Origin of the sequence: Cryptosporangium sp. NPDC048952, assembly GCF_043197895.1 — a bacterium.
Taxonomy (GTDB): Bacteria; Actinomycetota; Actinomycetes; order Mycobacteriales; family Cryptosporangiaceae; genus Cryptosporangium.
Map to the genome: position 1 here is coordinate 1,056,706 of NZ_JBICTY010000003.1, position 88,667 is coordinate 1,145,372.

Here is an 88,667-nt window from a genome sequence, read left to right on the forward strand (position 1 = left end):
GAGCGCGCCCGGCGCAAGAAGCCACCCGCCGCCGAGGCCGGCGATCCGGACGAACTCCTGGACTCCGCCGGAGCGGCCACAGCGCTGCATCTGACCACCGGGACTCTCCGCTCCTACATCCGGCACAGCCGACCGTATTGGACCGGCGAAAAGACCGGCCGCCCCCTTCTCCCGCCACCCGACGAGCAGGAAGAGACCGTGAGCGCCCGAGGCCGCATCCAGGTACGCCGCTACTGGTTCCGGCGGACTCTCGCCGCGCATCAAGGCACGCGACCGGGTCGCGGAACGGGAGCCGGTCGCCCGCGCACACGGCGCGACCACAGCGGCGCCGAGTAGGAACGAATCTCCGCGCCGGTTCGTACAGCGCTATAGCGCGAGCGGAACGCCGCATTTTCGATGCATTGAACACACAGGTCAGGCCATGAACCGAGAGTGTTCAAATGCTCTAGTCGGCCTCTCCAGAATTGCACTAATGCGGACAATAGAAATTGCCAGCCGAAAGTGTTTTATTCGACTTGGCAAGTAATTCGTTGCTTGATCGCTCCGATTCATTCTGAATGAATTGTGGCATCACCCGCTATTTCGATTGATGCCGACAGTTAGCCATTTCGGGCGAGTCCGAGGTCATTAGGCTCCGAATGCGCGCGTTTCGTGGCATCGATTGAATCGATGGCGAAGGAGCCACACTGTCATGCACCCCGCGCGTATTGCTGAACCGGAGGTTTGGGACTGGCGTACCTCGCTGGTCGCCCTCCGCCCCGCCGCCCCGGCGGACAACACACCGCTGCTCGTCGAAATCTCTCCCACAGCCACCGGCGGCCTGCACCTGCGGCGCGCCGACATCGAGCCCGACCGGTGGCGCCGCAGCGGTGTCCCCGGCGTGCTCGCCGACCTCGAACACCGCATCGCAGCCGACCCCTGGCCGTTCTGCCACATCCGTGGGTACGCGCTGCTGCACAGCAACGGCCAGCACCTGCGGGCGGCCGACCGCACCGGACACGTCCTCGCCGTCGACCACACTCCCGGCTCCCCGCCCTGGGCAGGAATCGCCGCACCCACCACCCCGCTCCAACCCGCCGTCGAGGCCCTGCGCGGACTCGCGCTAGCGCTCAACGGCATCGAACCCGAAGCCCGCGCCGTCCGCGCGGCCGACGCCGCACAACTCACCGCGCAACTCACCGCGCGGCGACCCGAGGCGGTCGATGCGCCCGCACCCAGCCTCCTGATCGCCGACGCTGACTCGCTCGGCGACGCCCGCGCCATCGCCACCTACGCCCGCGCCGCAGGCGTCCCCCTCGACGTCGTGACACCGCACGCACTCGACGTCCGCGGCTGGCAGACCGCTCCGCTGATCCTGCTCGACGCCGCACACCCCTCGGTCCGCGATGTGGCCGCCCGCATGCCCGTCCGACCTGGCCTGATCCTCCTGGGCGAACTCCTCGACGGCGATCCGCGCCACAACCTCACGCTGTTCGATGCCTGGCGGGTCCTCGGCGCCGAGGAGATCGTGGCGTGGCCCCGGGAACGCATCTGGCTGCAGCTACGCCTCGAAGAGGCCGACCGGGCAGCCCGTGCCGCCCTCCGGAACACCCAGCCGTGACCGGAACCCACTCGCGATGGCCCGGCGCTCGCCTCACAGCGAGCGTCGGGCTCGCGCTCGGCGCCGGACTCCTCACCGGCCTGGCCCTGACCCGCCCGCGACTCCGGCGCCTCCAGAACGACAACCGCCGCCACCAGCGCGACCTCCGGCACTGGGAATGGCGCGCCCACCACGACCCCCTCACCGGCCTGCTCAACCGCGCAGGCCTCAACCGGCACCTCGACGAACACGACGGCCAGCTCGGCACCGTCGTGCTCATCGACCTGGATGAGTTCAAGCCACTCAACGACACCCACGGCCACCGCGCCGGAGACGCCCTCCTGACCGTCCTCGGACAACGCCTCGCCCGCGCCGCCACCAGCACTCGGGGACTCGCCGCGCGCCTCGGCGGAGACGAATTCCTCCTCGCCCTCCCGCCGGCCACTCCCGCCTCCGACGTCGAGGCGATCCTCGACACCCTCACCACCGCCACCGGGTTGATGGTGGGTGAGCTCATCGTGGACATCCGTCCGGCGCTCTCGGCCGGACTCGCCCGGCGCAACGGCCACTCCTGGACCGACACCCTCCACCACGCCGACCTCGCCCTGTATGCCGCCAAACGCGAGCCGCACCGCAGGCTCGCGCTCTACACACCGCACATGCGCCGCGCTGGTGCGAGCCAGCCGCCCCGGCGGCTCCGCGATGCCCGCCGCCCCTGAGATCCCTACTCGCCAGGTTTGCCGACAGGGGGTCTGACTCCGACGCGTGATCCACCCCGCTACGCGATACGCCGTCCCCGAGCCCGGGAGGCCAGTGTTGTTCACTGGCCTCCCGGCCTCATGACGAGGCCTGACGCCCGGCAGGCCGCGCGGTCGGCAGGTCAGCGGGCCTCGCTTCGCCGACTTCGAGCGTCGCGACGTTCAGCCACACGACGGTGATCTCCCCGGCCTCACCCCCCTCAACGGTCGGGTAGGTCCGGGGCTGCCCGTTGTGCAGATCGCGCCCAGGGCGCGTCAGGGCGTCCTCGGCGGAGCGGGCATCAAGGCAGAGACGCCGGACAGCGCCGTCGATGCGCACCCACACGAGGTAGGGCCGGAGCCCGCCTTCGTAGTCACTCATCTCCGCATTATGACGAACGCATGTTCGATGAACGGTCATGTGTGGCGGATGGGCCAGGCTGGCTGTTCGAGCCCAGCACTGCGGCGGCATCACGTTCGACGATTCACGCCTCCGCATCGTCTCGGCGCGCTGTCGTGCGCAGCGCTGCCAGCACCTCGGCAGAGGGCGGCAGCCGCCACCCGGTCTCCCACGGCGGTCGGAGCCAGGCCAGGCGCCCCGCGCTCACGGTGGACGGCGGGAGCGTCACCCAGGACCCCGCTCCGTGCAGGACAATTCGGCCGACGGCCGTTCCGAGCCACAGGGCTTCGTCGATCACCAGCGGCGCGCTGAACAACTGGTGCTCTCCGGACGGGTAGGCCAGGACCGGGGCGGGGTGACCGCTGGCCTCCAGATGACCGGCGAGCACGTCGATCACCTCCGGCGGCCCCGCGAGTACCGTCGCCGACAGGGCACCGGTCGGCATCATCACGGCATATCCATGCGCATGCCACCATCCGGTGACCTGCGCCGGATGGGCGGCGCGCACGCCTGCCTCCGGTCGGCACCGGCCCGGCGCGGTCGCGTCGACCGGGTGCGGTCCCTTCAGGTCGCAGTGCGGCCGTCCGCACCGGTAGGTGCGGCTCTGCGGATTCCAGTAGGCCCCCGGGGTGACGGACCACCCTGCCGACAGGTATTCCTCGGCGGCCTCGGCCAGCGGGACGCGCCGATGCTGCGGCCCCCTTCCGGCCCGCGCGGGGCGCGCAATGACCGCAACGTCCTTCCTCGGTTCCACGGTGACCTTTCCAGCGGGAAGCACATCCCGCGCGTTCGGTGTCTCTCGAACCACGGACAGTGACCGTGGGCGGTGCGCTCGGACGGGACTGCGAGGACGGCAGGCGTCCTCGACGACGCGGGTTAGGAAGAGTGCAGGTACTGGTTCGCGGCGTTACGGGTCTCGGCCGACACCTCGGCGGCCAGGGAGTCAAAGAGCCGGTGTTCCAGATGACGCAGCGTGTTGCGCACTGCATCGGGCCGCTTCTGGCCCGCTTGGATGCGCATGGCTTCGCGGTAGAGGTATTCGTTGAGTGGGTCGTGGGCGATGGCCTCATCGAGGACATCCAGGGCCGTGTCGGGGTGGCCGGGTTCGAGCAGATGCGCGAGGCGCACAGCGGCGTCGATCGCGCGGCTGCGATACTCCTCCCGGTACGGGTCTAGCCACAGCTGGTCGACGCCCTCGGCGAACTCACCTCGGTAGAGGCCGAAGGCTCGGCGCAGCGCGCCCATGCGGCCGGTGTCCTCGTCGACCGTCGTGGCGTTCTTCAGCGCGGTGTGGAAGTTCCATACGTCGACGGTGATCACGGCGGGGTCGAGGCGGTAGATCCCGTTGGCGTGGATGACGAACGCAGGTTGGTCTCCGCCATCGGGGACGGCGGTGCGCAGACGGCTGCGCAGGCTGGTGATGCCGGTCCGGACCCGGGCCTTGATGGCGGTGGGGTCGCCGTCGGGTGCCAGGACGGTGGAGAGTTGGTCGAGGGTGCGTCCGTCGGGGTGGACGGTGAGCGTGGCGGCCAGGACGTAGGAGGCCGACCGGATCCCGCTGATCGTGTCTCCGGTCGCGGCAATGATGAAGCGGGGACGGCCGAATAGTCGCAGCTCGATCGGCGCGTTGGTCGCCTCTTCACGGGTGGGTGTGGAGTCGGCGGGGGCCGGCGGGGTCGCCTCGCGGAAGGGTTCGTTCTGCCGCGGTGCGGTGGAGGTCGTGCTGGTGGGTGTGGGCTCGGGATCTGGTGGGGCTGGTTGCGTCGTAGTGCTCGTGTCAGCAGGTTGCGCGCGGAACGCGGAGAACAGCTCAGGTTCCGGCGGCCCGAACTGGATGACGGCGGGTGGCGTGGTGGTGAGCAGGTCGAGGACGGCGGCTAAGTCGTCCTCGGTGAGGGTGGAGAACCGGGCTCCCGACCGTGCGGATCGAATGGGGTGAGCCGGGCTGTAGATGCCGGACAGGGCGGGGTGCGCGGTGGTGGTTGCGCGGGTCGAGCCGTTGAGGGCCGTGCCGTCAGCGGTGACCAGGTAGGCGGGTGCGGGCGCGGTGGTGTTCAGGAGGATCGCGCCGACTTGATAGCGGTGCCCGGTCCGCAGGGCCTGGCGAATGATACGGACGTGTGCTTCGCCGAGTCCGGCCACCAGCAGTAGCAGCGGTGGCGGGTCGGGTTCAGCCAGGTCTTCTGGCGGCGGGGTTGGCGTTCCGGGCGGGCCGGTTAGGTCGGCGCGGACCGGGTCGAGCAGCGCGCGGCGCGACGCGAGCTGGGCGCCCCAGTACTCGATCGCCTCGGTCAGAGTCTCGCTGACGTGAACCGGAAGCAGGGTCGGGAGCGCCCGGCCGTGAGGCAGGAGCGCGGTGAGGGTCGCGGTCGTGGTGATGATCGTGTAGCGGTGGGTTTCTTGCGCGGCGGTGGCGTTGCCGGTCAGCGCGGCGGCGAGGATCGCGCGACCGGCCGGGATGGCTCCGGGGCCGTGCAGGGCCGCGCCGATCGCGCTGAGCGTTTTAAGGCTGACCGGCCCACCACCGGACGCAGCGGCCACGCTCGCGTCCGCCGGACCCGTCGGTGTCCAGTCGTCGTCGTCTTCGTCGGCGGCCCGCTGTGGTCGTTCGCCGACGCGCACCGTGAGTTTCTTCGGCGGTTCCTCGGCGCGGGCGGGCGGCTCGGTGTCGGTGCGTGCGGCGCTGCGGGCGGCGGTCTCCAGCGCGGCCACGGTGATCGACACGGGTGTCGGCTCGACGTCGGCGGGGTCGTCCGGGATGGGCCAGCGAGGCTTGTAGCCGCGTCGCCGGTGCAGCCGTAACGCCAGCAGCAGAGACGACACGGCTGCCGCGACGCCGGTAGCGACCCACACCCCGGAGGGCAACACCACACCGTCCTCCCGTTCAGCCTCAGCAGGAGCCGATGACGATGACGATGGCGACGGGGATGGCGACGGGGCTGACGACGCGGAAGGGGCCGGGACCGCTCCGGGCGCCGGCGCAGGCGCGCTCGAGCCCGCAGCCGACGGCGCACTCGGCCGCGCCGGTGCCACGCCGTCATCGCCCGGATGCGGAGTCGGCGCTTCGGCCGGTGGCGGCGTCGCCGGACGCGACGGGCTACCCATGCTAGGCGGCGTCGCCGGTGTGCGCGGGGTCGCCGGGCTGGTCGGACCGGGCGTCACCGGGGCCGGGGTCGCTGGCGCGGTGGGTGCCGGGGTCGCCGGTGCGGGGGGTTCCGGTGGGGTGGGTGCCGGTCGTGCGGGGGTGGGCGCGGTCGGCCGGATGGGCTGGGTGGTGCCGGTGGCGTGCGGTCGGGCGCCTCGGTCGCGGGCGTCGGCGGGCAGCACCAGGCGTTGCCCCGGCCGGATCACGTCCGGATCCGGAACGCCACCGAAGCGGCGCAGCTCCGGGTAACGGGTCGCGTCGCCGAGGAACCGGTCGGCGACAGCGGAGAGCCGGTCCCCGTCGGCCACCACGTACACGGCGGCCTCGGCCCCAAGACGCCCGGTGGCATGCCGCTGTGGCCCGTGGTCCACCGCGGTCGTCGGCAGGAGAATGCGCTCCCCGGGCAATAAGAAGTCCGGGTCGGCGCGGGTGTTCTCGGCGGCCAGCCGGGGATAGGCGTTCGGGTCGCCGAGGAACCGCTCGGCGATCGCGCCGAGCTGGTCTCCATCGGCGACCACGTACACCACCCCGGACGCTGCGCGGTCGTTGTCGGCGCCGGAGGTGTTCGTCGTGGTGGTGGCGGTGACCGGATGCGCGACGGCAGCCTGATAGCTCCCGGCCGATCCGAGCAGCGCGATGGCGCTGACGAGCGCGGCGGCCAGCCACTGCTGCGGGCCGAGCAGCGGAATCCGCGGCGCCGGTCGACGGACGAGCGCTGCGGTCATCTCCACCAGCAGGCTCGCGGCCAGGCCGGCCCACGCGAGCCAGCACACCACCGCCAAGACGCCGAAGAAGACACTCCCGTCGTCAGGACTGACCAGCGACTCCCAGACCGACGACCAGGACGGCATCTCGTCGGGCAGACCGAGCGGCACATACCGCAAGAGCAGGAGCGGTGTCGCGACCAGCAGCGCGAGCGTCGCCAGCAACCCGCCGAGTCCGAGCAGCACCCGCCGGACCGGTCCGGGGCGAGGATCGGCCACGGGGCGGATCGCGAACGGGTGCCCAGCCTGCCGCGCGGCCCCCGAGCCGTTCAGCCGGGTCCGATGGTCAGCCACGGCGCGCCACCTGGCCCGGTTGCCCGCTCGCGCCGGGTGGGAGCATGCCGCCCGGCCGGGGCGCCGCCGTGACCGCGCGCGGCGTCTCGCGGGCGCGCATGGCCCGGCGGATGTCCCGTTCGGCGCCGAGCGCCGCGCGGATCAACGGCGACCGCAGCCGGTACGGGCCGCCTCGGCTCAGCGCCGTCGCGGTTTTCACGTCGTACGGCAAGACGGTGATCACCGGTACGCCGAGGTGCTCGGCCACCGACGCCGCGCTGTAGGGGCGCTCGCCGATCAGTAGCACCCCGAGCGTCTGATCGTTGCCGGAACGCTCTCGTAGTTGCCGCTGGAGCAGGCCTACCGCGGACATCGCGGCGCTCACCGAGGTCAGCTCCGACCGGACCACCAGTAGTACCAGCTGCGAGGCCGTCAGCACTGGCCACGGAATGTTGGCGGTGGCGTGCAGCCGCCCGCAGTCAGCGACCACGTCATATCCCGGTTGTCGCTGGCCGAGTTGCTCGAACACCGTGGTCAGCTGCGGCCAGAGCGGAGCGACCATTGCTGACTGCGCCGGATCGGCCAGACCGGGCAGCACGAGCCGCTCGCGGTGCGGCGCGTCCAGGTCGACCAGCTGGCCCCACACCATCTCCGACAACGGCCTCGACGCCGGGGGCTGGCCCGGCCTGGCCGGAGGACCCGGGTGGGTGGGTCCGGCGCGCAGCATCGACAGCGCTAGCGGTGTGAGCCCGAGTTCGCCTTCCATCTCGCCGCGCAGATACCCGGCCCGGACGGTGCCTCCGGCCGGATCGCACTCGGCCAGCACCATGCGCTGCGCGCCCCATGTCAAGGTCATGGCGAGGGCGGTCGTGGTGACGCCGGGCGAGCCGCGCGCGGAGACCAGCGACAGCAACCCCATCAGCGAGCGCCTTGCAGGAGCACGACCAGACGGCCGGCGGCGGCGAGCTTGCCGATGCGCTCGGCATCAGCATCGGCCACCGCCACATACACGACCAGATCGCCGTCGGTCTCCCGGTGACTTCCGCCCCCGACCACTGTGGCATCCCACGGCCCCAGCGCTGCCGCCTCGGCCTCGGCCGCCTTCGCCGCCGACAGCTTCGGGTCCGGCGTCTCGACCAGCAACAGCTTGTCCCCGGGGCGGAGCCGATCAGCGGGCATCCGGCCCGGCTCCAACGCGATCCCCACCTGCCGCTGCCCCTTCACCAACAACGGCTCGCCGGTCACCCCACCCGGCGGCACCAGCTGGCCCTTCCACAACGAGGCCCTGGCGCGCTTGCCGACCACCGCACCCCGGTCCGCAGCACGAACGGCGGGAACCTCACCGGACAGCTGCACGACCTGCAAATCGGCGGCCTGCACCGCCTCCCCAGCCGCAATGTCACGCCGCACCGTCAGATAGCTGTCGGTGCTGGTCACCGCAACGAACGCCACCCCGGCCAGCAGACCGCCTCCGGCGACCATTAATACCGCGACCAGAAGCAGCCGCCGCGAGACCTGCCGCGGACCCCGGCCCTTCGGCGCAGCCACCGGCTCCGTACGCGGCGACGCTCCCACCGAAGGCAACTCCGTTCCCGGCCGGGTCACTGGGTCACCACCTGCAACTCATCAATCCGCACCGTCGTCTCCGTCGACGCCGTCGTCTCGACCACCCCCGACGGCCCACCACCCACCGTCTGCCACGCGACTTCCCACGTCGTGGTCCCAAGCACCGTCCACACCCCACCAGGCTGGCTGCGACTCGACCGGGCATAGACGTAGCCGCAGTCCGGCGACGCCTTCAGTCCTGCGTCTGGGGTGTATGGGGTGCCCGGCCCGTCGCACTCCACGACCCCGCCATCACCCATCTCCCACGACACCGACACCGCGTTCGCTGTCGCTGTCACCGCCAGACCCGTGACTGTCGCTGTCCGAGTGATCGGTCCCCAGGCCTCGGGGGTCTGTGCCGTCCACAACCACACCGGCAACCCCACGAGTCCGCTGCCCCCGGGCGCAGGAGCAATACCGATTTCCGGACCCGAGAGCGGAAGCAACGCGACGGCGCGCTCCGCGACCTCCTCGGCTGTCGCAGGATCGTCGCCGCAGAGCGGCTCGATGTTGCATTCACGCGGGGCCGGGACCGTCGACGGCGCAGGATCCGGTGCCGGTGGCTTCGGCGGATCGCCAGGCTTCTCCACGTCGACCACACAGGTGTCCGGGAGCGGGCAAGTAACCGGCGGATCGTCCGCTCCGTAGGCTGCGATCGGTATCCATAACGAGGTGACGAGTAGGACGACGCCGGCTGCCGCCCGTTGGACAGCGGCGGTCAGCATGCCGTTTTCCGGAGCGGATCGTTCTTGATGACGAGCCACTGGCCGTCGATCAGGCGCACCTCCGCCGCTAGACGGTATTTGGCCAGTTGTCCAGGTGCCTTCACGCTTTCGCCGGTAGAAATGCGCACCGGATTCGACTGCGTTACGTCGAGGCATACGTCGAGAGCGGCCGTCGGCGGCTTTGCGTCCAACCTCAACGACGTGACGTGCGCGGTCCAGGTGGACTTGCCGCGATAGACCACGCCGTACTCCGCGATGTCCTTTATGCCTTTGACTGCCTGCGATAGCAGCGGATCAGCTGCGTATGTCGCGAGCTCGGATGTGTCGTGCGTCTCGGACTGCACAGCTCTGTAGAAGGCCGTCGAGTAGGCATCGTATGCAGCGAGCGCGTCTCGCTGCGCATCCGCTGGGGAGACCGCCGGACTGCCGCTCGACGACGCCGACGGTTCACGGCTTGGTTGTCCGGTATCGCATCCCGCCGCGAGTAGCAGAAGCGTGACGACGCCGACAGCAGCCGTTCGGCGAAGCGGCGTAGATGACGCTCGCTGAGCCGCGCACCGTGACCTGTGACTCCATTGAGTTACTGCTGTCTCCACCAGCCATGCCTTCCCGTGCGACGCAGACGCCCCGCCTCCGCCTGCCTCCACAGTGCCACTACGACAACCCGAAGCGTTACGAAAATAGGCCAACGAAAGCCCTCGGAAACACACAAGATCGTGCGCAAAAACCGACAACTGTCATCGCCGGGCAAGAGGCAGTACGTGTTCGTGAAAGAGCGGGCGTATCGGAGTGTCTACTCAGAACTTCATCAGATACGCATTTCGCAAGCCAAGCGATTTGTTTCTGGCGCTGGAGCCAGTTGCGTGCACGGAAGTGCGGAGATTTACGGACGGTAGCTGATATCGCGCGCTGGTAAGGGCGCGACAGTACGACCGAGGGAGCGCTGGAGAGCCGCCCACAGCACACGGGGTCGTTCGTCGGCAACGTCAGGGTCAGTCAAGTCGCTTCACGGAGAAGCGCGGGGCGTCAATCCCTAACCCTGTTGTCGATGCCTGACTGGGTCGACATGGCCGGGACGGGTGAACGTGAAACCGGGCATGCAGTCGTGTCGCGCCGCAGCCAGAGTCACGGGAGGTCGCGGAGCATGATGTCGAGCAGTGGCGCGGCGGGGCCGGGCGGGCGGTGTACGCCGACGAACTGATATCCCCAGCGCTCGTACATGGCGCGGACGCGTGGGTGATCGTGGGCCACCGCGAGAGACACCCGTTGTTCGGGGCGGTGGAGGATGAGTTCTTCGTGGATGGCGAGCGCTAGTCCTTGCTTCCGCCATGGCCGGCGGACCATCAACTCGAAGATCCCTAGTGTCCGGTGACCGTCTTCCTGGACCAGATCGACGTCGGGCGCGGGCTCGATGTCTTGCCACCAGGTCGTGGTCGGGCGGAGACCCGCACCGTAGACGAAACCGATTGGCTCGTCGGCCTGATACCCGACAACGCATTCCCACCTGGGCGCCTTGATATGGCCGGACAGCCGTTCGCTATACGCGTTCGGGGTGCGGAATGGCTCGTGAAGTCGGTCCGAGTAGACCTCGGCATACACCTCGAGAATGGTGTCGGTGACTTGTGCCGGGTCGATGTAGTGACGTAGCTCGACGGGACCGGTCATGTCAGGCGGAGGCCACGGCGTCGAATCGGGCGACCCAGTCCCGGGCAGCCGGTACCTCGGGCCACTGGGCGATCTCGTCCCGGATTTCCCGAGCTCGGCGAATGACGCGGCCCGAATGGACGGCGGTCATTCTGGACAGGGGCTCTTCAGCGGCCTCAACCGCGGCCTCGACTTCGCGGAGACCAAGACGAGCCTGCGTGAGCATCAGTCCCCGGCTGACGCGGTTTCGTTCCCGGCCTTCGGGGGTGCTGAGCATCGCGCGCTCCGCCAGCTCATTCGCGACCTGATAGCGGCCGAGGCTTCGCGCGGCGTTGCTACCGAATGCGTCGATCTCCGAGTGGTCAACGAAGTTCAACCACAGCGCGGGCGGGTCACTACTGGTGACCTTCTCCAGTGCGTCATGGGCGCGTCCGATCGACCGAGTAGCGGAGCCCTGGTGTCCTTGAACGGCGTACCCCTCCGCGGCCCACCCGTGCATGGCGGCAGCTATCCGGGGCTCGCGCCGTGCGCCTGCTCCGGCCATACCCGCCTGAGCGATGGTGAGTACCTCGCCCCATTTTCCGGCTTCGCTGGCCCGCCAGGCCAAAACGTTCCAGATCTGTGCCTGCAACAGCGGATCGCGGGCCATGGCAGCCACCGTCAGTGCGCGGTCGAGATATCTGCCTGCGGCTTCGCCGTCGGCAGCGTCGATGGCGAACCAGCCCGCCGAAGCGAGATATTCGCCTTGTAGCGCGTAGGCGGCCCGTCGGACCTTCGCTGACATCGTCGCGTTGTCGAGAATCCGGCCCAGTTCGGCGACGACCTCCGCCGCCGCAGGTGCTAGCCGCGCGCCACCCTGCCGCTGGTCAAGAACGCGCAGCTCTTTGAGCGGTTGGCGCAGTCGTTCCAGGTCTGACAGGCCAATCCTAGTCGAGTCACCGAGGTCGGGAATCGCGACTGTAACCGCGCCCAGAGTGCCGGTGATGAGCAGGAAACGTCGTCGATCCATGTCACCCTCCGCATCGGCGATCTTCAGCCTACTTCGCGGTCCCCGATACCCGAAGGGCGGAAGGAATCCCAGCTCCAGAGCGGAACAGCCGAATATCTCTTCCAGCGCGCCACGGTAGTTCGCCCGTGGCCAGAGCGTCTGGCCGGCCAGGAGACGGTAGACCCACCTCTCGGTGGCAGTCGCGTACGACAGCCCCTGCGCACCAGCCCGCGAGCGCGCCTTAAGGACGCGGTTGACCTCCTCGGCGAGGCCCAGTCGAGTGAAGCCCAGCTCGGCCATGCGGGCAGCGAGACGAGCGTTGCGGGCGTGTCCCATGCCTGCTCCCTCCGCCTGGTTGCGATCACGCTAAACCGGCGCAGCAGCGGAGCGCCGCCCGCTCGTGGGAATCCTCGTGAGCGTTTTGGTCAGGGTGCGTGCGAGTCAACGGCGGCCGTTGGCCATTCCCTTCAATAGCTGATCACCACTGTCATTGAACTGCATGGCGGAGGCGGTAGCGCTTCCCCCTGATCAGACTGAAGGAGCCTGTTGCCATGTGTGCTGAGGGCAGCCCTTACCACGCGATCGGTGGCGAGGCTGGGCTGCGACAATGTATGCAGCAACTGGTCGAACGTCTGGCCGCAGACGAGGAACTCGTATGCTTCTACGACTCGGTAGACGCAGAGGTTCTAGTCGAACGCTTGACGCTGATGTTCGCGCCGATGCTGGGCAGCGCCAGCGCAGGCTCGATCACCGATCTGGACGCCGCGCATGGTCAGCCCTTCACCCCCACCGACGAGCAGTGGCTGCGATGGTCGGGACATCTCATGACCCTCCTCTGTCTACGCCAGTTGGACGACACGACAATGCAGCGATTCGCTTCGCTGCTGAGCGCACTGACCCCGGCGTCCTGTATGTCTTCGGTGAACCCGACCGGCTCAGAGCCGCAGATTTGTCGGACACGGATCCGCGGCACGAAGCCCACAGAACTAGACGATCCGTAAGTTTTCCCCGCGCCAGACACATTTCTTGATCCGCCTTTCCCTTCCCTTGATCGGATAGGAGCGCAACCGTGAACCTCTTCCCCTTCGGCTCCGCTGTTCCGTCCGAGCACTCCCACCGGCCTGGCCCGCGCTTCGGTGGGAGATCAGGGTGCGGAGGTGGCGGCCTTTTCCGGGTGCGCCGCCTCCGCGCCCGCGGGACGGGAGTCAATCCCTGGTACCGCCGTCCGCGGGGGCCTTACTACGCCGGGGATCTGGAGACGTCTCGGCGTCTGGAGTGCGAGCACGTCATGCGCCGGGGTGATCCGCTGGCGTGCGCGGGTCCGCACGTGGGTACGGTCGCGTATCCGTGTCCATGTGTTCAGTGGGCGACCCGGGTGCGGCTGGCCGCGCGCCGTGGTCAGCTCGCTGAAGGCCCGGTCCTCCGTCCGGTGAGTTCTCGGTGAGGGACTGCACCGGGCGCGACGGCGCTATGCACGCGACCGAGGCCGAGTACGTGGGTGCGGCGTGCGCTGCGACCGATCTCCACGTCCCTGGCGACGGGGATCCCGGGGTCTGCGGCCGGTGTCAGCAGTCCTGGCCGTGCCGGGACTACCTCACTCACCGTGACGCCCTGAACTGCCTCATCAGCCTTTAGCGAAGGGCCAGGCGTGCGCGGCCTGACCTTGATTGGAGACCCCGAATGCCTGCTGCCCGGATACCGCGCCGCTTGCGTGGGTCCGCGAGCACTCCGGTGAGCGCGGCCCGCGTTTACGACTATTTCCTCGGTGGTTCCACGAACTTCCGGCCTGACCGGGAAGCCGCCACCGCACTGCTGCACGCTATTCCGTCGGCGCAGAGCGATGTGTGGGCCAACCGGGCGTTCCTGCGCCGCGCCGTGGCTCATCTGCTCGACCAGGGCGTGACCCAGTTCCTCGATCTCGGTTCCGGGCTGCCGACCGTCGGCAATGTCCATGAGCTGGCTCAGCGCATGAATCCGGCCGCCCGCGTGGTCTACGTGGACTGCGACCCGGTCGCCGTCACGCATGCCGACCAGCTGCTGGACGGCCTGCACGGCGTAGCGGTCGTGGAGGCCGACCTGCGGGACGTCACCCATGTCCTCGACAGCCCGGAGGTTCTCGACCTGCTTGACTTCAGCCACCCCGTCGGGCTGCTGGCGGTCGCGGTGCTGCACTTCGTCTCCGACCACGACGATCCGGCCGCGATTCTGGACGCCTACCGCGACGCGCTGGTCCCCGGCAGCCACCTCGTGATCTCGCACGCGACCGGCCATTCTCTCGAATGCGAACAGAAGACGGGTGCTGCGGGCGTGTACGAAGACACCGACACGCCGCTCACGTTGCGGACCCCGACACGGATTGCGGCACTGTTCACCGGCTACGACCTCGTCCCGCCTGCGGATGGCGAACTCGCCGCAGTGGTGCCGGTGTCGGACTGGCGCCCGGACCCACTCGAATCGGTTATCGAGACCCGCACCGTCTACGGCGGCGTGGCCCGCCTCCCCGACCCAATCCGATGAATCACCGACACAGCGAGCCGTTAGCGGGACGCATCGAGCCGTTTGCGGCTCGGGCTGTTCCCGATCTGGCTGATGACCTGTTCCTCGTCGCGCACGACCGCGCCGATCACTCGCCATCGCTGGCGCCGCGGGTGTTGGGCTTGGGGCTGGCGGGCGCGCTGCTGGCAGAGCTCGTCGTCGACCAACGCCTGGGCGTGGAGGCCGGTCAGCTGTGGGTGACCGACAGTGCGCCGCCGCCGGAGGTGCTCCGGCGGCAGGTGTTAGCGGAGCTGCTGGCTGATCCGGACGAGCGGGAGGTACGGACCTGGCTGGAATACCTGGCGCGGCGGGAACCGGAGGAGGCCTCGCAGCGGGTGGCCGTGGCCCAGCGGCTGACCCGCTTGGGAATCCTCGCACCGCAGGTACACCGGGGATGGGTGCGCCGCAGCGTGCGGTATGTCCCGGTCGACGCGCGGGCGGACTGGCCGGTCGTCCGCCTGCGGTACCAGGCCACCCAGCGCACGGCTCCGCCCTTCCAAGATCTGCTGCTGGTGGCCCTGGTCGGCGCGACGGGCTTGACTCGGCGGATCTTCGCCGGCCACCACCAGAGCCCTGCCGAGTACGTGGAGTGGTGCACGCGAGGGCTGCCCCCACCGCTGCGGGCGCTGGTGGGTGAGGTCGCAGCAGCAGCCGCCCGAGCCGTCACCATCCCCACGTAGCACCGGGCCGTTCGCGCGTCTTTTCGCACGGGCCCTTCCCACCCTCGATAGTCCACTTTAGACAGGAGTTTTGTCGTGTCGACAGTCATGCCCCCGCGCCGTAGCGGGGTGTCCGCGTCGCTGGCCCGGTCGAAGCTCGGGACCTCCCGGGTGGCCTCGTTCAGCTTGTCTGCGGTGGCGCCGCTGACGGTATCCGGCGGGGTGGTGCCGGTGGCGTTCGCGGTCACCGGCCTGGTCGGGCTCGCGGTCGTCTTTCCGGTGGCCGGGGCCGTGCTGGCGGTGTGGGCCGTCGGGTACACCGCGATGGTCCGGCTGGTTCCCAACGCTGGAGCGATCTACGCCCTGGTCGCGCACGGCCTGAGCAGGCGCATCGGGGTCGGCGCGGCGTTCGTCGCCTGGGGCACCTACTCGTGTTTCGCGTTCGCGCTGCTCGGCTCGATCGGCGCCAGCGCCGGTGCCTTGGCCCGCGACTGGGCCGGAGTCTCCGCGCCGTGGTGGGTGTGGGCGCTGGGCGCCTCCGTGCTCGCGTCGGCGCTGGGTTTAGCGCAGGTGTCGATCGCCAGCCGCATCCTGGGCTACCTGCTTCTCGGCGAGATCCTCATCGCCGTGGTGTACGCGGTCGCGTTCCTGCTGCACCCAGCCGACGGCGGCACCGTCACCTTCAGTGCCCTGTCCCCAGTGCACCTGGCCGACCCTGGGATGGGCGCCGCATGGGCACTAGCCATCACCTCGTTCGCCGGTGTCGAAGGTGGGGCCGTATTCAGTGAGGAGTCCCGCAGCCAGCGGACGGTCGGGCGGGCCATCTATATCTCACTGGCCGTGGCCACCACCATCTACACACTCATGGCCTGGGCGCTGCCCGTCACGGTCGGCGCGGACAAGATCGTCGCGCTCAGCGCCGCCGGTGGCACCGAAACCATCTTCACCCTCGCCGCGACCTACCTGCCCAAGCCGCTGATCGACCTGGGGCTGCTGTTCTTCGTCACCTCCATGTTCGCCGCCTTGGTGTCGTTCCGCTCCATGTGCGACCGCTACGGGTTTTCTCTCGGACGCGAGGGCGTGCTTCCCGCCGCTTTCGGGCGCACCAGCCCCCGCACCAGCGCCCCGGTCACCGCCTCGCACGTCATGACCGTGCTCAGCCTCGCCGTCATCGCCGTCTACGCGATCACCGACGCCGACCCCGTCGTGCAGCTCTTCTACGTGTGGGCCGGGCTCGGGGGCTTCGGTGTCCTGGTCCTGCTGCTCCTGACCTCGGTGGCCGTCGTCTTCTACTTCGCCCGCCACCCCGCCGAGGCGGCCACCGTCACCCGATGGCAGCGCCAGATCGCCCCCGCCCTGGCCACCGCCGCCCTCACCGTGATGCTCCTGCTGGTACTGGCGAACTTCGACGTTCTCCTCGGCGTCGACCCCAGCTCGCCGCTGCGCTGGGCACTGCCCGCCGCGTTCACCGTGCTCGCCGCCGTGGGCCTCGTCTGGGCACAGACCCTGCGATCCACCCGACCCCACACCTACGCCGCCATCGGCTTAGGCCCCGACGCCATCACCGACCGCACCACCAACCCGCCCAGGGAGACAGTGTGACCACCCAGCCCGCATCCACCCTCAACAACGGCAGCCCTGTCGACACCGCCGCAATCCACCGCGCCGCCCTCGACCACTACGGCGACCTCCGCGCACTCGGTGCCCTAATCGCCACCGCCTTCGCCGACCTCTCCGCCGTCCGCTGGCTCGTACCCGGCCCACGCGCACACCGGTCGGAGATCTTCGGCCGCTGGGCTGAACTCCACATCGCCGATGCCCTCACGCGTGGACATGTCGACGTCATCGACGGCCCCGACAGCAGCGACCTGCCCCTCGCCGTAGCGGTGTGGTTCACCAACCCCCACGCCGCCCCGGCCCCGGATTACGACCAGCAACTCCAGCGGGCCGTCAGCCGAACCCACATCGACCGCTTCCGCACCCTCGATGCCGTTATGGACGACGCCCACCCCGGCGGTCTCCAGCACCATCACCTGCTGCTGCTCGCCGTCCACCCCGCCTACCAAGACCAGGGCTACGGCTCGAAGCTGCTCGCCCACCACCACAGGGAACTCGACGACGCCGGCCTCCCCGGCTACCTCGAAGCGGCCAGCCCCGACAGTGCCCGCCTCTACCAGCGGCACGGCTACGCGCATCTCGACGAACCACTCACCCTGCCCGGCAACACCAGCCCCGACCTATGGCCCATGTGGAGGAACCCGCGCACCACCCCGACGGCCTCCTGACACCCCCGGCAGGAAACAAGCAACCAGGCGATGCCTCGGGCCGGGCCGACAGTCCCGGCCTGAGGCGCCCAGTCGGCCGCGCCGTGTATCACCGCGTCCTGCCGCCGCCCGCGCAACCACCGCCCGCGCCATCCCTGCCCGCCTACTGACTCCACCCGTCGACCCACCGAGGCCCCCTCCATGACACCCTCCAGCCCCGCCGCCCGGCACGGTGACACCTCACGACGTCACCAACCCACCACCGGCTCCTACCGGGCAACGCGCCCCGACGGCGCCGAGAGTGAACCCGCTGCCCGAGAGGTGAAGCCGGACCAGCGCGACCCGACCACACATCCCGGTCTCCACCCTGAATCACTGGCACGAGTTCTTCAGGGACGCACGGACGCCGCCCATGCCCGCATGGCCGGAGACCTAACCAGAAGCGTGATCCTCAACGCCCTGGCCGAACTCGACGCGACGCCCCCGGACGCGATCGACGCTCAGCTGGCCATCAACGCCACCATCGCCCACACCCTGGGCCACCGTGGCAGCGATCCCCACGGTCATGCCCTGATCGTGCGCGACCTGCTCCTCGACCGACTCGCCGACCAATTCGTCCAGATGCACGGCTTTACCGTCGGCTCCCCATGAAACGGCTGGATGCGTGCCGCCGCCGCACCTTTCGTCCCCGTCAGCCGACCCGCCGAGGAAAATATGATGAGCAACGAAGCCCCCACCGGCACGACCGCGATCAACACGTCCATCGCGCATCCCGCACGACGCTACGACTACTGGCTCGGCGGCAAAGACAACTTCGCTGTCGACCGCGCGTCCGGGGATGCGATCGCTGCCGCGTTCCCCGAGATCCTCACCGCCGTGCGGGAGAACCGGCACTTCCTCCGCCGCGCCATCACCCAGCTCGCACAGGCCGGCGTCACGCAGTACATCGACCTCGGCACAGGCATCCCCACCAGTCCGAACACGCACGAGGTCGCTCAGGCCATTCAGCCCGAGGCGCACGTGCTGTATGTCGACAACGACCCCATGGTTCTCGCGCATGCGCGCGCGCTGCTCACCAGCGCCCCCTCCGGCCGCACGTCCTACCTCGACGCCGATATCCGCGACCCCGGTCGTGTCCTCGCCGCCGCCGTGGACACCCTCGACTGCACCGAGCCGATCGCGGTGCTGGCCGTCGCGGTCTGGCACTTCCTGTCCGAGGACGACGATCCGCGCGCCGTGCTGCGCGCCTATCTCGATGCGTTGCCCACCGGTTCGTATCTGGTGTTCAGCCACGCGACCCTCGACGACCAACCCGCTGTGGTCAATCGCGGCTTGGAGCAGCTACCCGCCGAGCAACTGGGCGCGTTTCATCCCCGTAGCCGGGCCGATGTCGCCGAGCTTCTCACCGGCTTGCACGTCATCGAGCCCGGCATCGTCCCCACCAGCGAGTGGCGCCGCGACCCCACCGACGACCTGAAGCCGGTGCCGCTGGCCGAAGCCGCCGCCTGGGCAGCCGTCGCCCGCATCGCCGGATAGCGGCACCGCGCGAGGTGCCGGAAGCCCGAACGCGTCACAGAACGCCCGAGTGTCCCTGCCGACCCGAAGGAATGGGGTAGCGCCGTGACCCAGGAGAAAGAGCGTTTCCCGGCCTCACTGCACATCTGCACGTACGACGTACGAGGCACGGATCCGGAAACAGGTCTGGTCAAACCCGTGCGCGAAACGGGCCTGGTCGCTCACACGCATCACCTGCTGTCGGGGCTCGTCCGCCGGTTCCCGGACATCCGCCTGGATGTGACCCGCTCCGGCGGCGGCCCTCCCGGCCAGGCCGCTCGGTTGCGCATCCCGGAAGGCCTGGTCGTCGGGCTACGTGAAGTCGCCACGCACTTTCCTCACCTGCTCCGGGAGCCGGGCAGCGTCGTGAAAAGCGAGGCGCGGGTGCGGCACTTTTACGAGGACACGGTCGGCGACTCCGCGAACCCGGTGTGGGCGTCGCTGGCTGCGCAGTACGCCAGCGCGGTGTACGCGGCGGGCTTCCGGGACGTGCTCGCCCAGAACATCAACCCGCTGGTCAGCCTGCTGAAGGCCGAGGAATTCGGCCTGCTGTCGGATGCTGGCACCTGGCGGATCACCGGTGTGTTGCACGACGCGGCCGAGATGGCGGACCGGTTCGGGTATCTGGCGCAGCGAATCACGCACACCGACATGCGGCTCGACCTGATCGCGGTGTCCGACGCCGTGCGCGCGGCTTTGGTCGCCGCTGGTGTCCCGGGTCCGGCGGTGCGCACGATCCCCAACGGGATGGACGCCGAGGTGTTCGATGCGCGGCTGCGGGAGGCTGCGGCCGGCGACGTGTTCGCGCGAGTTGCCTCCCGCAACGGCATCCCCGCTCGGCGGCGGGTCGTATTGGTCTCCGCGCGACGAGTGCCGTGGAAAGGCCACGAGGACGTGGTGCGCGCCGCCCGGCTACTCGCCGACCGTGACCAACTCGGCGACGTGGCGGTGGTGTTCAACGGGGCCGCGATGCTCGACAGCCGCGCACCCGGCTACGGCGATCACCTCGCCCAGCTCATCGAGGAACTCGGGCTCTCCGGCTCGGTGTTCCTGCTCGACGAGCTGACCCCGGCCGAAGTCGCCTCCTGTTACGTCGCCGCGGATGTTGCCGTGCTCGCCAGCACCGAGCCCGAGCCCTGGGGTTACGCGAACCTGGAAGCCATGCTCGCCAACGTGCCGGTCGTGGCGACCGCGCACGGCGGGCCGCTGTCCTACATCGAAGACGGAGTCTCAGGGTTCCTCGTGCCGCCCCGCGACCCCGCCGCGATCGCCGCCGTCCTCGAGCAATTACTAACCGACCGGAAGCTGCACGCCTCGGTCGCCCCGGCCGGCCGCCGGAGTGCGCTGCGCTTCACCCTCGACGCGATGGTCGGCGCCTACGCCGACGTCCTCGCCCGTTCTGCCGCCGCCCACCCGTCCGCTGCCCGTTCGGAGAGGATCGGTGCCCGATGACGGTGATCCTGGGAGTCAACGCAGGCCACGCCACATTCCATGACCCGAGCGCCTGCCTGACCGACGAACACGGCACGGTGCTGGCATTCGTGGAAGAGGAACGGCTCACCCGCGTCCGGCACGCCCCGGGAGTCAAATCTCCGGCGCTAGCCGTCGCCCAATGCCTCGACATCGCGGGCCTGGACGCGGCCGAGGTGGACGTGGTGGCGGTCGGCTGGGACGAGCCCCGGATGAGCGCCCGCGCCGGGCAGCACTGGGGCTTTGACAGCGCCCGCGACTTCACCGCGAACCTCGGTCTGACCGCCCGGCGCACACCCGACGTGCACTTCGTGCCGCACCACCGGGCACATGCGGCGTCGGCGTTTCACGCCAGCGGCTACGACCGCGCGGCGGTGCTGGTCGTCGATGGCAACGGTGAGGACGAGTCGATCTCGATCTGGCGCGCTGGACACGGGCAACCGCTGGTCCGGGTCGCGGCCTGGCCACGCATCCACAGCCTCGGGCACCTGTACGAGGCCGCGAGCACCTGGCTCGGACTGGGCAAACGCGCAGCAGGCAAGACGATGGGCCTGGCCGCCTACGGGAACGTCGAGGACGCACCGGATCCGGGCTGGCTGACCGTCGGCCCGCACGGGCTGATCTCGGTGCTGGGCAGTGATCCCGGCGAGGACTACGAGTCGACCCGCGGCCGCTGGCTCAGCCGCATCGCGGCCTTCGCCGGAGCCGACCGCCCCGCCCAGCCGCCGGCCACCCTCTCCGCCGACCCGCTCGCGGTCCGCGTCGCCGCCGCCGCACAAGCAACCGCGCAAACCGTTGTGGGCTGGCTGGCCGACCAGGCACGCAAAGCCACCGGCATCCAAGAGCTGTGCCTGGCCGGAGGCGTCGGGCTGAACTGCGCCGCGAATGGACGGCTTCCCGGCCCGGTGTATGTGCCGCCGATCCCGCACGACGCCGGAGTGGCCCTCGGGGCAGCCTGGTCGCTGGCCGCGCCCCGCCGCCCGACGGTGTTCTCCGCCTACACCGGCGCCCATCCCCGCCCGCTCCCGGCGGACCTGCCCGACGCGACCCTCGCCGACCTCGACGTCGATCAGGTCGTCGACCTGCTCGTGGCAGGGCAGATCATCGGTGTCTGCCGGGGCCGCAGCGAGGTCGGGCCGCGCGCTCTCTGCCACCGCAGCTTCCTGGCACTCCCGGTCGCAAAGCAGATGCGCGAACGTATGAACGGCCTCAAACGCCGCGAGCAATGGCGCCCCTTCGGACCGGTCACCCACACCGACCCGGCCGCGTGGTGGTCACCGATCGGGGACCTCGACCGGTACATGCTCGGCGCCGCCACACTCACCGAGTACGGCGCGGCTCTGCTACCTGCGGTGCAGCATGCTGACGGCACCACCCGCCCGCAACTGCTGCGCGCCGGCGACGAGGAGTTCGTCCACGCCCTTCTCGATGGCCTGGCCGACCAGGGGTATCCGCCCGTGCTGCTCAACACCAGCTTCAACGGGCCGGGCGAGCCGCTGGTCGACACCGCCACGCAAGCCGTGGCCTGCGCGCGGCGGCTCGGGGCACCCACCGTGATCATCGACGACGTCCTCGTTCAACTCGGCCCACCATCGAAACTACGATCGGATACGGGATCGTGACCGCCACCCAGCAGGCTCGCCGCACCGGCTACCGGCGGATCGGCGACGGGGAACACAGCTGGGTCTACCGCAGGCCCGGCAGCCGCTACTGCGTCCAGCAATTCCGGCCCGACTGTGCCGAACTCACGCCGGACAAGGTCCGTCGCGAATACACCTACCTCACCGTGGTCTACGCCCCGGTGCCCGGACTCATCCCCGAACAACGCCTGTTCGTGCCTCGGTCCGACGCGCACATCAGCGAGACGCTGCTGGTGAAACGGTGGGTCGAGGTCGACACCAGCAAACCCCTCGGACGGATCAGCGCCGCGCACCTCGCACCAGGCGCTATGCGGCAGATGGTGACCTTCCTCGGTATCACCCGGAACCTGCTGGCCAGCCCGCAGGTCACCTTGCTGCCCGACATCATCGACGACCGATTCCAGAACCTGGCGGTAGACACCGCCGGGAATCTTCGCCTTCTGGACACCAACCGGCTTATCAGCACCCGAGCCCTGCGCCAGCTACCGCCCGGTGCGCGGCTGGACATTGAACGACGCTGGATCCACGCTCGCTTTCTGCGGCGCCTGATGTATCTCGAATCAGCGTTCCTGGGCCGCGGCCGGTCCGAGCTGCGCGACGACTGGCTCTACCGCCGGTCCCTGCACGTCACGGACATTGATGAGCTGTTCGCGCGCAGCATCGGCCGGGGTGAGACGATATGACCCAGGCGCCGGGCAACGGGTCTACTGGAAGGACCAACCGCTCATCGGAACTGCAGCGATGGGCAGTGGAGCCGGATCTCGCCACGCCCTGGCAGTTCGACCCGCTCGTCACCGACCGCACCCGGGTTCTCACCAGCACAGCGTTGCGGGCGCTCGGCGGAAAGACCCAAAGCCTGGACCCGCATGAAACTCACGTTCCGCGTACCCGTCTGACGCATTCACTCGAAGTCGCCGACCTGGGCCGTCGCCTCGGCGCGTGGCTGGGCGCAGACCCCGTCCTACTCGACATCGCCGGCCTCGCGCACGACCTCGGTCATCCGCCATTCGGGCACCACGGCGAAGCAGTTCTCAATGACCTTGCCGCCGCCGCGGGTGGATTCGAGGCCAACGCGCAGACATTCCGGCTGCTCACTCGCCTCGAACCCGGCGGCTCGGTCGAAGGCGGTGGTCTCAACCTCACCCGCGCTGCCCTCGACACCACCTGCAAATACCCGTGGCCACGCCGAGCAGGTCAACAGAAGTTCGGCGTGTACTCCGACGACCTGCCCGCGTTCGAGTGGGTCCGCGCAGGTGCGCCCGGCGAACGGCCCTGTATGGAAGCACAAATCATGGACTGGGCCGACGACATCGCGAACGCCGTAGCCGACCTGGAAGACGGAATCCGATCAGGCCTCATCCCGCTGGCCGTGCTCACTGACCGGCAGCACCGAACCATGATCGCCGACCTCGCCGCCGAGAAGATCACCACCCAACCGGCCGCTGCCGTTCTGGAAGCCGCCGATGGACTCATGAACAGCCCGTTCATGGCTGAACTGGTCCGCTCGCACGACGACAGCCCCACAACTGCCCGCGTCGCTAGCCGCACGGCCCATCAGCTCCACGACCGGTTCCTCGGGGCTGCGGTCGCTACCACCTACGACCACTCCGGCCTGCGACCGATGCCCCGATACACCGGCGACCTCATCGTTTCCGATCACACCCGAGGCGAAGTCGCCTGGCTCCACGCCGTCGTCCTGCACCACGTCCACCGCGACCCCGCCCGCAGAGCACGCCGCACTCGACAAACGGAACTGCTCACCGAACTAGCCGCCGCCCTCCTAGCCGCCGCCCCACAGGCACTCGAACCCATCTCAGCGGCAGCCTGGAACACGGCGACTACCGAGCCCGAGCGCATCCGAGCGGTCGTGGACCACCTCGCATCGCTGACCGAAGCAGAAGCCATCACCGCCCATCAGACACTGGCGCGCCGGGAAACCGCTCGGCCCGCACGGCTCTGAGACAATACGGTTCCCCTCGAAAACGCCCATCAGACCACCACACGAACGGCTCATCGGATGCTTCGCGTCGCTGTCCCGAACAAAGGCTCCCTTACCGGCCCCGCCACGGCCATGCTGGAAGAAGCCGGGTACCACCAGCGCAGCGACCCCAAAGAACTGGTGGTCAGCGACGAGACCAACGACGTCGAATTCTTCTACCTCCGACCACGTGACATCGCCGTCTACGTCGGCTCCGGACAGCTCGACATCGGCATCACCGGCCGCGACCTCCTGATCGACTCCGCCGCCGCCGCGCGCGAAGAGCTGACCCTCGGCTTCGCCCGCTCGACCTTCCGGTTCGCCGGCTATCCAGGCGGCGCCACGAGCGTCGAAGGCCTCGCTGGTATGTCGATCGCCACTTCCTACCCTGGCGTGGTGGCCAAGCATCTCGCCGACCGGGGAGTGGAGCCCGGACAGATCGTGCGCCTCGATGGCGCGGTGGAGACCGCGCTACGGCTCGGTGTCGCCCAGGTCATCGCCGACGTCGTGGAGACCGGCCGCACCCTGGCCCACCTCGGTTTGACGGTGATCGGCGACCCGATCATGGAATCTGAAGGCGTCGTCATCCGGCCCGCCGACGCCCACCACGATGACCCGGCCGCACAGCGGTTCCTCCGCCGCCTGGAAAGTGTCCTCGTCGCGCGGAGCTACGTCATGATGGACTACGACGTCCCATCGGCCAGCCTGGACCGCGCCATCGCGCTCACACCTGGTCTCGAATCACCGACCGTCTCGCCACTCCGCCGCGACGGCTGGTTCGCGGTGCGCGCGATGGTCCCGACCGCCGACACCCAAGGGATCATGGATGAGTTGTCTGCCGCAGGCGCCCGCGCCATCCTCGCCACCCAGATCCACTCTTGCCGATTGTGACTTGGGAGAATGACGCCGTACGTCTGACCGTTGGAATCCGGCAGGGCATACGCGGCTATGATTCCAGACGCCCGCGACGGTCTAGACGAGGCTCGTCAGAGCCCAGTTCCGACTGCGTCGGCGCTCGGTTTGCAGAAGTTTGAACAATTACGCCCGGCTGGGAGCGCTCGCGCTCCCAGCCGGGTGATGTGTCGGAAGGTGACTAAACAAATCGGCGCTGAGCTGCGCAGCCATACCGAAGGCGAACTCCCGTTAATATTCGTGTGTTCACAACCCAATTTGGAATGGTCAGATCTACTGATTCAGCACCCGCGACTGTAGACGGAAGCCTACGCTGTCGATCGATCCAAGCGCTTCCTGATGGCTACGACGTCCTCATCATGCCCGTGATGGCGGCGCGTAACGACTATTGCAGTTCCGGGTAAAGAGGGAATCATCCTGCGTTTTGTTCAGGCGTTGGAGCGACGATCTCGCGAAAAATTGAAGCGCCCCGGCGGTGAATCCTGCCTTTCTTACCAACCTCGACGTATCCCTTAACCAACGCAACCTCAGAGAAATCTGGGTGCGGGGTCGCGGTGAGTCCCCATTCGGCGAGATCATTGCTCTCAAGGCGATACGGCAATGGCGGCCCTTGGATCTGACGCCCCACCGCTTCCTCGGATCGGGCAGACATACGGCGGTTACCATCGTGTTCTACCAATCCGACGTCGCGCACAGTGATTGCCGCCCCGCCTTGGTTTTGCACTACTACGTGGAATAGCTTCTCGACGCTGGGATGGCCACCCACATTCACTGAGACCGCCTTCCACTGCGAAACTACAGGGCGGGCGGCGGCGCGACGGTACGACTTCCAGGAGATGAGCAAGGAGGTGAGCGCTATCAGCACCGCCGCAACGGTTGCCGTTGTTCGCACGCCTTCCGAGGTGACGCTCCAGGGAATTCCATAGATGCTGTTCACGGTGGATGACCCTTTCGGCAGTAGAGCGCGCATTGCATTAGTACTTGAAGATCCTGCCCTATTTGAGTTCGCGTTCGATATAGACAGTGGCACCCTCACGTCTGCTTACAAACCGGTGGTCAACCGTCAGCAAATCGTCTGGAAACTCGAGTTCCGCAAAAGGATTGTTGAACTGATAGCGCGTCGGTTCGTTGTTCGACCCAGGATGAATTCCTGGCGATAGCACGAATACACAACTCAGCCGTCGGTTGCGTCCTTTTGGGGACTGTTCAGTTAGACCGAATACTCCATTGCGCTTACGAATCGGCTTGATATCGTTCAGATCGTGGATGTTTATCGTAATTCCAGAGTCGCCGTAGAATGCATTGATAAGATCTTCCTCGTCGCACGAGTCGCGCATAGTTACCAGCAGGGCGAACGGCATTCCTTTATGATCGTACTTACTGCCGACCTTCTGGCTAATCCGATTTCGCAGTCTGGTGACAGTCTTTGTCCATCCGACGGTGGCAGGGCCGATCGCTATTACGCCTTCACGTTCTACACTTCCTTGGGATGCCTGCCCTTTTGGTATGAATGAAAATTCAAGAATGAGCTCGTCTGACCTATAGGTTGCCGCTGGGTATTCTGCTTGACTAAAGTCCGGTATTTGGTTCGGCAAGCTAGCTATCTGCTCCTTGAGCCATCTTGATACCTGCGAGATCTTAGGCTGAGAACGCCACTGTATGGAGTCAATTCCAGCGAACCAGTTTGTTGATGAAACTTGCCGGTTAATCTCGGCGACTAGATCCGTGTTGCGCCTCAACTCTTTCTCGAAGGACTTCTCCGGGAAGAGGCTGACAGCCTCAATACTCGCCACCTGATTCGAGTCGCGGTAGACGCGAAAATCAGGACTATGAGCGTCTTCTTCGTATCGGACTTCATTTGACTGTGCTAGCAGATGGTGGGCATATAGCTCGTCAATCGCTTGATAGATTCCGACTTCGCTGTCTCCGCGAAGTCTGCTCAGCACCATCCCATCACGATCAGGGAAATTGGAGTACCAACCGTTGATAGCTGTGCGGGTAGCCTGCGCCTGCGTCGACCTTCTGAGCCACGTGGCTAGGTCGGTGAAAGGTCCAGAGCGGGGCGCGACCGGCTCGCCAAAGACGGAGTTGTTCGGCATCGCATTAGTGTATGGCGTTTCGCTGGTAGTAGCCGTGTAATGAGCGTTCGAGCGCAAGCGCTTTTCTTGGAATCAAACGGGCGCGGATGCCGCTAACGGCAGCTTCCCGCTTGGTTGGTGACCCCTTAACTCATCTGCGCGGGGCTGAACGGGGGGCGAGCCTCCGATGGTGACCGACTAGGGCACTTGAGGTGCGCGGCTAGCCGTCGCGTTCACGCTGGCACAAGGGGCCGCCGTTGCCGCGCGTGCTCACAACCCGACTTGTAATGATCCGATCGTGTTGACGCACGCCCGCGCGCTGCTGCGGGGCGGCGGAACCGCGTACTTGGAGGCGGATTTCCGCCAGCCCGCCACGATCCTCGCCCAGGCCGCGGCCACGCTCGATTTCGAGAAGCCGGTCGCGGTGATGCTGATCGCGCTGCTGCACCTCGTGCGCGACGAGGAGTCGCCGTACGAGCACGTCGCCGCGCTGGTCGAGGCGTTGGCGCCCGGGAGTTACCTGGTCATCTCGCACGGGACTGCCGACTTCGTTCCGGAGGAGGTGCGCGCGAAGGTGGCGGCGGCGGATGCGCGCACCGCCAACCCGTCGCAGGTGCGGTCCCAGGCCGAGATCGCCCGGTTCTTCGAGGGCTTCGAGGTGCTCGAGCCGGGGATCGTGCCGGTGAGCGAGTGGCGGAATCCCGGTTCGTCCGTGCCGGCGATCGAGGCGAGCTGCTACGGAGCGGTCGGCCGCCGAATCCCCTAGGGAACTTTCCTGGCGCACGGCGACAGGACGAGTACTGGGATCTCGCGTTCGGTCCAGGACTGGTAGGAGTCGAAGTCGGCGTATACCCCCACCGCGGCCTTCCACAGCCGCGCCCGCTCGTCCCCGGACACCACCCGCGCACGAACCGCCCGGCGCTCGCCCCGCACGTGGACGACCGTCTCCGGCGAGGCGCACAGGTTCAGGTACCACTGCGGATGTGCCGCGAGCCCACCCTGCGACGCGACGACCGCCAGGTCGTCCCCGTCGGCGAAGTACAGCAGCGGCACCGTGAACACGCGCCCGGACTTGCGGCCCCGGTGCTCCAGAAGAAGCGTCGGCACCGGCTTGCGGAACCCGGCACCGATCCGCCACTTCCCGCCGACGCGTCCGCGGGTGCGGCGGTACACCCACACCTGCGCCCGCGACGCGTACCGGAAGATCGTCGGCAGCAGCGGCGAATCGAGGCCCTTCGGCCGAGGCGGCGGGTTCACGAGTCGTAGGAGATCCGGAACGGGCCGGCCTTCGGCATCGACTGGCACGCCAGCACGTACCCGTCCGCCAGGTCGGTGGCGTCCAGCACCTCGTTGTTGACCATCTCCACCTCACCGTCGGTCAGCAGGCACGTGCACGCACCGCAACGCCCCTCGCGGCACGACGACGGCGCCGCCAGCCCGTGCTCCACCAGCACGTCGAGCATCCGCCGCCCCTCCGGCCACGCCAGGGTGTGCGACGCCCCGTCGATCTCCACCTCGAGCGGCTCACCCTCGGCCACTTCCGGGGTGAACACCACGTCGGCGAACGGGTCCTCCGCCAACGACTGGAATTTTTCGACGTGGATGCGCGCCACGTCGAGACCGCGCAGCGCCACGTCGGCCGCGGCCATGAACGCCGCCGGGCCGCACAGGAACACCTCGGCCCCCGTGGCCCACGGCGCGAGCAGGGGCCCCAGGGAAGCCGGCGTCGGCAGACCGCTCACCGACTCCAGCCAGTGCACCACGGTGAGCCGGTCGGGGTACTTCTCGGCCAGTTTCCGGAGCGCGCCGGCGAAGATCACCGAGTTCTCGTCGCGGTTGGCATAGAAGAGCGTCACCCGCCCCTCGCCGGACGTCAGCACCGTACGCAGGATGCCGAGCACGGGTGTGATGCCGCTCCCGGCCGCGACCAGCAGGAACGAGCCGTCCAGCGAGCGCGGATGGAACCGCCCGGCGGGCGGTAACACTTCCAACGAATCCCCAGCGGCCACGTTGCCGTGCAGCCACACCGAGCCGTACCCGTCGGCAGTGCGCTTCACGGTGATCGTCAGCGGGTCGCCGGGTGCGTTGCAGAGCGAGTAGCACCGTGCCACCGACGGTTCGACCGGCACCCGTACGGTGAGGAACTGGCCGGGCTTGTGGGCGAAGACCTCGGTGAGGTGCGGCGGCACGTCGAGGACGAACGACCGGGCGTCGTCGGTTTCCGGAATTACCTCGGCCACCCGCACGTGGTACGAGGTCACGGACGCTCCGCTGCCTGGATCGCCGCTCCGAGCCGTGTGCACGCCCGCACGGGGGCGCCGTCGGCCCCCCGGTCGAGCAGCTCGGGGCAGGCCGCATCGGCCGGCCACTGGATCGACGTCTGCTTCGCGCTCGCGTGCCGCACCAGCACGATGGTGGTGCACGCGCCGCACGCCACCGGGCGGTAGCCGCCGTGCAGCTGCTCCTCCCGGTGGTCGTCCCGCGGCTGTTGTTTCCCGCGCGCGTCCCGCGGCAGGGCCCGGGTCACGAGTCACCCGCCTCCGAGGCCGCTCGGGCCAGGTTCTCGGCCACTTCGGCCTCCCACGTCTCGACGGCGCGGGCGGTGTCGACCTCGAACTCGTACCGGGCCACCATGTCGCCGCTGACCTCGGCGGCGTCCACGTAGAACTGCTCGTACCAGCGGCGCAGCTGGTAGACCGGCCCGTCCTCCTCGCAGAGCAGCGGGTTGTCGATCGGCGTCTTGTTGCGCCAGATCTCGACGTCCTGCAGGAAACCGACGGCGTAGCCCTTGGAGAGCTTCCGCGCGATCTTGTCCGACGTCACGTCGTCGACCCCGTCGATCTTCTTGACCATGACGCCCCACTGCAGCACGAACGACGTCGGAGAGACGGGGTAGTGGCAGTTGATGAGCACGGTCTCGAGCGTGAAACCGTTGGCCATCTCGTTCCACAGGTAGTCGATCATGTAGGACGGCCCGTAGTACGACGCGTCGGAGCGCAGCAGGTCGCCCGGGTCGCTGTCGGCGCCGAGGCCGGTGTCGGGCCGTGCCTTCGAGTGCAGGTACTGGCTGGCGACGTGGCCCTCGAACACGTTCTTGAAATACACCGGGAACGCGTGGTGGATGTAGAAGAAGTGGGCCATGTCGACCATGTTGTCGATGATTTCCCGGCAGTTGGAGCCTTCGACGAGCACGCTGTCCCAGGTCCAGGAGCTGTACGTCTCGCGGTCGGCGATCTCCGGGATGTCGACGCCCGGCGGCGGGGGATTGCCCTCCGGGTCGTTGTAGACGAAGAGCTGGTCGTTGCGCTCGAGCGTCAGCCACGAGCGGGTCCGTGCCCGCGGCGGCACGCGGCGGGCGTACGGGATCGCCGCGCAGCGTCCGTTGCCCGACCAGCGCCAGTCGTGGAACGGGCACGCGATCTCGTCACCCTTGATCGTGCCCTGGGTGAGGTCGCCGCCCATGTGCCGGCAGTAGCCGTCGAGCACGTGGATGGCGCCGGTCGTGTCGGCGAACACGACGAGCTTGGTGCCGAACGCCTGCACCGCGTGCGGCTGACCGTCCCGGAACGCCTCGGCCAGCCCCAGGCAGTGCCACCCGCGTGCGTAACGAGCCTGCGGAGCGCCCGCGTCGATCGTCCGTACCTCACCGTCGGAGCTCGTCAGCGTCATGCTGAACCTCCCGATCTGTCGGGGCCCTAGTGTAGAACAGGTTATAGTTTAGAACGTGTTCTAGGGTACTTGACGAGGACCCGCAGACGAGGACCCGCAGACGAGGGACCGCAGACCGATGGACGGAGAGAGCCCAGCGATGGAGACCGTCGACGAAAAGGTGCTGGACGCGGTGCGCGACCTCCTTCCGGTACTCCGCGAGCGGGGGGCGGAGACCGAGGCGGGGCGTCGGATCCCGGCGGCATCGATCCAGGCTCTGCAGGAGACCGGTGTGCTGCGCCTGCTGCAGCCGCAGCGCTACGGCGGCCACGAGGCGCACCCGATCGTCTTCTACCAGGCCGTCCGGCTCATCGCGAGCGCCTGCGGCGCCACCGGCTGGGTCACGTCGGTGCTCGGCGTGCACCCGTGGCACGTCGGTCTGTTCGCGGACGACGCTCAGCGCGAGGTCTGGGCGGACGACCTCGACACCCGGATCTCGTCGTCGTACGCGCCGCAGGGCAAGGCCACGGCTGTCGACGGCGGCTTCCGGTTCAGCGGGCGCTGGAGCTTCTCGTCGGGGTCCGACCACGCCACGTGGGTGCTGGTCGGCGGCCTGGTGATCGGCGACGACGGGCGCCCGACCGACTTCCGTACGTTCCTGGTTCCCCGCACCGACTACCGGGTCGACGACGTGTGGGACACCGTCGGGCTGCGCGGAACCGGTAGCAACGACGTGGTCGTCGAGGACGCGTTCGTGCCGGAGTACCGCACGCTGTCGTTCCAGAACACCGCCAAGGTCAGGTGCCCTGGCCAGGAGCTCAACGACGGCCCGCTGTTCCGGATGCCGTATGGCACGATCCACCCGTTCGCGATCACCGCGCCGCTGATCGGCATGGCCGACGGGGCGTACGAGGCCTACGCCGGCCACACGAAGGCCCGGGTCCGCGCGTCGTACCTGGGGGAGAAGGCCAAGGACGATCCGTTCGCGCAGGTGCGCGTGGCCCGCGCCGCAGCCGAGATCGACGCCGCCTGGCTGCAGCTGGAGCGTGACGTCAACGAGGAGTACGCGCTCGCTGTCGAGAACACGCGCATCCCGATCGAGATGCGGTTACGCGCCCGCCGCGATCAGGTGCTCGGCAGCGCACGGGCGATCGACGCCACCGACAGCCTGTACGAGAGCGCCGGCGGCAAGGCGATCAACGCGCCCTCGGTGATTTCCCGGTTCTGGCGCGACGCCCACGCCGCACGCGTGCACGCCGCGAACGACGTCGAGCGGGCCCTGGTGATGTACGGGCGCTCCGAGCTCGGCCTCCCCGTCACCGACGGGATGTTCTGATGGGCGAGCACACGCTGACCGTCGCGTCCGGGCTGGACGTGCACTACTACGACTCCGGGAGTGAGCCGGCCGACAGGCCGCCGCTCGTGCTGTTGCACGGAGGCGGCCCCGGCGCGAGCGCCTGGAGCAACTTCGGCCGCAACTTCGAGGTTTTCTCCAAGTCGACGCGGGTGCTGGCCGTCGACATGCCCGGCTTCGGGCGTTCGGGCAAACGCGCCGAGCACCCCCAGTACTTCACGTACGCCGCCGGTGTTCTCGCGGAGTTGCTCGACCAGCTCGACATCCAGGAAGTCGACCTCGTCGGCAACTCGCTCGGCGGGGGAGTGGCCACCCGCTTCGCACTCACGCACCCCGAGCGGGCGCGGCGGCTCGTCCTCATGGCGCCCGGCGGCCTGGGCCTGAACGTGCTGGCCCCCGACCCGACCGAGGGGGTCCAACGGCTCGGGCGCTTCGGGGCACCGCCCGGCCCCACCCCCGAGAAGCTCACGGCGTTCCTGCGCACGCTCGTGTACGACCAGAAACTGATCACCGACGAGCTCGTCGCCGAGCGCTTCGCAGCCGCGAGCGACCCCGAATCGCTGCAGGCCATGACCGCCCTAGGCGTCTCGTTTTTCGCGCACCCCGAAGAGGGTCAGCTCTGGCGTGAGGCCCATCGTTTGACCGCCCCGACACTGCTGATCTGGGGTCGCGAGGATCGGGTGAACCCGCTCGACGGGGCACTGGTGGCACTCAAGCAGCTGCCGGACGTCCAACTGCATGTTTTCAGTAGGTGCGGTCACTGGGCGCAGCTCGAGAAGTTCGACGAGTTCAACCGACTGACCGAGGAGTTTCTCCGATGATCAAGTCGCTGGGATACCTGCGCATCGAGTGCACCGACCTCGAGGCCTGGCGCACGTACGGGCTCAAGGTGCTGGGCATGGTCGAGGGCCGCGACGCCCCCGACGGCGAGCTGCACCTGCGGATGGACGACTTCCCCGCCCGGCTGGTGATCATCCAGGGCGAGGCCGACCGGTTGTCGGCCACCGGCTGGGAGGCGGCGAACGAGGAGGGTCTGCGCGACGTCACCGCTCGGCTGGACGCCGCCGGCGTGCCGTGGAAAGAGGGCACGCCGGAGCAGCTGGATTCGCGCAAGGTGACCGGCCTGGTGCTGTTCGAGGACCCGTCGGGCAACACGCAGGAGGTGTTCAGCGGGGTCGCGCTGCAGCACCGCCGCGTCGTGAGCCCGTACGGGCACCGGTTCGTGACCGGCGAGCAGGGGCTCGGGCACGTCGTGCTCTCGACCCGCGACGACGCCGAAGCGCTGCACTTCTACCGGGACGTGCTGGGGTTCAAGCTGCGTGACTCGATGCGGCTACCGGCGATCGCTGTGGGTCGCCCGGCGGACGGGCCGCCCGCGTGGCTGCGGTTCTTCGGCTGCAACCCGCGGCACCACAGCCTGGCGTTCCTGCCGATGCCGACGCCGTCGGGCATCGTCCACCTGATGGTGGAGGTGGAGGACACCGACGACGTGGGGCTCGCGCTCGACCGGGCGCGGCGGCACAGGGTGCCGATGTCGGCGACGCTCGGGCGGCACGTCAACGACCTGATGCTCTCGTTCTACATGAAGACGCCGGGCGGCTTCGACGTCGAGTTCGGTACGGGTGGCAGGCAGGTCGAGGACGACGACTGGATCGCGCGCGAGAGCACCGCGGTGAGCCTCTGGGGGCATGACTTCGGTGTCGGCGCCTCCTAGCTCGGCCACGTTCCGCTCCGTCCTCGGGCAGTTCTGCACGGGCGTCACCGTGGTGACCGCGAGCCTCGACGGGGAGCCGGTCGGCTTCGCCTGCCAGTCGTTCTCCGCGTTGTCGCTGGACCCGCCGTTGGTGGTGTTCTGCCCGAGCGCGACGTCACGTAGCTGGCCGGTGATCGCCCGCGCCGGCACGTTCTGCGTCAACGTGCTCGGAGCCGACCAGGCGGAGGTCAGCGCGGTGTTCGGCGCCCGGCGCACCGACAAGTTCGACGTGGTGGAGTGGAGCGCGGCGCCGTCCGGGTCGCCGGTCCTGCGCGGTGCGCTGGCGTGGGTCGACTGCCGCGTGGAAGCGGTGTATCCGGGCGGTGATCACCAGATCGTCGTCGGCAGGGTCGATGCCCTGGAAGCGCCCGGGGCCGGCCACGCGCCGCTGCTGTTCCACCGCGGGCGGTACACCGCGACGTCCGATCCGGAGCCGTGGTTCGCGTGGCCGGAACCGGACGATTGGATCTGAGCGTGTGATCACCGGCAGGCCGGGAACCTTGCCGTCCCAGAGCGCCGCCTGCAGCGACCGGGGAGGCCGGCGGGGCCGCCGGAGCCAGCCGCACCCGGCACGTGCGATCTCAGAGCACTGATTGGAGACAGTTGCACCGCCGGCCACGCGGGTGCCCGTAGCTAGCGCGCGGTACGTACGATCGCTCAACGTGACCGGTCTCGCGCTGCAGAACGTCTCCGTCCGGTTCGGACGGCGCGACCCCTGGGTGCTCACCGGCGTCAACGGCGTTCTGCCGCGTGGCACCGTGACGGCGGTGACCGGACGCAACGGCGCGGGCAAGACCACGCTGCTGCGCGTGCTCGCCGGCGTGCTGCCGCCGAGCCGCGGTGCGGTGATGGGGCGACCGGCGGTCGTCGGCTGGGTGCCCGAACGGTTTCCGGCGGAGCAGACCTGGACGACGCGACAGTATCTGAACACCGTAGGGCGGGTGCGCGGCCGCACGCTCAGCACCACCGTGATCGACGGCTGGGCCGAGCGCCTCCACCTCACCCCCTTCCTCGGCACGCGCCTGTCCGAACTCTCCAAGGGCACCGCGCAGAAAGTCGGCCTCGTGCAGGCGCTCCTCGTCCCGCCCGGCCTGCTGGTGCTGGACGAGCCGTGGGAAGGCCTCGACGCGGCGACGCGCACCGAGTTGCCCGCGCTCGTGCGTGAGGTCACCGCGACCGGCGGGGTGGTCGTGGTCTCCGATCACCGCGGTGAGCTCGCCGGGCTGCGCCCGGACGCCGAGTGGCACCTGTCCGACGGTCGACTGACGGTGCGGGAGGCCTCCCGGGAGGCCCAGGTGATCGAAGTCGTGGTCGACGCGGAGGAGGTCGCCGCCGTAGTGGCGTGGCTCCGCGCGGGTGGGCACGTGGTGCGATCGGTGGAGGCCGCGCGGTGAGCGTCGGGACTGCTTCGCGCGTCGGCGCGCTCGCCTGGAGCCGGGTGAACGGGTACGCGCGCACCCGGCGTGCGCTGGCGCCGCTCATCGCCACGCTGGTCCTGCTCGCGATCCTGCACGCCGGTGGCGCCGCGCCGGGCGTCGAGGCGTACGGCACGTCCGCGCTGGTGCTGCTGCCGGTGCTGGCCTGGCAGGCCAAACTCGTGCTGGACGCCGAGCCCGACGACCAGCGGCTGCTCTCCAGCACGGTGGTGGGTGGGCCGGGACGCGAGGTGATCGCGGGGCTGGTGGCGGCGCTGCTCCCCGCGGTGCTGACGATCGTCGTCGCGCTCGTGCTGCCGTGGGTCATCGGTGCGATCCAAAGTGGGCACGCCCTGTCGGGGCTGCTGTTCGGACTCTGGATCCACCTGCTCAGCGCGCTGACCGGCCTCGCGATCGGCGCCTGGGCGTCCCGTGCGACCAGCCCCGACCTCGGGCGCGCCACGCTCACGCTGGTGATCGGCGTCGTGCTCGTGCTCGCGTTGGGCTCGGGGTCGGTCGACCCGCTCGGGTGGCTGGTGCCCCGTCTGACCTCGTCCGTCCGCGCGGCCAACAACAACGCCTTCGTCGACGTCCTGCTGCTGAGCATCCACGCGCTGGCGTGGATCGCCCTGGTGCTGGCGGGGTACACGCGAGCACGACTCACGACGCGGCCGTAGCGGGGCGCGCGATCGGCCGAGGGCCGCGCCGGCCACGCTGGACGCGGGGTGGGCGAGCCGGTCAGCCGCGGGTGAGGATGGTGGCGGTGGCCAGCGCGCCTCCTGCGCACATGGTGACCAGGGCGGTCTCGGCGTCGCGGCGTTCGAGCTCATGGAGCGCGGTGGTGAGCAGGCGCGCCCCCGTCGACCCGACGGGGTGACCGAGCGCGATCGCCCCGCCGTTGACGTTGACCCGGTCGACGGCCGGCTCGTGCACCGACATCCACGACAGCGGAATCGACGCGAACGCCTCGTTGACCTCGAACACGTCGATGTCGCCGATCTTCATCCCGGCGGTGGCCAGCACCTTCGCGGTGGCCTGCACCGGCCCGTCGAGGTGGTAGTACGTCTCGGCGCCGACGAGCGCCTGCGCCACGATGCGGGCCCGCGGCTTCAGCCCGCGTTCGGTGGCGGCTGCGGCGTCCATCAGCAGCAGCGCGGCGGCACCGTCGGAGATCTGGGACGACGTACCCGCGGTGTGCACACCCCCGTCGAGCACCGGCTTCAGCCCGCCCAGCCCCTCCAGCGTGGTGTCGCGGAGCCCTCCGTCGCGGCGGACCACCGTGCCGTCGGGCAACTCCACCGGCACGATCTCGCGATCGAACCGCCCTTCCGCCCACGCCGCCGCGGCGAACGTCTGCGAGCGGACGCCGAACGCGTCGGTGTCGGCACGGGTGATGCCCCGGCGGACCGCGATGCGCTCGGCGGCGCCGTACTGGTTGGGCAGGTCGATGTTCCAGGTGTCGGGCTTCGGCTTCTTGTCCTCGGAGATGTTGCTGCCCAGCGGCTGCCGGGACATCGCCTCCACGCCGCACCCGATGCCCGCCGTGATCGCGTCGGCCGCGATCAGTGCCGCGATCAGGTGCGTGGCCTGCTGTGCCGACCCGCACTGCGCGTCGATCGTCGTCGCCCCCGTGGCCTCGGGCAGACCGGCGTGCAGCCAGGCGACGCGGGTGATGTTGCCCGCCTGCTCACCGGCCTGCGTGACGCAACCGCCGATCACCTGCTCGACGCACGCTGCGGGTAGGCCGGAGCGTTCGACGGCGGCGCGCTGGGCGACACCGAGCAGCTCGGCGGGAAAGAGGCCCGAGAGCTGACCGCGGCGACGCCCGATCGGCGTCCGCACGGCCGACACGATGACCGGGGTTCCCATACGTGCTCCTTCACTCGGCGGCGGCCCCAATACTAGAACAGGTTCCATTTGATGATGTAGCGTCTGGGTACTCGAACACCTCATAGCGGAGGTCGTCGTCATGACCGCTCCCGACATTCCCGCCGGTATCGACTTCACCGATCCCGACCTGTACATGCAGGAGGGCATCCCGCTGGAGAAGTTCGCCGAGCTGCGGCGCACCGCGCCGGTCTGGTGGAACGCGCAGCCGCACGGCATCGCGGGCTTCGAGGACGACGGGTACTGGGTGGTCACCCGGCACGCCGACATCGTGGACATCTCGCGGAACCCGGCGGTGTTCTCCAGCACCACCAACACCGCGATCGTGCGGTTCGGGCCCGACATGACGCGGGACGCCATCGACATGCAGTCGCTGATCCTGCTGAACATGGATCCGCCGAAGCACACCGCGCAGCGCTCGATCGTGTCCCGGATGTTCACGCCCCGCGCGGTGAACAGCCTGCGTGACGAGCTCGCCACGCGGGCCCGGACGATCGTCGACGAGGCGTCCGCGAAAGGCGAGGGCGACTTCGTCAACGACGTGGCGGTCGAGTTGCCGCTGCAGGCGATCGCCGGGCTGCTCGGCGTGTCGCAGGAGGACCGGCACAAGGTCTTCGAGTGGTCGAACCAGATGATCGGGTCCGAGGACTCCGAGCTGGCCACGGAGGCGTCGAACTTGGCGTCGGCGAACATGCTCGGCTACGCGATGGGGATGGCCGAGGAGCGGCGCAAGTGCCCCGCGAACGACCTGGTCACCACGCTGATCAACGCGCAGGAGGGCGAGAGCGGGCTCTCCGACGACGAGTTCGGGTTCTTCGTGCTCATCCTGGCGGTGGCGGGGAACGAGACGACGCGGAACGCGATCACCCACGGGATGAACGCGTTCCTGGACCACCCCGATCAGTGGGAGCTGTACAAGAAGGAGCGGCCGCGCACCGCGCCCGACGAGATCGTGCGGTGGGCGACGCCGATCATCGCGTTCCAGCGCACCGCGACGCAGGACACCGAGCTCGGGGGCCAGCAGATCAAGAAGGGTCAGCGGGTCGCGATGTTCTACAGCTCGGCGAACAACGACACCGACGTGTTCGATCAGCCGGAGAAGTTCGACATTCTGCGCAGCCCCAACCCGCACCTCGGGTTCGGGGGGAGCGGTACGCACTACTGCATCGGCGCGAACCTCGCCCGTCTGGAGATCGACCTGATCTTCAACGCGATCGCCGACCACATGCCGAACATCCAAAAAGCCGCCGAGCCCGCGCGTCTGCGCTCAGGCTGGATCAACGGCATAAAACATCTCCCCGTCCGCTACGCGTAGTGGGCGGCCCGCCCAGGATGACGCTGACAGGCGAGCGCGAACCCTTGAGTACGCACCTCTACGCGGCGGATTCGCGCTCGACTGCCAGCGCCGCCCTGGGCGGGCTCCAGGTTCAAGCACTCGCGCCTGGGGGCGCTCGATACGCCTGCGCCTAGCGGCGCGGCGACCGGAGGTCTGTGATGCGGCTCGGGTTGCAGCTGGGGTACTGGGGGGCTGCGCCGCCGGTTGACGCTCCTGCGCTGGTCGGTGCGGCGGAGGAAGCTGGGTTCGACGCGGTCTACACGGCGGAGGCGTGGGGGTCGGATGCGTTCACGCCGTTGGCTTGGTGGGGGGCTTCCACCTCGCGGGTGACGCTGGGGACGGCGGTCGTGCAGATCTCGGCGCGGACGCCGGCCGCCTGTGCGATGCACGCGCTCACGCTCGACCACCTGTCCAGGGGACGGTTCTCGCTCGGGCTCGGGGTGTCCGGGCCGCAGGTCGTCGAAGGCTGGTACGGGCAGCCGTTCGCGAAGCCGCTGGCCCGCACGCGGGAGTACGTCCGCATCGTGCGGGACGTGCTCGCCCGCGAGGCTCCCGTCACGAGCGACGGGCCGCACTACCCGCTGCCGTACAGCGGGCCCGGTGCGCTCGGGCTCGGCAAGCCGCTCAAGCCGATCACCCACCCGCTCCGGGCCGACGTGCCGATCCTGCTCGGGTCGGAGGGGCCGAAGAACGTCGCGCTGACCGGCGAGATCGCCGACGGGTGGATCGCGGTGTTCTACTCGCCGCGGCTCGGCGGGGTGTACGAGGAGTGGCTCGGTGAGGGTCTGGCCCGGCCCGGGGCCCGGCGTACCCGCGACGAGTTCGAGGTCGTCGCGAACTGCCAGATCGTCGTGACCGACGACCGGCGGCCGGGTCTGGACGCGCAGAAGCCCGCGCTTGCGCACTACATCGGTGGGATGGGGGCGCCCGGCATGAACTTCCACGCCGACCTGTTCATCCGCGCCGGCTTCCAGGAAGCCGTCGACGACATCACGTCGCTGTTCGCGGCCGGCAAACGGGCCGAGGCGGTCGCGGCGGTGCCCGACGAGATGGTCGACGAGATCTCGATCGTCGGCGACGCGGACCACGTCCGTCGTGAGATCGCCCGCCGCGAGGCGGCGGGCGTCACGATGCTTCTCACCGGCTGCCGCTCGGTGGCCGAGGTCCGCGCACTGGGTGCCCTTCTCCCAGCCGACGCCCTGAGCTAGCCGCAGCGGCGGCGGGCGACGATTTCTCGGGGTCACGACGAGTTCGCGGGCCTACGACCGGCCGACGTAGGCCCGACAACCTGTCGAGACCCCGGAAACCCGTCGGGCGCGCTGTCAGGCGTCGTACGAGCGGCGCAACTCGCGCTTCAACACCTTGCCCGTCGGACCCAGGGGGAGGGCTTCGACGTAGTCGACGTACTTCGGCAACTTGTAGCCGGCCAGGCGTTCGCGGGCGAACGCGATCAGGGCGGCCGCGTCCGGGGTGGTGCCCGGCGCGGGGACGACGACCGCGACCACCGCCTCGCCCCACCGCGGATCGGGCCGACCCACGACGGCCACGCCCAGAACGTCGGGATGATCGGCAAGAACGGCCTCCACCTCGGCGGGGAACACGTTCTCACCACCGGTGATGATCATGTCCTTCAGACGATCGGAGATCGTCAGGTAACCCTCGGCGTCCAGACTGCCGATGTCACCGGTGTGCAGCCAGCCGTCCGCGTCGAGCAGCGCCGCGGTCGTCTCGGGCTGGTTGTGGTACCCGGGCGTGTTCACCACGCTCTTGACGAGAATCTCGCCCGGCGTCCCGGCCGGCACATCCGAACCGTCCACCGGATCCACGATGCGGAGCGAGACCCACGGGTACGGCTTCCCAGCCGCCCGCAGCAGGTGCTCCCGGGGCCCGCCCGGATCGTGGTCGTCGGCGTCGAGCTGCACGATCGCACCCTGCGTCTCGGTGAGCCCGTACAGCTGGAACAGCGGACGCCCGAACGTCGCCAGTGCTTTGCGGAGGAGCGCCGGAGTGATCGGCGAGGCGCCGTAGGCGATCGACCGCAGCGCCGAGTAGTCGCGTTCGGCCGCACCCGGCAGCGCGACCAGCATGCCGATCACCGACGGCACGAGGAACGTGTTCGTCACCCGCTGCTCGACGATCAGGTCGAGCAACTCCTGCGGCACGAGTTCGCGGATGATCACGCCGTGGGAGCCGAACACGAGCCCCACCAACCCGAAGCCGAGCCCACCGATGTGGAACATCGGCATCGCGACCAGCGTGACCGAGTCCCCGTCGATGCCCCAGGACCGGGCCGCGCCCTCTTCGCCGACGCTCAGCGTCCGGTTCGTCGTCAGGACGCCTTTCGGGCGCCCGGTGGTGCCGGACGTGTAGAGCTGGAACGCGACGGTATCCAGATCGCCGCGGAAGTCGGTGTCGTCGGCGGAGGCGGCGCCCAGCCACTTCTCGTAGTCGGCGCCCAGTTGCACGGTCTTGACGATCGAGCCGACCTCGACCGCGACGCGCTCCGCGGTGTCGGCGAACTCGGGCCCGGCGAACAGGATCACCGCGTCGGCGTCCTCCGCGACCGGAGCGAGCTCCGCGGCCGTGAGGCGCCAGTTGAGCGGGATGAGGACGGCGCCGATCTTCCAGGCGCCGACGAGGATCTCGATCGTCTCGATCGAGTTCTTGTCGAGCACCGCGACGCGGTCACCTTCGCCGACGCCGTCGGCGCGTAACGCGTTCGCGATGCGTCGAGCGCGTTCTTCCAGTTCGGAGTAGGTGAGGGTGCGATCGCCCTGGGTCAGCGCCGGGCTGTCGCCGCGTTCCGCGGCATGTCGTCGGGTGAGATCAGCTACGCGGAACTGTGCCGCTTGTATGGGCTCGGTCATGCCGGCCACCTCGCTGTCGCCGAGATCGGAGCGCCCTCACGGTAACTGATTCGCCATTGTGTCGAACAATAACGTGTTCTAATTTGACTCCATGGTCCTCACCGTGGCAGACCTCGTAGAACACGCCGTCGATCTCATGCCCGACCGCGACGCCCTGGTCTTCGGGGGCCGCCGCGCGACCTACGCCCAGTTCGAAGCACGGGCCAACCAATTGGCCCACCACCTGGCCCGACACGGTGTCAAGCCGGGTGACCACGTGGCCCTCCACTCCGCCAACGCGATGGAGGCCGCGGAGACGATGTTCGCGGTGTGCAAACTGCGCGCCGCGACCATCAACGTCAACTTCCGGAGCACCGAGAACGAGTTACGATACGTTCTCCGTGACTCCGACGCCGTGGCGGTCGTTTCGCAGCGCGGGCTGGCCGCCGACGTGGCCGCCGTCCGGAACGACTGTCCCGATCTGAAGCACGTGCTCGAGTTCGGCGATTCGGGCACCGAGTACGAGGACGCGCTCGCCGCCGAGTCGCCGGAGCGCGACTTCCCCGAGCGTGACCCGCACGACCTGTTCATCATCTACACCGGTGGCACGACCGGGCGTCCCAAAGGCGTGATGTGGCGCCAGCAGGACATCTGGCGCGTGCTCGGCGGAGGCGTCGACTTCATGACCGGCGAGCCGCTCCAGGACGAGTGGGTGCAGGCCCGCAGCGGCGTCGACTCCGGGCTGGTGCGCCTGGTCGCCGCACCGCTGATCCACGGCGCCGCCCAGTGGACGCTCTTCGGCGGCCTGTTCACCGGCAGCACGATCGTGCTGATGCCACGCTTCGACGCCCACGAGGTGTGGCGGGCGATCACCGACGAGCGGGTCAACGTGATCGCGATCGTCGGTGACGCGATGGCCAGGCCACTGCTTGAGGCGTACCGCGAAGGGCCGCCGGACGGCGGCGCGTACGACGCGTCCTCGCTGATCGCGATTTCGAGCACCGCTGCGCTCATGTCCCCGTCGGTGAAACGGGAGTACCTGGAGACGTTCCCGAACAGCTTCCTCACCGAGGCGGTCGGCTCGTCGGAGACCGGCTTCAGCGGCATCGGCGCGATCAGCAAGGACAACATCGAGCCGCGCGGTCCCCGGGTGAACTCCAGCCGGGAGACGATCGTCATCGACGAGTACAACAAGCCGATCGAGCCCGGCTCCGGGCAGGTGGGGCGGCTCGCCCGCGGCGGCTACCTGCCGCAGGGCTACTACAAGGACCCGGAGAAGACCGCCGCGCTGTTCGTCGAGGTCGAGGGCAAGCGCTACACGGTGCCCGGCGACTTCGCGATCCCCGAGGCCGACGGCACGTTCCTGCTGCTCGGGCGGGGCAACACGTGCATCAACACCGGCGGGGAGAAGGTCTTCCCGGAAGAGGTCGAGGGCGTGCTCAAGGCGCACCCCGGGGTCTACGACGCGCTGGTCGTCGGAGTCCCGGACGAGCGGCTCGGCTGGCGCGTCGGAGCGATCGTCCAGTGGCGCGAGGGCCACGAGCCGGACGTCGCGGAGCTGGACGCCACCGGCCGCGCGGAGATCTCCGGTTACAAGATGCCGCGCTCCTACTGGTGGGTCGACCAGATGCCGCGGCTCGCGACCGGCAAGGCCGACTACACCGGCGCCCGGCGTCACACCGAACAGAACCCGCCGTCGCAGGAACTGGCGCGCCACTAAGGAGACATGCAGCTTGCGTACCGAACTTTGCGACCGTCTCGGCATCGAACACCCGATCTTCGGGTTCACGCCGTCGGAGCACGTGGCGGCGGCAGTCAGCCGGGCCGGTGGGCTCGGAGTGCTGGGCGCCGTCCGCTACAACGACCCGGCGGACCTGGCGGCCGCGTTGGACTGGATGGACGCCAACACCGACGGGCGGCCGTACGGCGTCGACGTCGTGATGCCGATGAAAGCGCCCACCGAGGGCTCGTTCGGTGACCTGAACGCGCTGGTGCCGCCGGCGCACCGGGATTTCGTCGAGAAGACGCTGCAGGAGTTGGGTGTTCCGCCGCTGCCGGCGGAGGAGAACGATCAAGGGGTCCTCGGCTGGCTGCATTCGGTGGCGCGAGCCCACGTCGAGATCGCGTTGGAGCACCGCCCGGCGTTGATCGCCAACGCGCTGGGGTCCCCGCCCGCCGACGTGATCGGCCAGGCCCACGACCGCGGCATCCTCGTCGCGGCGCTCGCCGGCCGGGTCGACCACGCCCGTCGCCAGGTCGCCGACGGCGTCGACATCGTGGTGGCGCAGGGGTCGGAGGCCGGTGGGCACACCGGTGAGGTCGGCACGATGGTGCTGGTGCCGGAGATCGTCGACGCGGTCGGGGAGCAGGTGCCGGTGCTCGCGGCCGGGGGGATCGGGTCCGGGCGGCAGGTGACCGCCGCGTTGGCGCTCGGGGCTTCCGGGGTGTGGATGGGGTCCACGTGGCTGTTGACGTCCGAGTACGCGGAAGGGTTGCCGGGGCAGACAGCGGTGAGCCAAGCGTTGCTCAAGGCGTCGTCGTCGGACACGGTGCGGGCGCGGATCTACTCGGGGAAGATGGCGCGGCTCGTGAAGAGCAAGTGGACCGAAGCGTGGGCGGCGCCCGGTGCGCCGGATCCGTTGCCGATGCCGCTGCAGAACCTGCTGGTCGGTGAGGCGCACCGGCGCATCTCCGCCGCCGACGACCCGGAGGTCGTGGCGATGCCGGCCGGGCAGATCATCGGCCGGTTCGACACCCTCCGCGCGGTCGCCGACGTCATCGCCGACATCGTCAAGGAAGCGGAAGAGACGCGCGCGCGTCTCGCCACATAGCGCGCCCGGCGCGGCCGGTCTGCGCGGCCGCGCAGACCGGCGCCGCGACTGCCGCCGGCGCTGCGACTGCCGCCGGCGCTGCGACTGCCGCCGGCGCTGCGACTGCCGCCGGCGCTGCGACTGCCGCCGGCGCTGCGACTGCCGCCGGCGCCGCGACTGCCGCCGGCGCCGCGGCGGCGCTGCGGCGGCGCGCTCAGCGCAGCAGCGCTGCCGGGGTGTCTCTCACGAAGCGCAGCAGCGCTTCACGGTCGCGGCGGACGCGGCCGGGAGGGGAGATGATGAGGCGGTCCACGCCGGCTTCGGCGTAGGCGGAGACGAGGGTGGCGTCCAGGGGTGTCCGCGGCGGGGGCGTCGCGGAGATCTCCAGCGTGCCGAGCGCCGCCGGCCGGTCCAGGTTGTCGGCGAGCTCCGCCAGCTGGGTGACGATCGCCGCGGTCTCCTCCGGCGTCACCGCCCAGCCGTACCAGCCGTGCGCCCGCAGCACGGTCCGGCGTAACGCCCCCGGCGCCACCCCGCCGACGTGCAACGGCGGCCCCCCGGGGCGCACCGGCCGCGGCTCCGCGGTGACCCCGCTGATCGACACCCGCGGCCCCACGACGTGCACGGACGACGACGTCCACAGCGCCTGGAGCGCGTCCAAGTAGTCGTCGGTCCGCACCCCCCGGTCGGCGAGCGAGACCCCGAGCGCCCGGAACTCCGGCTCCAGATACCCCACCCCGACGCCGAACAGGAACCGCCCACCGGACAGCCGATCCACGCTCACCACCTGCTTGGCGAGGATCACCGGCTGGTGCACGGGCACCACCGTGACGCCGGTGCCCAGCAGCAGCGTGCTGGTGGCACCGGCGAGGTGGCCCAGTGCGACGAACGGGTCGAGGAACGGCGTGTCGGGCCGGGCGGGCGACGCGGGCACCGGCGGGTCGGGCAGCGCGTAGTGCTCACCCGTCCAGACGCTCTCCCAGCCGGCCTCTTCGGCCGCGACGGCGACGTCGATCGCGGCCCGCGGGTCCAGCGCGCAGAGGTCGGTGTTGATACCGAACAGCCCCAGTCGCATGGGGCAGCAGGTTACTCCGTGGCGATGACCGCCCCCAGATCCAGGAGCGCCGCGGTGGCACCACCGCCCTCGAACTCGGCGCGCTTGGCGGCCAGGAAGTACCGGTGCGCCGGGTGCGAGACGTCGATGCCGGTGCCACCGTGGATGTGCACGAGCGTGTGCGCGACCCGGTGCCCGGCCTCCGCGGTCCAGAACTCGGCCGTCGCCACCGCCGTCGCCACGTCGCCGCCGTCGGTGAACGCGCACGCCGCGGCCCAGAGCGTCAGCTCGAGCGCCTGGACGTCGACGTACGCGTTCGCGACCCGCTGGCTCACTGCCTGGAACGCGCCGACCGGTTTGCCGAACTGCACCCGGGTGCGGGCGTGTTCGGCGGTGAGGTCCAGCGCCGCCTGCAGGACGCCGAGTTGGTGGGCCGCGCGGGCCACGGCCGCGCGGGCGCGGAGCCAGCCCGCTATGTCGTCTCCGTCCAGCCGACGGTCGTCGGGGAGTTCGACGTTGTCGAGGCGGAGCCGGCCGGCGTCGTCGAAGTCGGTGGAGGCCTGGCGCTCGATCGTCACGCCCGGGTCGTCCGGGGTCACCACGAACACCCCGGCCACGGTCTCGACCAGCAGGGCGTCCGCGATCGGGGCAGCCGCGACCGCGCTCACTTCACCCGTCAGCGCCCAGCCGCCACCGGCCTTACCTGCGGCGGCGGGCGGCCTGACGTCGGGATGAGCAAGAGCGGACGCGAGGACGACCTGTCCGGCGACGGCGGGCGCCAGCCACCGCAGACGGAGCTCGGCGGAGCCGAAGCGGGCCAACGCCGGAGCGGCGACCGCGATCGTGGAGAGGTAGGGCACCGGCGCGAGGCCGCGCCCGAGTTCGATCAGGACGGAGCACTGGTCGAGCAGGTCGTCGGCGCCGAGGATGCCGGTCTCGGCGAGCACGTCCCACAGGGCCCGATCGAAGCGGGAGCCCGCTTCTTCGGCGGCGACGAGCCGTTCCGCGGTGACCTGGTCGGAGACGATGCGGCGGGTGAGGCCCGCGAGCTCGACCTGGGTTTCGGTGAGGGAGAAGTCCATCGTCTACCGCCGTCCGACCGGCAGCCGGAGACCCGCGGCTGCGATGATGTCCCGCTGGATCTCGTTCGTACCGCCGCCGAACGTGAGGATGAGCGCGCCGCGGTGAGCGCGCTCGATCCGGCCCCTCAGCGCCCCCGCGCGAAGCGTGGCGGACGGGCCGAGCACCTCCATGAGCAGGCGGTACGCCTCGGTGGCGAGCTCGGTGCCGTACACCTTCGTGGCCGAGGCCGCCGCCGGGGTGAGGTCGGGTTCCCAGGCCGTGCGCAGGTTCATCAGGCGGAGTACTTCGGTGTGGGCGTGCACCCGCGCGAGGTGGACCTGCACCCACTCGGCGTCGAGCAGTCGCTTGCCGTTGCGCCCCGGGGTGTGGGCAGCCCACTCCCGGACGTCAGCCAGCGCTTTGCGTAAGGGCGCGGCCGAGGTCAGCGCGACGCGTTCGTGGTTGAGCTGGTTGGTGATCAGCGCCCAGCCCTCGTTCTCGCCGCCGATGCGGGCGTCGACCGGCACTCGGACGTTCTCGTAGTACGTCGCGCTGGTGGTGACCCCGGCCATCGTGTGGACCGGCGTCCACGAGAAGCCGTTCGTGTCGGTCGGTACGACCAGCACCGAGAGACCGCGGTGGCGCACGGCCTCCGGATCGGTGCGGCAGGCCAGCCAGACGTAGTCGGCGTAGCCGACGAGACTCGTCCACATCTTCTGGCCGTTGACGACGTACTCGTCGCCGTCGCGGACCGCCTTCGTACGCAGCGACGCCAGGTCGGTGCCCGCGCCGGGCTCGGAGTAGCCGATCGCGAAGTGCAGTTCACCGCCGGCGATGCGGGGCAGGTAGTCGCGTTTCTGCTCCTCGGTGCCGTGCCGCATGATCGTCGGCCCGACCGTGTTCAGCGTGAGGAACGGGATCGGGACCCCCGCGATCGCGGCTTCGTCCAAGAAGATCAGCTGGTCGAGCTGCGAGCGGCCCTGGCCGCCGTACTCGGTGGGCCAGCCGAGCACCAGCCAGCCGTCCTTTCCGAGCTGCCGGACGACCTCGCGGTACGCGTTGCCCTCGCCGTAGTCGTCGTCGCCGGTCTCGAGGGCCTCACGCCGCTCCGGCGTCATCAACCCTTCGAAGTAGGCGCGCAACTCGGCTGCCAAGGCCTGTTGCTCCCGCGTGTAGCGCAGCTCCATCCGCCCCTCCTCGGTCGAACGGTTTCCAGTAGCGTAGAACGTGTTCTAGATTGTTGGCGAGTGATCGGCGTGGCTGACTTCCGAGCATCGGAGAACGGGTTCTATGTCTTTATCCGTTTCTTTGTCCGGGCGGGTGGCGATCGTGACCGGGGCGGGGTCCGGGCTGGGCCGGGCGGAGGCGCTGGCGCTCGAGGAGGCCGGGGCGTCCGTCGTGGTGAACGACGTGGCTGAGCTGCCCCCGGGGGCGGTGGGTGTGCAGGGCGACGTCAGCGATTCCGAAGTGGCTCGTGAGCTGGTCGATACGGCGGTACGGCGGTTCGGGCGGCTCGACGTCGTCGTCAACAACGCCGGCGTCGTGCGTGACCGGATGTTGTTCTCGATGTCGGACGAGGAATGGGATCTCGTCGTCCGGGTGCACCTGCGGGGGCATTTCCTGCTGTGCCGGAACGCGGGGGCGTACTGGCGCGATCTGTCGAAGAAGACGGGCCAACCGGTGTACGGGCGGCTGATCAACACCACGTCGGAGGCGTGGTTCCTGGGTGCGGTGGCGCAGCCGAACTACGCGGCGGCAAAGGGTGGCATCACGGCGCTGACCGTGGCGGCCGCGCGGGGATTGTCGCGCTACGGGGTCCGGGCGAACGCGATCTGTCCGCGGGCGCGCACGGCGATGACGTCACCCGTGTACGGGCCGGCACCGGACGACGGCCCCGACCCGCTCGGCGTCGAGCACGTCACGCCGCTCGTCACGTATCTGGCGTCGCCGGCCGCGGAGCAGATCAACGGCCAGGTGTTCTTCGTGCACGGCGGTCTCGTCGCGGTACTGGCGCCGCCGACGGTCGCGGCCCGGTTCGATGCGGCCGGTGACACGTGGGAGTCCGCGGAGCTGGCCAAGGCCCTCGGCTCCCATTTCGCTGACCACACCCCTGACCAGGTGTTCACCGGTCGGGAGATTTCTCTACTCGAGCGGAGGGCGTGACCATGCGGCTGGACGGGCTAGGTCGACTGGATGGTTTGGTCGCGTTGATCACCGGCGCAGCGCGGGGGCAGGGCGCCGCGGCGGCCCGGCGGTTCGTGGCCGAGGGTGCGCAGGTGCTCCTCACCGACGTCCTCGAGGAAGACGGCGCGAAGCTGGCCGCCGAACTCGGTGACGCGGCCACGTTCGTGCCGTTGGACGTCAGCGACGAGAACGCGTGGGCCACCGCGGCCGGGGTGCTGCGGGAGCGGTTCGGCCGCCTCGACGTGCTCGTCAACAACGCCGGCATGCTGCACTTCTCCGCACTGGCCGACACCACGCTCGCCGACTACGAGCGCGTGATCCGGGTCAACCAGTTCGGCACGTTCCTCGGCATGCGCACCGCGGTGCCGCTGATGCGTGACCGCGGTGGGTCGATCGTCAACGTCTCGTCGATCGAGGGACTGGGCGGGATGCCGCTCTTGGTGGCCTACGCGTCCAGCAAGTTCGCGATCCGCGGCATGACAAAGGTCGCCGCGATGGAGCTGGGGGAGTACGGCATCCGGGTGAACTCGGTGCACCCCGGTGCCGTCGACACCCCGATGGTGTCCAACGCGCTCGGTGGGATGCCGGTGGACGTCGCGCCGATCGGGAAGCGGGTGGCGCTCAAGCGAGTGGCCAGCGCGGACGACATCGCGAACATGGTGCTGTTCCTGGCCTCGGACGAGAGCTCGTACTGCACCGGGAGCGAGTTCGTCGTCGACGGGGGCGCGACCGCGTCCCACGCGCTCGCCAACATTCTTCGCTAGGCCGGGATATCCTGCGTCGGTGATCGTCGATCGGGGGCTGATCGCGGCGGCGTTACCGGACTACGAGTTCGGGGAGCCGATCGGTTCGGGTCCACATGGGGTGGTTCTGGCTGCGCGCCACCGAAAGTCTGGTGTGGTGTGTGCGGTGAAGGTGTTGACCGCTCCCGAGTCTGGTGCGTTTCTGGCTGCGCCCGACCATCCGCACGTCGTGCGGGTCGTGGCGAGCGCCGCTCGGGACGGTCTGGGGCTGGTGGTGAGCGAGTTCGTGTCCGGTGGCTCGCTGACCGACCGCGGGAACTCCGCACCCGAGACCGTGTGTGCGTGGGGCCTCGCCGCCGCGTCGGCGTTGGAGGCTGCGCACCGCGTGGGTGTGGTGCACGGCGGTATCAAACCGACAAACCTTCTTCTTGACGCTGAACGCGCGCTGAAGGTGGGCGACTTCGGGTTCGCCGTGCTCGATGCGGGTGCGCACGGGTCGCCGGTCGCGCCGGTCGCACACGAGCCGACCGCGCGGTACGTGGCTCCGGAGCGGGTGCTCGGTGCCGCGCCGGACGCGCCCGGGGACATCTACTCGCTCGCGGTCGTGCTCCACGACCTGCTTCCGGCCGACGCGCAGCCCATGCCGCACGTCGCGGCGCTGCTGTTGCGAATGCTCGACGACGACCCGCTCGAGCGGCCCTCGGCGGGAGAGTGCGTGGCCGAACTCGCCGCCGCGGCGGCCCGGGACCTCGGCCCGGACTGGCCGTGGCGCTCGGCCGTGCCGTTGCGGGTCGCCGCGGCGACGGGGGCCGAGGCTGCCCGCGCCCAGCCCCGCCTGCCGGGGTTCGGCTGGCTCGGGGTCCCCGCCCGAAGCGGCGGATCGGCGGCACCGCCCGCTGTGGCCACGTCGGCGGGGCCGCACGCCGCCGGAGCGGCGGGAAAGCCTGCTGCCGCCGGAGCGGCGGGAAAGCTTGCTGCCGCCGGAGCGGCGGGGCTGCCGGCTGCGGCCGGGGCGGCGGGGTCCGGCGGGGTGGCTGTGATGGCGGGGCCTAGTGGGGCCGTTGTGGTGTCGGGGCCTGCGCGCGGCGCGGTGGGTGCGCGGCGGGCGTGGGTGGCGGTGGCGGCCGTGGTGGCGCTGGGCCTCGGTGCGGTAGGCACGGGCGTCGTCGTTCTGGGTGCGCCGAGCCAGGCCCCGGCACCGGCGGTGGCGCTGGCCATGCCGGAGGAAGCGGGTGCGCTCGCTGTTCACCACGGCGCGCCGGGCACCCCGACCCGGCTGGCGTACGCGCCGTCCACGGACCGCGTCGCGTTCGTCGATGCGACCGGCTCGCTCTACGTCTGGACGCCGAACCAGGTCTGGGCGCCCGGCAAGGCGGACGCGGTCGGCCCGATCCGCGCCCCCGGCACGTTCGGCGACGTGCGTTTCGACGACACCGACGGCAGCGTGGTCACCACCGGAACCGACGGAACGGTACGGGTCTGGTCCGCCGACACCGGCAAACAGGTCGGCGCCGCGCTCCCGGGCCTGGGCCCGAACCCGACAGCGCTAGCGGAAACCGGCCAGGGCGGCTACCTCGCGGTCGCCGACGCAACCGGAATACGCATTTCCCGGAACGGAACCTTCGTGGCGATGGCGCCGGGAGTCCAGGTCACCGCGCGGGGTCTGGCCTTCAGCCCGGACGGCAAGCTCCTGGCATCCGCGGGCCCCGGCGGCGTCCAACTGTGGGACGTCGAAACCGGGGCGCTGCGCACCCGGCTCACCGGCGCGACCGGCAACAGCCCGGTCGCGTTCAGCGTGGACGGAACCCACCTGGCCGCCGCGTCCGGGAAGAACACGGTCCGCGCCTGGGACGTCGGCACCGGCCACCCGGTGGGCCCCGACCTGTCCGTCGGCATCCTGTCGAGCAACAGCGCCATCGCGTTCAACGACCGCGGAGACCAGCTCGTCACCGCGGTGGGCACCACGATCACCCGCTGGGAACCCACTACCGGCGCCACCGTGGGCGAACCCCTGATCCTGGGCAACGGCGCCACGAGCGCCACGCTCAACTCCGACGCCACCCGCGTCGCCGTCGCTTTTGACGACGGCACGATCCGCGTCCACGCGATGTTCTGACATCACGATGAACGTCGGCGACGTCCGGGCGTGGTCAGTGCAGCACTGAGAAGAACGTGCGGATGTCGGTGGCCAACACGTCGGGAGCCTCCAGGGCCGCGAAGTGGCCGCCGTTGTCGAACTCGCTCCAGTGCCGGATGTCGTAGACGCGCTCGGCCAGCGCGCGCACCGGCCGGGTGATGTCGTGCGGGAACACGGCGACGCCGATCGGCACCGGGCACGGGAGCGGTCCGGCAGCGGTCTCGCGGTGCAGCCGCGCCGACGTCCCGGCCGTGCGCGTGAGCCAGTAGAGCATCACGTTCGTGAGGAGCCGATCCGTGGGGATCGGTGTGCCCCACTCGGCGAACCGCTCGGCGATCCACGCGAGCTGCCCGACGGGGGAGTCGGTGAGCGCGTAGGCCACGGTCTGGGGAGTCTGCGCGTTGAGTACGCGCACCCCGGGCTGGTTCGCCAGGTACTGTCTGGCCTGCTCGAGGCGCGCCTGGTCGTCCGGCGAGAAGTTACCGTCCGCGGGCGGCGTCGGCAGGTAGTTGAGGTGGACGCCGACCACCCGGTCGGGCGCCAGCGCGCCGAGGACCCGCGAGATCGCCGAGCCCCAGTCACCGCCGTGCGCGCCGAAGCGCTCGTAACCCAGCCGGTCCATCAGTTCGAGCCATGCTGCGGCGACGCGGGGGACGTCCCAGCCTCGCGTCGACTGGGAGAAACCGAACCCCGGGATCGACGGGACGACGAGGTGGAAGTCGGAGAGCAAGGGGACGAGGTCCAGGAATTCGACGATGGAGCCCGGCCAGCCGTGGGTCAGCACGAGCGGTAAGGCGTCCGCCCGCGCCGAGCGAACGTGGAGGAAGTGGACGGTGGTGCCGTCGAGGTCGATCGTGAACTGCGGGTACGTGTTGAGTTCGGCTTCGGCCGCGCGCCAGTCGTAGGTGGTGCGCCAGTAGGTGGCCAGTGCCTGCAGGTCGGCGAGCGGGTAACCGTGCTCGTCGGGGAGCGCGGTCGGCCAGCGGGTGGCGTCGAGGCGGGCGGCCAGGTCCTCGAGGTCGGCGTCCGGGACCGCGATGCGGAACGATTTCATTAGTGCTCCTAACGTTTGGAGCGCTAACGGTATTTGAGGCAAGACCGTTAGGTCAACTAACGTTCGGGCATGGAACCCGCGTTCTCCCGGCTACCGGCGCTCCCGAGCTGGTTGCTGTCGCAGACGTCGCTGCACGCGGGACGGCTGGTGGCCGACGGGTTCGCCGCGGAAGGTGCGCGCGGTTACCACTACCGGCTGCTCGGTACGCTCGCCGAGGCCGGCCCGTCGAGCCAGGCCGAGCTCGGCCGGCGCAGCGGGATCCACGTGAGCGACGTCGTGGCGGCGCTCAACGAGCTCGAGGCCGACGGCTATGTGGCGCGCAGCCCCGACCCCGCCGACAAGCGCCGCAACGTCGTCACGATCACCGTGACCGGGCGCGAGCGACTAGCCGTCCTGGACGTGCGGGTAACCGCCGCCCAGGACGAGATCCTGGCACCGCTCACCGCGAAGGAACGCGAGCAGTTCGTGACCCTGCTCCGGCGAATCCTCGAGGGCTGAACACTGTGGTGGCCCATAGCCCACCACAGCGTTCACGCCTCACTCGAAGCGGGACGTGTCCCCGGCGCCGTGACGCAGGATCTCCGGCTCGTCGCCGGAGAGGTCGACGACGGTGGTCAGCTCCGTGCCGCACTCCCCGGCGTCCACCACCGCGTCGATCTGGTGATCGAGCCGGTCCTGGATCTCCCACGCCTGGGTGAGCGGCTCGTCGTCGCCCGGCAGCGTCAGCGTCGTCGACAGAAGCGGTTCGCCCAGCTCGGCGAGGATCGCCTGGGTGACGACGTGCTCGGGAATCCGCACGCCGACCGTCTTCTTCTTGGCGTGCAGCAGGCGCTTCGGCACCTCGCGGGTAGCCGGCAGGATGAACGTGTACGGTCCCGGCGTCGAGGCCTTCACCGACCGGAACACCGCGTTGCTGATCTGCACGAACTGGCCCAGCTGCGCGAAGTCGCTGCAGACGAGCGTGAAGTGGTGCCGGTCGTCGAGCTTGCGGATCGCCTTGATCCGGTCCAGCCCCTCGCGGTTGCCGATCTGGCAGCCGAGCGCGTAGCAGGAGTCCGTCGGGTACGCGATCAGTCCGCCGCCGCGGATCAGCGTCACGATCTGGTTGATCGCCCGCGGCTGAGGATTGATCGGGTGGACGTCGATGAACCGTGCCATTCCGCGAAGCTTAGCCTTGGCAGACGTGACAGAAGCTCCTGCCCGGTTCGCCGCGCTGAGGAACCGGGATTGTCGGCCCTACCTCTTCGGTGCGGCGCTGGCGATGATGGCCGACAACATCGAACACGTCCTGACCTACTGGGTGCTGTGGGAGAAGTTCCACTCCCCGGCGCTCGCGGGGTTCGAGGTGATCAGCCACTGGCTGCCGTTCCTGCTGTTCTCGGTGTACTTCGGCGGGTTGGCCGACCGGTTCGACTGCCGCCGCGTGATCCAGGCCGCGCAGGCCCTGTTCATGCTCGTGTCGGTGGCCTGGGGCGTGCTGTTCCTCACCGACACGCTCCAGATCTGGAACGCCTGCCTGCTACTGGTCCTGCACGGGCTGGCCGGTGCGCTCTGGGGGCCCGGCGAGCAGCTCATGCTGCACGACTTCGTCGGCGACGACGAACTGCCGAGCGCGGTGCGGCTGAACGCGACGTTCCGCAGCCTCGGCGTCCTGTTCGGCCCGGTCGTCGGGTCGGCGCTGTTGCTCGGCATCGGCTCGACCGCCGGGATCTTCGTCAACGTGCTGTTCTACCTGCCGTTGACGTTCTTCCTGTTCCGGACGAAGTTCACCGGGCACACGAGGGAAGGCTTCACCGCCAAACGGGTGGGGCTCGTGGACTCGATCCGCGTCCTGAAAGACATCAGGACCAATCCCACGCTGATCAGCATGATCGTCCTCGGCGGCATCGGGTCGCTGTTCATCGGCGCCTCGCTGCAGTCGGCGATGCCGATCTTCGCCAACGACCTCGGCGCGGGCAGCGAGGGCACCGCGTACGGCGTGCTGCTGTTCGCGAACGGCGTCGGAGGTGTGGTCGGCGGCATCGTGCTGGAGGCCACCGGCTGGGTGAAACCGAACGTCAGAGCGGCGGTGGTCAGCACGTTGATCTACGGCGTCACGACGCTGATCTTCGCGGTGACGACGAACTATCCGCTGGCGCTCGGCATGCTCGTGCTCGGCGGGGTCGCGAACCTCGCCGCGATGTCGATCGGGCAGACCGTCGTCCAGCTGCTGGCACCGGCGCCCGACCGTGGCCGCGTGCTGGGCGTCTACGGCACGGCGTCGATGGGGCTGCGGTTCGGCAGCGGCGTCACCGTGGGGCTGTTCGGTGCGGTGGTCGGGATCCACTGGGCACTCGGGCTGAGCGCCGCCGCGCTCTGCGTCTGCACTGTCGCTGCCGGCTACTACGCGCTCCGGACCAGCCCTCGCGAGGGTTACGGAAGGGCGATTCGGTAGTGCGCGATCTTGCGGTAGAGGGTGGCGCGGCCGATGCCGAGTTGCTCGGCCGCCCGGGTCATCGTCTGGTTCGGCTCGACGAGGCAGCGCACGATCTCGTCCCGCTCGAGCTTCTCCAGCCGGGTCAGCGGACGGGCTCCCCGATCGAGCACCTCGGGCGCGAGGTGGTGCAGGTCCATGACGGTTGCGCGCGAGACCGCGTCGCGGACGATCCGGCGTAGCTGGGCCGCGTTGCCCGGCCAGTGGTACGCCGTGAGCGCCGCCTCGGCCCGGGCCGTGAACGTCACCTCGCGGCGCCGCGCCGAGCGGGCGACGTGCCTCGCGAGCGGCAGCACGTCGTCCGGGCGCCGCCGGAGCGGTGGTACCTCGACCAGCGCGTCGACCAGCACCGAGATCTCGTCCGGCAGCAGCCTGAACTCCGGCGCGGTGAGGGCGAACGGCGGCGGCACCGGACCCGGCGGCACGACGTCCGCGAACAGCCGGGCGAGCTCACCGGCGGCCCACGCGGGCAGCGTGTGCACGCCGGAGACGATCACGAAGGTATCGGGCTTGTGCAGCTCCGGCGTCCACAGCTCCAGCCAGGCCGGGACGTGGTCGGCCTCGGGCGCCCGCGCGTGCAGGATCCGCGCCGGCGGTGAGAGCGCCCGCCGGGCCCGTGCCGCCAGGACGGCCTTACCGGCGCCCGGCTCGCCGATGACAGCGGTGACCCGACCGGCGGCGAGCGCGCTCACCGCGTCGGCAGAAGCGGTGCGCCAGCCGGGGGAGGTGCACGGATCACTGTCGGAAGCCCCGCCGGCCAGGGAAAAGACCTCGCCGCGCGGCGCCGGGCGCACCGCACCACGGCCGGTCGCGCGCACCAGCATCAGCGCGCTGGTCGCGCCGGCCGCCGCCTGTGCGAGCGCCAGCAACAGCTCCGACGACGACTCCGACCACGTCGTCAGGTTGATGCTTCCGGCCAGGTCGCCGGAGACCGGATCGACGACCGGCACCGCGGCGCACGTGTATTTGCGCAGTTCGGTGGTGTAGTGCTCGGCGGCGCGCACGAGCGTGGGGGCGCGATCGGCGAGGGAGAGGCCGAGCCCGTTCGTGCCGGCGTCGCGCTCGGCATAGGAGAAGCCGGGGGCCAGGTAGACGCGGTCGAGCGAGCGGCGGATCTCCGGATCGTTGCAGAGCCGCGCGAGTACGAGCCCGTTCCGGTCGGCGACCATCAGCCCGACCGGCTCGTTGGCGATCGTCGACTGCAGACCGCTCAGCACCTCACCGGCGCAGTCGTAGAGCAGCGAATCGGTGTCGATCGACTCGGCGAACACCGGACTGACGACGTCGGGGGAGACACCGTAGCGCTCGCTGCGGCGCCAGGAGGCACGTAATCGGCCCGGTGCGGAGCGGCCGGCCAGAGCGTCGTCCACGGTCACCTCCCCGGAGAGGGTGGGGATCCAGCCTACGTCTCAGAGTGAGACAGCGCCGCTCTTGAAGGGGTAGGAGGCTCTGCTTAGCGTCCCCCTGAAGGCATCCCACCCCTCGGAGGCCCAGCATGTACAGCAAAGATGCTGAGAACTACTACGTCGTCGATGCGCACATCGCGCTCTGGGACGCACGCCCGGAGAACCTGCGCAACATCCACGGCAAGCAGTTCATCGACTGCTTCTACGACTACCACCGCAACCTCAGCCCCGAGTCCGAGACCTGGCCGTACGAGGAGTACCTGTACCAGGGCGGCGAGCGGCTGATGCGGGACATCTTCGAGCTGGGCTACGCCGACCACGCGATCTTCCAGCCCGCGTTGCTCGGCGAGTTCTACAACAACGGGTTCGGGCAGACCGAAGAGGCGTGGGCACTGACCCAGCAGCACCCGGACAAGCTGACCTACAACCACTGCTTCGACCCGCGCTTCGGCGAGACCGGGCTCGAGCAACTGCGTGAGGACGCCGCCCGGTTCGGGCTCAAGGGCGTGAAGCTGTACACCGCCGAGTGGCAGGGTGAGTCCCGGGGCTACAAGCTCACCGACCCGTGGGCGTACAAGTACCTCGAGGCGGCCCAGGAGCTGGGCATCAAGAACATCCACGTGCACAAGGGGCCCACGATCCGGCCGTTGGACCGGGACGCGTTCGACGTCGCGGACATCGACCACGTGGCCACGGACTTCACGGACCTGAACTTCATCGTGGAGCACTGCGGGCTGCCTCGTTTAGAGGACTTCTGCTGGATCGCCACGCAGGAGCCGAACGTGTACGCGGGCCTCGCGGTCGCGATGCCGTTCATCCACACGCGGCCGCGGTACTTCGCGCAGATCATCGGCGAGTTGCTGTACTGGATCGGCGAGGACCGGATCCTGTTCTCCAGCGACTACGCGCTCTGGACGCCGAAGTGGCTGGTCGAAGCGTTCGTGGACTTCCAGATCCCGCAGGACATGAGCGAGTACGCGCCGCTGACGACCGCGCAGAAGAAGAAGGTCCTGGGCCTCAACGCCGCCCGCCTCTACGACCTCGACGTGCCCACGGAGCTGCGCCTGCCCGAGGCCGACGAGCCGGAGACGGGCCCGCGCGAGCCGGCCGCTGCCGACCTGGCCGGCACGGCCTCATGACGGCCGCGCCGGAGGCGGCCCTGCGAAGGCCGCCAGGAGCGGCCGCGGCCGGTCGGAGCCCGGCGCGCACGGGCGCAGCCGATCTGAGCGATGCGGCGGTGATTCGGGCGCTGGGGACGGTTGTCGATCCGGAACTGGACGAGGCGATCACGGAGTTGGGGTTCGTGCGGTCGGTCGCGGTGGACGGCTCCGCCGTCGAAATACACCTGCGCCTGCCGACGTCGTTCTGCGCGCCGAACTTCGCGTGGCTCATGGCGTCGGACGCGTACGAGGCGGTCTCGGCGGTCCCCGGCGTCGAGCGGGTGGTCGTCGAACTCGACGATCACCACGACTCGGACCTGATCAACGCGGGCCTGGCCGCATCGGCCGGGTACCGCGGCACGTTCCGGCACGAAGCCGAGGACTCGCTGGACGAACTGCGCGTGACGTTCCAGCGCAAGGCCCACACCGCGGCGATGGAACGAGCCGTCACCGCACTGCTGCGAGCGGCCCCCGCCACCGACGTCCACGCGCTGACGCTCGGCGACCTCCCGGACGACAGCACGACGGAGGCCTTGCGCCGGCGCCGCGCGACGATCGGCCTCCCACTCGACGACGGGGCGCCCGTGCTCGTCGAAGCGGACGGCACTCGGCCCGCGCCGGAGAAGGCCGAATTCATGCTCCGGCGCGCCCGCTCGGTCCGCATCTCCATCGACGGAAACGCCCACTTCTGCCGGGGCCTGCTGGCTACCCGCTACCCAGAGGAGACACCCCGATGAAGGCCGTCCGTGTCGTCGGTTACCACCAGCCGCTGCGGATCGACGAGGTGCCGAAGCCGGAGGTCACCGGCCCGCACGACGTCGTCGTGAAGATCGGTGGCGCCGGTGTGTGCCGCACCGACCTGCACATCCTCGAAGGCCAGTGGGCCGAGAAGTCGCAGGTCGCGCTGCCGTACACGATCGGGCACGAGAACGCGGGCTGGGTCGAAGCCATCGGGAGTGCGGTCACCAACGTCGCCGAGGGCGACAAGGTGATCCTGCACCCGCTGGTGACGTGCGGACTCTGCCGCGCGTGCCGGGACGGCGACGACGTCCACTGCGAGAACAACGCGTTCCCCGGTATCGACACCGACGGCGGATACGCGGAGTACCTCAAGACGTCCGCGCGCAGCGTCGTCAAGATCGACGACCGGCTGGAGCCGTCGGATGTCGCCGCGCTGGCGGACGCCGGTCTGACCGCGTACCACGCCGTGGCGAAGTCGTCGCGCCGCCTGCGGGCGGGTGACCGCGTCGTCCTGATCGGCGCCGGCGGCCTCGGTCACATCGGCATCCAGGTGATGGCCGCGCTGTCACCGGCCGAGATCATCGTCGTGGACCGCAATCCGGACGCGCTCAAGCTGGCGCTCGAGCTCGGCGCGCAGCACGGTGTCGTCGCAGGCGGCGATCACGTCGAGGAAGTGCTGGAGCTGACCGGGGGGAACGGGGCCGAGCAGGTCATCGACTTCGTCGGCGAGGGCGGCTCCACGTCCGAGGGCCTGCGGATGACCCGGCGCGCCGGGGACTACCACGTGGTCGGCTACGGCGAGAACATCAACGTGCCGACGATCGACCTCATCTCGACCGAGGTGAACATCGTGGGCAACCTCGTGGGTTCGTACAACGACCTGGTCGCGCTGATGGCGCTCGCCGCGGCGGGCAAGGTCACGCTGCACACCGCGAAGTACGCGCTCGAGGATTTCCAATCGGCGATCGACGACTTGGACAACGGGCGAGTGCGCGGCCGCGCCATCCTGATCCCGTAGGGGGAGCTTTGATCTTCATCACCGCGAAGTTTCTGATCAAGCCCGAGCACGCCGACTCCTGGCCGGAGATCAGCAAGGCGTTCACCGAGGCCACCCGGGCCGAGCCGGGCAACCTCTGGTTCGACTGGTCGCGCAGCGTCGAGAACGCGTGCGAGTACGTGATCAACGAGGCGTTCCGGGATCAGGACGCCGGCGTCGCCCACGTGACCGCGGAGCACTTCAAGGCCGCGCAGCGGGAACTGCCGCAGTACTTGCAGGCGACGCCGAAGATCGTGAACACCACGGTCCCCGGCACCGACTGGAGCGAACTCGGCGAGTTCGAGGTCAGGTGAGGCTCCCGAGGAGTTCGTACGTGCGCTGCTGATCGGCGGGGCCACCGAAGTGCGTCTGCGTGACGACCACGTCGGTGGCCCCGGCGTCGTGGTAGCGCCGGATGGCGTCCTCGACGGTCTTCTCGTCGCCGAGTACGGCCAGTTCGGCGGCCTTGCTGAGCCCCTTCGCGGGCGACGACCCGCTGGTAGGACGGGGCGGCGCGGGGCGGCCGGCGCGCTGCGCCGCTGCGGTGATCGTCGGGACGATCTCCTCCGCGAGCGTCTTCGGACCCGCCAGGTAGGGGTGCCTGCCGAAGATCGGAATCGCGGAGGTGCCGACCGCGACCTCGGGCAAACCGATGGTCATGCAAGCATGCTAATCCGACCGGGAAGGTCGGAGTTCGCGCCGGAGGATCTTTCCGGTGGTCGTCTTGGGCAGGTCGTCGACGAGTTCGACGGTGCGGGGGTACTTGTAGGCGGCCATGTTCGCCTTGCAGTAGGCGACGAGTTCCTCCGGCGTCGCCGCGGCGCCGGGGAGCAGCGACACGAACGCTTTGACGGTCTCGCCGCGGTACTCGTCGGGGACGCCGACCACCGCGGCCTCGCGCACGGCCGGGTGCGCGTAGAGCACGTCCTCGACCTCGCGCGGCCACACCTTGTACCCGGCCGCGTTGATCATGTCCTTCTTGCGGTCGACCAGGTAGAACCAGCCGTCCTCGTCCATGAAACCGACGTCGCCGGTACGGAGCTCTCCGCCGGGGATCGACTCGGCGGTGGCGTCGGGTTTGTTCCAGTACCCCGGCACGACCTGCGGGCCGCGGATCGCGAACTCCCCGATCTCGCCGACCGGCACCTCCTCGCCGTCCTCACCGAGCACGCGGACCACCGTGTTGAACACCGGCACCCCGACCGAGAGCGCGCCGGACGTGGGGTCGACCGGCGTCGTCGCGCCGTAGGGCACGCCGTGGGAGGGTGAGTTCGTCTCGGTGAGCCCGTAGATGTTGTGGATGTTCAGCCCGGTCGCGACGGCGATCCGGTCACGCACCGCCGGGGCGATCGGCGCACCGCCCGAGTAGGCGATCGTCAGCGACGCGAAGTCGTCCTTCGTGGCGTCGGGCTGGTCGGCGAGGCTGATGAACACCGTGATCGCCGCGACGGTGAACGTGGGCCGGTGCTCGCGGATCGCGTCCAGGACGACGCCCGGGTGGAAGCGGTGGGCGAGGATCAGCGGCGCCGGCAGCAGCAACGCGACCCCGACGTGCCCCACCAGCCCCGTGATGTGGAACAGCGGCGCGACGCCGAGGATCCGGTCGTCGGGGGTGAGCGCCATCCAGTCCCGGTAGGTCTGCGCGTTGAACGCCAGGTTCCGGTGCGTGTTCAGCGCGCCCTTCGGGACGCCGGTCGTGCCCGAGGTGTAGGTGAGGATCGCGACGTCGTCGGGGGAGGGGTCGGCCGGTGGCGGTGTGCGCCCGTGGTACTGCTCGAGCAGGGTCTCCAGGTCGCTCGCGTCCTCGACGACCGGCTTGGTGACGTGGGCGAACAGCCGCGGGTCGATACGGCGTTGCCGGTCGAGCGCCGAGGCGGTGATCACGATCCGGACGTCCGTCTCGCCGGACGCGACGACCGCTCGCCCGACGTCGATATAGAGGTCGTCGAGGCACAGGAGAGCGGAGGCGCCGGAATCGGCGAGCAAGTACGTCAGTTCCCGGCGTTTGTTCATCGGGTTGATCGCGACCGCGACGCCGCCGGCCTTCCAGGCCGCCACCAGGCCGATCACGAACGCCGGGTTGTTCTGCACGAAGAGCGCGAGCCGGTCGCCCGCGGTGAAGCCGCGGTCCAGCAATGCCGACGCCAGAGCGTCCGACGTGCGATCGAGTTCGGCCATCGTGAGGACGCCGTCGAAGTACCGAATGATCTCGGTGGACGGGCCACGGGCCAGTGAAGCGCGGAACAGGTCGAGCATCGTCTCGTGGTCGGGGGTGAGTTCGGCGGGCCGGCCCTCGCCGTAGTGCGCGAGCCACGGTTTGGCGCTCATTTGATCGCGACGGGGTTCACCGGTGAGCCGCTCGCCCGGGCGACTTTCAGCGGGGCGGCGACGTAGAGGAACGTGTACTGCTTGTCCTCCGCGCAGCTGTTTGCGAGCTTCTCGAGATCACAGATCTCGGTGAGCGTGACGCCGAGGTTGCGCATCAACGCGCAGTGCAGCGGCAATGCGACGCCCGACACCGGGTCGACGGTGACCTCGTTCGCGATCGTGTCGGTGACGAGGTTCGGGATCTCCTTGTCCTGGAACCACTGCACGAGTTCGGGGGAGTAAGTCAGGCCCGGCTCGCAGAAGCCCTCGTAGAACGCCGGGCCCTGCTCGAAGAACAGCCGCAGGAAGTTCGTGCGGATGATGAGGATGTCGTGCGGTTCGATCGTGTGGCCCTGGGCCTTCGCGCAGGCCTCCAGGTCCTCGTGCGTGAACGTCTCGGCCTTGTCGAGGTTTTCCTTGCCGCGGAAACGGGCCAGGTCGAGCAGAACGCCCCGGCCGACGACACCGCGGTCGGCGATCGGCTGGACGCTGGCCTTCTCGAGGCCGCCGACGGTGGTGCGCGCGTCGTAGCCGTTCCAGATCTTGCCGCCGTACCAGACGTGGCCGAGCGCGTCGTACTGCGTCGAGCCCTGGAGGAACGCGTCGATCTTGTCGTCGGCGTAGTGGAGGCCGCCGGGGAACTGTGGGGCTGTGTCGCCGTCCCAGGTCGACTCGTCGAGGATCATCGTGCGTTTCGCGGGCTCGCGGCCGGGCCAGACCGGATCGCCCTTCGGGTCGCCGATCAGGCGCTGGAGCGTGAAGACGGCGCCGGAGCGGATGTGGGCGGCGCCGCGCAGGACTTCCGCTGCGGTGAGGTGGTTGAGGGCGCCGACTTCGTCGTCGTCACCCCACCGGCCCCAGTTGGACGGGGCGTCGCGGAGTAATTCGGTCATCTCGGGAACGTCGGTCATCGGGCGGCCCTCCGGTCTCGACGGTGAAACCGTGCTGACGGTCACATGCCGAACTCTCTGTGTCAACGGACGGCTCCTTGACGATATGGACTAGGGCACGGAGACTTGCTCGAACCTATGTGCCCGATAGGGATACGACGGAGGCGTCCATGCGGAAGCTGCTACTGCTGGCCCTCGTCGGGCTCGGCGCTCAACTCGTCGACGGCAGCCTCGGGATGGCGTACGGCGTCACCTCGACGACACTGCTGCTCGCGATCGGCACGAACGCCGCCGCAGCCTCGGCGACCGTGCACCTCGCCGAGATCGGCACGACGCTCGTGTCGGGCGCCTCGCACTGGCGGTTCGGGAACGTCGACTGGGGCGTCGTCCTGAAGATCGGTGTCCCCGGCGCGGTCGGTGCGTTCGCGGGTGCGACGTTCCTGTCGTCGCTGGACACCGAAGTCGCGGCGCCGGTGATGGCGATCATCCTGCTCGTGCTGGGCCTGTACGTGCTGAGTCGCTTCACGCTGTTCGGCATCCGCAAGGACCGGCTCGGCCACCCGCTGCGCAAGCGGTTCCTCGCTCCGCTCGGCATTTTCGCCGGCTTCATCGACGCCACGGGCGGTGGCGGCTGGGGCCCGGTGGGCACGCCGGCGATCCTGGCCAGCGGCCGGATGCAGCCCCGCAAGGTGGTCGGATCGATCGACACCAGCGAGTTCCTCGTGTCGGTGGCGGCGAGCATCGGGTTCTTCATCGGGCTGGGTTCGGAGGTCATCAACTTCGGTTGGGTGGCCGCGCTGCTGCTCGGCGGTGTGATCGCGGCACCGATCGCGGCCTGGCTGGTGCGCCACATCCCGCCGCGGGTGTTGGGGTCGCTGGTCGGTGGCGTCATCGTGCTGACGAACACCCGGTCGCTGCTGAAGAGCGACTGGATCGACGCGTCCGACGGTGTGCGGTACGCGTTCTACGCGGTGATCTATCTGGTGTGGGCGGCGGCGATCGCCTGGTCGTTCAAGCGGTACTTCGCGGACAAGGCGCAGGAGTCGGTGGACGCGGTGACCGCGGCCGAGGACGGGTCGGTTCCCGTGTCGCCGTCGCCGGAGGGGTCGTCGAAGGCCGCCGCGTCGGCCTAGGGCTTCTGCCAGATGCTGACGTGCTTTCCGCTCTCGTGGGTGAAGGGGGAACGGTGCCAGTTCTCCCAGCGGGCGTGGAAGCGGAGGCCGGCCAGTAGGGCCATGAGGTCGAGTTCGGCCGGCCAGGCGTAGCGGAACGGGATCGAGCGGAACTCGCCCGGCTCGATGTAGTTCGAGCTCATTGCCTGGGTGGCGGTGTCGTAGCGGTCGAACGCCCAGCGGTCGGTCTCGTCCAGCCAGGGCACCATCGTCTGGCCGGGTGGGAGGCGCCGGAGTTCCGGGACCATCACCTCGATCAGGAAGTACCCGCCGGGGTTCAGGTGCGCGGCCGCGTTGCGGAAGCACGCGACCTGGGCGTCCTGGGTGGTGAGGTTCATGATCGTGTTGAAGACCAGGTAGACGAGGTCGTACCTGCCGTCGACGCGGGTCGTGGTCATGTCGCCGACCGTGACGCCGATCGAGGCGGCGCCGGGCTTGGCGCGCAGCTTGTCCACCATGGCGCGGGAGAGTTCGATGCCGTCCACGTGGATGCCACGTTCTGCCAGCGGTAGCGCGATCCGGCCGGTGCCCACCGCGAACTCCAGCGCCCGGCCGTTGCCGGCCAGGTCGGCCAGGGTGTCGGCGATCGCGGCGATCACGTCGGGGTGGAAGTCGTCGCTGGTGGGGTCGTCGTAGGTTGCGGCTATGGCCGCGCCGAAGTAACCGTCGTCGTCAGTCATCGCGGAAACCGTAGCCGGAGCGGGTCGTCAGTTGCGGACGATGAGGAATTCGAAGCCCTCGTCGAGGAAGTAGATGCGGGACCACGAGAGCGGGCGCCCACCCGGTAGGTACTGCGTCTGGTCGAGCAGCAGGTACAAGCCGTCGGGGTTCCGCCCGGCACCCCAACCCACGGAAGGCTCCAGCACCGCACGCACCCGCGCCACTGCCCGCTCGGGGAGCGCGTTCACGCGGGCGTATTGCTCGAAGATGGACCCCGACAATTCGACGTCCCCCGGCAAGGCATCCGCGGCAACCACCGAGTAGTCGAACGCCACCGTCAGCCCGTCCGACGTGATCTCGCGCTCGATCTCGTAGACCTCGGACACGAGGCTGCGCTCGAGCCGCGAGGCCTCGTCGGGGGTGATCACCCGCCGCACCCGCAACCGGTACAGAGCGCCGGGTTCGTGTCCCTGCGACGCGATCAGGTCGTGCAACGAGCGCAGCTCCTGCAACCCGGCCCGGATCGACGAGTTGTACCGCGTCACGAACGTGCCGGCGCCGTGCCGCGTCTCCACCAGCCCGGCCCGCTGCAGCGCCAACAACGACGCCCGCATCGTGTGCCGACTGACCGCGTACTCCGCGGCGAGTTCCGCCTCGCTGGGCAACTGGTCACCGGTCGACCACTCGACCCCGATGCGCTCCCGTAACGACGCTGCGACCACCTCGGGCAGTGCGGCGGTGCGCACCGGACGTCTGGTGATGATCACACTCCAGCCAGTTGTAACCGTACGCGCGTTAGCCTAGCCATCCGTGGAAGTTGTTCAATCACTGATCAACTCCCGTATGCTGCCGGGAGCATACCCCACAGTGCTGGTAGGAGAACTCAGGATGCGGTCACGTCGTCACGCCAAGTTATTGGCCCTTACGTTGGGCGCAGCCGTCGTGGCGGTCGGCGCTACCGGGTGCAGCGCCGAGTCGTCGAGCTCGAGCGCCGATGGTGCCAAGAAGTCGATCGTCGTCATCACCCCGAACCCCGTCGGCGTCGACGCGTTCCTGAAGCTCTCCGTCGAGGGCTCGCAGAAGGCCGCGAAGGACCAGAACGCGAGCGTCAAGGTCTACGAGAGCACGGACCCCACGAGCATCTCGCAGAACCTCCAGGCCGCTATCGACGCGAAGCCGAACTTGATCGTCGCGATCGGCTTCAACTTCGACGACCTCATGAAGACCGCACCGGTCGACAACCCCGACCAGCAGTTCCTGCAGGTCGACTCCTGCCCCGAGAACCCCGCGAAGAACCTCACCTGCGCCCGGTTCAAGGAGTACGAGGCCGTCTACCTCGCCGGTGTCGAGGCCGGTCTGCTCACCAAGAAGAACGCGCTCGGTGCGGTCGCCGCGCTCGACTCGCCGTTCATCCACCGCTGGACCGACCCGTTCGGCGAGGGCGCCAAGTCGGTGAACCCGAAGGCCACGTTCACCCCGCTCTTCGTCGGGGGCAACAACCCGTTCAGCGACCCGGCGCGCGCCAACGCGCAGGCCGGCACGCTCGCCCAGAAGGGCGTCGACTACGTGATGGCCGCCTCCTCCGGCGGTAACACCGGTGTCTTCCAGGCGGCCAAGGCCGGTGGCTTCTACGCGTTCGGCGTCGACGTCAACGAGTGCGGCGCGGAGCCGGGTGTCGTCGTCGACAACGCGATCAAGCGGGTCGACGTCGCGATCGAGAACGCGGTGAAGACGATCTTCGACGGCAAGCCCGGCGGCGTCACCGAGTACGGCCTCAAGGAGGACGGCGTCGGCCTGACCGGTCTCGAGGCCGACGTGGCGAGCTCCGGCTGCGTCATCGCCCAGCACCAGGACGTGCTCACCAAGGTCAAGGAAGTCCGCGACCAGATCGTCTCCGGCTCGCTCGTGATCAAGGACCCCGCAGCGGCATGACCGAACATCGTGTGCGCCTCGCCGGGATCACCAAGCGGTTCGGCCCGGTCGTCGCGAATGACGACGTCGACCTCGAACTCCGCGCCGGCGAGGTGCACGCGATCGTCGGTGAGAACGGCGCCGGCAAGTCGACGCTGATGTCCGTGCTCTACGGCAGCGTCCGCCCCGACTCCGGGCAGATCCTGGCCCGGGGCGCGGAAGTCACGTTCGACTCCCCGAAAGCGGCCATCGCCGCCGGGATCGGCATGGTCCACCAGCATTTCCAGCTGTTCGAGAGCCTGTCGGTCACCGACAACGTGATCTACGGCGCCGAGCCGACCCGGCGGGGGCTCCTCGACCGGCGCGCCGCACGTGCCCGGGTGGCGACGCTGGTCGAGGAGTACGGGTCGACGCTCGACCCGGCCGCGATCGTCTCGTCGCTGCCAATGGGGCTGCGTCAGCAGGTCGAGATCATGAAGGCGCTGTACCGGGGCGCCGACGTGCTGATCCTCGACGAGCCGACCGCGGTACTCACGCCCGCCGAGACCGCGTTGCTGTTCACGTCGGTGCGGCGGTTGACCGAGCGGGGCACCGCGATCGCGCTCGTGACGCACAAGCTCGACGAGGTCATGCAGGTCAGCGACCGGGTCACGGTGTTGCGCCGGGGCGCGGTCGTGGAGTCGCTCGCCACGTCGGCCACCACTCCCGCGAAGCTCGCGCACCTGATGACCGGCCGGGACATCGAGGCCGCGACGAACGACGCTCCTCACGAGCCGGGGGAGGCCGTACTCGAGGTGACCGATCTGCGCGCGGCGCCGGTCCACGTCGAGCGGCTCACCGTGCGGGCCGGGGAGATCGTCGGGATCGCCGGCGTCGCCGGCAACGGCCAGAGCGAGTTGGTGCAGGCCGTGGTCGGGCTCCGGTCCGCGACCGGCACCGTTCGCATTGCGTCGGTCGACGTGACTCGAGCGGACGTTCGTCGGCGGCGGGACGCGGGGCTGGCGTACGTGCCGGAGGACCGGGGTGCGGTCGGGTCGGCGCGGTCGTTGAGCATCACCGAGAATTTGGCGGTCGGGCACTACCGCAAGGGCTGGTTGAAACCGGCGAAGCTGCGGGAGTTCGCGGCCGATCTCATGCGGAAGCACGACGTGCGGGGGGCCGGGCCGGACGCCACGGTGTCGTCGCTGTCCGGGGGGAACGCGCAGAAGGTCGTGCTCGCGCGGGAGTTGGAGCACCGGGCGCCGCTGCTGGTGGCGGAGAACCCGACGCAGGGCGTGGACATCGGTGCGATTGAGTACATCCACCGGGAGTTGCTGGACTACCGGGCCGCCGGGCACGGTGTCCTGCTGGTCTCGAACGAGCTGAGCGAGCTGATCGCGCTCGCCGACCGCGTGCACGTGATGGTCGACGGCCGCTTCGTCGCCGCTGTCGACCGAGCCGACCTCACCGAACAACGCCTGGGCGAAGCCATGACCAACGCCACGAGCGCGGAAGCGACCGCGCTGACCCCACCGCCCGCGGCCGATCCCGCCGCGCCTGCCGCGCCTGCGGCGCCTGGGAGGCCGGACGGCCTCGGCGAGGCCGACGACTCTGCCGGCACGGAAGGACGACCGTGATGGCGACGCTCGCGCCGGAGCGGCGGACGGCGGCGGACACCGCCAGGAGCGTGGCGCGCCGCGCCGCCACGGGCGCTGCGCTGCCGGCGCTCGTGGCGAGCTTCCTGGTTGGGGCGCTGGTGTTGGTGAGTGCGGGGACCAATCCGCTCACCGGGTACGAGGCCTTGTTTCGGGGGATCGTGCTCGACACGAACCTGCCGTATCTGGCGGCGGCGTTCGCGCCGATCCTCGGCATGGCCGTGAGCTTCGCGATCCCCCTGCGCATGGGGGAGTTCAACCTCGGCGGCGACGGCCAACTCGTCCTCGGCGGCATCACGGCCGCCGCCGTGGCGATGGCGATCCCGAACGCGGGCCTGGCCGGCTACGCCCTCGCCGCCCTCGCGGGCGCAGCAGCCGCCGCGCTCTGGGCCTACCTCGCGGTACCCCTGGCGAGATTCGGCCGCGTCCCGGTCATCATCTCGACGCTGCTCCTCGGATTCCCCGCCGTGAGCTTCGCGTCGTACCTGGCCCGCTACCCCCTCACCGACAAGGGCACCGGCATCCCGCAGACCCCGCGCCTGCCCGACGCCATGCACCTGCCCAGCCTGCCGGCCAGCGCCTACGTCAACATCGGCCTGGTCGTGGCAGTGATCCTGTTCGCCGCGTACTGGATCGTCGACGCCCGCACGGCCACCGGCCTCGACCTGCGCACGCTCGGCGCGAACCTCCGCTTCGGCGAGTACGTCGGCATCAACCTCAACCGGCGAACGAGCGGTGCGCTGGCCGCGAGCGGCGCGATCGCGGGCCTCACCGGCGCGCTGATCGTCGCGGGCCCGCCGTACCGCTTCATCGACGGTGCTCTCGTCGCCCCCGGCTACACGTTCACCGGCGTCACCGTCGCGCTGATCGCGTCCGGCCGACCCACGGGCCTGCTCGCCGGAGCGATGCTGTTCACCGCACTGCAGGTCGGCGGCACCGGCATGGAACGCGACGTCGGCATCCCCCGACAGTTGACGGCGATCATCCAGGCGAGCGTCGTCATCACGTTCGTGCTGATCGTCGCGGTGCAGGCCTACCGCGCGAAGACGAAGGCGGGTGCCCGGTGAACGTCTTCAACCTCGGGTTCGTCGCCGCCGTCCTGATCGCGCTCGCCCCGGTGCTGCTCGCCGCGCTCGGTGGTGCGCTCTGCGCCCGCGTCGGTGTGTTCAACATCGGCCTCGAAGGCCAGATGCTGCTCGGTTGCTTCACCGCGGTCGCGGTCAGCGCCAAGACCGGTAGCGCGCTGCTCGGTGTCGTCGCCGCGGTGGGCGCTGGTGTGCTCACCGCGTCGATCCTGAGCGTCGGGTCGATCCGTCTGCGCGCCGACCCGATCGTGCTCGCGATCGGCACGAATCTGCTGGCCGTGGGCCTCACCGGCTTCCTGCTGCGCTCCGTGCTCGGCACGAGCGGCACCTACAGCAGCCCCGACCTGTCCGGGCTCGGCCGGCTCGGCGACACCTGGGTCGGCAGCGTCCCGATTCTGGGCGACGTCTTCGCGAGCAGCAGCTGGGTCGTGGTGCTCAGCCTCCTGCTGGTCCCCGCGCTCGGGTTCTTCCTGGCCCGGCACCCGGCGGGGTTACGCCTGCGTGGCATCGGCGAGAACCCCGACGCCGCCCGTAGCCTCGGCGTCAACGTGAACGGATATCAGCAGACCGCGGTGCTCGTCGCGGGCGCGCTCTGCGGCCTGGCCGGCGCTCAGCTCGCCCTCGGCAACGTGCAGCTGTTCAGCGAGCAGATGACCGCGGGCCGGGGGTGGGTCGCGGTCGTCGCGGTGATGCTCGGACGCGGGCGCCCAGGTCTCGTGCTGGCCGCCAGCGTCGTGTTCGGCGCGGCCGAGGCGTTCGGGTTCCGGCTGCAGGGCCTGGGTCTGCCGCAGCAGGCCACCGACGCCGCGCCCTACGTCATCACGCTGATCGCGTTGATCCTCACGTCCGCCCGCTGGAAGCGCAGAAGCCCCGATCCGCTGCCCGAACCCACTGCCGTCGAAGCCACTGGAGGATCCCGATGACGTCCCGCCGCGCCGTGGTCGTCGACACCGACACCGGTATCGACGACGCGCTCACGCTGGTGTACCTCGCCGCGGTCGGCGGCGTCGACCTCGTCGCGATCACCGCCACCCACGGTAACTGCTCGACCGCTGACTCGGCGGTCAACGTGGGCCACGTGCTGGGCCTGTGCGGTGTCGAGGGGGTGCCGATCCACCTGGGCCGGCCCGGCCCGATCTCCGGTAGGGAGCCGCGCTACTCCCACCACGTGCACGGCTACGACGGCCTCGGTGACCTGGGCATCGAGCGGATCCCGAGCACGCCGTCCGAGGAGTCGGCCGCGGACGCGCTGGTGCGGATCGGCCAGGAGCGGCCGGGCGAGATCGACCTGCTGGTGCTCGGCGCGATGACCAACCTCGCGGACGCGATCGCGATCGACCCGCTGGTGCTCACCCGGTACCGCTCGATCGTCGTCATGGGCGGCTCGGGCCCGTACCAGCCCGCCGGCACGATCCTCGAGGTCGACGCGAACGTCGACGCGGACCCGCAGGCCGCCGCCGTGGTCTACGCCGCCGAGCGAAGCGAGATCGTGATGGTCGGCGTCAACGTGACGACGCCGGCGATCCTCGACGAGAAGTTCATGGCGACGCTCGCCGAGCGGCCGGGCCCCGTGACGTCGTTCTGCTCCGCGATCCTCGGCTACTACCTGGACTTCTACCAGGAGAAGTGGGGCCGGCGGATCTGCTCGGCGCACGACCCGCTGGCCGCCGGGATCCTGCTGCACCCGGAGTGGGCCACGCGCACGGCCGACGGCCCGGTGAACGTCCGCGACGACGGCTACGCGGTCCGCGCCCGCCTGATGCGCACCGCGGAGCTGGAGTTGCCGGCGTTCCCGCTGGTCGACGCCCCGATGACGAAGGTCGTGCTGGACGTCGACGTGGCTGCGTTCCTCGCCGAGTTCACCGACGTCCTCGCGAACGCCGACGCCCGCCTAGGCGTCGAGTAGGAACTTCTCCAACACGCGGACGCCGAACTCCAGTGCGTCGACGGGCACCCGCTCGTCGACGCCGTGGAACAGCGCGGAGAAGTCCAGGTCGGGCGGGAGCCGCAGCGGCGTGAAGCCGAACGTCCGGATGCCGAGGCGCTGGAACGCCTTCGCGTCGGTGGCGGCCGGCAGCAGGTACGGCAGCAGGCGGGCGCCGGGGTCCTCGGCCGTGACCGCGCGGCCCATCGCCTCGACGAGCGGCCCGTCGAACGTCGTCTCCCACGCCGGGAGATGACGCCACGTCGCCTCGATACCGGGCCCCAGGACCTCGACGATCTCGCGTTCGAACGCCTTCAGGCGCCCGGGTAGCACCCGGCAGTCGACTTCGGCGCGGGCCACCGAGGGCACCACGTTGGACTTCACACCGGCGTTGAACATCGTGACGTTCGCGGTGTCGGAGAGTGTCGCCCCGATCAGGCGGGCGAGCGGGCCGAGGTGCCGCACCGTCGCCTTCGGCTCGTCGTCGATCTGGAGCATGTCTGCCGCACCGGTGAGGAACGCGCGGACGGGATCGGTGAGAAGCACCGGAAACCGATGCCGGTCGAGGCGGGCCACCGCATCGGCGAGCCGAGCCACGGGGTTGTCCTCGTGCAGCATCGAGCCGTGCGCGGCGCGTCCGTGGGCGGACAGGCTGAGGGCGAACGACATCTTCTCGGCGACCTGGACCAGGTAGGCGCGCTCGCCACCGAGGGTCACCGAGTAGCCGCCGACCTCGCCGATCGCCTCGGTGACGCCCTCGAACAGCTCGGGACGGTGGTCGACGAGCCACTGCGACCCGACCCGGCCGCCGGCCTCCTCGTCGGCGAGGAACGCGAAGACCAGGTCGCGACCGGGCACCGTGCCGTCGCGGCGGAACTGGCGCGCGACCGCGAGCGCCATCGCGACCATGCCCTTCATGTCGACGGCGCCGCGGCCCCAGAGGTAGCCGTCGCGCACCTCGCCGGAGAACGGGTGGACCGTCCACTCGGCGGGGTCGGCCGGCACGACGTCGAGATGGCCGTGGATCAGCAGTGCGCCTTTCCCCGGGTCCGCACCGGGGAGCCGGGCGACGACGTTGCCCCGGCCGGGGGCGCCGGATTCGACGTACGTGGGCTCGTAGCCGGCGTCGGTGAGCTGCTCGGCGACGTACTCGGCCGCGGTGCGCTCCGTACCGACGGAGTGCGGATCGCCGAGGTTGGTGGTGTCGATCCGGATCAATGCACTCGCGAGCGCGATCACTTCGTGAACAGCACGGTCTCCGGTCACAGGACGAAGCTAACTGACAGCGGCTTGCTTCTGTCGCCGATGACTGGGTGAATGGTGGTGTGCGTCGGTACATCCTGACCGGAGCGCCCGGATGCGGAAAGACGACGATTCTTCGCGCCCTGGCGGAGCGCGGCTATTCCGTGGTCGAGGAAGCCGCCGCCGACGTGATCGCGCAGCAGTCGCCCGACGACCCGGGTTTCGTCGACGCCGTGATCCGGCTGCAGCACGAGCGGCAGCAGCAGATCCCGATCGACAGCGGCGGCGTGCAGGTCTACGACCGGTCGCCGATCTGCACGCTCGCGCTGGCCCGCCACTCCGGCTTACCGGTCACCCGGGCGCTGCGCACCGAGGTCAACCGGGTGGTGCAGAGCGGGATCTACCAGCCGCTGGCGTTTTTCGTCGCGCTGTTCGGGCCGACCGACGCGGAGGCCAAGCGGCTCGAGGAGATGTACCGGGCGACGTACGAGAGCTGCGGGTTCGAACTCGTCGACATTGCGCCGGGGGAGGCGGAGCACCGCGCCGACCTGGTCGACGACGTGCTGGCCGACGAGGACGTCCGCTTCTCCGAAGAGGCGTGGAGCTGACATCACCGGGTAAAGGCACACGGCGGGGGCGCTCCCGGTACGAGTGCGGATGGTGAGGAAAGTGGAGGATCAAATCGGGACCGACATCGACGGGTACTCCGTCGTCGCAGGTCACTGGCCGTTGGTGGGTCCACACAGCCCGGTACGGACGGCGTATGCCGCGCAGGCGCTGACCGCGCTCGTGACGTACCTGGAGCACGCGGTCGGCGCGCCGGACGGGCTCGCCGACCGGAACGACGCCGACCACGTCCTCGGCGCGGTCAGCGAGGCGCTGTCGGGGCTACCCGGCGTCGCCACGTCGATCGAGCGTCGGCGGGGGGCGATGTAGTCGGGGTCCGGGGCCGCCCGTGTTCCGAGCGGCCCCGGGCCTCGCTCAGGAGCGTTCGGTAGGGATTTTTTCGCCGGCTTCGATGGCGATCGGGAGGCGGTTCTCGGCCGGGGGCAGCGGGCACGTGGCCAGGTCCGTGTAGGCGCACGGCAGGTTCGACGCACGGTTGAAGTCGAGCGTCACCGTGCCGTCCTCGGCCGGTGCGTCCACCGACAGCGACCGGTTCGCCGCGTACGTCGTCACGCCGGAGGTGGCGTCGGTGAAGAGGACGGAGAGCGTGCCAGGCTGGTACCCGTTGAACGCGGTGAGCGTCAGCTCCCGGCCTTCGAGCGTGAACCGGATCTCGCCCGGCGCGTCGTACACGTGCTGCAACCCCTCGACCGCGGCGCCGACCGTCGTCGGCCGCGGCTCGTCGAACGCGGTGTACCGGCCGGTGGCGACCCAGCGCTGGTCGGGCGCGTACGCCGGCGTGCCGTCGAACGCCACGCGCAGCGGGTTCTCCGGGTGACGCGGTCGGATGATGTCGTTCCCGCCCCGCTTGGCGACCTCGATCACGGCGTCCCCGGCCTTCGGGTACAGGCTCGCGCGCTCGGCGATGACGCCGAAGCTGTGCCGCCCGGTGACGGTCTCGCCGTCCACCTCCAGCGACTCGCCCGGATCGAGCTCCACGACGACGCCGTCGGGGCCGGTGGACCACGCGCCGGGGGCGTCGGGGAACCGCTGCGGATTCTCGTCGAGCCAGTTGAGGCTGGTGATCGCCAGGAAGCCGTGCGGGTCGCCGAGAATGCGCTGGTGACCGGCATACCAGTCTTCCCATTCCTGGACGAAGGTGTCAGCGGCGACGGTCATGGCGCTCTCCCTACGACGACACGGAAGCTTCCCTAGTACGAATTGCGAAAGCACTTACTCTCATTCCCGTGCGGTCGGTGGGAGTTCTCCTCGTGTTGGTGTTCGTACTGGCTGGCTGCCGAGCGGCAGAGCCGAAAACCGCCGAGTCGACGAAAGCCGCACCGCCGGAGCTGGAGTTCCTCGGCGACACGACGATCCCGCGCTCCTCCGAGTTCGAGGGCACCACCGTCGGCGGCCTGTCCGGCATCAGCTTCGACCGGCGCTCCGGCCGCTACTACCTGATCAGCGACGACCGCTCCGAACGCGACCCGGCCCGCTTCTACACCGCCGACATCGACGTGTCGGAGCGCACGGTCACCGCGAAGCTGACCGGCACCGCACCACTGCGGCGCGACGACGGCTCGACGTTCCCGTCGCTCGCCTCGGGCGCCGTGCCCCCCGACCCCGAGGGCATCGCGGTCAACCCGGCGAACGGGAACCTCTACTGGGTCGACGAGGGCGAGCGCAGCGACAATCTGCTGAACCCCGCGGTCCGGATCGCGAAACCGTCCGGCGCGTACGTCCGGAAGCTGCCGATCCCTGACGAGCTCCGCATCGCGTCGGGCACGGGCCCGCGCCGCAACCAGGCGCTGGAGGGGATCTCGTTCACCCCCGACGGCAAGCGCTTCTACGTCGGCATGGAAGACCCGCTGCGCCAGGACGGCCCGAACCCGACCGCCACGGCCGGCGCGCTCACCCGCGTCACCGAGTACGACCCGGCGACCGGACGGCCGGTCGCCCAGTACGCGTATCCGCTCGAGCCGCTGTTCGCCGAGCCGCGCGAGGCCGACTCGGCGGATACGAACGGCCTCTCGGACCTCGTCGCGCTCGGCGGCGGCCGCTTCCTGATGATGGAGCGGGCCGCTGTCGTCGACCGCTACCAGATCAAGGTCCGCATCTACCTGGCCGAAGCCACGAAAGCCACCGACGTGCTCAGCCGCGGCTCCCTGCGGGGCGCGACCGCCATGACCAAGAAGCTACTGCTCGATCTGGACGACGCTCCTGGACTGCGCGTGGGCAACTTCGAGGGAGCGACGCTCGGCCCGGACCTGCCCGACGGCCGCCGCACCGTGCTCCTGGTGTCCGACGACAACTTCAACTGGCTGCTGACGACCCAGGTAGCCGCGTTCGCGTTCAGCTAGCGCACGAGTTGGCCGGTTCCCCGATCTTGACGACGGTGAGCAGTACCCGGGTCGACCGCACCGGCCGGGTGCCCGCCGCCACCGACTGCTTCACGACGATCCAATTCCGGTCGACGAACTGCCGCCGCCCCTCGCCGCTCCCGTCGACCGAGTCGAGTACGAAGAACCCCGCGGCCTGCAGGGCGTCCTGGGCCGCCTGCAGATCGCGGCAGACGACGTCCGGGATGACGCCCTCCGACGGCGCCTCGGTGGCCGCGTTGTCGGTGGGTTTGCTGACGCGCAGCGTGACCTTCGTCGAATCGGCCACCTGCGCACCCGCCTTCGGGTCCTGGCCGCGTACGACCCAGTTGGCGCGGGTGAGCACCGGGCGGTTCCGGCCCGTGGCGTCCTCGGTGCGGGGTGTCTCGAAGCCGAGCGACTTCAGCTTCTCGTCGGCGCTGGGAAGGCTGCTGCCGACCAGGTTCGGAACGGTCAGCCGACCGGATGCGGCAGTGTTCTCGGCCCGTGGCGATTCCGACGGGCTGGGATCGCCGCCACCGCCGTTCCGCGCGGTGGAAATCAGCAGACCCGCGCAGCAGGACACCGCGAGCACGATCAGCATGACGATCAGCAGCGTCCACAGCCCTCGGTTCGGAGACCGGAACCCGCGAGGCTCGCCGGACAAGCTCATCGAACGCCCCCCACGAATCGTGATTCTCCGCCTCCACTATGTATCGACAAGGCGAACCGCGGGGGGCCAACCTCATGACAGATGCCGATCGCACCGGCGGCCGGTCGTCGCACTCGACCGGCTCCGCGACGAGTCGATACCTGTGGCCGACCTCTAGTCGTCCGTGCCTCCGCGGGCCTCGTCCAGGAAGAGGCCCGCTTCCAGCGCGAGCGGGTGCGCCGCGCCGAGCACCCGGGCCGCGGTGGTGCGCACGTGCTCGTGTAACTCGATCGCCCGCTCGACCTGCCCGACCGACAGGTACGCGGTCGCCAGGTTGTGGGCGGTGATCAACGTGCCCTCGTGCTCCTCACCCTGCACGCGCCGCCGGTCGTCGAGCACACCCTCGTAGAGCGTGATCGCCTCGGCCACCCGCCCGGCGCTCTGGTGCGCGTGGGCGAGGTTGTGGGCGGTGACCAGCGTCTCCGTGTACTCCTCACCCCACAGCAGCCGCCGGGACGTGAGCACCCGCGTGTAGACGCCGATCGCGTCCTCCGGCCGCTCGGCCGCGAGGTACGCGTCCGCCAGGCCACACCAGACGTCGTGCGTGACCGGGTCGTCGTCGCCGAGCGTGTCCCGGTAGCCCCGGATCGCCCACTCGTACCAGAACACGCTGTCGTCGGGGCGCTCCGCGCGCAGACAGGTGTCGGCCAGCTCGTGCAGCGTGTCGAGCGTCTCCTCGTGGCGTTCGCCGAAGACCGTCCGCTGCCGGGCGACCAGCTCCTCGAACGTCGTCACGGCGCGGTGGGACTGACCGGCGCGTTCGTAGGCGCGCGCCAGCGAACGGGCCGCGTACAGCGTCTCCGGTTCGTCGGTGCCCACGCTCCGTCGGTAGCCGTCGACGACCCGCTCGAACGCGACGACGGCCTCCTCGGCGCGTCCGGACTCGCGTAACGCGTACGCCAGCCCTTCGGCGCTGAACAGCGTCGCGCGGTGGTCGGCGCCGAGCAGGTCCGTGCGGCCGCTGACCGCCTGCTCGAACAGCGGGATCGCCTCGTCGTAGCGCTGGGCTTCGAGGTACGCGTCCGCCAGCAGGTGGACGTCACCGAGCGTGTCGGGGTGCTCGTCGCCGTGCCGCTGCCGGGCGGTGGCGAGCACCTCGCGGTACAGCGCGACCGCCTCGTCGTGCCTGCCCACCTTGCGGTAGGTGTACGCCAGGTTGGCGGCGGTGAGCATCGTCGCCGGGTCGGTGTCCCCGAGGACGCGGCGGCGCGCGGCCAGCGTCGGCTCGTAGCGGAGGATCGCCTCCTCGGGCCGGTCGGCGTCCTCCAGCGCGTCCGCGAGCTGGTGTGCGATCTGCAGCGTCGCGGGCTCGTCGGCGTCGGTGCGTTCGCTCAGCGTCCGCTCCAGCAGCCGCACCGCGTCGGCGTGACGGCCCGTGCGCTGGTAGGCCCGGAGCAGGTCCACCCGGGTCAGCTCGGTGTCCTCGTGACCGACGCCGTACAGCTCCCGCTCGCCGTCCAGCACCTGCTCGAACAGGGCGATCGCTTCGTCGTCGCGTCCGGCGTCGGCAGAGAGAACAGCAACCTCGTAGCGGACCTGCAGGGAACGCTGGTGTTCCGGGCCGTAGGTCCGGTCGCAGGCGGCGAGCGTCCGTTCGTAGAGCGAAAGCGCCTCGGCCTTCCGGCCGCTGTCGACGTAGGAGCTGGCGACGCCGGCCGCGGCGTAGATCGTGCGCGGCGAGTCCTCGCCGAGCACCGTGCGGAACTCGGGCAGGAACTCCTCGAACATCGTGGCTGCCTCGTCGTCGCGGTCGGTGAGGTAGTAGAGGCAGCCGAGGTCGTGCACCGCGTTGAGCAGGCGTGCGTCGTCGCGGTTGCCGCGGGCACGCCAGCGGGCGACGACGTCCTCCAGGTGCGCGGTGGCTTCGTCGGTGCGCTCGACACCGACGTAGGCGTCGGCGAGGCCGTGGCGGGTGACAAGGGTTTCCGGGTGGTCCTCGCCGAAGACGCGGCGGCGCGCCTCGTAGGCCTGCTCGAAGCGTTCGACGGCTTCGGGAGCCTGGTCGGCGTCGGTGTGGGCGTCGGCGAGGGCCTTGAGCGTGAACAGCGTCTCGGGGTGGTCGGGGCCGAGGATGCGTGCCGAGGCGTCGTACACGTCGGTGTAGATCGGGATGGCGTCGGCCGGGCGGTCGTCCTCCACGTAGGCGTAGGCGAGGTTGTGCAGGGTGACGAGGGTGTCGCGGTGCTCGTCGCCGAGGGTCGCGCGCCGGTCGGCGAGCACCGTGGTGAGCCGGGCGATCGCGTCGTCGGTCTCACCGAGGTCGAGGGCGGCCAGGGCGGCGGTGTCCGCGGCCCGGAGTGTGTCGCGGTGGTGGGGGCCGAGCACGGTGGTGCGGTCCGCGACGACCGACTCGATGAGCTCCCGCGCCTCATCGAGTCGGTCGGTCTCGGACAGCGCCCCCGCGAGGGCTTCCCGGCTGGTGAGCGTGTCGGGGTGGGTGGGGCCGAGGTGGTTCTCGTCGGCGGTGGCTGCTGTTTCGGCCGCGGCGACGGCCTCGTCGAAACGTTCGCGTTCGATCAGGTAGCCGCTCGCCTGGAGCAGCAGCCAGACCGCGGCGCGGTGGTCGTCGTCGGATCTCTCGTCCTCCTCGAGCGTGCGAGTGGCCACGTCGAGGACGCGGGGTAACGCGTCGGCCCACCACGGCCAGCCGGCCGGGTCGTTGCTGATCTCTTCTTCGGCGGACGGTGCCGCGGTCCGGAGTCGGTGAAGCTCGTCCGCATCGTCAAGTCTCACCGGAGCACCGTGTCATCCCGGGGGTAATCGTTTGATCCCCACTTTGTGCCAGACCTTGCGTGTCTCTTATGGCTGCCTTGTGTTCGGATCGGCTGGGTGTCCGGATGCGGAAGGGTGGTGGGGTGTCTCGACGTGCGCTCGTGGTTCTTGCTGTGTGTCTGGGTGTGGTCGTGGCGGCGGTCGGGGGATGGTCGGCCCGGGGTTCCGGTGGTGCGGCCGCGCCGGTTGCCGCCGTGGTCGACGGCGCGTCGCCCTCGGCCGACGCGCAGAGGGCTGACGACGCGCGATCGGCCGGCGTGCCGTCGGATCGCTTGTCGTCGGGTGGGTCGCCTACCGCGGCTGACGCGCCTCCTTCGGGGGGTCCGCGGGACTCGGTGTCGCTGGGCCCGGCGGGCGTGGGATCGAGCCCTTCGCCGGCGCGGGCGGCGGCGCGGGTTTCGTCCAAGCGGGGAGCGGCGCTCAATGCGTTCGGGGCGGTGCGGTCGGCGCTGGCCGACTCCGGTGTGAGCTGGTACTACGACTGGGGCGCCGACTCGGTGTCGGCACCGCCCGGCGTGACGTTCACCCCGATGATCTGGGGCGCGGACTCCGTCAACGACAAGACGCTCGCCGCAGTGAAGCAGCGCGGCGACACCCTGCTCGGCTTCAACGAACCCGACTTCGCGAGCCAGTCCAACATCTCCCCGACGCGCGCACTCGAACTCTGGCCGTCGCTGCAAGCGACCGGCATGCGCCTCGGCAGCCCCGCACCGGCGTTCGGCGCCGCCACTGCCGGGAGCTGGTTCGACCAGTTCATGCAGGGCGCCGACGACAAGGGCTACCGCGTCGACTTCATCGCGCTGCACTGGTACGGCGGGGACTTCACCACCGCGAACGCGGTGAGCCAGCTCAAGAGCTACCTGCAGGCCGTGCACGACCGCTGGCACAAGCCGATCTGGCTCACCGAGTACGCGCTGATCGACTTCGCCGGGGGGACACCGCGCTACCCGTCACCGGAGCAGCAGGCGGCGTTCGTCACCGCGTCGACGGGCATGATGGACGCGCTGTCCTACGTGGAGCGCTACTCCTGGTTCATCTTCTCGCCGGGCAACGGCGGGACGTCCCTCTACGACGCATCCGGCTCACCCACGACGCTCGGTGACGCCTACCGGCGGTGACCGGGGTGCTTCACGCCCCGAGCCGAGACGCGATCCGATCGTGCAGCGCGGTGAGGGCGTCGATGCGTTCCCGGAGCGTCGCCAGGCGCTCGCGCCCCACCCGCATCGACGTCGCACACGGCGCCGTGTCCCCGAACACCGGCGGTAGTTCGTGGTCGAGGTGCGGCACGAACGTCCGCACGTCACTGATCGTGAAACCGAGTCCGAGCAGCTCACGTATGTTGCGGACCCGTACCACCGCACGGGGTGAAAACTCCCGGTACCCGTTCGGCGCCCGCTCGCTGGCGAGCAGCCCCTCGGCCTCGTAGAGCCGCAACGCGCGGTGTCGCCCCGGTCGCCGCGGCCAGCTCTCCGATCCGCATGGGCTCCCACCGGCCGGCGGGCCAGACGTACCTCTCGTGCGCGCATGCCGGGGAACGTAGGGCTTCACCCACGGATGAAGGTCAAGCATCAAGAAGTGACTTTTCTCCTCTGATGCATGCTGCCTACAATCCAGACTGGTTTACTGGGGAAAGCAACCAGAGGGGGTGCCGGGTGAAGTTCATCGCGATCACGCTCATCGTGCATGCGCCCGATCCGCTGACTCAGCACAAAGTGTCCACCTATGACCGGTTCCAGCAGGTGATCGCGAACGCGCAGCTCGCCGAGGAACTGGGATTCGACGCGTTCGGCGTCGGTGAGCGGCACGAGCGGCCGTTCATCTCGTCGGCGCCGCCGGTCGTGCTGAGCCACCTCGCGGCCCGCACGGCGAACATCCGCCTGTTCACCGCGGTCACGACGCTGAGCCTGCTCGACCCGGTCCGCGCCTACGAGGACTACGCGACGCTCGACAACCTCTCCGACGGCCGCCTGGAACTCATCATCGGCAAGGGTAACGGCGCCGCTCAGCGTGAGTTGTTCTCGGTGACTACCGACGATCAGTGGGACCGGAACATCGAGTCCTACGAGCTGTTCCGCCGGCTCTGGCGCGAAGACAAGATCACCTGGTCCGGCCGGTTCCGGCCCCCGCTGGAGAACGCCGAGGTCTGGCCCGAGCCGTTACAGCGACCGATCCGGGTGTGGCACGGCAGCGCGACCAGCCGCGAGTCCGTCGACGTCGCCGCCCGCTACGGTGAGCCGCTGTTCTCCGCGAACGTGACGAACCCGGTCGAGCCGTACGCCGAGCTGGTGCGCTACTACCGCGAACGGCTGGCCCACCACGGCCACGACCCGGCCACCGCGATCGTCGGCGCGGGCACCGCCGGCTACTACTCCACACCCCGCTCGCAGGACGCGTACCGCGTCTACCGGCCGATCTTCGAAGCGAACCTCGGATTCCAGAAATCTTTGGGTATGCAACCGGTGTTCACCACGTTTGAGGACTACGTGGAGCGCAGCTCCGCGTTGATCGGCAGCCCGGAGCAGGTGATCGACAAGGTCCACCGCTACCACGAGCAACTCGGGCACTCGGTGATGCACGTGCACGCGGACGCGAGCGGGCTCACCGACGCCCAGCACCGCGAATCCCTCGAGCTCTTCCAGTCGGCGATCGCCCCGGAGCTGCGGCGCGCCATCCCCGACCCCGCATGGCCGGAACGATCGGAGTACCAGGCATGAGCGTCACCCACATCGGAACCACCGACCCCGCGCGTCTCCGGCGGGTGTTCGCCGCGTTCCCGACCGGCGTGACCGCGCTCGCCGCGGAGCCCGAGGGCTTCCCGGTCGGGATGGCGGCTTCGTCGTTCACGTCGGTGTCGCTGGACCCGCCGCTGGTGTCGGTCTGCGTCGCGCAGACCTCCCGCACCTGGCCGGCGCTGCGTCTCGCGACCCGGATCGGGGTGAGTGTGCTGGCCGACGGGCACGCCGAGGCGAGCCGTCAGCTCTCCGCCAAGGAGGGCGACCGGTTCGGCGGGTCGCGCTGGCGCCGCTCCGACGACCGGGCGCTGTTCCTCGAAGGTGCCGCGGCGTGGCTCGACTGCTCGCTGGAGCAGGAGATCCCGGCCGGCGACCACTACATCGTGCTGCTGCGCGTCCACGACCTCGACATCGACGCCAACGCCGAGCCCCTCGTCTTCCACCGCTCGGCCTACCGCCGGTTGGCGTCATAGGGCCCGCGCGCCAAAACTTGTAGATTCGCGGCGGCTCGATCTACAAATTTTGGCGGGCCACCCGGGTGCCCCGGCCGTCGAGCAGAGGGCGGGAAGGATCCCACGTGATGCCCCGCCGCCGGGCAGCGATCCCCGACAACGCCTCCAGCACGATCCGATTCCCCAGGAACGCCGTCACGTCCGCGTGGTCGTACGGTGGTGAGACCTCGACGATGTCCAGCCCCGCGATCGGCAACTCCAGGCACAGGCGACGCACGGCGTCCAGGAGTTGCCGTGACGTCAATCCACCCGGCTCCGGCGTCCCCGTGCCGGGCGCCATCCCCGGGTCCACGACGTCCACGTCCACCGACAGGAACACCGCGTCGCAGTCGTCCAGCGCCAACGCGGACGCCTCCGCCAGGCACACGTCCAGCCCCCGCGCGACGATCTCGCTCATCTCGTACGAGCGCATGTACTGGTCGGCCATCCAGTCCAACGTGTCCGGCCCCGGCCAGTACCCGCGCAGCCCCATCTGGATGAACCGGTCACCCCGCACCGCCCCCGACTCGAGCAGCCGGCGCATCGGCTGACCGTGCCCGTGCAGGTGTCCGAACTCGACGTCCCCCGTGTCGGCGTGCGCGTCGAAGTGAAGAACCGACACCCGGCCGAACCCGTGGTGGTGCGCCACACCGGTGATGTCGGGTAACGCGATCGTGTGGTCTCCGCCGAGAACGACAGGCACCGCTCCGGACGACGCGACAGTGGTCACCGCCGCCTCGACCGCCTTGAGGCTTCCCTCGATGTCCCCGGCGTAGGTTTCCACGTCCCCGGCGTCGAGAACGCGCAGTTCCCGGAGGGGATCGACGCGGAGAGCCAACGACGGACGGGAACCGTCGTGGGGGTTGTAGTCCGTGGTGCGGATGGCCTGCGGGCCGAAGCGGGCACCGGGCCGGTGGCTGACACCGCCGTCGAACGGCGCGCCGACGATCACGACGTCGGCGTCCACGAAGGACTCCGGGTCGTCGAGAGCACAGCGGTCGACGCCGAGGAACGTGACGTCGGGGCCGAACATCGATCCGTAGCGGGGCACCGATTCTCCTTGCTGACTTTAAAATCAGTTTCGGGCAGCGTACGACCGATCGGGGTTCGTGGGAAGCTCTGGGACGTGAGCAGGGCAGAGGCACGGGAGCGGATCCTGCGGGCGGCGCTGGAGCTGATCGCCCGCGACGGGTTCGACGGTGTGCGGATCGCGGACATCGCCGAACGCGCCGGAGTGTCCACCGGGCTCGTCCACTACCACTACGACTCGCGCGCGCGGCTGCTCACCGATGCGCTCGCCCAGTCGCTGAGCGTCGCCGAGAGGCGGTTGGAACGCCGGGGCGGCCGTGACCGTGCCGACGAGCGGCTCGCCGACCTGATCGACTTCGGCCTCCCGCTGACCGCCGACGATGCCCTCGAGTGGCGCCTCTGGGCCGAGCTGGAACACCGTGCGCCCGGCGCGCCGGAGCTGGCCAGCGCCCTGGCCGCGTTGAACGACCGGCTACTGCAGCCGCTGGCCGCCGCCGTCGCCGTCGGGCGGGAGGAGGGTCTGTTCACCCACGGTGATCCGGACGACGTCGCGACGGTGGCGTTGGCGCTGCTCGGGGGGCTCGCGACCCGGCTGTCCGCCGGGGACCCGAAGCTGACCACCGCCCGGGCCCGCGCCCTGGCCGGGCGGCAGTTGGCGCTGGCCGTGGGCTACGACGGCGAACTCCCGTTCCAGCCCCTGCCCCCGGCCCCGCCGCCGGTGGCGCCGGCGCCACGCCGCCGCCGGGCCCCGAAAGCCACCGCTAAACCCTAGGCGCTGCACGTTTCGTGCCCCTCTACGGTCACAGAGTGTGCAGCGCTCAACGCTGCTCCCGGCGCGAGCAGCGCGAAAGGGACTGGTTACGCTGCTGCGCGTGTCGCTGATCGCGCAGATTCTCGTCGGCCTGGTAGCCGTCATCCACGTCTACATCCTGGTGCTGGAGATGTTCCTCTGGCGCACCCCGCGCACGCGCGCGACGTTCGGCACCACCGAGGAGTTCGCCGAGGCCAGCGCGCCGCTCGCCGCGAACCAGGGGCTCTACAACGGGTTCCTCGCGGCCGGCCTCGCCTGGGGCCTGATCACCGACGACTTCGCGTTCCAGGTGTTCTTCCTGATCTGCGTGATCGTCGCCGGGATCTACGGCACCGTCACCGCGAACCGCCGCATCCTGTTCGTCCAGGCCCTGCCCGCGGCGGTCGCGCTGGCGTTCGTCCTACTCGCGGGCTAGGTGCCCGAAGCGGTCGCGCAGTTCGCGCTTCAGGATCTTGCCGCTCGGGTTCTTCGGCAGCGCGTCGGTGACCACCACGTACTTCGGTGCCTTGAACCCCGCCAACACGGTCTTGCCGAACGCGATCACCTCGTCCGTGTCCAGACCAGGCTCCTTCGGCACCACCACCGCGGTCACCGCCTCCACCCAGTACGGGTGGTCGATGCCGAACACGGCCACCTCGGCGACACCGGCGTGCTGGTACAACGCCTCTTCCACCTCGCGGCTGGCGACGTTCTCCCCGCCCGTCTTGATCATGTCCTTCTTGCGATCGACGACCCGCAGATACCCGTCCTCGTCGAGCACCCCGAGGTCACCGGAGTGGAACCAGCCGTTGCGGAACGCCTCGGTGGTCTTCTCGTCGTCCCGGTAGTAACCGAGAGTGGCATGCGGACTCCGGTGCACGATTTCCCCGACCGTTCCCGGCGGCACCGGTTCGTCGTTGTCGTCCACCACGATCGTCTCGACGTTGATCGAGGGCCGTCCCGCGCTGCCGGCGTGCGGCAGCTGCTCGTCGGGCCGCAGGATCGTCGCGAGCGGGGCCATCTCGGTCTGACCGTAGAAGTTCCAGAACCGCACGTCAGGCAGGCGCCGGGACAGCTCCTGCAGGATCTCCACCGGCATCGGCGAGGCCCCGTAGTAGCCCTTGCGCAGGCTCGACAGGTCGGTGGTGTCGAACTCCGGCGAGCGCAGCAGCGCGATCCAGACCGTCGGCGGCGCGAAGAATTTGGTGGCCTTGTGCTCTTCGATCGCGCGCAGGATCGCGGCGGGCTGTGGCGCGGGCAGGATGATGCTGGTCGCGCCGGTGTAGACGTCGACGTTGAGGAAGCAGTCGAGCTGCGCGCAGTGGTAGAGCGGTAGCGAGTGGACCTCGATGTCGTCGAACGTCATCTCGCCGTCGATCGCGCAGCTGGCGTACTGCCAGAGCAGCGCGCGGCTGGTGAGGATCGCACCCTTCGGGCGGGATTCGGTGCCGCTGGTGTACATCAGCCGGATCGGGTCGTCGTCCGCGATGTGAACGTCGGCGGGCGGCGGGCCGTCGAAGGACGTCAACTCGGTGAAGTTCCGCCAGCCCGCCTGCTCAGTGCCGATCACGAACCGCAGGTTCACCGCACCGGCGGACGCGGCGATCGCTTTCTCCGCGGTCGCGGTCAGCGCGTCCTCGACGACGAACGCGACAGCCCCGCTGTGGTCGAGGACGTACGCGATCTCCTCGGGGTTGAGCATGAAGTTCACCGGCACCAGCACGATTCCGCGGCGCGCGGTGGCGAACGACAGCACCGCGAACTGCCAGGAGTTGTGCGAGAGGAGCGCGAGCCGGTCGCCCTTGGCCAAGCCGGCGGCGTCCAGGGCCGCGGCGGTGCGGTCGACGACGGCGTCGAGCTCGGCGTACGTGAAGCGCGTGTCGCCGTTGATGATCGCGGTCTTGGTGCCGAAGCGGCGGGCCGAGCGGCGGGGGAGGTCACCGAGCGAGTGCTGCCGGGCTTTCGAAACGTCGGTACTCATGCGGGCCCCTTCGCCGGTGGTGGTACCCGCCGATCCTCACACGGTGCGTCCCAGGAGTTCCAGGGTCCGATCGTCGGAGCGGCCGTCGAAGTACTTGGCGAGGATCCGCTCGTAGACGGGGTCGTCCGGGTCGGCGGCGGCGAACAGGGTGACCGAGGAGCGCAGTTTCATCGCGTCGATCGAGCCGAGGATCCGGGTGATGCTGCGATCGTCGACGGCGAGGAGCGCGTCGATGGCGTCGTGCAGGCGTTTGCTGAGCGTGGGGTGGGCGAGGTAGGCGCGCGCCTCGTCGAGCGAGCCGATCGCGTACTGCTGGGCCATCGAACTGCTGCCCAGACCGCTGATCTGCGGGAAGACGTACCACATCCAGTGGCTGACCTTCTGGCCCGCGCGGAGTTCGTCGAGCACCGAGTCGTAGCCGTAGCCGCTGTCCTGGGCGCTGACGAATCGGCCGAGGCGGTAGGGATCGTCCATGGGGCCACACTATGCGGGTGGAGATCCGTGCGGTGAGATCGGATGATCTGCCCGGTATTCGGGCCGTTTCTGTCGGGCAGCCATCGGAGGACACCGGGGCGGATCCCGCGTACGTGGCGCTCGTTCGTGCTGAGGGCAGCGCGGTGGTGGCGGTGGAGGGTGGTGTGGTGCTCGGGTGGGGTGCTGTGGTGCCGACGCCGCTCGGTGTTCTGCTCACCGACCTGTTCGTCGATCCGGCCGTGCACGGGCGTGGGGTGGGGACCGCGCTTCTTCGCGGGCTCCCGCCGCTGGGGTTCACGTTCAGTTCCAAGCATCCCGCGGCGATGCCGCTGTACATCCGCGCCGGTCTCGTTCCGTCCTGGCCCCTGCTCTACGTCAGCGGTCCGGTGTCCCGCCTGCCCCGCGGCGCCCTCCAAACCCACTTCGTCGACGCTGAGAGCGCGGCCACCGCGGAAGCGGCCCTGCTCCCCGCCCTCGTCCCCGCCCCGCGACCCGTGCGAGCCGTGCCGTTCGCGTCGGCCGCGGGGTCCGCGCCGGCGGGGGCGGTGGCGGGGTCCGCGCCGACCGCGCCGGCCGCACCGGCCGCACCGGCCGCACCGGCCGCACCGGGCGCAGTGGCCGCAGTGGCCGCAGTGGCCGCAGTGGCCGCAGTGGCCGCAGTGGGCGCGGTGGCCGCGGTGGGCGCGGTGGGCGCGGTGGGCGGTGGTGCTTCGGGGCGGGGGGAGGTTTATCGGTATTGGGCTCGGGGGGTTGGAGTGGCGTTCGTGGTTCGGGATGGGGAGCGGGTGGTTGCGGTGGGGGCTGGGAGGCCCGGTGTACCCGGTGTGCTCCAGCACCTCACGTGTTCCGATCCGCGGTCGGCGGCGGGTGCACTGTATGCGGCAGTGGCGGCGCTGGGGTGCGACCATGTCGCGCTGTGCCTGCCCGGTCCGCACCCGGCGCTGCGACTCCTCCTCGCCTCGGGTTTTCGCATTGACGACTTCGACATCACCATGCAAAGCCCCGCGCTCGACCCTCCCACCACTTGGATCTACGCCCCAGGCCTGGCCTGACGCCCACGCGTGCCGATGGTTGTCCGGTTATCCGTGCCATGGCACGGATAACCGGACAACCATCGCCTGCGGCGGGTGCCGCGGGAGGCGGCGGTGGCGCGGCTGGCCGCGGGAGGCGGCGGCGGTGGCGCGTGGCCGCAGGAAGCCGCGGGAGGCGTGGGTTGCCGCGTGAGGCGGCGATGCCGCTGTGATTGCGGCTCAGGCGCGGGTGGCGTCCGGGGTGCTCTCTGCCGGACCGGCGGGTGCGTCTGCGGCCGGCGCTGCGGCGTCCTCGGCTGCGGCCCGCTGCGCAGGTGCCACCGGTGCGCTGGCCGCGACCGCCCCCGGTGCGTCTTCGGCCGCGTCGAGCCGCGCGGCCTTCTCGGAGGTCGACACCTCGGCGCCCTCCTGCACACCCTCGACCGTCGTCGACCGCGCGTCCGTCGCGGCAGGTCCCGCGGGCGCCGCGGGCTCAGCGGGCTCAGCGGGCGCCGCGGGCGCCGCGGGCGCCGCGGGCGCCGCGGGCGCCGCGGGCTCAGCGCCGGCCGTCCCGGTACCGGCTGCTCCGGTACCGGCCGTCCCGGTACCGGCCGTCCCGGCGGGGGCCGGGGCGGGGGTGGTGGGGCGGGTGGAGAGGCGGTCTATCTCGGCTTTGGCTTCGGCGAGGCCGGCGCCCGTGAGTTTGCGGTACTCCTTGACCGCGTGGACCTTCTTGCCGGCGGCGATCAGCCGCTCCACCTCGGGGTAGGACAACTCGGCCACGTCGATACCGAGGTGACCCAGAACCGCGTCGAGTTTCCGCTCGACGGACGCGAGTTGCCGCGCGGTGCGGTGGTCCCGCCGGTCGCGTCCGGCGAGCGCCGCGGCGATCAGGCCGAGTCCGATGACAGCGATCGCTAACGCGACGAGCAGCACGTTGTCCATGCCCCTATTGAACCCTCAACGGTCGAGGCCCAATCATCCCGGGAGCTGCAGCTCAGTCCACTTCTCGCCGTCCGTGGTGGCGTAGTAGCGCCCGTCCTGTACCCCGGTCCCCACCAGGCGACTTCCGGTCGAATCGAGGGACCACAAACTGGGTGTTCCGGCCACCTTTCGTGGTGCGCTCGGTGTCGGATCAATGACCTGCACGCCCCCGGACGAATCCACCACCACGAGCCGGTTGCCCACCGTCGCGGCGTCCCGGCTGCCGCGGAGCGTCGATCCGCGCAGCGACCGCAGTTTCCAGGTGCGACCACCGTCGGTGGTCAGGGACACTCCGCTCGGCCGCAGCAGGCTCTCGTCGTCGACACCGAACACCAGCAGGTACGCGGTGTTCCGATCGGTCGCCGCGACCTGGATGAACGTCCGCGGCGGCGGAGGCAGCGCGGGGCGGGCACCGCGCCACGTCCCGGTCCACACCGCGATCTGATTGTTGCCGCCCGACGCCCAGACGCTGCCGTCCGTGGCGCTCGACATCGAGATCGGCTGCCATTCCGGCTGCGTCGGAAACGCGGTCGGCTGCCCCGTCTCCGGCGCGTACCAACCCACCAACCGCACCCCGGGCTGCCCCTGCTCACCCCCCACCGCCGGCTCTCCCGACGCCGACCGCCCACACCCGATGGCCGCCCGCCGGATGGGGGGCCGGATGGCTGGGCGCCGGATGGTTGCGCGCCGGATGGCTGGGCGCCGGATGGCTGGGCGCCGGATGGCTGGGCGCCGGATGGCTGGGCGCCGGATGGCTGGGCGCCGGATGGCTGGGCGCCGGATGGCTGGGCGCCT

General features: G+C 69.8%; 88 protein-coding genes (1 of these 88 running past the window's edge). 50 read left to right on the forward strand and 38 right to left on the reverse strand.

The window, feature by feature from the left end; genetic code table 11:
- From ACGFY5_RS20950 to ACGFY5_RS20960, 3 genes are all read left to right on the forward strand, one after another.
- Positions 1-336: the 3' portion of a hypothetical protein gene (locus ACGFY5_RS20950; RefSeq protein ID WP_392722007.1), read on the forward strand. Its footprint begins 234 nt before the window's first position; only the last 336 of its 570 coding nucleotides appear in the window; its start codon lies beyond the left edge, outside the window; its stop codon occupies positions 334-336.
- 355 nt (positions 337-691) lie between these two features.
- A complete protein-coding gene (locus ACGFY5_RS20955) occupies positions 692-1,600 on the forward strand; it encodes a hypothetical protein (RefSeq protein ID WP_392722008.1) in 909 nt (302 codons plus the stop codon).
- Positions 1,597-2,298: a diguanylate cyclase domain-containing protein gene (locus ACGFY5_RS20960; protein WP_392722009.1), complete on the forward strand. Its 702-nt coding sequence runs from the start codon at positions 1,597-1,599 to the stop codon at positions 2,296-2,298. Before ACGFY5_RS20955 ends, ACGFY5_RS20960 begins: the two co-directional genes overlap by 4 nt.
- Positions 2,299-2,416: 118 nt before the next feature.
- Here ACGFY5_RS20960 and ACGFY5_RS20965 read toward each other — a convergent pair whose 3' ends face one another.
- The 9 genes from ACGFY5_RS20965 to ACGFY5_RS21005 all read right to left on the reverse strand — a co-directional run bounded on the left by ACGFY5_RS20965 (position 2,417) and on the right by ACGFY5_RS21005 (position 12,160).
- On the reverse strand, positions 2,417-2,698 hold the full coding sequence (locus tag ACGFY5_RS20965; protein ID WP_392722011.1) for a hypothetical protein: 282 nt from the start codon (positions 2,696-2,698) through the stop codon (positions 2,417-2,419).
- 103 nt (positions 2,699-2,801) lie between these two features.
- The gene (locus ACGFY5_RS20970) at positions 2,802-3,524 is read right to left on the reverse strand and encodes a bifunctional DNA primase/polymerase (protein ID WP_392722013.1); all 723 of its coding nucleotides are present in this window, start codon (positions 3,522-3,524) and stop codon (positions 2,802-2,804) included.
- A gap of 68 nt (positions 3,525-3,592) precedes the next feature.
- Complete coding sequence (locus ACGFY5_RS20975) at positions 3,593-6,919, reverse strand: BTAD domain-containing putative transcriptional regulator (protein WP_392722014.1); 3,327 nt, start codon at positions 6,917-6,919, stop codon at positions 3,593-3,595.
- The gene (locus tag ACGFY5_RS20980) at positions 6,912-7,817 is read right to left on the reverse strand and encodes a MinD/ParA family protein (protein WP_392722016.1); all 906 of its coding nucleotides are present in this window, start codon (positions 7,815-7,817) and stop codon (positions 6,912-6,914) included. The genes ACGFY5_RS20975 and ACGFY5_RS20980 overlap by 8 nt, the downstream gene beginning before the upstream one ends.
- A complete protein-coding gene (locus ACGFY5_RS20985; RefSeq protein WP_392722018.1) occupies positions 7,817-8,503 on the reverse strand; it encodes an SAF domain-containing protein in 687 nt (228 codons plus the stop codon). Before ACGFY5_RS20985 ends, ACGFY5_RS20980 begins: the two co-directional genes overlap by 1 nt.
- Positions 8,500-8,802, reverse strand: coding sequence for a hypothetical protein (locus ACGFY5_RS20990; protein ID WP_392722020.1), 303 nt, complete (start codon positions 8,800-8,802; stop codon positions 8,500-8,502). The genes ACGFY5_RS20985 and ACGFY5_RS20990 overlap by 4 nt, the downstream gene beginning before the upstream one ends.
- Before the next feature lie 419 nt (positions 8,803-9,221).
- Positions 9,222-9,572 (reverse strand): hypothetical protein, encoded by a 351-nt coding sequence (locus ACGFY5_RS20995; protein ID WP_392722021.1) that lies wholly within the window; start codon positions 9,570-9,572, stop codon positions 9,222-9,224.
- Between the two features lie 781 nt (positions 9,573-10,353).
- Positions 10,354-10,893 carry a GNAT family N-acetyltransferase gene (locus tag ACGFY5_RS21000; protein WP_392722024.1) on the reverse strand — a complete coding sequence of 180 codons (540 nt, stop codon included), beginning with the start codon at positions 10,891-10,893 and terminating at the stop codon, positions 10,354-10,356.
- A 1-nt stretch (position 10,894) separates the two neighbouring features.
- Positions 10,895-12,160, reverse strand: a complete 1,266-nt coding sequence (locus ACGFY5_RS21005) for a hypothetical protein (protein WP_392722025.1) — start codon at positions 12,158-12,160, stop codon at positions 10,895-10,897.
- Positions 12,161-12,471: 311 nt separating this feature from the next.
- Between ACGFY5_RS21005 and ACGFY5_RS21010 the strand changes: the two genes are divergently transcribed.
- From ACGFY5_RS21010 to hisG, 12 genes are all read left to right on the forward strand, one after another.
- On the forward strand, positions 12,472-12,861 hold the full coding sequence (locus tag ACGFY5_RS21010; protein WP_392722026.1) for a hypothetical protein: 390 nt from the start codon (positions 12,472-12,474) through the stop codon (positions 12,859-12,861).
- A 679-nt stretch (positions 12,862-13,540) separates the two neighbouring features.
- On the forward strand, positions 13,541-14,377 hold the full coding sequence (locus ACGFY5_RS21015; RefSeq protein WP_392722028.1) for an SAM-dependent methyltransferase: 837 nt from the start codon (positions 13,541-13,543) through the stop codon (positions 14,375-14,377).
- Positions 14,374-15,075, forward strand: coding sequence for a GPP34 family phosphoprotein (locus tag ACGFY5_RS21020; RefSeq protein ID WP_392722029.1), 702 nt, complete (start codon positions 14,374-14,376; stop codon positions 15,073-15,075). Before ACGFY5_RS21015 ends, ACGFY5_RS21020 begins: the two co-directional genes overlap by 4 nt.
- 75 nt (positions 15,076-15,150) lie before the next feature.
- A complete protein-coding gene (locus ACGFY5_RS21025; protein WP_392722031.1) occupies positions 15,151-16,656 on the forward strand; it encodes an APC family permease in 1,506 nt (501 codons plus the stop codon).
- On the forward strand, positions 16,653-17,339 hold the full coding sequence (locus tag ACGFY5_RS21030; protein WP_392722032.1) for a GNAT family N-acetyltransferase: 687 nt from the start codon (positions 16,653-16,655) through the stop codon (positions 17,337-17,339). Before ACGFY5_RS21025 ends, ACGFY5_RS21030 begins: the two co-directional genes overlap by 4 nt.
- 423 nt (positions 17,340-17,762) lie before the next feature.
- The gene (locus ACGFY5_RS21035) at positions 17,763-17,969 is read left to right on the forward strand and encodes a hypothetical protein (protein WP_392722033.1); all 207 of its coding nucleotides are present in this window, start codon (positions 17,763-17,765) and stop codon (positions 17,967-17,969) included.
- A 66-nt stretch (positions 17,970-18,035) separates the two neighbouring features.
- Entirely contained in the window at positions 18,036-18,854 is an 819-nt protein-coding gene (locus ACGFY5_RS21040) for an SAM-dependent methyltransferase (RefSeq protein WP_392722034.1), read from the forward strand.
- An 84-nt stretch (positions 18,855-18,938) separates the two neighbouring features.
- Positions 18,939-20,324 carry a glycosyltransferase family 4 protein gene (locus tag ACGFY5_RS21045; protein WP_392722036.1) on the forward strand — a complete coding sequence of 462 codons (1,386 nt, stop codon included), beginning with the start codon at positions 18,939-18,941 and terminating at the stop codon, positions 20,322-20,324.
- Positions 20,321-21,964, forward strand: a complete 1,644-nt coding sequence (locus tag ACGFY5_RS21050) for a carbamoyltransferase C-terminal domain-containing protein (protein WP_392722037.1) — start codon at positions 20,321-20,323, stop codon at positions 21,962-21,964. Before ACGFY5_RS21045 ends, ACGFY5_RS21050 begins: the two co-directional genes overlap by 4 nt.
- Entirely contained in the window at positions 21,961-22,665 is a 705-nt protein-coding gene (locus ACGFY5_RS21055; protein ID WP_392722039.1) for a hypothetical protein, read from the forward strand. The genes ACGFY5_RS21050 and ACGFY5_RS21055 overlap by 4 nt, the downstream gene beginning before the upstream one ends.
- Positions 22,662-23,942 (forward strand): deoxyguanosinetriphosphate triphosphohydrolase, encoded by a 1,281-nt coding sequence (locus tag ACGFY5_RS21060; protein WP_392722040.1) that lies wholly within the window; start codon positions 22,662-22,664, stop codon positions 23,940-23,942. Before ACGFY5_RS21055 ends, ACGFY5_RS21060 begins: the two co-directional genes overlap by 4 nt.
- Positions 23,943-23,999: 57 nt before the next feature.
- Positions 24,000-24,851, forward strand: a complete 852-nt coding sequence (hisG, locus tag ACGFY5_RS21065; RefSeq protein ID WP_392722041.1) for an ATP phosphoribosyltransferase — start codon at positions 24,000-24,002, stop codon at positions 24,849-24,851.
- Between the two features lie 433 nt (positions 24,852-25,284).
- On the opposite strand, the gene ACGFY5_RS21070 is transcribed toward hisG, so the two are convergent.
- Together ACGFY5_RS21070 and ACGFY5_RS21075 are read right to left on the reverse strand one after the other, a co-directional pair.
- Entirely contained in the window at positions 25,285-25,809 is a 525-nt protein-coding gene (locus tag ACGFY5_RS21070; RefSeq protein ID WP_392722043.1) for a hypothetical protein, read from the reverse strand.
- Between the two features lie 58 nt (positions 25,810-25,867).
- On the reverse strand, positions 25,868-26,971 hold the full coding sequence (locus ACGFY5_RS21075) for a hypothetical protein (protein WP_392722044.1): 1,104 nt from the start codon (positions 26,969-26,971) through the stop codon (positions 25,868-25,870).
- 277 nt (positions 26,972-27,248) lie between these two features.
- Between ACGFY5_RS21075 and ACGFY5_RS21080 the strand changes: the two genes are divergently transcribed.
- The gene (locus ACGFY5_RS21080) at positions 27,249-27,716 is read left to right on the forward strand and encodes an SAM-dependent methyltransferase (protein ID WP_392722045.1); all 468 of its coding nucleotides are present in this window, start codon (positions 27,249-27,251) and stop codon (positions 27,714-27,716) included.
- Here ACGFY5_RS21080 and ACGFY5_RS21085 read toward each other — a convergent pair.
- From ACGFY5_RS21085 to ACGFY5_RS21100, 4 genes are read right to left on the reverse strand one after another with little or no spacing between them, the layout of a single operon-like run.
- Complete coding sequence (locus ACGFY5_RS21085) at positions 27,713-28,207, reverse strand: nitroreductase family deazaflavin-dependent oxidoreductase (protein WP_392722047.1); 495 nt, start codon at positions 28,205-28,207, stop codon at positions 27,713-27,715. The two genes, ACGFY5_RS21080 and ACGFY5_RS21085, sit on opposite strands and share 4 nt — an antisense overlap.
- Positions 28,204-29,211, reverse strand: a complete 1,008-nt coding sequence (locus tag ACGFY5_RS21090; RefSeq protein WP_392722049.1) for a 2Fe-2S iron-sulfur cluster-binding protein — start codon at positions 29,209-29,211, stop codon at positions 28,204-28,206. Before ACGFY5_RS21090 ends, ACGFY5_RS21085 begins: the two co-directional genes overlap by 4 nt.
- Positions 29,208-29,477, reverse strand: coding sequence for a hypothetical protein (locus tag ACGFY5_RS21095; protein ID WP_392722050.1), 270 nt, complete (start codon positions 29,475-29,477; stop codon positions 29,208-29,210). The genes ACGFY5_RS21090 and ACGFY5_RS21095 overlap by 4 nt, the downstream gene beginning before the upstream one ends.
- A complete protein-coding gene (locus tag ACGFY5_RS21100) occupies positions 29,474-30,619 on the reverse strand; it encodes a Rieske 2Fe-2S domain-containing protein (RefSeq protein ID WP_392722051.1) in 1,146 nt (381 codons plus the stop codon). Before ACGFY5_RS21100 ends, ACGFY5_RS21095 begins: the two co-directional genes overlap by 4 nt.
- A gap of 139 nt (positions 30,620-30,758) precedes the next feature.
- Here ACGFY5_RS21100 and hsaA point away from each other — a divergent pair, with 139 nt between their 5' ends.
- The 6 genes from hsaA (at position 30,759) to ACGFY5_RS21130 (ending at position 35,797) form a co-directional block, all read left to right on the forward strand.
- Positions 30,759-31,934, forward strand: a complete 1,176-nt coding sequence (gene hsaA, locus ACGFY5_RS21105) for a 3-hydroxy-9,10-secoandrosta-1,3,5(10)-triene-9,17-dione monooxygenase oxygenase subunit (protein WP_392722053.1) — start codon at positions 30,759-30,761, stop codon at positions 31,932-31,934.
- A complete protein-coding gene (gene hsaD, locus ACGFY5_RS21110) occupies positions 31,934-32,773 on the forward strand; it encodes a 4,5:9,10-diseco-3-hydroxy-5,9,17-trioxoandrosta-1(10),2-diene-4-oate hydrolase (RefSeq protein ID WP_392722055.1) in 840 nt (279 codons plus the stop codon). The genes hsaA and hsaD overlap by 1 nt, the downstream gene beginning before the upstream one ends.
- Positions 32,770-33,666 carry an iron-dependent extradiol dioxygenase HsaC gene (hsaC, locus tag ACGFY5_RS21115; protein ID WP_392722057.1) on the forward strand — a complete coding sequence of 299 codons (897 nt, stop codon included), beginning with the start codon at positions 32,770-32,772 and terminating at the stop codon, positions 33,664-33,666. The genes hsaD and hsaC overlap by 4 nt, the downstream gene beginning before the upstream one ends.
- Entirely contained in the window at positions 33,641-34,177 is a 537-nt protein-coding gene (gene hsaB / locus ACGFY5_RS21120) for a 3-hydroxy-9,10-secoandrosta-1,3,5(10)-triene-9,17-dione monooxygenase reductase subunit (RefSeq protein ID WP_392722059.1), read from the forward strand. Before hsaC ends, hsaB begins: the two co-directional genes overlap by 26 nt.
- A 190-nt stretch (positions 34,178-34,367) precedes the next feature.
- On the forward strand, positions 34,368-35,099 hold the full coding sequence (locus ACGFY5_RS21125) for an ATP-binding cassette domain-containing protein (RefSeq protein WP_392722060.1): 732 nt from the start codon (positions 34,368-34,370) through the stop codon (positions 35,097-35,099).
- Positions 35,096-35,797: a hypothetical protein gene (locus ACGFY5_RS21130; RefSeq protein ID WP_392722062.1), complete on the forward strand. Its 702-nt coding sequence runs from the start codon at positions 35,096-35,098 to the stop codon at positions 35,795-35,797. The genes ACGFY5_RS21125 and ACGFY5_RS21130 overlap by 4 nt, the downstream gene beginning before the upstream one ends.
- Before the next feature lie 61 nt (positions 35,798-35,858).
- Here ACGFY5_RS21130 and ACGFY5_RS21135 read toward each other — a convergent pair whose 3' ends face one another.
- Positions 35,859-36,989 (reverse strand): steroid 3-ketoacyl-CoA thiolase, encoded by a 1,131-nt coding sequence (locus ACGFY5_RS21135; protein ID WP_392722064.1) that lies wholly within the window; start codon positions 36,987-36,989, stop codon positions 35,859-35,861.
- Positions 36,990-37,089: 100 nt separating this feature from the next.
- Here ACGFY5_RS21135 and ACGFY5_RS21140 point away from each other — a divergent pair, with 100 nt between their 5' ends.
- On the forward strand, positions 37,090-38,322 hold the full coding sequence (locus ACGFY5_RS21140) for a cytochrome P450 (RefSeq protein ID WP_392722066.1): 1,233 nt from the start codon (positions 37,090-37,092) through the stop codon (positions 38,320-38,322).
- A 179-nt stretch (positions 38,323-38,501) separates the two neighbouring features.
- On the forward strand, positions 38,502-39,551 hold the full coding sequence (locus ACGFY5_RS21145) for an LLM class F420-dependent oxidoreductase (RefSeq protein ID WP_392722067.1): 1,050 nt from the start codon (positions 38,502-38,504) through the stop codon (positions 39,549-39,551).
- Positions 39,552-39,665: 114 nt separating this feature from the next.
- Here ACGFY5_RS21145 and ACGFY5_RS21150 read toward each other — a convergent pair whose 3' ends face one another.
- A complete protein-coding gene (locus tag ACGFY5_RS21150; RefSeq protein ID WP_392722069.1) occupies positions 39,666-41,210 on the reverse strand; it encodes a long-chain-fatty-acid--CoA ligase in 1,545 nt (514 codons plus the stop codon).
- Positions 41,211-41,301: 91 nt separating this feature from the next.
- Here ACGFY5_RS21150 and ACGFY5_RS21155 point away from each other — a divergent pair, with 91 nt between their 5' ends.
- Both ACGFY5_RS21155 and ACGFY5_RS21160 read left to right on the forward strand, forming a co-directional pair.
- On the forward strand, positions 41,302-42,909 hold the full coding sequence (locus tag ACGFY5_RS21155) for an acyl-CoA synthetase (RefSeq protein ID WP_392722070.1): 1,608 nt from the start codon (positions 41,302-41,304) through the stop codon (positions 42,907-42,909).
- A 13-nt stretch (positions 42,910-42,922) separates the two neighbouring features.
- The gene (locus tag ACGFY5_RS21160) at positions 42,923-44,020 is read left to right on the forward strand and encodes an NAD(P)H-dependent flavin oxidoreductase (protein ID WP_392722071.1); all 1,098 of its coding nucleotides are present in this window, start codon (positions 42,923-42,925) and stop codon (positions 44,018-44,020) included.
- A gap of 193 nt (positions 44,021-44,213) precedes the next feature.
- Here the strand turns inward: ACGFY5_RS21160 and ACGFY5_RS21165 are convergent, their stop codons facing one another.
- Genes ACGFY5_RS21165 through ACGFY5_RS21175 form a run of 3 tightly spaced genes read right to left on the reverse strand, consistent with a single transcriptional unit; the run spans position 44,214 to position 47,302 of the window.
- Positions 44,214-45,074: a TIGR03619 family F420-dependent LLM class oxidoreductase gene (locus tag ACGFY5_RS21165; protein ID WP_392722073.1), complete on the reverse strand. Its 861-nt coding sequence runs from the start codon at positions 45,072-45,074 to the stop codon at positions 44,214-44,216.
- A gap of 11 nt (positions 45,075-45,085) precedes the next feature.
- Positions 45,086-46,135: an acyl-CoA dehydrogenase family protein gene (locus tag ACGFY5_RS21170; protein ID WP_392722075.1), complete on the reverse strand. Its 1,050-nt coding sequence runs from the start codon at positions 46,133-46,135 to the stop codon at positions 45,086-45,088.
- A 3-nt stretch (positions 46,136-46,138) separates the two neighbouring features.
- Complete coding sequence (locus ACGFY5_RS21175) at positions 46,139-47,302, reverse strand: acyl-CoA dehydrogenase family protein (protein WP_392722077.1); 1,164 nt, start codon at positions 47,300-47,302, stop codon at positions 46,139-46,141.
- 103 nt (positions 47,303-47,405) lie between these two features.
- Here ACGFY5_RS21175 and ACGFY5_RS21180 point away from each other — a divergent pair, with 103 nt between their 5' ends.
- Genes ACGFY5_RS21180 through ACGFY5_RS21190 form a run of 3 tightly spaced genes read left to right on the forward strand, consistent with a single transcriptional unit; the run spans position 47,406 to position 51,158 of the window.
- The gene (locus tag ACGFY5_RS21180) at positions 47,406-48,278 is read left to right on the forward strand and encodes an SDR family NAD(P)-dependent oxidoreductase (protein WP_392722078.1); all 873 of its coding nucleotides are present in this window, start codon (positions 47,406-47,408) and stop codon (positions 48,276-48,278) included.
- Between the two features lie 2 nt (positions 48,279-48,280).
- Positions 48,281-49,063: a glucose 1-dehydrogenase gene (locus ACGFY5_RS21185; RefSeq protein WP_392722572.1), complete on the forward strand. Its 783-nt coding sequence runs from the start codon at positions 48,281-48,283 to the stop codon at positions 49,061-49,063.
- Between the two features lie 19 nt (positions 49,064-49,082).
- Entirely contained in the window at positions 49,083-51,158 is a 2,076-nt protein-coding gene (locus tag ACGFY5_RS21190; RefSeq protein WP_392722080.1) for a protein kinase family protein, read from the forward strand.
- A gap of 34 nt (positions 51,159-51,192) precedes the next feature.
- Here the strand turns inward: ACGFY5_RS21190 and ACGFY5_RS21195 are convergent, their stop codons facing one another.
- Positions 51,193-52,233, reverse strand: a complete 1,041-nt coding sequence (locus tag ACGFY5_RS21195) for an epoxide hydrolase family protein (protein WP_392722081.1) — start codon at positions 52,231-52,233, stop codon at positions 51,193-51,195.
- 69 nt (positions 52,234-52,302) lie between these two features.
- Here ACGFY5_RS21195 and ACGFY5_RS21200 point away from each other — a divergent pair, with 69 nt between their 5' ends.
- Positions 52,303-52,731, forward strand: coding sequence for a MarR family winged helix-turn-helix transcriptional regulator (locus tag ACGFY5_RS21200; protein WP_392722083.1), 429 nt, complete (start codon positions 52,303-52,305; stop codon positions 52,729-52,731).
- A 39-nt stretch (positions 52,732-52,770) separates the two neighbouring features.
- On the opposite strand, the gene ACGFY5_RS21205 is transcribed toward ACGFY5_RS21200, so the two are convergent.
- A complete protein-coding gene (locus ACGFY5_RS21205) occupies positions 52,771-53,391 on the reverse strand; it encodes an L-threonylcarbamoyladenylate synthase (RefSeq protein WP_392722085.1) in 621 nt (206 codons plus the stop codon).
- Between ACGFY5_RS21205 and ACGFY5_RS21210 the strand changes: the two genes are divergently transcribed.
- Entirely contained in the window at positions 53,378-54,667 is a 1,290-nt protein-coding gene (locus ACGFY5_RS21210; RefSeq protein WP_392722086.1) for an MFS transporter, read from the forward strand. The two genes, ACGFY5_RS21205 and ACGFY5_RS21210, sit on opposite strands and share 14 nt — an antisense overlap.
- Here ACGFY5_RS21210 and ACGFY5_RS21215 read toward each other — a convergent pair.
- Positions 54,646-56,076, reverse strand: coding sequence for a helix-turn-helix domain-containing protein (locus tag ACGFY5_RS21215; RefSeq protein ID WP_392722088.1), 1,431 nt, complete (start codon positions 56,074-56,076; stop codon positions 54,646-54,648). The genes ACGFY5_RS21210 and ACGFY5_RS21215 overlap by 22 nt on opposite strands.
- A 125-nt stretch (positions 56,077-56,201) precedes the next feature.
- Here ACGFY5_RS21215 and ACGFY5_RS21220 point away from each other — a divergent pair, with 125 nt between their 5' ends.
- From ACGFY5_RS21220 to ACGFY5_RS21235, 4 genes are all read left to right on the forward strand, one after another.
- Positions 56,202-57,251, forward strand: a complete 1,050-nt coding sequence (locus ACGFY5_RS21220; protein WP_392722089.1) for an amidohydrolase family protein — start codon at positions 56,202-56,204, stop codon at positions 57,249-57,251.
- A 98-nt stretch (positions 57,252-57,349) separates the two neighbouring features.
- Positions 57,350-58,009, forward strand: a complete 660-nt coding sequence (locus ACGFY5_RS21225; RefSeq protein ID WP_392722090.1) for an iron-sulfur cluster assembly protein — start codon at positions 57,350-57,352, stop codon at positions 58,007-58,009.
- A complete protein-coding gene (locus ACGFY5_RS21230; RefSeq protein WP_392722092.1) occupies positions 58,006-59,031 on the forward strand; it encodes an NAD(P)-dependent alcohol dehydrogenase in 1,026 nt (341 codons plus the stop codon). The genes ACGFY5_RS21225 and ACGFY5_RS21230 overlap by 4 nt, the downstream gene beginning before the upstream one ends.
- 8 nt (positions 59,032-59,039) lie before the next feature.
- The gene (locus tag ACGFY5_RS21235; protein WP_392722093.1) at positions 59,040-59,363 is read left to right on the forward strand and encodes a putative quinol monooxygenase; all 324 of its coding nucleotides are present in this window, start codon (positions 59,040-59,042) and stop codon (positions 59,361-59,363) included.
- Here the strand turns inward: ACGFY5_RS21235 and ACGFY5_RS21240 are convergent.
- From ACGFY5_RS21240 to ACGFY5_RS21250, 3 genes are read right to left on the reverse strand one after another with little or no spacing between them, the layout of a single operon-like run.
- Positions 59,356-59,709 (reverse strand): hypothetical protein, encoded by a 354-nt coding sequence (locus ACGFY5_RS21240; RefSeq protein ID WP_392722591.1) that lies wholly within the window; start codon positions 59,707-59,709, stop codon positions 59,356-59,358. The two genes, ACGFY5_RS21235 and ACGFY5_RS21240, sit on opposite strands and share 8 nt — an antisense overlap.
- A 9-nt stretch (positions 59,710-59,718) precedes the next feature.
- A complete protein-coding gene (locus ACGFY5_RS21245; RefSeq protein ID WP_392722096.1) occupies positions 59,719-61,377 on the reverse strand; it encodes a class I adenylate-forming enzyme family protein in 1,659 nt (552 codons plus the stop codon).
- Positions 61,374-62,327: a cyclase family protein gene (locus ACGFY5_RS21250; protein WP_392722098.1), complete on the reverse strand. Its 954-nt coding sequence runs from the start codon at positions 62,325-62,327 to the stop codon at positions 61,374-61,376. Before ACGFY5_RS21250 ends, ACGFY5_RS21245 begins: the two co-directional genes overlap by 4 nt.
- Before the next feature lie 149 nt (positions 62,328-62,476).
- Here ACGFY5_RS21250 and ACGFY5_RS21255 point away from each other — a divergent pair, with 149 nt between their 5' ends.
- Positions 62,477-63,439: a sulfite exporter TauE/SafE family protein gene (locus ACGFY5_RS21255; RefSeq protein WP_392722101.1), complete on the forward strand. Its 963-nt coding sequence runs from the start codon at positions 62,477-62,479 to the stop codon at positions 63,437-63,439.
- Here ACGFY5_RS21255 and ACGFY5_RS21260 read toward each other — a convergent pair.
- On the reverse strand, positions 63,436-64,158 hold the full coding sequence (locus tag ACGFY5_RS21260; RefSeq protein WP_392722103.1) for a class I SAM-dependent DNA methyltransferase: 723 nt from the start codon (positions 64,156-64,158) through the stop codon (positions 63,436-63,438). The two genes, ACGFY5_RS21255 and ACGFY5_RS21260, sit on opposite strands and share 4 nt — an antisense overlap.
- Positions 64,159-64,185: 27 nt before the next feature.
- On the reverse strand, positions 64,186-64,905 hold the full coding sequence (locus ACGFY5_RS21265) for a GntR family transcriptional regulator (RefSeq protein WP_392722106.1): 720 nt from the start codon (positions 64,903-64,905) through the stop codon (positions 64,186-64,188).
- A 175-nt stretch (positions 64,906-65,080) separates the two neighbouring features.
- On the opposite strand from ACGFY5_RS21265, the gene ACGFY5_RS21270 reads away from it, so the two are divergent.
- From ACGFY5_RS21270 to ACGFY5_RS21290, 5 genes are read left to right on the forward strand one after another with little or no spacing between them, the layout of a single operon-like run.
- Positions 65,081-66,070: a BMP family ABC transporter substrate-binding protein gene (locus tag ACGFY5_RS21270; RefSeq protein ID WP_392722107.1), complete on the forward strand. Its 990-nt coding sequence runs from the start codon at positions 65,081-65,083 to the stop codon at positions 66,068-66,070.
- Positions 66,067-67,665 carry an ABC transporter ATP-binding protein gene (locus ACGFY5_RS21275; RefSeq protein WP_392722109.1) on the forward strand — a complete coding sequence of 533 codons (1,599 nt, stop codon included), beginning with the start codon at positions 66,067-66,069 and terminating at the stop codon, positions 67,663-67,665. Before ACGFY5_RS21270 ends, ACGFY5_RS21275 begins: the two co-directional genes overlap by 4 nt.
- The gene (locus ACGFY5_RS21280; protein ID WP_392722111.1) at positions 67,665-68,750 is read left to right on the forward strand and encodes an ABC transporter permease; all 1,086 of its coding nucleotides are present in this window, start codon (positions 67,665-67,667) and stop codon (positions 68,748-68,750) included. Before ACGFY5_RS21275 ends, ACGFY5_RS21280 begins: the two co-directional genes overlap by 1 nt.
- Positions 68,747-69,691, forward strand: a complete 945-nt coding sequence (locus tag ACGFY5_RS21285) for an ABC transporter permease (RefSeq protein WP_392722113.1) — start codon at positions 68,747-68,749, stop codon at positions 69,689-69,691. The genes ACGFY5_RS21280 and ACGFY5_RS21285 overlap by 4 nt, the downstream gene beginning before the upstream one ends.
- The gene (locus tag ACGFY5_RS21290; RefSeq protein ID WP_392722116.1) at positions 69,688-70,674 is read left to right on the forward strand and encodes a nucleoside hydrolase; all 987 of its coding nucleotides are present in this window, start codon (positions 69,688-69,690) and stop codon (positions 70,672-70,674) included. Before ACGFY5_RS21285 ends, ACGFY5_RS21290 begins: the two co-directional genes overlap by 4 nt.
- Here ACGFY5_RS21290 and ACGFY5_RS21295 read toward each other — a convergent pair.
- Positions 70,660-71,958, reverse strand: a complete 1,299-nt coding sequence (locus tag ACGFY5_RS21295; RefSeq protein ID WP_392722119.1) for a M20/M25/M40 family metallo-hydrolase — start codon at positions 71,956-71,958, stop codon at positions 70,660-70,662. The genes ACGFY5_RS21290 and ACGFY5_RS21295 overlap by 15 nt on opposite strands.
- Positions 71,959-72,017: 59 nt before the next feature.
- Between ACGFY5_RS21295 and ACGFY5_RS21300 the strand changes: the two genes are divergently transcribed.
- Positions 72,018-72,542 carry an AAA family ATPase gene (locus tag ACGFY5_RS21300; RefSeq protein ID WP_392722121.1) on the forward strand — a complete coding sequence of 175 codons (525 nt, stop codon included), beginning with the start codon at positions 72,018-72,020 and terminating at the stop codon, positions 72,540-72,542.
- Positions 72,543-72,603: 61 nt separating this feature from the next.
- The gene (locus ACGFY5_RS21305) at positions 72,604-72,870 is read left to right on the forward strand and encodes a hypothetical protein (protein ID WP_392722122.1); all 267 of its coding nucleotides are present in this window, start codon (positions 72,604-72,606) and stop codon (positions 72,868-72,870) included.
- 45 nt (positions 72,871-72,915) lie between these two features.
- On the opposite strand, the gene ACGFY5_RS21310 is transcribed toward ACGFY5_RS21305, so the two are convergent.
- Entirely contained in the window at positions 72,916-73,719 is an 804-nt protein-coding gene (locus ACGFY5_RS21310; RefSeq protein ID WP_392722123.1) for a DUF1684 domain-containing protein, read from the reverse strand.
- A gap of 68 nt (positions 73,720-73,787) precedes the next feature.
- On the opposite strand from ACGFY5_RS21310, the gene ACGFY5_RS21315 reads away from it, so the two are divergent.
- Positions 73,788-74,900 carry an esterase-like activity of phytase family protein gene (locus tag ACGFY5_RS21315; protein ID WP_392722125.1) on the forward strand — a complete coding sequence of 371 codons (1,113 nt, stop codon included), beginning with the start codon at positions 73,788-73,790 and terminating at the stop codon, positions 74,898-74,900.
- On the opposite strand, the gene ACGFY5_RS21320 is transcribed toward ACGFY5_RS21315, so the two are convergent.
- Together ACGFY5_RS21320 and ACGFY5_RS21325 are read right to left on the reverse strand one after the other, a co-directional pair.
- Positions 74,893-75,570, reverse strand: coding sequence for a PASTA domain-containing protein (locus ACGFY5_RS21320; RefSeq protein WP_392722127.1), 678 nt, complete (start codon positions 75,568-75,570; stop codon positions 74,893-74,895). The genes ACGFY5_RS21315 and ACGFY5_RS21320 overlap by 8 nt on opposite strands.
- Before the next feature lie 153 nt (positions 75,571-75,723).
- Positions 75,724-78,342, reverse strand: a complete 2,619-nt coding sequence (locus tag ACGFY5_RS21325) for a tetratricopeptide repeat protein (RefSeq protein WP_392722129.1) — start codon at positions 78,340-78,342, stop codon at positions 75,724-75,726.
- Positions 78,343-78,464: 122 nt separating this feature from the next.
- Between ACGFY5_RS21325 and ACGFY5_RS21330 the strand changes: the two genes are divergently transcribed.
- Positions 78,465-79,499 carry a glycoside hydrolase family protein gene (locus ACGFY5_RS21330; protein ID WP_392722131.1) on the forward strand — a complete coding sequence of 345 codons (1,035 nt, stop codon included), beginning with the start codon at positions 78,465-78,467 and terminating at the stop codon, positions 79,497-79,499.
- A gap of 10 nt (positions 79,500-79,509) precedes the next feature.
- On the opposite strand, the gene ACGFY5_RS21335 is transcribed toward ACGFY5_RS21330, so the two are convergent.
- Positions 79,510-79,815: a MerR family transcriptional regulator gene (locus ACGFY5_RS21335; protein ID WP_392722132.1), complete on the reverse strand. Its 306-nt coding sequence runs from the start codon at positions 79,813-79,815 to the stop codon at positions 79,510-79,512.
- Positions 79,816-80,033: 218 nt separating this feature from the next.
- Here ACGFY5_RS21335 and ACGFY5_RS21340 point away from each other — a divergent pair, with 218 nt between their 5' ends.
- Both ACGFY5_RS21340 and ACGFY5_RS21345 read left to right on the forward strand, forming a co-directional pair.
- The gene (locus ACGFY5_RS21340; protein ID WP_392722133.1) at positions 80,034-81,095 is read left to right on the forward strand and encodes an LLM class flavin-dependent oxidoreductase; all 1,062 of its coding nucleotides are present in this window, start codon (positions 80,034-80,036) and stop codon (positions 81,093-81,095) included.
- On the forward strand, positions 81,065-81,586 hold the full coding sequence (locus ACGFY5_RS21345; RefSeq protein WP_392722135.1) for a flavin reductase family protein: 522 nt from the start codon (positions 81,065-81,067) through the stop codon (positions 81,584-81,586). Before ACGFY5_RS21340 ends, ACGFY5_RS21345 begins: the two co-directional genes overlap by 31 nt.
- A gap of 40 nt (positions 81,587-81,626) precedes the next feature.
- On the opposite strand, the gene speB is transcribed toward ACGFY5_RS21345, so the two are convergent.
- On the reverse strand, positions 81,627-82,655 hold the full coding sequence (gene speB / locus ACGFY5_RS21350; protein WP_392722137.1) for an agmatinase: 1,029 nt from the start codon (positions 82,653-82,655) through the stop codon (positions 81,627-81,629).
- A gap of 75 nt (positions 82,656-82,730) precedes the next feature.
- Here speB and ACGFY5_RS21355 point away from each other — a divergent pair, with 75 nt between their 5' ends.
- Both ACGFY5_RS21355 and ACGFY5_RS21360 read left to right on the forward strand, forming a co-directional pair.
- The gene (locus ACGFY5_RS21355) at positions 82,731-83,405 is read left to right on the forward strand and encodes a TetR/AcrR family transcriptional regulator (RefSeq protein WP_392722138.1); all 675 of its coding nucleotides are present in this window, start codon (positions 82,731-82,733) and stop codon (positions 83,403-83,405) included.
- A gap of 100 nt (positions 83,406-83,505) precedes the next feature.
- Positions 83,506-83,859 carry a DUF1304 domain-containing protein gene (locus tag ACGFY5_RS21360; RefSeq protein WP_392722139.1) on the forward strand — a complete coding sequence of 118 codons (354 nt, stop codon included), beginning with the start codon at positions 83,506-83,508 and terminating at the stop codon, positions 83,857-83,859.
- Here the strand turns inward: ACGFY5_RS21360 and ACGFY5_RS21365 are convergent.
- Positions 83,845-85,404: an acyl-CoA synthetase gene (locus ACGFY5_RS21365; protein ID WP_392722141.1), complete on the reverse strand. Its 1,560-nt coding sequence runs from the start codon at positions 85,402-85,404 to the stop codon at positions 83,845-83,847. The two genes, ACGFY5_RS21360 and ACGFY5_RS21365, sit on opposite strands and share 15 nt — an antisense overlap.
- 36 nt (positions 85,405-85,440) lie before the next feature.
- Entirely contained in the window at positions 85,441-85,878 is a 438-nt protein-coding gene (locus ACGFY5_RS21370) for a DUF1810 domain-containing protein (protein WP_392722143.1), read from the reverse strand.
- Positions 85,879-85,991: 113 nt separating this feature from the next.
- Between ACGFY5_RS21370 and ACGFY5_RS21375 the strand changes: the two genes are divergently transcribed.
- On the forward strand, positions 85,992-86,930 hold the full coding sequence (locus ACGFY5_RS21375) for a GNAT family N-acetyltransferase (protein WP_392722144.1): 939 nt from the start codon (positions 85,992-85,994) through the stop codon (positions 86,928-86,930).
- 198 nt (positions 86,931-87,128) lie between these two features.
- On the opposite strand, the gene ACGFY5_RS21380 is transcribed toward ACGFY5_RS21375, so the two are convergent.
- Both ACGFY5_RS21380 and ACGFY5_RS21385 read right to left on the reverse strand, forming a co-directional pair.
- On the reverse strand, positions 87,129-87,833 hold the full coding sequence (locus tag ACGFY5_RS21380; RefSeq protein WP_392722145.1) for a hypothetical protein: 705 nt from the start codon (positions 87,831-87,833) through the stop codon (positions 87,129-87,131).
- A 33-nt stretch (positions 87,834-87,866) separates the two neighbouring features.
- Complete coding sequence (locus ACGFY5_RS21385; RefSeq protein ID WP_392722146.1) at positions 87,867-88,472, reverse strand: hypothetical protein; 606 nt, start codon at positions 88,470-88,472, stop codon at positions 87,867-87,869.
- Between the last annotated feature and the right edge of the window lie 195 nt (positions 88,473-88,667).

Excerpts from the sequence above, each read along its gene's own strand:
- ACGFY5_RS21170 (WP_392722075.1), bottom strand. The coding sequence starts at position 46,135 with ATGGACTTCTCCCTCACCGAAACCCAGGTCGAGCTCGCGGGCCTCACC.
- ACGFY5_RS21135 (WP_392722064.1), bottom strand. The coding sequence starts at position 36,989 with ATGGGAACCCCGGTCATCGTGTCGGCCGTGCGGACGCCGATCGGGCGT.
- hsaC (WP_392722057.1), top strand. The coding sequence starts at position 32,770 with ATGATCAAGTCGCTGGGATACCTGCGCATCGAGTGCACCGACCTCGAG.
- ACGFY5_RS21205 (WP_392722085.1), bottom strand. The coding sequence starts at position 53,391 with ATGGCACGGTTCATCGACGTCCACCCGATCAATCCTCAGCCGCGGGCG.
- ACGFY5_RS21250 (WP_392722098.1), bottom strand. The coding sequence starts at position 62,327 with ATGACCGACGTTCCCGAGATGACCGAATTACTCCGCGACGCCCCGTCC.
- ACGFY5_RS21145 (WP_392722067.1), top strand. The coding sequence starts at position 38,502 with ATGCGGCTCGGGTTGCAGCTGGGGTACTGGGGGGCTGCGCCGCCGGTT.
- ACGFY5_RS21175 (WP_392722077.1), bottom strand. The coding sequence starts at position 47,302 with ATGGAGCTGCGCTACACGCGGGAGCAACAGGCCTTGGCAGCCGAGTTG.
- ACGFY5_RS21345 (WP_392722135.1), top strand. The coding sequence starts at position 81,065 with ATGGCCGGAACGATCGGAGTACCAGGCATGAGCGTCACCCACATCGGA.
- ACGFY5_RS21150 (WP_392722069.1), bottom strand. The coding sequence starts at position 41,210 with ATGACCGAGCCCATACAAGCGGCACAGTTCCGCGTAGCTGATCTCACC.
- ACGFY5_RS21255 (WP_392722101.1), top strand. The coding sequence starts at position 62,477 with ATGCGGAAGCTGCTACTGCTGGCCCTCGTCGGGCTCGGCGCTCAACTC.
- ACGFY5_RS21100 (WP_392722051.1), bottom strand. The coding sequence starts at position 30,619 with ATGACGCTGACGAGCTCCGACGGTGAGGTACGGACGATCGACGCGGGC.
- ACGFY5_RS21370 (WP_392722143.1), bottom strand. The coding sequence starts at position 85,878 with ATGGACGATCCCTACCGCCTCGGCCGATTCGTCAGCGCCCAGGACAGC.
- ACGFY5_RS21260 (WP_392722103.1), bottom strand. The coding sequence starts at position 64,158 with ATGACTGACGACGACGGTTACTTCGGCGCGGCCATAGCCGCAACCTAC.
- hsaD (WP_392722055.1), top strand. The coding sequence starts at position 31,934 with ATGGGCGAGCACACGCTGACCGTCGCGTCCGGGCTGGACGTGCACTAC.
- hsaA (WP_392722053.1), top strand. The coding sequence starts at position 30,759 with ATGGAGACCGTCGACGAAAAGGTGCTGGACGCGGTGCGCGACCTCCTT.
- ACGFY5_RS21320 (WP_392722127.1), bottom strand. The coding sequence starts at position 75,570 with ATGAGCTTGTCCGGCGAGCCTCGCGGGTTCCGGTCTCCGAACCGAGGG.
- ACGFY5_RS21140 (WP_392722066.1), top strand. The coding sequence starts at position 37,090 with ATGACCGCTCCCGACATTCCCGCCGGTATCGACTTCACCGATCCCGAC.
- ACGFY5_RS21040 (WP_392722034.1), top strand. The coding sequence starts at position 18,036 with ATGAGCAACGAAGCCCCCACCGGCACGACCGCGATCAACACGTCCATC.
- ACGFY5_RS21015 (WP_392722028.1), top strand. The coding sequence starts at position 13,541 with ATGCCTGCTGCCCGGATACCGCGCCGCTTGCGTGGGTCCGCGAGCACT.
- hisG (WP_392722041.1), top strand. The coding sequence starts at position 24,000 with ATGCTTCGCGTCGCTGTCCCGAACAAAGGCTCCCTTACCGGCCCCGCC.
- ACGFY5_RS21310 (WP_392722123.1), bottom strand. The coding sequence starts at position 73,719 with ATGACCGTCGCCGCTGACACCTTCGTCCAGGAATGGGAAGACTGGTAT.
- ACGFY5_RS21020 (WP_392722029.1), top strand. The coding sequence starts at position 14,374 with ATGAATCACCGACACAGCGAGCCGTTAGCGGGACGCATCGAGCCGTTT.
- ACGFY5_RS21290 (WP_392722116.1), top strand. The coding sequence starts at position 69,688 with ATGACGTCCCGCCGCGCCGTGGTCGTCGACACCGACACCGGTATCGAC.
- ACGFY5_RS21180 (WP_392722078.1), top strand. The coding sequence starts at position 47,406 with ATGTCTTTATCCGTTTCTTTGTCCGGGCGGGTGGCGATCGTGACCGGG.
- ACGFY5_RS21060 (WP_392722040.1), top strand. The coding sequence starts at position 22,662 with ATGACCCAGGCGCCGGGCAACGGGTCTACTGGAAGGACCAACCGCTCA.
- ACGFY5_RS20965 (WP_392722011.1), bottom strand. The coding sequence starts at position 2,698 with ATGAGTGACTACGAAGGCGGGCTCCGGCCCTACCTCGTGTGGGTGCGC.
- ACGFY5_RS21005 (WP_392722025.1), bottom strand. The coding sequence starts at position 12,160 with ATGGCCGAGCTGGGCTTCACTCGACTGGGCCTCGCCGAGGAGGTCAAC.
- hsaB (WP_392722059.1), top strand. The coding sequence starts at position 33,641 with ATGACTTCGGTGTCGGCGCCTCCTAGCTCGGCCACGTTCCGCTCCGTC.
- ACGFY5_RS21220 (WP_392722089.1), top strand. The coding sequence starts at position 56,202 with ATGTACAGCAAAGATGCTGAGAACTACTACGTCGTCGATGCGCACATC.
- ACGFY5_RS21245 (WP_392722096.1), bottom strand. The coding sequence starts at position 61,377 with ATGAGCGCCAAACCGTGGCTCGCGCACTACGGCGAGGGCCGGCCCGCC.
- ACGFY5_RS21165 (WP_392722073.1), bottom strand. The coding sequence starts at position 45,074 with ATGCGACTGGGGCTGTTCGGTATCAACACCGACCTCTGCGCGCTGGAC.
- ACGFY5_RS21365 (WP_392722141.1), bottom strand. The coding sequence starts at position 85,404 with ATGAGTACCGACGTTTCGAAAGCCCGGCAGCACTCGCTCGGTGACCTC.
- ACGFY5_RS21275 (WP_392722109.1), top strand. The coding sequence starts at position 66,067 with ATGACCGAACATCGTGTGCGCCTCGCCGGGATCACCAAGCGGTTCGGC.
- ACGFY5_RS21200 (WP_392722083.1), top strand. The coding sequence starts at position 52,303 with ATGGAACCCGCGTTCTCCCGGCTACCGGCGCTCCCGAGCTGGTTGCTG.
- ACGFY5_RS21240 (WP_392722591.1), bottom strand. The coding sequence starts at position 59,709 with ATGACCATCGGTTTGCCCGAGGTCGCGGTCGGCACCTCCGCGATTCCG.
- ACGFY5_RS21380 (WP_392722145.1), bottom strand. The coding sequence starts at position 87,833 with ATGGACAACGTGCTGCTCGTCGCGTTAGCGATCGCTGTCATCGGACTC.
- ACGFY5_RS21230 (WP_392722092.1), top strand. The coding sequence starts at position 58,006 with ATGAAGGCCGTCCGTGTCGTCGGTTACCACCAGCCGCTGCGGATCGAC.
- ACGFY5_RS21000 (WP_392722024.1), bottom strand. The coding sequence starts at position 10,893 with ATGACCGGTCCCGTCGAGCTACGTCACTACATCGACCCGGCACAAGTC.
- ACGFY5_RS21185 (WP_392722572.1), top strand. The coding sequence starts at position 48,281 with ATGCGGCTGGACGGGCTAGGTCGACTGGATGGTTTGGTCGCGTTGATC.
- ACGFY5_RS21210 (WP_392722086.1), top strand. The coding sequence starts at position 53,378 with ATGAACCGTGCCATTCCGCGAAGCTTAGCCTTGGCAGACGTGACAGAA.
- ACGFY5_RS21155 (WP_392722070.1), top strand. The coding sequence starts at position 41,302 with ATGGTCCTCACCGTGGCAGACCTCGTAGAACACGCCGTCGATCTCATG.
- ACGFY5_RS20955 (WP_392722008.1), top strand. The coding sequence starts at position 692 with ATGCACCCCGCGCGTATTGCTGAACCGGAGGTTTGGGACTGGCGTACC.
- ACGFY5_RS21050 (WP_392722037.1), top strand. The coding sequence starts at position 20,321 with ATGACGGTGATCCTGGGAGTCAACGCAGGCCACGCCACATTCCATGAC.
- ACGFY5_RS21075 (WP_392722044.1), bottom strand. The coding sequence starts at position 26,971 with ATGCCGAACAACTCCGTCTTTGGCGAGCCGGTCGCGCCCCGCTCTGGA.
- ACGFY5_RS21195 (WP_392722081.1), bottom strand. The coding sequence starts at position 52,233 with ATGAAATCGTTCCGCATCGCGGTCCCGGACGCCGACCTCGAGGACCTG.
- ACGFY5_RS21280 (WP_392722111.1), top strand. The coding sequence starts at position 67,665 with ATGGCGACGCTCGCGCCGGAGCGGCGGACGGCGGCGGACACCGCCAGG.
- ACGFY5_RS20980 (WP_392722016.1), bottom strand. The coding sequence starts at position 7,817 with ATGGGGTTGCTGTCGCTGGTCTCCGCGCGCGGCTCGCCCGGCGTCACC.
- ACGFY5_RS21010 (WP_392722026.1), top strand. The coding sequence starts at position 12,472 with ATGCAGCAACTGGTCGAACGTCTGGCCGCAGACGAGGAACTCGTATGC.